A 112813-nucleotide genomic window follows, 5' to 3' on the forward strand; every position below is an offset into this window, starting at 1 on the left:
CGGACTGGAGCATTTCAGCCATCAGTTTGGCGTTCGGGTTGTACGGACGCTGCACCGGCATCGCCCACAGAACGATTTCGGTACCTTCCTTGACGCCCGCTTCCTTGAGCAGCTGTTTGGCTTTCTCAGGATCGTACTTGGCATCCTTGATGGTGGTGTCGTAAGACCACTGGGTCGGCGGCATGGCGTTGACGGCCAGTTGGCCTGCGCCCTGATAAACCGAGTCGATGATCTGCGGCTTGTTCACCGCCATGTCCAGCGCCTGACGGACGCGCAGGTCAGCCAGCGGGTTGGCTTCGTTGCTGCCCTTGACCTTGTCCATCACGTTGTAGGCGATGTAGCCGAGGTTGAAGCCCGCCTGATCAGGCATCTTCAGCGACTTGTCTTCTTTCAGCGCTTTCAGGTCGGCCGGACGCGGGAACAGGGTGACCTGGCACTCGTTCTTTTTCAGCTTCTGAATACGTACCGACGGGTCGGTGGTGATGGCGAAGATCAGGTTGTCGATCTTCACGTCATCAGGCTTCCAGTAATCCTTGTTGCCGGTGTAACGGATGTTGGAATCTTTCTGGTAGCTCTTGAACACGAAAGGACCAGTGCCGATCGGCTTCTGGTTGATGTCGGCGGCTTTACCTTCTTTCAGCAGCTGCGCTGCGTACTCGGCGGACTGCACCGAGGCGAAGCTCATGGCCATGTTCTGGATGAACGCAGCGTCGACTTCTTTCAGAGTGAACTTGACGGTGTGGTCGTCGACTTTATCGATCTTGGTGATGTTGGTGTCCATCCCCATGTCGGTGAAGTACGGGAATTCGGTCGGGTACGCCTTACGGAACGGGTCATCCTTGTTAATCATGCGATTGAAGGTGAACAGCACGTCGTCGGCGTTGAACTCACGAGTCGGCTTGAAATACGGGGTGGTGTGGAACTTGACGCCTTCACGCAGGTGGAAGGTGTAAGTCAGGCCATCATCGGAAATGTCCCACTTGGTCGCCAGACCAGGAATCACGGCGGTGCCGCCGCGCTCGAACTGGGTCAGACGGTTGAACATGGTTTCGGCTGAGGCGTCGAAGTCGGTTCCGGTGGTGTACTGGCCTGGGTCGAAACCGGCCGGGCTGCCTTCGGAGCAGAACACCAGGTTAGTCGCAGCGGATGCGAAAGGTGCGGAGGCTAACAAGCCTGCGCCGACTAAAAACGGAATGACCGCGTGTTTAAGCATGTTGGCCTCATGATTTGTTGTCATTTTTTAGTTGTGAGGTACGACCTCGTGAGTCGTGCCTGCGGATACTTATGCAGGGGCCATACCCAATGCAAGATCCAGAGTGTGAGTGAGCGTTAAACCGTGGCACGAACGTACCTTAATGTCGCATCTGTATAACTTCTGACGCATTTGACCGTTTGCGGGTGGTTTTTACGGTGCAAATGAAGCCCCAAAACGGTGCGCTGGTCACGTTGTGCGCGCCGCCTTGGGGCTCGGTGTTACTTATTTATACCCACGCCATAGAAGGGGGTTAGACCGAACGGGCTGATACGGAAGTCGGTGACTTCCTTGCGCAACGGCTGGAACACCGTGGAGTTGGCAATCGGCGTGATCGGCACTTGCTGTTTAAGGATCAGTTGTGCCTGTTGATACAGTTTTACCCGCTGCTCCTTGTCCGTGGACAACTTGGCCTGTTGCACCAGTTTGTCGTAAGCCGGATCGCACCATTTGGCGTAGTTGCTGCCTTTCACCGCCGCGCAGCTGTAGAGCACGCCAAGCCAGTTGTCCGGGTCACCGTTGTCACCCGTCCAGCCATAGATCATGGCGTCGTGTTCGCCATTTTTCGCACGTTTGATGTACTCGCCCCATTCGTAGCTGACGATGTTGGCCTTGATGCCGATTTTCTCCCAATCCTGCTGGATCATCTGTGCCGACATCCGCGCATTCGGGTTCGAGGCGCGTTGCACTGTCATCGCCCAGAGGTTGATGGTTGTACCTGGCGCAACCCCTGCTTCTTTCAGTAGCACCCGTGCTTTTGCCGGGTCGTAGGGAGCGTCCTTGATGGTCGGGTCATACGACCATTGCGCCGGCGGCAAGGCGTTTTGCGCCAACTGGCCGGCGCTTTGGTAAACGGCTTTGATGATTGCCGGTTTGTCGATGGCCATGTCCAGCGCCTGCCGCACTTTGAGCTGGTCGAGTGGCGCGTGGGTGGTGTTGTAGGCGAGGAAACCGAGGTTGAAACCGGCCTGCTTGAGCACGCGCAGGTTCGGGTCTTTTTCCATCACTTCGATGTCGGCCGGGCGCGGGTAGCCGCTGACCTGGCATTCGCCGGCCTTGAGTTTTTGCAGGCGCACGGCGGCGTCCGGGGTGATCGAAAAAATCAGGTTATCGATTTTGACGTCTTCGGGTTTCCAGTAGGCCGTGTTGGCGGCATAGCGGATTTGTGAATCCTTCTGGTAGCGCTTGAAGACGAATGGGCCGGTGCCGATGGGTTTCTGGTTGAGGTCAGCGGCTTTGCCTTCCTTCAACAGTTGGTTGGCGTATTCGGCGGATTGCACCGAGGCGAAGCTCATGGCGAGGTTTTGCACGAAGGCGGCGTCGACGTTGTTGAGGTTGAAGCGCACGGTTTGCTCGTCGAGTTTTTCTACCGATTTGATTGTGGTGTTGAGGCCCATGTCGGTGAAGTAGGGGGACTCGGCGGGGTAGGCCTTGCGGAAGGCGTTGTCTGGGTCGAGCAGGCGCTGGAAGGTGAAGAGCACGTCGTCGGCGTTGAAGTCGCGGGTGGGTTTGAAGTAGTCGGTGGTGTGGAATTTTACGTTTTGGCGCAGGTGGAAGGTGTATTGCAGACCGTCCGGGGAGATGTCCCATCTTGTCGCCAGGCCGGGTTCGATGTCGGTGCCGCCGCGTTTGAATTGGGTGAGGCGGTTGAAGACGGTTTCGGCGGAGGCGTCGAAGTCGGTGCCGCTGGTGTATTGGCTGGGGTCGAAGCCTGCCGGGCTGGCTTCGGAGCAATAAACGAGTGTTGTGGCGGCGTTGGCGATCGGGGTTATGGCTGTTAGTGCGAGGGAGATCAAGAGCGGTTTTAGGGTGGATCTTGGCATGGGGTCCCCGGGGAATCGGCGGTGGTAATCGTGGAAGAGTAGCTGGGGCGGGGGTGTTGGCGGAAATATCGTTTTTCCTGTTGAAGCGTCTATCTCGGCATATCTAGCACTTGTGTGTATATCCGTTGCTGCGGTAACGGCGGCTTAGGGTTTCGCCCTTACGGCGACTCACTTTTTTTCAAACGCCAAAAAAAGTAAGCAAAAAACGCTTGCTCCTACGTGCGGCCCGCTCGCTGGGGCTCGGGGTTCCTTCGCTCCGGGATCGATCCGGGCGCAGCGTCTCCGGTTTGCTTCGCTGCACCTACTCCCGCTGTATTTGGCTTCGCCAAACGGTCGCTGCGCTCCCACGCCCGGATCAATCCCTCCACTCAGCCTTCCGACGTCGCCTTACAGATCAAGAGCTGCAGCCGAGCTAACGCTCATCCTGTTGAGTGGTGAAGAGCGGGGCGCGGTCGGCTTTGGATTTGTGGTGGATTCGCCCCTCACCCCAGCCGTCTCCCGAGGGAGAGGGAGCCGATTTTCGGGCGTTTCAAAACCTGAGTTCAACGCGGTATCGCACGTCGGCGTAGCTCTCCCAAACACCTCGGTCAGTTCCCTCTCCCTCCGGGAGAGGGCTAGGGTGAGGGGCTTTTGATCTGTTTCAGAATCTGAGTTCGGCTCGGTATTTCATGTCGGCGTAGTTCTCCCAAACAACTCGGTCAGTTCCCTCTCCCTCCGGGAGAGGGCTAGGGTGAGGGGCTTTTGATCTGTTTCATAATCTGAGTTCGGCTCGGTATTTCACGTCGGCGTAGTTCTGCCAAACACCTCGGTCAGTCCCCTCTCCCTCTGGGAGAGGGCTAGGGTGAGGGTTGGCTTTTTGACTGTTTAAATCTGTGTCAGATAACCAGAACCTTCCCACAAGGTTTTCAGGTTGTCCGTCGGACGTGCGCTCTCTAGGCTCTGGTTGTCGCTGAAGACTCAGCGATCGGGAGGTGAGATTCCCGGTTATTGAATTTGGAAACCTGCACAAGCCACCCCATAATCGCCGCCAGCTCATGCTGTCAGCAGTTTTTATGGCGGCTATGTACGGGCGGACTTTTGTCCGGCCGGGTTGGTTTCCTTACCGGTAATCTCACTCCGTACATAGTTGCCACCTCATTTCTCGAGTGAGATCGGAAATGAATGGCGTCAGTTCATAAGGAAATTTTCCATGGATAAATTGATACCTGACCCACCCCTCGATACCCCACTCGAAGACGCCATCCGCGCCGACGACCAAATCAAAACCCGCGAAGCCATCAAACGCGCCCTGGATTTCTACCTCAGCCCCGAACCCCTAAAACCCCGGCAGCCCAGCACGATGTTCCTGATCCAGCCAAACATCGACACCGAAAGCCTGCTGGCGCATGCCTGTGAGTCACTGGCGTCGGCGAACACGTTAACCAGTAACTTTGCCGATCAACTGGGCCGGCCCGAGCGTAATACGGCGTTGGCGATTCAGCAGATCATCATGCTGGCCGAGCTGGCAGTTAACCGGGCGCTGGATCGGGTTGATCCGCAGGGCTGACGATCGCGTTATCGTTCTTCGCGAGCAGGCTCGCTCCCACAGGTGGAATGCATTTCAAATTGTGGGAGCGAGCCTGCTCGCGAAGACGGTGGTTCATCCACAGCAAATCCCAGGCACAAAAAAACCGCCGATCATTCACCGATCGGCGGTTTTTCATTCAGCCCAGATCAAATCACGGCATCAACACTTCAATCGAGCCATCGGCGGTCATGCTGACCTGGCTGGTGCCTGCTTCAACTTCAGGTGTCACCGGCGCGGAATCCATCGCCGCCGCTTTCATCATCATCGGTGCGCGCAGGTACGGTTGTGGATAACCGTTACTGTTGAGATTCAGGTTGACGATTTTGTAACCCTTGCCGCCCAGTGCATCGGTGGCCAGTTGGGCGCGGGCCTTGAAGGCGGTCACGGCTTCTTTGAGCAACTGGTCTTCACTGGATTTGCGGGTCGGGTCGGCGATGGCGAAGTCCATGCCGCCCATTTTCAAGTCGCCCAGCAGTTCGCCGGTGAGTTTGGACAGGGCGGCGAAGTCAGAGCTTTCCAGGCGCAGTTCGGCGCGTTCACGCCAGCCGGTGATCTTCTGGCCCTTGGTGTCGTAGATCGGGTAACTGTTGCGGCTGCCTTGGCGCAGGGTGATGTCTTTGACTTGCTTGGCCTGGGCCAATGCCTTGTTCATGGTGGTGCTGACGTCGGCGGCGAGTTTCGCCGGGTCGGTGTTTTGCTCTTCGGTGTAGAGGGTGACGATCATCAGGTCGCGGGCGACTTCCGTGCTGACTTCGGCGCGCAGGGAAATCTGGTTGTAGTGCAGCTCATCGGCGGCCAGGGCCGGAAGGCTGGCGACGCTGCCGACGGTCAGGGCGAGAAGGGCGGCGCTGCGGCGAAATGTGTGCATGAAAGCTCCTTGATGAGGGCGCAGGTGATGGTTCGGGGGCCTGCGTGAAACCATCAGACTCTAGCTTTTATGATCCGGTTCGCCCAGTTACAACTTCTATACAGATGACTGGTGGCCGCTGTGCAGCCCTTCGCGAGCAGGGGAATGCATTTCAAAGGTGGGAGCGAGCCTGCTCGCGAAGGCGTCCTTATAGCCGCCGAAGATGTTTTCGCCATGTGGTCGTTTGCCGCACTTTCGCCTCTCAAGCCCGCGGCTTGGTTATACTCCGTGCGATCCGCCTGGAGCGCTCATCAGGAGAGCTCATGCTCGCCCCCGTACAACTGACTTCCGCCACTCGCCAGAACCTCTGGCGGCTGACTTTCATTCGCACCCTGGTGCTCGCCGCGCAGGCTGGCTCCGTAGGCCTGGCCTACTGGCTGCAATTGTTGCCGTTGCCGTGGGTACAACTGGCGATGACCCTCGGCTGCTCGACGCTGCTCTGCGTGTTCACCGCGGTGCGTTTGCGTACCTCGTGGCCAGTGACCGAACTCGAATATGCGCTGCAACTGGCCTGCGATCTGGTTATCCACAGTGCGCTGCTGTATTTCTCCGGCGGTTCGACCAATCCGTTTGTTTCCTACTATCTGGTGCCGTTGACCATCGCTGCGGTGACGTTGCCGTGGCGCTATTCGGTGATTCTCTCTGGCATCGCGCTGGCGCTGTACACCGTGATGCTCACGCGTTTCTATCCGCTGGAAACCCTGCCGGTCGCTCGCGAGAATCTGCAGATCTACGGCATGTGGCTGAGCTTCGCACTGGCAGCGGCGGTGATCACCTTCTTCGCTGCGCGCATGGCTGAAGAGTTGCGTCGTCAGGAAGAATTACGTGCGATCCGTCGTGAAGAAGGCCTGCGCGATCAGCAATTGTTGGCCGTCGCCACCCAAGCCGCTGGTGCCGCCCATGAACTCGGCACGCCGCTGGCGACCATGAGCGTGTTGCTCAAGGAAATGCAGCAGGATCATCCCGACCCGATGCTGCAGGATGATCTGAAGGTGCTGCAGGATCAGGTCAAACTCTGCAAAGAAACCCTGCAGCAACTGGTGCGCGCCGCCGAAGCCAATCGTCGTCTGGCCGTGGAGATGCAGGACGTCACCGACTGGCTCGACGAAGCGCTGAACCGCTGGCACCTGATGCGTCCGGAAGCCAGTTATCGCTTCCACCGCCTCGGCCAGGGCACCGTGCCGCGCATGGCGCCGCCGCCGGATCTGACTCAGGCGCTGTTGAATCTGCTCAACAACGCCGCCGATGCCTGCCCGGAAAATCTCAAGGTGACCCTGGACTGGGACGTCGAGAACCTGACCATCAGCATTCGTGACCACGGCGCCGGTGTGCCGCTGGCCATCGCCGAGCAGATCGGCAAACCGTTTTTTACCACCAAGGGCAAAGGTTTCGGCCTGGGCCTGTTTTTGAGCAAGGCCAGCGTGACACGCGCCGGCGGCTCAGTGAAACTCTATAGTCATGAGGAAGGCGGCACGCTCACCGAGCTGCGCCTGCCCCACGGCGCCCGAGGAGACCAACATGAGTGACGAAATCCAAGTCGAAGGCGAAGAACTGCCGCATTTGCTGCTGGTCGACGACGACGCAACGTTTACCCGAGTGATGGCCCGTGCCATGGCTCGTCGTGGCTTTCGCGTCAGCACCGCAGGTTCGGCCGAAGAAGGCCTGACCATCGCCCAGGCCGATCTGCCTGATTACGCCGCGCTCGACCTGAAAATGGACGGCGATTCGGGTCTGGTGCTGCTGCCCAAACTGCTGGAGCTGGACCCGGAAATGCGCGTGGTGATTCTCACCGGTTATTCGAGCATTGCCACCGCCGTCGAGGCGATCAAGCGTGGTGCTTGCAACTACCTGTGCAAACCGGCTGACGCCGACGACGTGCTGGCCGCGTTGTTGTCCGAGCACGCCGACCTCGACAGTCTGGTGCCGGAAAACCCGATGTCGGTTGATCGCCTGCAGTGGGAACACATCCAGCGTGTGCTCACCGAGCACGAAGGCAACATCTCCGCCACTGCCCGCGCCTTGGGCATGCACCGCCGTACCCTGCAGCGCAAACTGCAGAAGCGCCCGGTTCGTCGCTGAACCTGCGCTGAACGACTATCGCCAGCGCTCGCGATAAAACGCACCGATCTACTATGATCGGTGCGTGTCTGTTCTTTTCTATATCGAGCCTTATCCATGAATCAGAACGCTGAATATTCCGCGGTCAACGATGCTGTGCGCGGGCAGTTTTTTCGCAAGGTGTGGGCAATCATCACGCCGTACTGGCGCAGTGAAGAGAAGGGCAAGGCCTGGACGCTGCTGATCGCAGTGATAGCACTCTCGCTGCTCAGCGTGGGCATCTCGGTGTGGTTCAACACCTGGTACAAGGACTTTTACAACGCCCTGCAAAAGAAAGACGAAGTGGCGTTCTGGCGCTTGATTCTGTATTTCTGCGGCATTGCGGCGGTGGCCATTGTCGGTGCGGTGTACAGGCTCTATCTGACTCAGATGCTGACGATTCGCTGGCGGGCGTGGCTTACCGAAAAGCATTTCTCGCGTTGGCTTGCCGACAAGAATTACTACCAGCTGGAGCAGGGCGGTTACACCGATAACCCGGACCAGCGGATTTCCGAAGACCTCAACAACTTCACTTCCAACACCCTCGAACTGGGTATCGGGCTGCTGCGCAATATCGTCAGTCTGGTGTCATTCTCGATCATTCTCTGGGGCGTGTCGGGCAGCATCGAACTTTATGGCATCACCATTCCCGGCTACATGTTCTGGTGTGTGCTGGTTTATGCGGTGGTGGGCAGTTGGCTGACGCATTTGATCGGTCGTCGCTTGATCGGTCTGAACAACCAACAACAACGCTTCGAAGCTGACCTGCGTTTTTCCATGGTGCGGATTCGCGAGAATGCCGAAAGCATTGCGTTGTACAACGGTGAGCCGAACGAAAATCGTCGTCTGAGCGCCCGCTTCGGCAATGTCTGGCACAATTTCTGGGACATCATGAAAGTGTCCAAGCGCCTGACGTTCTTCACCGCCGGTTACAGCCAGGCAGCGATCATCTTCCCGTTCATCGTGGCTTCACCGCGTTACCTTGCCGGCAAGATCGAGCTGGGTGAGCTGATGCAGATCAGCTCGGCATTCGGCAACGTCCAGGAAAGCTTCAGCTGGTTCATCAGTGCGTACCAGAGCCTCGCTTCCTGGCGCGCCACCTGTGATCGTCTGCTGAGTTTCCGTCAGGCTATGACCGACAACGAAGAGCGCATTCCGGCGATCGATGTGCAGAATCAGGGCCGCGAATTGAAGGTGCACAACCTCGGTCTGGATCTGGCCGACGGTCGTCATCTGCTGACCAGCGCCGACATGACCGTCGAACCGGGTGAGCGCGTGATGCTCAGTGGCCGTTCCGGCAGCGGCAAGTCGACGCTTTTGCGGGCGATGGGGCATTTGTGGCCGGCGGGCCACGGCAACATCCGTTTGCCGGCGGCGCGTTATCTGTTCTTGCCGCAAAAACCCTATCTGCCGATCGGCACCCTGCGTGAGGCGTTGAGTTATCCACAACCGGGCGACACTTACGCGCCGGAACGTTATGCACAAGTGCTGGAAACCTGCCGCTTGCCGCATCTGGTCGCGCGGCTGGACGAGGCCAATCACTGGCAGCGCATGCTCTCGCCGGGCGAACAGCAACGCTTGGCTTTCGCCCGCGCAATGCTTTACGAACCGCAATGGCTGTACATGGACGAAGCCACTTCGGCGATGGACGAGGAAGACGAAGCGACGCTGTATCAGGCACTGATCGATCAGTTGCCGGGTCTGAGCATTGTCAGTGTCGGCCATCGCAGCAGCTTGAAACGCTTCCACCCACGGCATGTGCGGATCGACAGCGGCCACTTGGTTGAACAGACCGTAACTGCCTGATCACCGCTAACCCCCTGTAGGAGTGAGCCTGCTCGCGATAGCGTTGGGTCAGTCACATTGATGCTGAATGTGCGGACGTCATCGCGAGCAGGCTCACTCCTACATAAAGCGATGTAAACCGGAAAGTGATCGTACAACCCGCTTGAGCTATCATGCCCACAAGCCGAATTTTCGAGACAAGATGCACACCATGGAAAACCTGATCGACACCCCGCGCCTCCCCCGCAAGCGCCGCAGCCTGGCCCAGGAACTGGTGACGGTGCTGAGCGAGCAGATCCGCGATGGCCTGCTCAAACGCGGTGACAAACTGCCTACCGAGTCGGCGATCATGGAGGCCCATGGCGTCAGCCGCACCGTGGTGCGCGAGGCGATTTCCCGTTTGCAGGCTGCAGGGCAAGTGGAAACCCGCCACGGCATCGGCACTTTCGTACTCGACACGCCAAGCCCGAGTGGTTTCCGCATCGACCCGGCCACCGTCGTCACCCTGCGTGATGTGCTGGCCATTCTCGAACTACGCATTAGCCTGGAAGTGGAATCTGCCGGCCTTGCCGCGCAACGTCGCAGCGCCGAGCAACTGGCGACCATGCGTGCCGCCCTCGATGCTCTTAACGAAAGCGCTGCCCACGCCAGTGATGCGGTCGCTTCGGACTTTGCCTTCCACCTGGAAATAGCGCTGTCCACCGGCAATCGCTACTTCACCGACATCATGACCCACCTGGGCACCAGCATCATTCCGCGTACGCGGCTGAATTCGGCGCGACTGGCCCATGATGATCAGCAGCACTACATGAGCCGTCTGAGTCGCGAACACGAAGAAATCTACGATGCGATTGCCCGGCAGGATTCCGATGCTGCGCGTGCGGCGATGCGTCTGCATTTGACCAACAGCCGTGAAAGACTGCGCCAGGCCCATGAAGAGGCGCAGGCGCAGGGGTGACGGGTAATTAAAGCTCGAGTTGAACTGTCAGCACTGGCGAATCCGAAATATTACTGGCGCGGGTAACGCTGTAGCGAAGGCTGGCGGTTGCACCTGGAACGAGTTTTTTCTCAAAAACATCTTTGGGAATGGCGAAGGGCAGTAGCGTTCCTACCGTCGCTGCAGTCAATGTGATTTGGTCTTTGAAGCTGTTGCCGGTAGTAGTTTTTACGTCCAGCGCAACGACGTCTCCGACAGCTGAGTTTTCGTAAGTCACTTCGCCGTGAGCTTTTCCCTCCAACTTCCCGACATAAAGAACTCCTTTAACTGCTTCTCGAAGTACTGGTGCTGCGAGTGCTTTTACTTGTGCATTCATGAGTAAATTCCTTTTCGTTATCTCTTCTAACCGTTTCAGGGGCGCAAGTGACGGCATGCGCTGTCGGAGCCGGTTCGTTAGCTCCTGCGTCATTAACGTCAAATCTGCAATTGCCTGGCACCTGTAAGAAATACCAGTTCCGACGAACGGTCACCGCTCCCGCACGACCAGTTCAGCCCTCGATCCGCAACCTCAACACCTGCGAAAACGGCTCCATACTCGACTCATCACAAAACTTGTAGCGCAATTCAACCTCCCTGTTCAGGTACGGACGCAGCACCTCTTTAGGCAACTGCAACTCGATCCCCGTCAGTTTCTCCATCTCGTCTTCGGCATCGTCCCAGGTGCCAGTGTCCACTTCTTCACCGGCCCATTCGGGCTCCTCAGGGTCGTCACCGAGAATTGGATAGACGCTCCAGTTCGCTGGAAAATCGCTCGAATCCGGGACCTGTACGATCAATACATCGGGTAGCACGGACAACTGAAGGGTGAGGGTGTCAGAGGCAGAAGAGGCGATTTGCGTGAGGGTCGGTGCAGCATAATTCACGAACATTTCAGTTTCCTTCGAAGGTCCGCCACGATCCTTCGTGGCAGTCGTCGCACCTTACCCGGCGTCTCTGCATCGCTCAGTAAACGAATCTTGACCAGACATTTCCGCGCTAGAACCCTTTAAACACGGGCTTTCGCGACGAGTTTTGCCAAGCCTTGAGCAGCTTTGTCCGACAAAAAAACACCCACAACGATGAAATGCAGTTGACGGTTATTATTTAAGTTGTACGATGACCTACAACTTCAGCGAAGGCTGAACGGACCAATCACAAAAAACGTTGCTACCAGGGTGTTCGAATAATGAATCCACAAGAACTGAAGTCCATCCTCTCTGCCGGCCTGCTGTCTTTCCCGGTGACCGATTTCAACGCGCAGGGCGATTTCAACCGCGCGGGCTACATCAAACGCCTGGAATGGCTGGCTCCATATGGTGCTTCAGCCTTGTTCGCCGCCGGCGGCACCGGTGAGTTCTTCTCCCTGGCTGCCAGCGAATACTCGGAAATCATCAAGACTGCCGTCGACACCTGTGAAACCAGCGTGCCGATCCTCGCCGGTGTCGGTGGTTCGACCCGTCAGGCCATCGAATACGCTCAGGAAGCCGAGCGTCTGGGCGCCAAAGGTCTGTTGCTGCTGCCGCACTACCTGACCGAAGCGAGCCAGGACGGTGTTGCCGCTCACGTTGAAGCCGTGTGTAAATCGGTCAACATCGGCGTGGTCGTTTACAACCGCAACGTTTGCCGCTTGACCGCGCCGCTGCTGGAACGTCTGGCCGAGCGCTGCCCGAACCTGATCGGTTACAAGGACGGTCTGGGCGATATCGAGTTGATGGTGTCGATCCGTCGCCGCCTCGGTGATCGCTTCAGCTACCTCGGTGGCTTGCCGACCGCCGAAGTCTACGCCGCTGCCTACAAGGCGCTGGGCGTACCGGTTTACTCCTCGGCGGTGTTCAACTTCATCCCGAAAACCGCGATGGACTTCTACCACGCGATCGCCCGCGAAGATCACGCCACCGTCGGTAAGATCATCGACGACTTCTTCCTGCCGTACCTGGATATCCGCAACCGCAAGGCCGGTTATGCCGTGAGCATCGTCAAGGCAGGCGCAAAAATCGCCGGCTATGACGCAGGCCCGGTGCGGGCGCCGCTGACCGATCTGACTGGCGAAGAGTACGAAATGCTCGCTGCGCTGATCGACAAGCAAGGTGCGCAGTAACACCCGACAAAAACGCGGCCGCTGAGTAATCAGCGGCTTTTTGCGTAAAGGCTTTTAGTTTTGAGGGCTGCCCCTGTGACAAATGCAAAACGCTACGACAACTACATCAACGGCGAATGGGTTGCCGGTGCCGACTACTCGGCCAACATTAACCCGTCGGAACTGAGCGACACCATCGGCGATTACGCCAAGGCTGACCTGACTCAGGTTCACGCTGCCATCGACGCTGCCCGCGCGGCATTCCCGGCGTATTCGACTTCGGGCATTCAGGCCCGTCACGATTCGCTGGATAAAGTCGGTACGGAAATCCTCGCCCGCCGCGAAGAACTCGGCACCCTGCTGGCCCGGGAAGAGGGCAAGACCCTGCCCGAGGCCATCGGCGAAGTGACCCGCGCCGGTAACATTTTCAAGTTCTTCGCCGGTGAATGCCTGCGCCTGTCCGGCGACTACGTGCCGTCAGTGCGTCCGGGCGTCAATGTTGAAGTGACCCGCGAAGCGCTGGGCGTGGTCGGTCTGATCACCCCGTGGAATTTCCCGATCGCCATTCCGGCATGGAAAATCGCGCCAGCGCTGGCCTACGGCAACTGCGTGGTGTTGAAACCGGCCGATCTGGTGCCGGGTTGCGCCTGGGCACTGGCGGAAATCATCTCCCGCGCAGGCTTCCCGGCCGGCGTGTTCAACCTGGTGATGGGCAGCGGTCGCGTGGTTGGCGATGCGCTGGTGCAGAGCCCGAAAGTCGACGGCATCAGCTTCACCGGTTCGGTAGGCGTGGGTCGTCAGATCGCGGTCAACTGCGTCTCGCGCCAGGCCAAGGTTCAGCTGGAAATGGGCGGCAAGAACCCGCAGATCATTCTCGACGACGCCGACCTCAAGCAAGCGGTCGAGCTGTCGGTGCAGAGCGCGTTCTACTCCACCGGTCAGCGTTGCACCGCGTCGAGTCGTTTGATCGTCACCGCCGGGATTCATGACAAGTTCGTTGAAGCCATGGCCGAGCGCATGAAGTCGATCAAGGTCGGCCACGCACTGAAATCCGGCACCGATATTGGTCCAGTGGTTTCCCAGGCTCAGCTTGAGCAGGACATGAAGTACATCGACATCGGCCAGTCCGAAGGTGCACGTCTGGTCAGTGGCGGTGGCTTGGTGACGTGTGACACCGAAGGCTACTTCCTCGCGCCAACGCTGTTTGCCGACAGTGAAGCGTCGATGCGCATCAGCCGTGAAGAGATCTTCGGCCCGGTGGCCAACATCGTTCGCGTGGCTGACTACGACGCGGCGCTGGCGATGGCCAACGACACCGAATTCGGTCTGTCGGCGGGTATTGCAACCACCTCGCTGAAGTACGCCAACCACTTCAAGCGCCATTCGCAAGCCGGGATGGTCATGGTCAACCTGCCGACCGCTGGCGTGGACTACCACGTTCCGTTTGGTGGCCGTAAAGGTTCATCCTATGGATCACGTGAGCAAGGCCGCTATGCGCAAGAGTTCTACACGGTCGTGAAGACCAGTTACATCGGTTCCTGATACACGCAATACCCCTGTAGGAGCTGCCGAAGGCTGCGATCTTTTGATCTCGATCTTAAAGATCGCAGCCTTCGGCAGCTCCTACAGGGAATACCAAAGAAGATTCACCCGCGCATAAAAATAATCAGTGGGAGTACATCTACATGCAATCGTCCAAGCCGACTCACGTCCGCTATTTGATCCTTCTCATGCTGTTTCTGGTGACCACGATCAACTACGCCGACCGTGCCACGATCGCCATTGCCGGCTCCAGCCTGCAAAAAGATCTGGGCATCGACGCAGTCACCCTCGGCTATATCTTCTCCGCATTCGGTTGGGCCTACGTGGCCGGGCAAATTCCCGGTGGCTGGCTGCTCGATCGCTTCGGCTCGAAAAAAGTCTATGCCCTGAGCATTTTCACCTGGTCGCTGTTCACCGTGCTGCAAGGCTTTGTCGGTGAATTCGGCATGTCCACGGCCATCGTTGCGCTGTTCATGCTGCGCTTCCTCGTGGGCCTGGCTGAAGCGCCATCGTTCCCCGGCAATGCGCGCATCGTCGCGGCCTGGTTTCCGACCGCTGAACGCGGCACCGCCTCGGCGATCTTCAACTCGGCGCAATACTTTGCCACCGTGTTGTTCGCCCCGCTGATGGGCTGGATCGTTTACTCCTTTGGCTGGGAGCACGTGTTTATCGTTATGGGCATCCTTGGGATCATCTTCTCGCTGGTCTGGCTGAAAGTGATCTACAGCCCGCGTGAGCACCCGCGTATCAACGAAGCCGAGTTCAAACACATCGCTGAAAACGGCGGCATGGTCGACATGGATCAGAAGGGCAAAAAGTCCGACGGTCCGAAGTGGGATTACATCCGTCAGTTGCTGACCAACCGCATGATGCTCGGTGTGTATCTGGGCCAGTACTGCATCAACGGCATCACCTATTTCTTCCTGACCTGGTTCCCGGTGTATCTGGTGCAAGAGCGGGGCATGACCATTCTCAAGGCGGGTTTCATCGCCTCGTTGCCGGCAATCTGCGGCTTTATCGGCGGCGTACTTGGCGGGGTGATTTCCGACTACCTGCTGCGCAAAGGCCACTCGCTGACCTTCGCCCGCAAAGCGCCGATCATTGCCGGCCTGCTGGTTTCCAGCAGCATCGTTGCCTGCAACTATGTTGAAGTGGAATGGATGGTGGTTGGCTTCATGGCCCTGGCCTTCTTCGGCAAAGGCGTTGGCGCACTCGGTTGGGCGGTGGTTTCCGACACCTCACCAAAACAGATCGCCGGTCTGAGCGGTGGCCTGTTCAACACTTTCGGCAACATCGCTTCGATCACCACGCCGATCGTGATTGGCTACATCATCAGCTCCACCGGTTCGTTCAAATGGGCGCTGGTGTTCGTCGGTGCCAACGCACTGGTCGCGGTGTTCAGCTATCTGGTCATCGTTGGCCCGATCAAACGTGTGGTACTCAAAGAGCCGCCAACCAATGGCGGTGTTGAAGCCAGCGGTAAATTGTCCCAAGCGCATTCCTGAGGAGCGGCGTCATGCAGTTGATTGAACATTCCGACTCGCCGCGCCACATCCGCCTGCACGAGCGGGACAATGTGGTGGTCGTGGTCAACGACCAGGGCGCCCCGGCCGGCACTGAATTTGCCGATGGCCTGGTGACGCTGGAATTTGTGCCGCAGAGCCACAAGGTCACCCTCGAAGACATTCCTGAGGGCGGCCAGGTGATTCGCTACGGTCAGGTGATCGGCTACGCGTTGCAGCCGATTCGCCGTGGCAGTTGGGTCAAGGAAGATCAACTGCGCATGCCGACCGCGCCGCCGCTGGACAGCTTGCCGCTGTCCACCGACGTGCCGGACGCGCAGGCACCGCTGGAAGGCTTCACGTTCGAAGGTTATCGCAACGCTGACGGTACCGTCGGCACGCGCAATATTCTCGGCATCACTACGACCGTGCAGTGCGTCACCGGCGTGCTTGATCACGCGGTAAAACGCATCAAGGAAGAACTGCTGCCGAAGTACCCGCACGTCGATGATGTGGTGGCGCTGACTCATAGCTATGGCTGCGGCGTGGCGATTACCGCCACCGACGCCTACATCCCGATTCGCACTGTGCGCAATCTGGCGCGCAACCCGAACCTCGGTGGCGAGGCGTTGGTGATCAGTCTGGGCTGCGAGAAATTGCAGGCCGGGCAGGTCATGCACGAGGACGATGCGTCGGTAGATCTCAGCGATCCATGGCTGTATCGCTTGCAGGATTCCAGTCACGGTTTCACCGAGATGATCGAGCAGATCATGGAACTGGCCGAGGTGCGCCTGAAGAAACTCGACCAGCGCCGCCGCGAAACCGTGCCGGCGTCCGAGTTGATCCTCGGCATGCAGTGCGGCGGCAGTGATGCCTTCTCCGGGATTACCGCCAACCCGGCGCTGGGTTATGCCTCGGACTTGTTGTTGCGCGCGGGGGCGACGGTGATGTTTTCCGAAGTCACCGAAGTGCGCGATGCGATTTACCTGCTGACTTCACGCGCCGAAAGCAAAACCGTCGCCGAGGAACTGGTGCGTGAGATGGACTGGTACGACCGTTACCTGGCCAAAGGTGAAGCGGATCGCAGCGCCAACACCACGCCGGGCAACAAGAAGGGCGGGTTGTCGAACATTGTCGAGAAGTCGCTGGGTTCGATCGTCAAATCCGGCAGCAGCGCGATCAATGGCGTGCTCGGCCCGGGCGAGCGGTTCAAACAGAAGGGTTTGATTTTCTGTGCGACGCCGGCGAGCGATTTTGTCTGCGGGACGTTGCAGTTGGCGGCGGGGATGAACCTGCATGTGTTCACCACCGGGCGTGGCACGCCGTATGGTTTGGCGATGGCGCCGGTGGTGAAGGTTTCGACGCGTACGGAGCTGGCGCAGCGCTGGCCTGATCTGATCGACATCGATGCCGGGCGGATCGCAACCGGGCGCGCGACGATTGAGGAATTGGGTTGGGAGTTGTTTCACTATTACCTGGATGTTGCCAGCGGCAAGCAGCAGACGTGGGCGGAGAAGCACAAACTGCATAACGACATTACGTTGTTCAATCCGGCGCCGATTACCTGATGGTTTTTTGGGGGGGGGAGCAAAAGCTACCCTCACCCCAGCCCTCTCCCGGAGGGAGAGGGGGCCGATCCGGGGATATTTGAGAAGTACATCGACCTGGAAATGCTGAGCCGAATCCATAATCGACTCGGTCTTGCAGGTCGATGTATGACACAAGACACCTCGGTCAGTCCCCTCTCCCTCTGGGAGAGGGCTAGGGTGAGGGGCTTTTGCTTTATCATTGGCCACTAACGACGCTCACCCAAGGCTCCCCGGCATGCTGGCAATTTTCCTCGAAACCCTGAACATCACCGCGCCGGTGTTTGCCATGCTGTTTCTCGGTGTGCTCCTCAAGCGCATCGACTGGATCAACGACAACTTCATCCACACGGCCTCGTCGCTGGTGTTCAACGTCACCATGCCGGCGCTGCTGTTCCTCGGCATTCTGCATGCCGACTTGCACGCTGCGTTGCAACCGTCCCTGCTGATCTACTTTTCCCTCGCCACGCTGGTGAGTTTTGCCGTGGCCTGGGGCTGGGCGATTTTCCGTTGTCCGCGTGAAGATCGTGGCATCTATACCCAGGGCGCGTTTCGCGGCAATAACGGTGTGATCGGTCTGGCGCTGGCAGCGAGCATGTACGGCGATTACGGGATTTCCCTCGGGGCAATTCTCGCGGCGCTGGTGATCCTGTTCTACAACACGCTGTCGACCATCGTGCTGGCGGTGTACAGCCCGGTGATCAAGTCTGATCCGTGGAGCATCTGCAAAAGCGTGTTCAGCAATCCGCTGATCATCAGCGTGATTGCGGCGGCGCCGTTTGCCTATTTCAAGATCGGTTTGCCGGGATGGCTGGAAACCTCCGGGCAGTATCTGGCGCAGACCACCTTGCCATTGGCGCTGATCTGCATTGGCGGAACGTTGTCGCTGGCGGCGTTGCGCAAGAGCGGTAGCATGGCGCTGAGTTCCAGCCTGGTGAAGATGATCGGTCTGCCGGTGCTGGCGACGTTGGGGGCTTGGTTGTGGGGCTTTCGTGGCGCGGAGTTGGGGATACTGTTTCTGTACTTCGGCAGCCCGACGGCGGCGGCGAGTTTTGTCATGGCGCGAGCAGCGCAGGGCAATCATGAATTGGCGGCGGCGATTATCGTGATGACCACGTTGATGGCGGCGATTACCACCAATGTCGGGATCTTTGTTTTGCAGTGGGGTGGGTGGATCTGATTTTGAGTGTTGTGGTGTTGTTCAGGGCCTCTTCGCGAGCAGGCTCGCTCCCACATGTGAAATGCATTCCAAAATGTGGGAGCGAGCCTGCTCGCGAAAGCTATTTCAGCAGCACTGAATCACTCAGGTTTCTGATAGGTATCGATCACTTCCTGCGCCGCGCGAAACGCATCAATCGCCGCCGGCACGCCGGCATACACCGCGCAATGCAGCAGCGCCTCACGAATCTCATCCACGGTGCAGCCATTGTTCAGCGCACCGCGCACGTGGCCTTTCAATTCCTGCGGGCACTTCAGTGCCGTCAGCGCGGCGAGGGTGATCAGGCTGCGGGTTTTCAGCGGCAGACCTTCGCGGTTCCACACGCCACCCCAGGCATGTTCATTGACGAAATCCTGCAAGGGTTGAGTGAACTCGGTGGCGTTGCCCAAGGCGCGATCAACAAACGCATCGCCCATTACCTGGCGGCGGACTTCAACCCCGGACTTCTTCGATTCGGTCATGGTTTTTCACTCTTGTGGTGTTGGCGGCGCCAGGCGCGGATCGACGTGAACAGCAGAAACGTCAACAGCGTCGGCAGGACATAAAACAGCATCAGCCGTTCGAGCTTGCCCGCCAGCGGCATGCCGGTGGTGAACGACACCACGTGCAGCCCATAGGCCAGATACAAACCGAGCAGCAACAAACCTTCTGCACGCGTCACGCGGTAGCCGGAATAGAACACCGGCAGGCACAGCGCGGCGACACCGAGCATCACCGGCAAGTCGAAATCCAGCGCATTCGGCGATACCGACAGCGGTGTCGGTGCAATCAGTGCGGTGAGGCCGAGCACCCCGAGCAGATTGAACAGGTTGGCGCCGATCACGTTGCCCACGGCGATGTCGCGTTGCCCGCGCAATGCGGCGATCAGCGAGGTTGCCAGTTCTGGCAGCGAGGTGCCGACGGCGACCACGGTCAGGCCGATCACCCGCTCGGAGAAGCCCAGATCCGTCGACACCACCACGGCGGCTCTGAGCAGCAAGTGCCCGGCGAACACCAGCAGGACGAGGCCGACGATGATCATGAAGACGCTGGCAAGCCATGAGGTCTGTACCACTTCGGCTTGTGCAGAATGCGGTCGCGTCGAGTGCCGTGACTGGCGCAACAGTAAACCGAGATACAACGCCAGTGCGCCCAGCAGCAAGATGCCGTCCAAGCGGCCGAGCTCTTCATTCCATGCCAGGACGAACACCAGCAGGCTGGCGCCGATCATCAGCGGAATATCGAGCCGCACCAGTTGCCGCGAAACGCGCAGAGGAATGATCAGCGCGGAAAGGCCGAGGGTGACGAGGATATTGAAGATGCTGCTGCCGACCACGCTGCCAACGGCGATGTCCGGGTTGTGCGCCAGCGCCGCTTGCAGGCTGACGGCCATTTGCGGCGCGCTGCTGCCGAGGGCGACGATGGTCAGGCCGATGATCAGCGGCCGTACATGCAGACGCGCCGCCAGACGCACTGCCGCGCGCACCATCAATTCGGCGCCGAAGATCAGCAGGCACAGACCGGCGAGCAGTTCGATCACGCTGATCAGGGGTAAATCGGCTAATCCGAAAATGGTCAGCACTCCATCAGTCGTCGAGGGCCTGCACGCGAACCCGCGCGGTGCCGCTGCGCAGCATGCCGAGCTGTTCGGCGGCCTCGCGGGACACGTCGATCAGGCGTCCACGGGTATGCGGGCCGCGGTCGTTGATGCGGACCACGACGGATTCATCGTTTTTCAGGTTGGTGACCTTCACCCGTGTGCCGAAGGGTAGCTGGCGGTGGGCGGCGGTCAGGGAATTCTGGTTGAACGGCTCGCCACTGGCGGTGCGTTTACCGTGGTGCTTGGCGCCGTAATAAGAGGCGACGCCGGTCTGGTCGTAACCGTGCGGGTCGATGGTGTCGGTGCTGGCGCAACCGGCCAGTAAAGAGAGCAGGGCGCAGGCGCCGAGCAGACGTTTCATTCGAATACTCCAAAGTGATCGTTCCCACGCTCCAGCGTGGGAATGCATCCCGTGACGCTCTGCGTCACACCGCAATGGACGCGGAGCGTCCGGGGCGGCATTCCCACGCAGAGCGTGGGAACGATCCCCGGGCGCGGGGCTAGAATCAGCCTTCGAGCTTGCTTTTCAGCAGTTCGTTCACTTGCTGCGGGTTGGCTTTGCCTTTCGACGCTTTCATCGCCTGGCCGACGAAGAAGCCGAACATCTTGCCGCGTTTGGCTTCATCCGCCGCACGATACTGTTCAACCTGCTCGGCGTTAGCCGCGAGCATTTCGTCCAGCACCGCCGAGATCGCACCGCTGTCGGTAACCTGCTTCAGGCCGCGTTTTTCGATGATCTCGTCCGCGCTGCCTTCGCCGTTGGCCATCGCTTCGAACACCACTTTGGCGATCTTGCCGGAGATGGTGTTGTCCTTGATGCGCTGCAGCATACCGCCCAACAGCTCAGCGGAAACCGGCGACTCGTCGATGTCCAGGCCTTGCTTGTTGAGCAGGCTGCCCAACTCGACCATCACCCAGTTCGCCGCCAGTTTGGCGTCGCCGCCGATGGCCGCAACCTTCTCGAAGTAATCGGCTTGCTCACGGCTGGTGGCCAGCACGTTGGCGTCGTACGCCGACAGACCGAACTGGCTCTGGAAGCGCTCGCGTTTCTGCGGTGGCAGTTCCGGCAGGGTGGCACGCACCTCGCCGAGGAACGACTCCTCGATGACCACCGGCAGCAGGTCCGGATCGGGGAAGTAACGGTAGTCGTTGGCTTCTTCTTTCGAACGCATCGGACGGGTTTCGTCCTTGTTCGGATCGTACAGACGAGTCTGCTGAATCACTTTGCCGCCGTCTTCGATCAGCTCGATCTGACGCTGGATCTCGGAGTTGATCGCCTTTTCGATAAAGCGGAACGAGTTGACGTTCTTGATCTCGCAACGCGTGCCGAACTCAACCTGGCCTTTCGGACGGATCGACACGTTGCAGTCGCAACGCAACGAACCTTCGGCCATGTTGCCGTCGCAGATGCCCAGATAACGCACCAGCGCGTGGATCGCCTTGACGTAAGCCACGGCTTCCTTGGCGCTGCGCATGTCCGGCTCGGAAACGATTTCCAGCAGCGGCGTACCGGCACGGTTCAGGTCGATGCCGGTGGCACCGTTGAATTCTTCGTGCAGGCTCTTGCCGGCGTCTTCTTCCAGGTGCGCGCGGGTGATGCCGACACGTTTGACGGTGCCGTCTTCCAGGGCGATGTCCAGGTGGCCCTTGCCGACGATCGGCAATTCCATCTGGCTGATCTGGTAACCCTTCGGCAGATCCGGGTAGAAATAGTTTTTGCGGGCGAACACGTTGTGCTGACCGATCTCGGCGTCAATCGCCAGACCGAACATCACCGCCATACGCACCGCTTCCTGGTTCAGCACCGGCAGAACGCCGGGCATGCCCAGGTCGATCAGGCTGGCCTGAGTGTTCGGCTCGGAACCGAACGTGGTGGAACTACCGGAAAAGATTTTCGACCGGGTAGTGAGCTGAGTGTGAATCTCCAGCCCGATCACGACTTCCCATTGCATGTGTGTCTCCTCAGAAGCCGGTTGGGGTGCGGGTGTGCCAGTCAGTGTTCAACTGATACTGGTGCGCAACATTGAGCAAACGGCCTTCCTGGAAATACGGCGCGAGCAGTTGCACGCCAACCGGCAGACCGTCGACAAAACCGGCCGGCATCGACAGGCCCGGCAGGCCTGCGAGGTTGGCGGTGATGGTGTAGACGTCTTCCAGATAGGCAGCGACCGGGTCGCTGTTCTTCGCGCCGAGCTTCCAGGCCGGGTTCGGCGTGGTTGGGCCGAGGATGATGTCGACTTCATTAAAGGCAGCCATGAAGTCGTTCTTCACCAGACGACGGATCTTCTGCGCTTTCAGGTAGTAGGCGTCGTAGTAACCGGCGGACAGCGCGTAGGCGCCGACCATGATCCGGCGCTGGACTTCCGGGCCGAAGCCTTCGCCACGGGAGCGCTTGTACAGGTCGATCAGGTCTTTCGGTTGCTCGCAACGGTGGCCGAAACGCACGCCGTCGAAACGCGACAGGTTGGAAGAAGCCTCTGCTGGCGCGATCACGTAGTACGCAGGGATCGCGTGCTGCATGTTCGGCAGGCTGATTTCCTTGATCACGGCACCAAGCTTCTGCAGCTCTTTGATGCTGTTCTGGATCAGCTCGGCGATGCGCGGGTCGAGACCGGCGCTGAAGTATTCCTTCGGCACGCCGATGCGCAGGCCTTGCAGCGAATCGCCCAGGCTTGCGGAGTAATCCGGAACCGGCTCGTCGATGCTGGTCGAGTCGTTCTGATCGAAGCCAGCCATACCTTGCAACAAAATTGCGCAGTCTTCGGCAGTACGCGCCAGAGGGCCGCCCTGATCGAGACTGGAGGCGTAAGCGATCATGCCCCAGCGCGAAACGCGACCGTAGGTCGGTTTCAGGCCGGTGAGGTTGGTGAACGCTGCCGGCTGACGGATCGAACCGCCGGTGTCAGTGGCCGTGGCTGCTGGCAACAGACGCGCGGCAACTGCCGCCGCCGAACCACCGGACGAACCGCCCGGTACGTGTTCCAGGTTCCACGGGTTTTTCACCGCGCCGTACCAGCTCGACTCGTTGGCCGAGCCCATGGCGAATTCGTCCATGTTGGTCTTGCCCAGGGTCACGGCACCGGCAGCGGCCAGTTTCGCGACCACGGTGGCGTCGTACGGGGCTTTGAAGTTGTCGAGCATCTTCGAGCCGCAGCTGGTGCGAATGCCCTGGGTGCAGAACAGGTCTTTGTGGGCGATCGGCGCGCCGAGCAGGGCGCCGCTCTCACCGTTGGCGCGGCGGGCATCGGCGGCTTTCGCCTGCTCGAGGGCCAGCTCTTCGGTGAGGCTGATGAAACTGTTGAGCTGCGGATCGAGCTGGGTGATGCGCGCCAGCAGGACTTTGGTCAGCTCTTCGGAGGAAAACTTTTTATCGGCGAGACCGCGGGCGATCTCGGCCAGAGTCATTTGATGCATTGCAGGCTCTTTCCCTTTAGTCGATGACTTTCGGAACCAGATACAGGCCGTTTTCGACCGCTGGTGCGATGGACTGGTAGGCCTCGCGGTGATTGGTCTCGGTCACAACGTCGGCGCGCAGGCGCTGACTGGCTTCCAGCGGGTGGGCCAGAGGCTCGATTCCGTCGGTATTAACAGCCTGCATTTCGTCGACCAGACCGAGAATGCTGTTGAGGGCGGAAGTAATGTGTGGAAGATCGGCATCATTGAGGCCAAGGCAGGCCAGATGAGCGATTTTTTCCACGTCGGAGCGTTCTAGCGCCATCGGGATTCTCCAGTGGAAAACAGAACGGACGGCGTCCGTGTGTTAGATTGTCGGAACACTACCGCACTTCTACGGTCATAAGGCCGCGATTGTGGGGCTTGGTGCACAGAAAAGCGGCCAATTTAACATATTGGCGCCTTGCCCAAAATCCCTGTCGTTGTTAGAGTTTGCCGCACTTTTTTACCCACGCGTTGCCTAGGGTCCCTTTCCCATGTTCAAGAAACTGCGTGGCATGTTTTCCAGCGATCTTTCCATTGACCTGGGCACTGCCAACACCCTTATTTACGTGCGCGAGCGCGGTATCGTCCTGAATGAGCCATCGGTTGTGGCCATTCGGACACACGGTAACCAGAAAAGTGTCGTTGCTGTCGGCACCGAGGCCAAGCGCATGCTCGGCCGTACGCCGGGCAACATTGCTGCCATTCGTCCGATGAAGGACGGCGTGATCGCCGACTTCAGCGTCTGCGAAAAGATGCTGCAATACTTTATTAACAAGGTTCACGAAAACAGCTTTCTGCAGCCTAGCCCTCGTGTGCTGATCTGCGTTCCATGCAAATCCACCCAGGTTGAGCGTCGTGCCATCCGTGAATCGGCCCTTGGCGCCGGTGCTCGTGAAGTGTTCCTGATCGAAGAGCCAATGGCTGCTGCGATCGGTGCCGGCCTGCCGGTCGAAGAAGCGCGCGGTTCGATGGTCGTGGATATCGGTGGTGGTACTACCGAAATCGCGCTGATCTCCCTGAACGGTGTGGTCTATGCCGAATCCGTCCGCGTTGGCGGCGACCGCTTCGACGAAGCGATCATCACCTACGTGCGCCGTAACTACGGCAGCCTGATCGGTGAATCCACCGCTGAACGCATCAAGCAGGAAATCGGCACGGCCTACCCGGGCGGCGAAGTTCGCGAAGTCGACGTTCGCGGTCGCAACCTGGCCGAAGGCGTTCCACGCGCATTCACCCTGAACTCCAACGAAGTGCTGGAAGCTCTGCAAGAGTCTCTGGCGACCATCGTTCAGGCCGTGAAAAGCGCCTTGGAGCAATCGCCGCCGGAACTGGCTTCCGACATCGCCGAGCGTGGCCTGGTGCTGACCGGTGGTGGCGCGCTGCTGCGTGACCTCGACAAGTTGCTGGCCCAGGAAACCGGTCTGCCAGTGATCGTTGCCGAAGATCCGCTGACCTGTGTTGCTCGCGGCGGTGGCCGTGCATTGGAAATGATGGATAAGCACACCATGGACCTGCTCTCGAGCGAATAAGTCGCCGAGTGCAATACGTGGGTGAACGCGCAGGCAGCACTTTGCAGTGCTGCCTGTTGGCGTTTATCTTCTGTCAGTCTTCATCCAGGCCGGTTTGATGCCGTATGAATAAACAGAACATTTGCCTGGGAGGAGCGGCTTATTAAACCGCTTTTCGCCAAAGGCCCTTCGTTGGGTGTGCGCCTGTTGGTGCTGGCCGTGCTGTCGGTCGCACTGATGGTGGTCGATGCCCGCTTCGACCTGCTCAAGCCTGCGCGCAAACAAGCGTCGCTGGTGTTGATGGACGCCTACTGGATTACCGATCTGCCGGGACGCCTGTGGGAAGGGATTGCCAGCCAGTTCGGCAGTCGCACCGAACTGGTCGCCGAAAACGAAAAACTCAAGACCGAAAATCTGCTGTATCAGGGTCGCATGCAAAAGCTTGCCGCCCTTACCGAGCAGAACGTTCGGCTGCGCGAGTTGCTCAATTCCTCTGCGCTGGTCAACGAAAAGGTCGAAGTGGCCGAGCTGATCGGCATGGACCCCAATCCCTTCACCCATCGCATCATCATCAATAAAGGTGAGCGCGATGGCGTGGTGCTGGGTCAACCGGTGCTCGATGCACGCGGCTTGATGGGCCAGGTGGTCGAGTTGATGCCTTACACTTCCCGTGTATTGCTGTTGACCGATACCACCCACAGCATTCCAGTACAGGTTAACCGTAACGGTCTGCGCGCGATTGCCAGCGGCACCGGCAACCCCGAGCGCCTGGAATTGCGTCACGTCGCCGACACGGCCGATATCAAGGAAGGCGATCTGCTGGTCAGTTCCGGTCTCGGCCAGCGCTTCCCGGCCGGTTATCCGGTTGCCACGGTGAAGGAAGTCATCCACGATTCCGGCCAGCCGTTCGCGATCGTCCGCGCCGTGCCGACTGCCGCACTCAATCGCAGTCGCTACCTGCTGCTGGTGTTCAGCGACAATCGTACCGCCGAAGAGCGCGCCAACGATGCCGCGCAAGCCCAGGAGAATCTTGACGCCTTTGGCGGTGGCCCGATTATTCCGGCCACTGTGCCGAAGACCGTGACCTCTCCTGCTGCGGCGCCGGCCAATGCCACGCCTGCAGCACCTGCGGCCAATGCGGCTCCCACCCAACCCGCTGCAAGCAAACCGCCAGCGGCTGCCAAACCACCGGCAGCGACTCCGGCGGCAAGCAAACCTCCAGCTGCCCAGCCCGCTGCACGACCTGCGGCCAAACCGCCTGTCAGCGCACCGGCGACAACCGGGAGACAAGAATAATGGTCGGGGCTACCGCATCGCGAAACGGCTGGATTGTCTGGCTGACGTTTCTCGTTGGCCTGCTGCTCAGCGTGTCACCGTTGCCGATTTTCATGGAGATCCTGCGCCCGTTATGGCTGGCCTTGCTCCTGACATTCTGGGCGTTGTATATGCCGCACACGGTCGGCATGGTCACGGCGTTCTGTCTGGGGCTGGCCGAAGACGTCCTGCAAGGCGACTTGTTCGGGCAGAACGCGCTGATCCTGACCTTGATCACCTTCCTGGTGCTGTCGTTGCAACAACGCCTGCGAATGTTCCCGATGTGGCAGCAATGCCTGGTCATCCTGGTGATCTTCGGTCTCGCGCAACTGGTGCAATTGTGGCTCAGCGCCTTGACCGGCAACCGTCAGCCAACGCTGGCACTGGTGTTACCGGCGCTGGTCAGTGCCTTGCTCTGGCCTTGGGTCAGCTTTGCCCTTCGCGGACTACGCCGACGCTACAAAATCAATTGAGCCGGTGAAGCTGGGCACTGAACAGGGAGATGTTTTGATGAAGCCGCTTTACCTCGCCTCCGGATCGCCGCGTCGCCGTGAATTGCTCGCGCAGATCGGCGTTCCGTTTTCCGCCATCAGTGCGGATATCGACGAAACCCCAATACCCGAAGAATCGCCGTCGGCCTATGTCGAGCGTCTGGCACGCGGCAAGGCCGAGGCCGGGCGCCGTACCGTCGTGTCTGCTCAGTCATTCTGCGTGCTGGGTGCCGATACCGCCGTGGTGCTGGACGGCAAAATTCTTGGCAAACCGGTGGACGAAGCCGATGCATGCGCCATGCTGATGATGTTGTCCGGCAAGGAGCATGAAGTGCTGACCGCCATCGCCGTGCTCGAAGGCGATCATTGCGAGTCACGGGTGGTGCGCAGTCTGGTGCGGTTCCGGCCGATCAGCGAGGATGAAGCCGCCGCCTATTGGGCCAGCGGCGAACCGCAGGACAAGGCCGGCGGTTATGGCATTCAGGGCCTCGGCGCGGTGTTTGTCGCGGGGCTCAGTGGTAGTTATTCGGCGGTGGTCGGGCTGCCAGTTTGCGAAACCGCAGAACTGTTGGGCCATTTCGGCATACCCTGTTGGCAAAACCTGAACGCGCAATAAGCGTCGTACGAATCCAGATGCGGCCATTATCGTGAACATGCCTGAACGAGATCCTGCCATGAGTGAAGAGATTCTGATCAACATCACGCCGATGGAGTCGCGCGTGGCGGTGGTCGAAAACGGTGTGCTGCAAGAAGTCCATGTTGAGCGCACGCAAAAGCGCGGGATCGTCGGCAACATCTATAAAGGCAAGATCGTCCGCGTGCTGCCGGGTATGCAGGCGGCCTTCGTCGACATCGGCCTGGATCGCGCGGCATTCATTCACGCCGCCGAAATCTCCCTGCGCGAAGGCCCGGCGGTGGAAAGCATCAGTGCGCTGGTGCACGAAGGCCAAAGCCTTGTCGTGCAAGTCACCAAGGATCCGATCGGTTCCAAAGGCGCGCGTCTGACCACGCAACTGTCGATCCCGTCGCGCTATCTGGTGTACATGCCGCGTACTGCCCACGTCGGCATTTCCCTGAAAATCGAAGACGAAGCCGAGCGCGAACGCCTCAAGCAAGTGGTCAGCGATTGCGTGGCCAAGGAAGGGATCAAGGAGGCGGGCGGTTTCATTCTGCGCACTGCCGCCGAAGGCGCTGGCGCCGATGAAATTCTCATGGACATCCGTTATCTGCGTCGCTTGTGGGACCAGATCAACGAACAGATCAAGACCATTTCCGCGCCGAGCGTGATCTACGAAGACCTTGGTCTGGCGCTGCGTACCCTGCGTGATCTGGTCAACCCGAAGATCGAGAAGATTCGCATCGATTCCCGGGAAACGTTCCAGAAAACCACGCAGTTCGTCGCCGAACTGATGCCGGAGATCGCTGATCGTCTGGAACACTACCCGGGTGAGCGGCCGATTTTCGACCTGTACGGTGTCGAAGACGAAATCCAGAAAGCCCTCGAACGCAAGGTGCCGCTGAAATCCGGTGGCTATCTGGTGGTGGATCCGGCGGAAGCCATGACCACCATCGATGTGAATACCGGGGCTTTCGTCGGCCATCGCAACCTCGAAGAAACCATCTTCAAGACCAATCTCGAAGCGGCTACCGCAATTGCCCGGCAAATGCGCCTGCGCAACCTGGGCGGGATCATCATCATCGACTTCATCGACATGGAAGATGAAGAGCACCAGCGCCAGGTGCTGCGCACTCTGGAAAAACAGCTGGAGCGCGATCACGCCAAGACCAACATCATCGGCATCACCGAGTTGGGCCTGGTGCAGATGACCCGCAAGCGCACCCGCGAAAGTCTCGAACAAGTGCTGTGCGAACCGTGCAGCAGTTGCCAGGGGCGCGGCAAACTGAAAACTGCGGAAACCATCTGTTACGAGATCTTCCGCGAAATTCTCCGTGAAGCCCGCGCCTATCAGGCCGAGGGCTACCGAGTGTTGGCGAACCAGAAAGTGGTCGACCGTTTGCTCGACGAAGAATCCGGTAACGTTGCCGAACTTGAAGGCTTCATCGGCCGCACCATACGCTTCCAGGTGGAAACCATGTATTCCCAGGAACAATATGACGTGGTGCTGCTCTGAACCCCTGCGTCACACCTTTTTCACCGCGGCTGGCCTCAGCTTTTCGCAGTATTTTTGCCATGGGAGCCAACTGACATGGAGCGTCTGACACGCATTTTGGCCGCAATCACCCGCTGGGGGCTGGGCCTGTGCGCGTTGGTTTTGGTATTGATGGCGTTGTACGTCAGTCTCGGCCGCGAACTGACGCCGTTGGTGGCCGAATATCGCGCCGACATCGAAGACAAGGCCAGTGCCGCCCTCGGCATGCCGTTGCAGATCGGCGAGCTGGAGGGCAACTGGAGCGGTTTTGCGCCGATCCTGCTGGCTCACGATGTGATGGTCGGCTCAGGCGCCAATGCGCTGCGTCTGGATCGGGTGCGGGCGGTGCCGGATCTGTGGGCCAGCCTGTTGGCGCGCGAAGTGCGCATTGCCCACCTGGAACTCAACGGCCTGAAAATCAGCTTCAAGGAAGCCGAGGACGGCAGTTGGGCGCTGGAAGGTCTGCCGATACAGAACGATCAGCCGCTCGATCCGCAACAGTTGTTCAATCGCTCGCAAATGATTCAGCAACTGTCGGTGCTCGACAGTCAGGTGACCTTGCAACCGCTGGATCACGCGCCGCTGACCCTCACCTATGTCGGCCTCAATCTGAAAACCGGCGCCAGCCGTCAACGGCTCGATGCTCGTTTGACCTTGCCGGATGGTCAGCCCGTCGCGCTGAGCCTGCGCACGCGAATTCGCCCCGACCAATTGAAGGACAGTGTGGTAGACGGTTACGCCAGCCTGCCGCAAAGCGACTGGTCGAAGTGGCTGCCAGAACGCCTTACCCAACAATGGAATTTTTCCGAGATCAAGGCCGGTGGTGAACTCTGGGTCAACTGGGCCAAGGGCACGCTGCAGAGTGCCGCGTTACGCTTGAATGCTCCGCAACTGACCGGCGCCTATGCCGATCGCAAGCCGATCCAGATCAATAATCTGGCGCTTAACGCCTACTACGAAAACAGTGATGAGGGTGCGACCGTTACCCTCGATTCACTGGCGATGAGTTTCGGCGAGAACCGTTGGGAGTCGCATGTACAGCTGAAGCAGACGCGTGCGACCGACAAGGTGGACGAGCTCTGGCACTTGCAGGCGGATCTTCTCGATCTGACCCCGATCACTCCACTGCTGAATGCGTTGGGGCCGTTGCCGCAAGGTTTCGCCACGGCCGTTGATCATTTGAAAGTCACCGGTGGTCTGCGCAACGTGCTGCTGGATTTTCGCCCCAATGCCACCGATGGCAACAAATTCAGTTTCGCCACCAATCTGGACAATGTTGGTTTCGACGCCTATCACGGCGCTCCGGCAGCACGAAACGTCAGTGGCAGCCTCAGTGGCAACCTTGACGGTGGCGAGTTGCGCCTAGACAGCAAGGATTTTGTCCTGCACCTCGATCCGATTTTCGCCAAGCCATGGCAGTACATTCAGGCCAACGCCCGGCTGACCTGGAAGCTCGATAAAGACGGCTTCACCCTGATCGCGCCATACCTGAAGGTGCTCGGCGAGGAGGGCAAGATTGCCGGTGATTTCCTGATTCGTCTGCATTTCGACCATAGCCAGGAAGACTACATGGACCTGCGGGTCGGTCTGGTCGAGGGCGACGGTCGCTACACCGCCAAATACCTGCCCGAAGTCCTGAGCCCGGCGCTTGACGAGTGGCTGCGCACGGCCATCCTCAAAGGTGCTGTCGATCAGGGCTTCTTCCAGTATCAGGGCTCGCTGAACAAGAACGCCGGGGAGGCCGACCGCAGCATCAGCCTGTTCTTCAAGGTGCACGATGCCGAACTGGCGTTCCAGCCGGGCTGGCCGCACGTGAGCAAGGTCAGTGGTGACGTGTTCATCGAAGACAGTGGCGTACGGATCTGGGCCAATAAGGGGCAGTTGCTCGACACCCAGGTCAGCGATGTATTCGTCAACATTCCCCAGGTACCGGCCGGGCAACACACGCACATGTATCTCGATGGCGCGTTTGCCGGTGGCCTCGGTGATGGCCTGAAAATCCTTCAGGACGCACCGATCGGTACCGGTGAGACCTTTGCCGGTTGGGAAGGCGCGGGCGATCTGCAAGGCAAGCTCAAGCTCGATATCCCGTTGGACAAGGGCGGTGACCAGCCGAAAATCCTCGTCGACTTCAAAACCGCCAATGCGCGGCTGAAACTGGCTGAGCCGAAACTGGAGCTGACTCAGCTCAAAGGCGATTTCCGCTTTGACAGCGGCAAAGGCCTCAGCGGGCAGAACATCGCCGCGCGTGCCTTCGACAAACCGGTGACTGCGCAGATCTTCGCCGATGGCAGCCCTGGCAAACTCAGGACTCGGGTGGCGGCATCCGGGCAGGTCGAAGTGAAGAAACTCACCGACTGGCTGGGTGTGAGCCAACCGTTGCCGGTATCCGGGACCATTCCCTATCAGTTGCAGCTCAATCTCGACGGTGCCGACAGCCAGTTGATGGTCAGTTCCAGCATGAAAGGTGTGGCGGTGGACTTGCCCGCGCCGTTCGGTATGGCGGCGGATGTCGGTCGCGACACGGTGTTCCGCATGACCTTGCAGGGGCAGGAGCGGCGTTACTGGGTCAATTACGACCAACTGGCCAATTTCACCTTTGCGGCACCGCCGAGCAATTTTGCCGAGGGCCGTGGCGAGTTGTTCCTCGGGGCCGGCGAAGCGGTGCTGCCGGGCGCCAAAGGCTTGCGGATTCGCGGGGTGCTTTCGCAGCTGGATGTCGCGCCGTGGCAGGACCTGGTCAACAAATACGCCGGGCAGGATCCGGGCGGCAGTGCCAAGCAATTGCTCAGCAGTGCTGATTTCAAGGTCGGCAAACTCACGGCATTCGGGACGACACTGGATCAGGCGTCGGTGCAGGTCAATCGCAAGCCAGGCACCTGGAATCTGTCCCTCGACAGCCAGCAGGCCAAAGGCTCGGCGAGCCTGCCGGACGCCAAGGGCGTGCCGATTGCGGTCAATTTGCAGTACGTGAAACTGCCAGCACCGGACCCGACGGTTCAAGCTGACGAGAACTCGCCGGATCCGTTGGTATCGGTCGATCCGACGAAAATTCCGGCGCTGGATATCACCATCAATCAACTGTTCCTCGGCCCGGATCTGGTCGGCGGCTGGTCGCTGAAGGTGCGCCCGACCGCCAAAGGCATCGCTCTGAACAACCTCGACATGGGCCTAAAAGGCATCCTGTTGCAGGGTAATGGCGGCTGGGAAGGCACGCCGGGTGCAACCAATAGCTGGTTCAAAGGCCGGATTGGCGGCAAGAACCTTGCTGATGTCCTCAAGGGCTGGGGCTTTGCTCCAAGCGTGACCAGTGAAGAATTCCACATGGACGTCGATGGCCGCTGGCCGGGCTCGCCGGCATGGCTGGCGACCAAGCGCTTCTCTGGCACCCTCGATGCATCGTTGAACAAAGGCCAGTTTGTTGAAGTGGAAGGCGGCGCGCAGGCATTGCGGGTGTTCGGTCTGCTTAACTTCAACTCCATCGGCCGGCGTTTGCGTCTGGATTTCTCTGATCTGTTCGGCAAAGGCTTGAGCTACGACCGGGTCAAAGGCCTGCTGGTGGCAAACAATGGCGTGTATGTCACCCGTGAGCCGATTCGCCTGACCGGTCCTTCAAGCAATCTGGAACTGGACGGCACTCTGGATCTGGTCGGCGACAAGGTCGACGCCAAATTGTTAGTGACCTTGCCGGTGACCAACAACCTGCCGATCGCTGCGCTGATCGTCGGCGCACCAGCGGTCGGCGGCGCGTTGTTCCTGATCGACAAGCTGATCGGTGATCGGGTGGCGCGCTTTGCCAGTGTGAAGTACACCGTCAAAGGCCCATGGAAAGAGCCGAAAATCACCTTCGACAAGCCTTTTTGAGTAGCATGACCCTATTCCCGATGTAGGAGCTGCCGCAGGCTGCGATCTTTTGATTTTGTTTTTGACGAGCCAGATCAAAAGATCGCAGCCTGCGGCAGCTCCTACACGGTTATGTGCAGATTCCGAGGAGCGGCCATGTCTTTAGCGGTGATTCAAATGGTCAGCCAGAGCGACGTGCTGGCCAATCTGGCTCAGGCCCGGCGCCTGCTCGAACAGGCTGCGGCCGGTGGCGCGAAGCTGGCGGTGCTGCCGGAAAACTTCGCTGCCATGGGCCGTCGTGACGTTGCTGACATCGGCCGCGCCGAGGCGCTCGGCGAAGGACCGATCCTGTCGTGGTTGAAACAGACCGCCCGCGACCTCAAGTTATGGATAGTGGCTGGCACCTTGCCGTTGCCGCCGGTGGATCAGCCGACGGGCAAGGCTAATGCCTGCTCGCTGCTGGTCAATGAGTATGGCGAAATCGTTGCCCGCTATGACAAGTTGCATCTGTTCGATGTCGATGTGGCGGACAATCGCGGCCGTTACCGCGAATCCGATGACTATGCTTATGGCAGTGGCGTCGTGGTTGCCGACACGCCGGTGGGCAAGCTCGGTCTGACTGTGTGTTATGACTTGCGCTTTCCCGAGTTGTACAGCGAATTGCGAGCCGCCGGTGCCGAGCTGATTACCGCTCCGTCGGCCTTTACTGCGGTGACCGGCGCAGCGCATTGGGATGTGCTGATTCGCGCGCGGGCCATCGAGACCCAGTGTTATGTGCTGGCCGCAGCGCAGGGCGGAACCCATCCGGGACCGCGGGAAACCTTCGGCCATGCAGCGATCATCGACCCGTGGGGCCGCGTGCTGGCGAGTCAGGATCAAGGCGAAGCGGTGTTGTTGGCCGAACGCGATAGCGATGAACAAGCGTCCATCAGGGCGCGAATGCCGGTGACGAGTCATCGACGGTTTTTCTCGCAGGGCGCCCAGCGGCCTGCTTCAGAACACGAATTTAAGGCGTAAACCTATGAGCGAGTTGTTGTCCTCAGTCAGTGATCACCTGTTGGCGCCCGGCGGCGTGACGATCGAGAGCCTGCAAGGCGTGCTCGGCGATCTGGCCGGCCCCGGCATCGATGCTGCCGACCTGTATTTCCAGGGCCAGATCTCAGAGTCCTGGGCGCTGGAAGACGGCATCGTCAAGGAAGGCAGCTTCAACCTCGATCAGGGTGTCGGCGTCCGCGCGCAGTCCGGTGAAAAAACCGGTTTTGCCTACAGCAACGCGATCACCCTCGAAGCCCTTGGCGCAGCGGCCCGTGCCGCGCGCTCGATCTCCCGCGCCGGGCAGAACGGTACGGTGCAGGCGTTCACCACGCAGGATGTCGCGCAACTGTACGCGCCGGACAACCCGCTGGAAGTGCTGAGCCGCGCCGAGAAGGTTGAACTGCTCAAGCGTATCGATGTGGCTACCCGCGCGCTCGACCCGCGTATACAGCAGGTCAGCGTCAGCATGGCTGGCGTCTGGGAGCGGATTCTGGTGGCGTCCACCGACGGCGGGCTGGCGGCGGATGTGCGCCCGCTGGTGCGTTTCAACGTCAGCGTCATCGTTGAGCAGAATGGTCGTCGCGAGCGCGGCGGGCACGGCGGCGGCGGGCGTACCGACTACCGTTATTTCCTCGCCGAAGACCGCGCCATGGGTTATGCCCGTGAGGCGCTGCGTCAGGCGCTGGTGAATCTGGAAGCAATTCCGGCACCGGCCGGTACGTTGCCGGTGGTGTTGGGTTCGGGCTGGTCTGGCGTGCTGTTGCACGAAGCCGTCGGCCACGGTCTGGAAGGCGACTTCAACCGCAAGGGCAGCTCGGCGTACAGCGGGCGCATGGGCGAAATGGTTGCTTCCAAGCTGTGCACCATCGTCGATGACGGCACCTTGAGCGGCCGTCGCGGTTCGTTGAGTGTCGATGACGAAGGCACGCCGACCGAGTGCACCACGCTGATCGAAAACGGCGTACTCAAGGGCTATATGCAGGACAAGCTCAACGCGCGCCTGATGGGTGTGGCTCGTACCGGTAACGGTCGTCGTGAGTCCTATGCGCACCTGCCGATGCCACGGATGACCAACACCTACATGCTGGGTGGCGAAAGCGATCCGGCGGAAATCATTGCTTCGGTGAAGAAAGGCATCTACTGCGCCAACCTCGGCGGCGGTCAGGTCGATATCACCAGCGGCAAGTTCGTGTTCTCCACCAGCGAGGCGTACCTGATCGAAGACGGCAAGATCACTGCGCCGGTCAAAGGCGCGACGTTGATCGGCAACGGCCCCGAGGCGATGAGCCGGGTGTCGATGGTCGGTAATGATCTGGCGCTGGACAGCGGTGTGGGCACGTGCGGCAAGGATGGGCAATCGGTGCCGGTAGGCGTCGGTCAGCCGACGTTGAAAATCGATGCGATCACCGTGGGTGGCACGGGCGCATAAGAAACGTGTGTAGGAGCTGCCGCAGGCTGCGATCTTTGCTCTTAAGATCAAAAGATCGCAGCCTTCGGCAGCTCCTACAGGGGCGAGATATCAACGCAGGCCGCGTTGAGTCTCGTCCAGCTCACGGATGTACTTGAAGATCTTGCGGCTGGAAGCAGGAGGTTTGTTTTGCGCAACCTCGTGCTGAGCCTGACGGATCAGGGAACGCAGTTGCTGGCGATCGGCGTCCGGGTACTCGACGACGAATTTCTCCAGCACGGCATCGTCGCCCGCGATCAGGCGATCACGCCAGCGTTCGAGATTGTGGAAACGCTCGTTGTACTGACGAGTCGAGGCATCGAGTTGATCGAGCAGCGTGAGAATCGCGTCAGTGTCCTGATCGCGCATCAGTTTGCCGATGAACTGCAAGTGCCGTTTACGCGCGATGTTCGCGGTGTGCTTGGGCGCATCGGCCAGAGCCCGGCGCATGGCGTCGGTCAGCGGCAGTTTTGCGATCAAGTCTGGCTTGAGTGTGGTCAGGCGCTCGCCGAGGTCAACCAGAGCATGCAGCTCGCGTTTGACCTGAGATTTGCTTTTTTCTCCCGTATCGAGGGAGTCGTCGTAAGAATCAACCATGGTGGCAGTCCGCAAAGAAACGCCGCCATGATAACCAGTCGGGGGCCGCTTGTCCGGCCCGGTCGCTCGATGACCCCAGCCGAAAGCAGAATTTGAGTGGAGATGAGCATGAGTGCAGTTCAAAGCGTCGGCCCGCAGGCATTGCCGGCACTGCAGGAACAAGTCGAGCAGATCATCGCCGAAGCCAAGCGTCAGGGCGCCAGTGCCTGCGAAGTCGCGGTGTCGCTCGAGCAGGGGCTGTCGACTTCGGTGCGCCAGCGCGAGGTCGAAACGGTCGAGTTCAATCGTGATCAGGGCTTTGGCATCACGCTGTATGTAGGTCAGCGCAAAGGCTCGGCCAGTACCTCGGCGACCGGTCCGGATGCGATTCGCGAAACCGTCGCTGCGGCGCTGGCCATCGCCAAGCATACGTCGGAAGACGAGGCTTCTGGTCTGGCTGATGCAGCGTTGATGGCCAAGGAACAGCACGATTTTGACCTTTTCCACGAGTGGGACATCACCCCGGAGCAGGCTATCGAGAAGGCTTTGCTCTGTGAAGCGGCGGCGTTCGACGCCGATGCGCGGATCAAGAACGCAGACGGCACTACCCTGAGCACCCATCAGGGCTGCCGGGTTTACGGCAACAGCCACGGTTTCATTGGCGGCTACGCATCGACCCGACACAGCCTGAGTTGCGTGATGATTGCCGAGGCCGACGGCCAGATGCAGCGCGATTACTGGTACGACGTGAGCCGCCAGGGCAATCTGCTGGCGGATCCGGTGAGCATTGGTCAGCGTGCGGCGCAACGCGCAGCGAGCCGTCTGGGCGCGCGTCCGGTGCCGACTTGCGAGGTGCCAGTGCTGTTTTCCGCAGAGCTGGCGGGCGGTTTGTTCGGCAGCTTCCTCTCAGCGGTGTCCGGCGGCAGCCTGTATCGCAAATCGTCGTTCCTTGAAGGCACTTTGGGGCAGAAGCTGTTCCCGGAATGGCTGACCATTGATGAGCGTCCGCACTTGATGCGGGCGATGGGCAGTGCTTCGTATGACGGTGATGGTCTGGCAACGTATGCCAAACCGTTCGTCGAAAAAGGCGAGTTGGTGTCGTACATCCTCGGTACTTACTCCGGGCGCAAACTCGGCATGCCGAGCACCGCCAATGCTGGCGGCGTGCATAACCTGTTCGTGACCCATGGCGATGAAGACCAGGCTGCGCTGTTGAAGCGTATGGGGCGTGGCTTGCTGGTCACTGAGTTGATGGGCCATGGCTTGAACATGGTCACCGGCGATTATTCGCGCGGGGCGGCAGGCTTCTGGGTCGAAAACGGCGAAATCCAGTTTGCGGTGCAGGAAGTGACCATCGCCGGCAACATGCGTGACATGTTCAAGCAGATCGTTGCCGTGGGTAATGATCTGGAGTTGCGCAGCAACATTCGCACCGGTTCGGTGTTGATCGAGCGGATGACGGTGGCGGGCAGCTAACCCCCAGTCGTCACACCAAAAAGGCGCGCCACCTCATTGGGTGGCGCGCCTTTTTTATTGGCGCCACACAAAACCAATGTGGGAGCGAGCCTGCTCGCGAAAGCGATTTTACTGTCGACCGCCAGGGTGACTGACAGGACGCCTTCGCGAGCAGGCTCGCTCCCACCCTGAAATCTGCATCGCTCGGTACTCTTGTTTTGGTTCTCATTATCATCTAATAATAAATCTCATTAACGGATGAGCCCCGGATCATGAGTTCTGCCTTGCACGAGCAGCCGTACCTCGAAAGCTGGCGCTGGATGAGTCGCCAGATCCGTTGCGCGATGGATCCTGACGAGCCGCGCCTGATCGAACATTACCTGGCCGAAGGCCGGTATCTGTCTTGTTGCACCGCGACCTCGCCCTGGATGGTCGCCGAAACCTCTTTCCGTTTGCTGCTCGACACCGCCACCGACATCGCTTTGCCGTGGCACTGGCGCAGCCTCTGTCTCGATCAAGCCTGGCGTCCGTTGCGTGAAATGGAGCGCCTTTCTCTGTGCAAATGCCGGCTTAAACGCTGGCAGCGCTACACCTGGCAGCTCGCCACTTGCGAGTTGCTTCCCTCGATTCCTCTCATTGAATTAGTCCAAGGATTTACCGATGACCAAGACACGTATTGAGCGCGACAGCATGGGCGAACTGCAGGTGCCGGTGGACGCTCTCTACGGCGCGCAAACCCAGCGCGCAGTGGATAACTTCCCGATCAGCGGCAAGCCGATGCCGACGCAATTCATCCGCGCACTGATCCTCGCCAAAGCGGCCGCCGCTCGCGCCAACGTTGAACTCAACCAAATCAGCGCCGCACAGGGCAAAGCCATCAGCGACGCCGCGCAAGGCTTGCTCGAAGGCGATTTCATGCAGCATTTTCCGGTGGATATTTTCCAGACCGGTTCCGGTACCAGTTCCAACATGAACGCCAATGAAGTGATTGCCACCCTCGCCAGTCGTCTGCTCGGCGAGCCGGTGAACGCCAATGATCACGTCAATTGCGGGCAGAGCAGCAACGACATCATTCCGACCACCATCCACGTCAGCGCCGCGCTGGCCCTCCATGAACAACTGCTGCCGGCGCTGCTGCACCTGGTGCAAGTGATCGAACAAAAGGCCGGGCAAGTGCATCACCACGTCAAAACCGGCCGCACGCATTTGATGGACGCGATGCCGGTGCGCATGAGCCAGGTACTCAATGGCTGGGCGCAGCAGCTCAAGGCCAACATCGCTCATCTGCAGGATCTGCTGCCAAGCCTGCAATCGCTGGCGCAGGGCGGCACAGCGGTCGGCACCGGGATCAACGCGCACCCTGAGTTCGCCGCGCGTTTCAGCCGCCAGTTGAGCCAATTGACCGACGTGCAATTCACCCCGGGCAAAGACTTGTTTGCGCTGATCGGTTCGCAAGACACCGCCGTCGCCGTCTCCGGCCAGCTCAAAGCCATCGCCGTCACTTTGATGAAAATCGCCAACGACCTGCGCTGGATGAACTCCGGCCCGCTCGCCGGCCTTGGTGAGATCGAGCTGGAAGCCCTGCAACCGGGCTCGTCGATCATGCCAGGCAAGGTCAATCCGGTGATTCCGGAAGCCACCGCCATGGTCGCCGCACAAGTCATCGGCAACGATTCGGTGATCACCATCGCCGGCCAGTCGGGCAACTTCGAACTCAACGTGATGCTGCCGATCATCGCGCAGAACCTGCTGAGCAGCATCGAACTGCTGGCCAACTCCAGCCGCCTGCTCGGCGACAAAGCCATTGCCACTTTCAAGGTCAACGAATCGCGCCTGAAGGAAGCGTTGTCGCGCAATCCGATTCTGGTCACTGCGCTCAACCCGATCATCGGTTACCAGAAAGCCGCCGAAATCGCCAAGCAGGCCTACAAGGAAGGCCGCGCGGTGATCGACGTCGCGCTGGAGCACACCGACCTGTCGCGCAGCCAACTGGAAGAGTTGCTCAATCCCGAGAAACTCACCGCCGGCGGCGTATAAACCCCGCAACCGCTTTGGAGGCTCACCATGGAGCACTGGAAACGCACGATCGAACGGGCCAATCGCTGCTTCATGCTGGGCGAACTGATCGACGCCCGTGAGGCGTACCTGCAAGCCCTGGCCCTGGCGCAAGTGTTGTTCGAACGTTGGGCAGATGCCGACGAAGCGGTGGCGGCCTGCGTCATCTCGCACCACAACCTCGCGGATTTGCACTTGCGTCTGAATCAGCCGGAGGAGAGCGCCGAATACCTCTGCGCTATTCACCAACGGCTGCTGCAAACCATGCAGGACGAACGTCAGCGCCTGGCCTTGCGTGAAGCGGCGCTGCGCCAGAGCAGCAAGACCTACGTCGAGCTGCTGAATTTCATCAGCGAACACGGCGAATACCCGCGTACCCAGCGTCTGCTGCACCCGGATACCGGCAATGCGCGCCGCGCGCCTGCCCCACATCACCATGGAGTCCATTGAAATGGCTTTTACCTTGCCTGCCTTGCCTTACGCCTACGACGCTCTTGAGCCGCATATCGATGCACAGACCATGGAGATTCACTACACCAAGCATCACCAGACTTACATCAACAACCTCAACGCCGCTGTAGAAGGCACTGAGTACGCTGAATGGCCGGTAGAAAAACTCGTCGCCAGTGTTCAGCAACTGCCGGAAAAACTCCGTGCGGCGGTGATCAATCAGGGCGGCGGTCACGCCAATCACTCGCTGTTCTGGGAAGTGATGGTGCCGAGCGGTGGCGGCAAGCCGGATGGTGCGTTGGCCAAGGCCATCGATGAGCAACTGGGTGGCCTCGACAGCTTCAAGGAAGCCTTCACCAAAGCCGCACTGACCCGATTCGGCAGCGGCTGGGCCTGGCTCAGCGTGACCCCGGAGAAAAAACTGATCGTGGAGAGCAGCGGCAACCAGGACAGCCCGTTGATGAATGGCAACACGCCGATCCTCGGTCTCGACGTCTGGGAGCACGCCTACTACTTGCGCTATCAGAACCGCCGCCCCGAATACATCAATGCGTTCTACAACGTAATCAATTGGCCTGAAGTGGCTGCGCGCTATCAGGCCGCACTGGTTTAAGTCTTCTATAAAAAAAATCCAAGGCTGACTATGGGCACTGAAACACTGGCGATCGGAAGTGGGCGTATGTTTCGTTACGCAGTGGGATCGCTGTTGCTGTTGGCGGGCATGACCTTGCTGGTCGCCCACGGGCTGGAATGGCTGAACCTCGAACCGAGGCTGTTGCGGGCGTTGCAGGGTGGTGCGATCTGCGCCCTGGGCACGGCACTTGGCGCTGTGCCGGTGCTGGTGATTCGGCGTATGCCGCAGGCGCTCAGCGATACGTTGCTGGGGTTTGGCGCCGGCGTGATGCTAGCGGCGACGGCGTTTTCGCTGATCGTACCGGGAATTGCCGCCGCCGAAAGCCTGGGTCTGACTCCGTGGGGTGCCAGCGGCCTGATCTGCTTCGGCATCATGCTCGGCGCTTTCGGGCTGTATCTGGTCGATCGCAAAGTTTCCGGCGCCTCACCGGAAATGCTCGTCGGCACGGTCGAACATCCGGTCATTCCGCCGCGGATCTGGTTGTTCGTGTTTGCCATCATTGCCCATAACATCCCTGAAGGTATGGCCGTCGGCGTGTCTGCCGGTGGCGGCATGCCGGATGCGGACAGTCTGGCCATGGGCATCGCTTTACAGGATGTGCCGGAAGGTCTGGTGATTGCATTGGTCTTGGCCGGGGCAGGGATGTCGCGGGTCAAAGCATTTTTAATCGGAGCGGCGTCAGGTCTGGTCGAGCCGGTGTTTGCGCTGCTGTGTGCCTGGCTGGTCGGTCTGGCGCAGGTATTGTTGCCGATAGGTCTGGCACTGGCGGCGGGGGCGATGTTGCTGGTGGTGACCCACGAGGTCATCCCGGAATCACGACGCCATGGTCATGAAAAACTGGCCAGTCTTGGCTTGTTGATCGGGTTTTGTCTGATGATGGTGATGGATACGGCGTTGGGTTGAAGTAGATCAACAGATCGCAGCCTTCGGCAGCTCTTACGGGGAAGATTTGTGCGTCGCGGGCTGCGATTTTTTGCCTCAGGTTTTCAACCACCTTCGCCGAAGTAGTCGTTGATCAGATCAACCAATGCCTGCAAGGCTTCATCAGCCTGTTCACCCTCGGTACTCAGTTGGATGACCGTACCCTTGCCGGCAGCTAGCATCATCATGGCCATGATGCTTTTTCCGTCGACCATGGATTCGGGAGTGCGCCCGACTCTGATAGTACAATTCTTGAACTCGCCAGCAACCCCGACAAACTTGGCCGATGCGCGGGCATGCAGGCCCAGCTTGTTGATGATTTCGATTTCCAGAGCAGGCATCGCGGTGTGAATCCTTTAAGTGAGGTCGCGGTGGCGAACCTGGACGTTCTTCAGGGTTTTCTGCAGGGCCTGACCCAGACGTTCGGTCAGGTAGACGGAGCGGTGATGCCCGCCGGTGCAGCCAATGGCAATGGTGACGTAGGCACGGTTGCTGGCGGCGAAGCGCGGCAGCCACTTGTGCAGGTAGGTGAAGATGTCCTGAAACATTTCTTCGACCTCCGGCTGTGCCGCCAGGTATTCAGCCACCGGCGCATCGAGACCCGATTGCGCACGCAGTTCCGGCTTCCAGTACGGATTGGGCAGGCAGCGCACATCGAACACCAGATCCGCATCCACCGGCATGCCGCGCTTGAAGCCGAAGGACTCGACCAGAAATGCGGTGCCCGGCTCTGGCTGATTCAGCAGACGCAGCTTGATGGAGTCGCGCAACTGGTACAGGTTGAGGTTGGTGGTGTTGATTTTCAGGTCGGCGAGGTCGGCGATCGGGCCGAGCAGGGCGGTTTCATCCTGGATCGCTTCGGCCAGCGAGCGATTGGCGTTGCTCAGTGGATGGCGTCGGCGGGTCTCGGAGAAACGCTTGAGCAGGGTTTCTTCGTCGGCGTCCAGATACAGGACATCGCACTGGATGTGCTTGGCCCGGACATCTTCAAGCAACTCGGGAAAGCGCGTCAGATGGCTCGGCAAGTTACGCGCATCGATCGACACGGCCACCAGCGGTTGCGCCAGCTCAGTGTGAATCAGCGCGCGTTCGGCCAGTTCCGGCAGCAAGCCTGCGGGCAGGTTGTCGATGCAGTAATAGCCGTTGTCCTCAAGGACATCCAGAGCCGTGCTTTTACCCGAGCCGGAACGGCCGCTGACGATGATCAAACGCATGATTAATGCCCGTTCTGCTCGCTCAGGACGACCTGATACAAGGCTTCGCTACTCGGTGCGCTACGCAGCTTTTCGCGCACTTCCTTACGATCCAGCATGCTGGCGATCTGACGTAGCAACTCCAGATGCGCATCGGTGGCGGCTTCCGGGACCAGCAAAACAAACAGCAGGTCAACCGGAGCGCCGTCAATGGCGTCGAAATCGATCGGAGCGTCAAGGTGCATCAGCGCGCTGATCGGCGCTTGGCAACCCTTGAGGCGGCAATGGGGGATGGCGATGCCGTTACCAAAACCGGTGGAACCGAGTTTTTCACGGGCAATCAACGCCTCGAAGACATCCTGCATGGCCAGATCCGGCACTTCGCGGGCGATCAGGTTGGCAATTTGTTCGAGGGCTTTCTTTTTACTGCCACCCGGCACGTTCACGAGGGAACGGCCGGGGGTCAGGATACTTTCAAGTCGGATCATGGAATGGGGGGTTATCGACCGGTCGCGCCCTGGAGCAGGCTCTGGGTCTTTTCCTTATGCTTTTTGAGTTGTTTATCCAGCTTGTCGGTCAAGGCGTCGATCGCGGCATACATATCGGTATGTTCTGCGTTGGCGACCACTTCACTGCCGGGGATATGCAAGGTGGCTTCGATTTTCTGCTTAAGCTTTTCGACGCACATCGTGACTTGCACGTTGGTGATCTTGTCGAAATGGCGCTCTAATCGTTGAAGTTTCTCATTGATGTAGCCGCGCAGAGGTTCGGTCACTTCCAGTTGGTGTCCACTGATGTTGACTTGCATACAGCTTCTCCTTCGTTGCCAGTGCATAAAGCGGCAGGCTGGATAGCCTGCCACTGGAACGCTGTAACGTGGCTTACATCAACCGCTTGCGTTCGCTCGAAGGCGCGATCCCTAAGGATTCGCGGTACTTGGCGACGGTGCGGCGAGCCACCTGAATGCCTTGTGCCTCCAGTAAACCAGCGATCTTGCTGTCACTCAACGGCTTTTTCTGATTTTCCGCGGCAACCAGTTTTTTGATGATCGCGCGGATCGCCGTGGACGAGCATTCGCCGCCTTCGGAAGTGCTGACGTGGCTTGAGAAAAAGTATTTCAGCTCATAAATACCGCGCGGGGTATGCATGAATTTCTGGGTGGTCACCCGCGAAATCGTCGATTCGTGCATGCCGACCGCTTCGGCGATGTCATGCAGGACCAACGGCTTCATGGCTTCGTCGCCGTACTCCAGAAAACCGCGCTGATGCTCGACGATCTGGGTGGCAACTTTCATCAGGGTTTCGTTGCGGCTCTGCAGGCTCTTGATGAACCAGCGGGCTTCCTGCAACTGGTTGCGCATGAAGGTGTTGTCGGCGCTGGTGTCGGCTCGACGGACGAAACCGGCGTACTGGGCGTTGACGCGCAGGCGCGGCACCGATTCCTGGTTCAACTCGACCAGCCAGCGCTCATTGTCCTTGCGCACAATGACGTCAGGCACAACGTATTCGGCTTCGGTGGATTCGATCTGCGAACCTGGGCGCGGATTAAGGCTCTGCACCAGTTCGATGACCTGACGCAGTTCGTCTTCCTTGAGCTTCATGCGGCGCATCAACTGGCTGTAGTCGCGGCTGCCCAGCAGGTCGATGTAATCGCTGACCAAGCGTTTCGCTTCAGCCAGCCAAGGTGTCTTGGCCGACAACTGGCGCAATTGCAGCAGCAGGCATTCGCCGAGGTTGCGCGCGCCGATGCCGGCCGGCTCGAACTGTTGAATGCGGTGCAGGACGGCTTCGATTTCGTCCAGTTCGATGTCCAGCTCCGGGTCGAACGCCTCAAGAATTTCTTCGAGGGTTTCGTCCAGGTAGCCCTGATTGTTGATGCAATCGATCAGGGTCACGGCGATCAGGCGATCGGTATCGGACATAGGTGCGAGATTCAGTTGCCACAGCAAATGGCTTTGCAGGCTCTCGCCGGCAGAGGTGCGGGTGGTGAAGTCCCACTCGTCATCATCGTTGCTGGGCAGGCTGCTGGCGCTGGTCTGGTAGACGTCTTCCCAGGCGGTATCGACCGGAAGCTCGTTGGGGATGCGCTCGTTCCATTCGCCGTCCTCGAGGTTGTCGACCGTCGGGGCGGTTTCCTGATAGGACGGTTCCTGGATCTCGGTGTTGGGCTTCTGTTCGGCGTTGTCAGCCATGGGGTCGGAATTATCGAAGTCTTCGCCTTCTTCCTGGCGTTCGAGCATCGGATTGGATTCCAGCGCCTCCTGGATTTCCTGTTGCAGATCCAGGGTCGACAATTGGAGCAGGCGGATGGCCTGTTGCAGCTGCGGTGTCATCGTCAGCTGCTGGCCCATTCTCAAGACTAGCGATGGTTTCATGGCAGGGGCTTAACACCTTATTCGCCGGCGCTATGCGCCATCCACTACAGGGCGCCGAGGCGCCAAACTTAAGCAAATTATATGCCTGAAACTGAAGTGTTTGCCTAGAGCGCTGTAACAATTAAAGCGGATTAAATCCTGCTTGAATCGATACAGCGCCCCGGCGGCGCACCGGGCACTGTTGCGCTTACAGGCGGAACTCGTGGCCCAGATACACTTCCTTGACCAGATCGTTGGCCAGGATGGTTTCTGCATCGCCTTCAGCGATCAGTTGACCATCGTTGACGATGTAAGCGGTTTCGCAGATGTCCAGCGTTTCACGGACGTTGTGGTCGGTGATCAGCACACCGATACCCTTGGCCTTGAGGTGGTGGATGATCTGCTTGATGTCGCCGACCGAAATCGGGTCGACACCGGCGAACGGTTCGTCGAGCAGGATGAATTTCGGTGCAGTCGCCAGTGCGCGAGCAATTTCCACCCGGCGGCGTTCACCACCGGAAAGGCTCATGCCGAGGTTGTCGCGGATGTGGCTGATGTGGAATTCCTGCAGCAGGCTTTCCAGCTCCTTGCGACGGCCGGCCTTGTCGAGTTCCTGGCGGGTCTCGAGGATGGCCATGATGTTATCGGCCACCGACAGTTTGCGGAAGATCGACGCTTCTTGCGGCAGATAGCCGATACCGGCCTTGGCGCGACCGTGCATTGGCTGATGGCTGACGTCCAGATCGTCGATCAGTACGCGGCCCTGATCGGCCTGTACCAGGCCGACGATCATGTAGAAGCACGTGGTCTTGCCGGCACCGTTCGGGCCGAGCAGGCCGACGATCTGGCCGCTGTCGATCGACAGGCTGACGTCACGCACGACCTGGCGGCTTTTATAGGCCTTGGCCAGGTGCTGAGCTTTCAGAGTTGCCATTACTGGGTTTTCTCGTCGGTTTTCTTCTTCGGCTGGATCACCATGTCGATGCGCGGACGCGCCTCGGTGACCTTGCTGCCGGTAGCGCGACCGGCGCTGGCCAGTTTCTTCACGGTGTCATAGACGATTTTCTCGCCCTGAGTGACGTTGCCGTCTTTGTCGACGACCTTGGCCTTGTCGATCAGCACGACGCGGTTTTGCTGGGCGTGGTATTGAATCGTCACGCCGTAGCCTTGAACCGGTTTGGTGTCGCCCTGGGTTTGCAGCTGCTCGAAGTAAGCCAGGTTGCCCACGGAGGTCACTACGTCGATATCGCCATTCGGCGCGCGAGTCATGGTGACCGTGTTGCCTTTAACGATCATCGAGCCCTGGGTGATGATCACATCACCTTTATAGGTAGCGATGCCGTTCTTGTCATCCAGTTGGGCGTCGTCGGCCTGAATGCGGATAGGTTGCTGCTGATCGTTCGGCAGAGCCCAGGCGCTCACGCTTCCCAGTGCTGCGCCCAGACTGAGCAAAATAGGGAGGGTTTTAACGAGCCTCATACTGTCCTCTTACGTTCGATAGCAGGTGTATCCTGCTTTCCTTCAGGTACGCTTTCATTCCAACGCCAGTCGATACACCGCCAGCGCCGTCGATTCTAACGGGTTGCTCGGTCTGCGCATATTCCTGCTGCGGGAACACGGTCATGCGCGTGGAAGTGATCAGGATGTCACGCTTCTTTTCGTCGGTGCGCGCAACGCGTACCGAATCGATCAGCTCGACTTCGGTGCCGCCTGAGTTCACTTCACCGCGCTCACTGGTCACGTGCCACGGGAAGTCCGTTCCGCGGTACATGTTCAGATCGGGTTTGGTCACCAGCGTGACGTCGGTTGCCTTTACGTGCTCGGCCTTTTCCGACGTCATTTCATACTGCACCTTGCCATCCGGCAGATATTGCAGGGTGTGCGTGTTGGTCGCATACCAGTCGATAGGCGTTTCCACCGAGGTGACCGGTGGTTTGTCGAGAAAGCGTTCCGGGCTGATATTCCAATAGCCGACCGCGGCGAAAATCGCAGCGATGCAGCCGAACAGCAGGAAGTTACGAAATTTTTTGCTGAACATGGTTTGGCTCACAGGTACGCGGCGTTGGCCGCATCGAGGCGGCCCTGGGCGCGCAGGATCAATTCGCAGAATTCGCGGGCGGCGCCTTCACCACCGCGAGCGCGGGTCACGCCATGGGCGTGTTCGCGGACGAAGTCGGCGGCGTTGGCCACGGCCATGCCTAAACCTACGCGACGAATCACCGGCAGATCGGGCAGGTCGTCACCGAGATAGGCAACCTCTTCATAGCTTAGGCCCAGTTGCTCGAGAAGACCGTCGAGAACGACCAATTTGTCTTCGCGCCCCTGAAACAGGTGGGGGATGCCGAGGTTTTTCGCGCGACGCTCGACCACCGGGGTCTTGCGACCGCTGATGATAGCGGTCTGCACGCCGGCGTTCATCAGCATCTTGATGCCCTGGCCATCGAGGGTATTGAAGGTCTTGAACTCACTGCCGTCTTCGAGGAAGTACAGGCGCCCGTCGGTGAGAACGCCGTCGACGTCGAAAACCGCCAGTTTGATCGCTTTGCCGCGTTGCAGCAGATCGTTACTCATTACATGACTCCTGCGCGCAGCAGATCGGAGAGGTTGAAGGCGCCGACCGGGCGATCTTCCTCGTCTACGACTACCAATGCGTTGATTCGGTGGTCTTCCATGATTTTCAGGGCCTCGGCGGCCAGCATTTCCGGCCGGGCAGTCTTGCCGTGAGCGGTCATTACCTGATCGATGGTGGCGCTGCGAATGTCGATGCTGCGATCCAGCGTGCGGCGCAGATCGCCGTCCGTGAAGATCCCGGCGAGTTTGCCGTCAGTTTCAAGAATGACGGTCATGCCCAGACCTTTACGGGTCATTTCCATCAGTGCGTCCTTGAGCAGCGTGCCGCGCTGTACTTGCGGCAACTCCTGACCGGCATGCATGACGTTTTCCACTTTCAGCAACAGGCGACGGCCAAGGGCGCCACCCGGATGAGAAAAGGCGAAGTCTTCGGCAGTGAAACCGCGCGCCTCCAGCAACGCTACGGCCAGCGCATCACCCATGACCAGCGCTGCGGTGGTCGAGGAGGTCGGCGCCAGATTCAGCGGGCAGGCCTCATGTTCGACGTGAACGTTGAGATTGACCTCGGCCGCCTTGGCCAGCGGCGATAGCGGGTTGCCGGTGACGCTGATCAGCTGGATACCCAGACGTTTGATCAGCGGCAGCAGGGTGACGATTTCGTTGGTCGAGCCGGAGTTCGACAGGGCCAGAATCACGTCATCACGAGTGATCATGCCCATGTCGCCATGGCTGGCCTCGGCCGGGTGCACGAAAAAAGCCGGGGTGCCGGTGCTGGCCAGGGTCGCGGCAATCTTGTTGCCGATGTGCCCGGATTTGCCCATGCCGACCACAACTACACGGCCCTTGCTGGCCAGAATCATCTCGCAAGCGCGTACGAAATCGGCGTCGATATGGGGCAACAAGCCTTGTACGGCTTCCACTTCGAGTTGGATGGTGCGTTGTGCCGATTGAATCAGGTCGCTGGATTGGCTCATGTCAGAAATCGTATAGCCCGATGAAAAGGCGGCGATTATAGCGGTTATGTGGCAAAGCCTCACGCAAGTTCGTCGCGCTTTGTCATTACTCGTTACCAAAACCCGGTAAAAGAGCCTGCGGACCTGTCATATCGCCGAACTCAGGCTGGTACAAGCCTTGGGCGCGTAGCCTTTGCAGTGATATAGTTCGCCGCCAGTTCGGCCTGCCCGGGATGTACGTACTTTTTAAGTAAAGACAGGCGTCCGAGTGAGAGGCTGCATCGCAAGGAGTTTAGATGAGTGCCGATAACGCCTACGCGGTCGAGCTGAAGGGAGTCTCCTTCAAGCGCGGTGCGCGCAGCATTTTCAATAACGTCGATATTCGCATACCGCGCGGCAAGGTCACCGGCATCATGGGGCCTTCCGGGTGTGGCAAGACCACGCTGCTGCGATTGATGGGCGCACAATTGCGTCCTGCCAGCGGCGAAGTCTGGGTCAACGGCCAGAATCTGCCTGCGCTTTCGCGCAGCGATCTGTTCGATGCGCGAAAGCACATGGGTGTGCTGTTTCAAAGCGGCGCGCTGTTCACCGATCTCGATGTGTTCGAGAACGTGGCTTTCCCCCTGCGTGTTCATACCGATTTGCCGGAAGAAATGATCCGCGACATCGTCCTGCTCAAGTTGCAGGCGGTCGGTCTGCGCGGAGCCATCGAGTTGATGCCGGATGAGCTGTCCGGTGGCATGAAGCGCCGCGTCGCACTGGCGCGGGCGATTGCGCTCGATCCGCAGATCCTCATGTACGACGAACCGTTCGTCGGGCAGGACCCGATCGCCATGGGCGTGCTGGTCCGTCTGATTCGCCTGCTCAACGACGCGCTGGGGATCACCAGTATCGTGGTGTCCCACGATCTGGCGGAAACCGCGAGCATCGCCGATTACATCTATGTTGTCGGTGATGGTCAGGTACTGGGGCAGGGTACGCCGGACGAGTTGATGAACTCGGACGAGCCGCGTATCCGTCAGTTCATGACCGGCGATCCCGATGGCCCGGTGCCGTACCATTTTCCAGCGACGGATTACCGCGCAGATCTTCTGGGGAAGCGCTGATGCGCAGAATTTCATTAATAGAACGCGTGCGCCGGTTCGGCGAGGCGGCGATCGACGCCGTCGCGGTGTTCGGTCGTGCGACGCTGTTCCTGTTTCATGCTCTGCTGGGGCGCGGCGGGATCAGCGGTGGCTTCAGCCTGCTGGTCAAGCAACTGCATTCAGTCGGCGTGATGTCGCTGGTGATCATCGTCGTTTCGGGGATTTTCATCGGCATGGTGCTGGCGCTGCAGGGCTTCAGCATTCTGTCGAGCTACGGTTCGGAGCAGGCGGTGGGGCAGATGGTTGCGCTGACCTTGCTGCGTGAACTGGGTCCGGTGGTGACTGCGCTGTTGTTCGCCGGTCGTGCCGGTTCGGCACTGACTGCCGAGATCGGCAACATGAAATCCACCGAACAGCTTTCCAGTCTGGAAATGATCGGCGTCGATCCGCTCAAGTACATCATTGCCCCGCGCCTGTGGGCCGGCTTCATTTCCCTGCCGGTGCTGGCGATGATTTTCAGCGTGGTCGGGATTTGGGGCGGTTCGTGGGTGGCCGTCGACTGGCTGGGTGTGTATGAAGGCTCTTATTGGGCGAACATGCAGAACAGCGTGAACTTCACCAGTGACGTGCTTAACGGCGTCATCAAAAGTATCGTTTTCGCCTTTGTCGTGACCTGGATCGCCGTATTCCAAGGCTATGACTGTGAGCCCACTTCCGAGGGCATCAGTCGCGCCACCACCAAGACTGTAGTGTTTGCCTCGCTGGCAGTGCTCGGCCTGGACTTTATTCTGACTGCTTTGATGTTTGGAGATTTCTGATGCAAAACCGCACCCTGGAAATCGGTGTCGGCCTGTTCCTGCTGGCAGGGATCCTGGCTTTGTTGCTGCTTGCTTTGCGGGTCAGTGGTCTGTCTCCGACGTCGACCACCGATACCTATAAACTTTATGCGTATTTTGACAATATCGCCGGTTTGACGGTCAGAGCCAAAGTGACCATGGCCGGTGTGACCATCGGCAAGGTCACGGCAATCGATCTGGATCGCGACAGCTTCACCGGTCGGGTAACCCTGCAAGTGGATAAAAAGGTCGACAACCTGCCGACCGACTCCACAGCGTCTATCCTGACCGCTGGTCTGCTGGGCGAGAAGTACATTGGTATCAGCGTAGGCGGGGAAGACAAGCCGCTGAAGGATGGTGGAACCATTCACGACACGCAGTCGTCACTGGTACTGGAAGACCTTATCGGTAAATTCCTGCTCAATACCGTTAGCAAAGACGCCAAATGAGGAGCTTTTGAATGATCTCTATCTTGCGACGTAGCCTGTTGGTGTTACTGGCGGCTCTGCCGTTGATGGGTAACGCCGTGGCTGCTGCAACTTCGGCACATGATCTGGTGCAGGACACAACCACCCGGTTGCTGGCCGATCTGGCTGCCAACAAAGAGAAATACAAGCAGGATCCGACTGATTTCTACGCGGCGCTCAACAGCATTGTCGGTCCGGTGGTGGATGCTGAAGGCATTTCCAAGAGCATCATGACGGTCAAGTATTCGCGCAAGGCCACGCCGGCGCAGATGCAGACCTTCCAGGAAAACTTCAAGAAAGGCCTGTTCCAGTTCTACGGCAATGCCTTGCTCGAGTACAACAACCAGGGCATTACCGTTGACCCTGCCAAAGACGAATCGGGCGACCGCACCAGCGTCAACATGACCGTCAAGGGCAGCAGCGGCGCAATCTATCCTGTGCAGTACACGCTGGAGAAGATCAACGGCGAGTGGAAACTGCGCAACGTGATCATCAATGGCATCAACATCGGCAAACTGTTCCGTGATCAGTTCGCCGACGCGATGCAGCGCAATGGCAACGATCTGGACAAAACCATCAATGGTTGGGCCGGTGAAGTGGCCAAGGCCAAAGAAGCCACCGAAAAGAACCCCGCGCAATGAACGAGGCCGCAGTTCGTATGAGTGATGTCGACGAGCTTCTGCTCAGCGGAGTGCTGGACTATCGCACCGGTGCCGACCTGCGCAAGCAAGGCCAGACGCTGATCAAGTCCAGCAAGGCTGCTTCGCTGGTGATCGATTGCTCGGCGGTGAAGAAGTCCAGCAGCGTCGGTTTGTCGTTGCTGCTGTGCTTCATGCGCGATGCGAATGCGGCCGGAAAGGCTGTCAGCATCCGCGCGATGCCCGAAGACATGCGCGAAATCGCTCAGGTCAGTGAACTGACCGAACTGTTGGCGCACCCCTGAAACAGCATCTATAAAGAAGCCCCCCGTCAGAGTCCTGCCATGCGGGGTTCGCAGGCGCGGGGCTTTTTTGTATGATGTCCGACCCGTGCGCACAGGGCGCCGATTGAGGTTGAGCATGCAGGCCGTAGAAGTGAAGAGCTTCCTTGAAGGAAAGCTGCCCGGAACGTTGGTAGAAGTTGAGGGCGAAGGCTGCAATTTCCAGCTGAACGTGATTAGCGATGAACTGGCGGCGTTGAGCCCGGTGAAGCGTCAGCAGCAGGTCTATGCCCATTTGAACCCATGGATCACCGATGGCAGCATCCATGCGGTCACTATGAAATTTTTCAGCAGCGCGGCCTGGGCCGAGCGCACCTGAGCCTTAGGGCGTCGAGATTCTTATGGATAAATTGATTATTACCGGTGGCGCTCGTCTTGATGGCGAGATCCGCATTTCCGGCGCAAAAAACTCCGCCCTGCCGATCCTGGCCGCCACCCTGCTGTGCGATGGCCCGGTGACCGTTGGCAACCTGCCGCACCTGCACGACATCACCACCATGATCGAGCTGTTCGGTCGCATGGGCATTGAGCCGGTGATCGACGAGAAACTCAGCGTCGAAATCGACCCGCGCACCATCAAGACCCTGATCGCCCCGTACGAACTGGTGAAAACCATGCGTGCGTCGATCCTGGTACTGGGCCCGATGGTTGCCCGTTTCGGTGAAGCCGAAGTCGCACTGCCTGGCGGTTGCGCCATCGGTTCGCGTCCGGTCGACCTGCACATCCGTGGCCTCGAAGCCATGGGCGCGGTCATCGACGTCGAAGGCGGCTACATCAAGGCCAAGGCGCCGGAAGGCGGCCTGCGCGGTGCGCACTTCTTCTTCGATACCGTCAGTGTGACCGGTACCGAGAACATCATGATGGCCGCGGCTCTGGCCAAGGGCCGCAGCGTGTTGCAGAACGCTGCTCGCGAGCCTGAAGTGGTCGACCTGGCGAACTTCCTCAACGCCATGGGCGCCAAGGTTTCCGGTGCTGGCACCGACACCATCACCATCGATGGCGTCGAGCGTCTGGGTTCGGCTTTCTATAAGGTCATGCCTGACCGTATCGAAACCGGCACCTACCTGGTTGCCGCTGCCGTTACCGGTGGTCGCGTCAAGGTCAAGGACACTGATCCGACCATCCTTGAAGCAGTTCTGGAAAAACTCCGTGAAGCCGGTGCAGAAATCACCTGCGGTGAAGACTGGATCGAGCTGAACATGCACGGCAAGCGTCCGAAAGCAGTCAACGTGCGCACTGCGCCGTACCCTGCATTCCCGACCGACATGCAAGCGCAGTTCATCTCGCTCAACGCCATTGCCGAAGGCACCGGTGCGGTGATCGAGACGATCTTCGAAAACCGTTTCATGCACGTGTACGAACTGCACCGCATGGGCGCCAAGATCCAGGTCGAAGGCAACACTGCCATCGTCACCGGTACCGAAGTCCTCAAAGGCGCGCCAGTCATGGCCACCGACCTGCGGGCTTCGGCCAGCCTGGTGATCTCGGCACTGGTTGCCGAGGGCGATACGCTGATCGACCGCATCTACCACATCGACCGTGGTTATGAGTGCATCGAAGAAAAACTGCAGATGCTGGGCGCCAAGATCCGTCGCGTTCCGGGCTGATTGCTGCATTGGGACACAGGGACGTGTCCACTGATTTTAAGAGTCGAGCCGGTTTCCGGCTCGATGTGTGTCCGGCGCCGATTGCGACCGGACATGAGTACCTTGATAAGGACTGACGTTTCCCATGTTGACCATCGCACTGTCCAAGGGCCGCATCCTTGACGACACCCTGCCGCTTCTCGCCGAAGCGGGCATCGTGCCGACCGAGAATCCGGACAAGAGCCGCAAGCTGATCATCCCCACGACGCAGGACGACGTTCGTCTGCTGATCGTGCGAGCCACCGATGTGCCGACCTATGTCGAGCATGGCGCGGCCGACCTTGGCGTTGCCGGTAAAGACGTGTTGATGGAATACACCGGCCAGGGTCTTTACGAACCACTGGATCTGCAGATTGCTCAGTGCAAGCTGATGACCGCCGGCAAGATCGGCGCGCCGGAGCCCAAGGGCCGTCTGCGCGTAGCGACCAAGTTCGTCAACGTTGCCAAGCGTTACTACGCCGAGCAAGGCCGTCAGGTCGACATCATCAAGCTGTATGGCTCGATGGAGCTGGCGCCACTGATCGGTCTGGCCGACAAGATCATCGACGTGGTCGACACCGGTAACACCCTGCGCGCCAATGGCCTGGAACCTCAGGAACTGATCGCCACGATCAGCTCGCGCCTGGTGGTCAACAAGGCTTCGATGAAAATGCAACACGCCCGAATCCAGGCGTTGATCGATACCCTGCGCAACGCAGTGGAATCGCGACACCGCGGCTGATTTACCTGCGCGGCCCCAGGTCGCGCCGTCTATCCGCCTCATAGCCAGAATTCTCAGGTGCCTAAGCGGATCGGATGATAGTTTCGGGCGCCTGAGTTTTTTGCCATTCCTATGAGGCTCTCGCTATGACCGCAACGACTGCAATTCGCCGACTCAACGCTGCTGACCCGGATTTCGCGCATCATCTGGATCATCTGCTGAGCTGGGAAAGTGTGTCTGACGACTCGGTCAATCAGCGCGTGCTGGACATCATCAAGGCTGTGCGCGAACGTGGTGACGCGGCGCTGGTCGAGTTCACCCAGAAATTCGACGGCCTCGAAGTCGCTTCGATGGCCGACCTGATCCTGCCGCGCGAGCGTCTGGAACTGGCGCTGACGCGCATCACCGTGCCACAGCGCGAGGCATTGGAAACAGCCGCCGCCCGCGTGCGCAGCTACCACGAAAAACAGAAGCAGGATTCCTGGAGCTACACCGAAGCTGACGGCACGGTATTGGGCCAAAAGGTCACACCGCTGGATCGTGCCGGCCTGTACGTGCCGGGTGGCAAGGCGTCGTATCCGTCGTCGGTGTTGATGAACGCGATCCCGGCCAAGGTCGCCGGCGTGACCGAGGTGGTCATGGTCGTGCCGACCCCGCGCGGTGAGATCAATGAGCTGGTGCTGGCGGCTGCGTGCATCGCCGGCGTCGACCGAGTGTTCACCATTGGTGGCGCGCAAGCTGTCGCTGCCTTGGCCTACGGTACCGAAAGTGTGCCGAAAGTCGATAAGGTGGTTGGCCCGGGCAACATCTATGTCGCCACGGCCAAGCGTCACGTGTTCGGTCAGGTCGGCATCGACATGATCGCCGGTCCTTCGGAAATCCTCGTGGTCTGCGACGGCCAGACCGATCCGGACTGGATCGCCATGGACCTGTTCTCGCAAGCCGAGCACGACGAAGACGCGCAGGCGATTCTGGTCAGCCCGGACGCCGAGTTCCTCGACAAGGTTGCGGCGAGCATCGACAAACTGCTGCCGACCATGGACCGCGCGACGATCATCGAAACCTCGATCAATGGCCGTGGTGCGCTGATTCACGTGAAGGACATGGCGCAAGCCATCGAAGTCGCCAACCGCATCGCCCCGGAACACCTGGAGCTGTCGGTCGCTGATCCACAGGCCTGGCTGCCGCAGATCCGCCACGCCGGCGCGATCTTCATGGGCCGTCATACTTCCGAAGCGCTGGGCGATTACTGCGCAGGTCCGAACCACGTATTGCCAACTTCGGGCACCGCGCGCTTCTCTTCGCCGCTGGGTGTGTATGACTTCCAGAAGCGCTCGTCGATCATCTTCTGCTCCGAGGCCGGTGCTTCGGAACTGGGTAAGACTGCATCGGTACTGGCCCGTGGCGAATCCCTGAGCGCGCACGCGCGCAGCGCCGAATACCGCATCAAAGACGAATCGAAGGGGAACTGAACATGAGTAAATTCTGGAGCCCGTTCGTTAAAGATCTGGTGCCGTACGTGCCGGGCGAACAGCCGAAGCTGACCAAACTGGTCAAGCTCAACACCAACGAAAACCCGTACGGCCCATCGCCAAAAGCCTTGGCCGCGATGCAGATCGAACTGAATGACAACCTGCGTCTGTACCCGGACCCGAACAGTGATCTGCTGAAAACTGCGGTCGCCAAATACTACGGCGTGCAGAGCAATCAGGTGTTCCTCGGCAACGGCTCGGACGAAGTGCTCGCGCACATTTTCCACGGCTTGCTGCAACACGATCAGCCGCTGCTGTTTCCGGACATCAGCTACAGCTTCTATCCGGTTTACTGCGGGTTGTACGGCATCCAGTTCGATGCGGTGCCGCTGGATACGCAGTTTCAGATCGATCCAGCCGACTACGCCAAGCCGAACGGCGGGATCATTTTCCCGAATCCGAATGCGCCAACCGGTTGCCTGCTGGCGCTGGAAGCGGTCGAGCAGATCCTCAAGGCCAGCCCGGATTCGGTGGTGGTCGTAGACGAGGCGTACATCGACTTCGGCGGCGAAACGGCAATCAGTCTGGTGGATCGTTATCCCAACCTGTTGGTGACGCAAACCCTGTCCAAGTCACGTTCGCTGGCTGGTTTGCGCGTTGGTCTGGCGGTCGGGCATCCGGACCTGATCGAGGCGCTGGAGCGGATCAAGAACAGCTTCAACTCCTATCCGCTGGATCGTCTGGCGATTGTCGGTGCGGCGGCGGCGTTCGAGGATCGCGAGTATTTCGACAAGACCTGCCGTCTGGTGATCGAGAGCCGTGAGTGGTTGATTGCGCAATTGCAGGCCAAGGGGTTTGAAGTGTTGCCGTCGGCGGCGAACTTCATTTTCACTCGCCACCCGCAGCATGATGCGGCGGGACTGGCGGCCAAGCTGAGGGAGCAGGGCGTGATCGTGCGGCACTTCAAGCAGGAGCGGATTGCGCAGTTTTTGCGGATTTCGATTGGTACGCCGGAGCAGAATCAGGCGCTTATCGATGGACTTGGCGATCTCTAAAAGCAAGAGCCCCTCACCCTAACCCTCCCGAAACGTCGGACCGCCCAGAGGGAGAGGGGACTGATTGGGGGATATTGCAGAGCTTCGTCGACGTGAAAGTGCTGTACCGAATCCATAATCGACTCGGTCTTTCAGGTCGACGTACTTCGCAAGACAACTCGGTCGGCCCCCTCTCCCTCCGGGAGAGGGCTGGGCGGGCGGCGTTTCCGATGAGGGTCTGCTCTTATTCGTGATGCGGTTCGCCAAGGAAAGTCAGTGAGGTAAACAGCCCACGACTATCCACATCCGCGCTGCCCTTCACTGGCACCTCAACCTGCGCCGCAATCACATTCAACCCTTCATTCCGCACCAACACCTGCGCCCGACCATCCTTGTCAGTCTCGGTGCTCAACGTGTTCGGCGCGCTGCGATAGTCGCCAATCAACTTCACCCCGGCCGCCGGTTTGCCATCGAGCAATACCCGCACCGGCAATGACTTGCCCGGCCCAACCGTCAGCGGATCAACCTCCGGCAGAATCAGCAACTTGATCTGATCAAGCTTGGGCAACTTCGCCCCCGGCTGATAAATTGCCAGACTGTATTTAAACGTCTCGGTTGCCTCGACAGCGCCCGGCACTTTGCTGCGGCCTTCGTTGATCCACTTCTTGTCGGTGGTTTGCGACCACATGCCGTTATTCAATGCGACGGCCATGACCGCCGGCGACTTCAAGGGCTTCAAGCGTGCGTGATCCGCCAGACGCTCGACGCTGACCGGAATCATCTTGCCGCTCGCGTCATAAGCCCACGCGCCGCTGATTTTCTGTGCCTTGAACGCGTTGTCTTCAGCGCCATGGCCGTAGACCACTTCGATATTGCCGCGCCGTTGTTCGGTCCACAGGCCATGAGCCGAGACTTCGCCTGCGAACAGCGCTGCGATGAGTACAAAGGTTTTGCCGTATTGCATGGTGACGTCCTTTTACAGGTTGAGAGTCAGGCTGACAGTGAAATTGCGCGGCTCGCCGGGATTGACCCAGTAGTTGCTGTAGGAGCGCTCGTAATACTTCTCGTCGAAGAGGTTGTTCAGGTTCAGGCCGACGGTGACGTTGTCGCTGGCCTTGTAATGCGCGAGCAGGTCGACGGTCTGGTAGGCCGGTAATTCGAAGTCGCTGCCGGATTCTCCGGAGCGGTCGCCGACATAAGTGAACGCTGCGCCGACGTCCGAGCCGCGCCAATGACCATCCTGAAACTCATAAACCCCGAGCAGGCTGCCGCTGCGTTTGGCCACGCCGAGGATGCGACTGCCGGTGGGAATGACTGCGTCGCCCTTGGTCACTTCTGCGTCAATGTAGGCAAAGGCACCAATGACTCGTACAGCGTCGGTGACCTGTCCGGTGACTTGCAGGTCGAAACCACGACTGCGCGCCTTGCCCATCGCGCGGCTGGTGTCGGTGGCCGGATCGAGGGCGAGGACGTTTTCCTTGTCGATGTGGAAGAAGGCGAGGGTGCTGCTCAGGCGTTCGTCGAACAACTCGTTCTTGATGCCGACTTCGTAACCGACGCCTTCTTCCGGGTCGAAGGATTTGCCGGAGGCGTCGAGGCCGTTATTCGGTTTGAACGAGGTTGAGGCGTTGGCGAACAGGCCGGTATCCGGTGTCAGTCGATAGAGCAGGCCGGCGCGTTGGGTGAGGGCGTCGTGGCGTTGGTTGCTTGTGGCGCTGCGACTGTGATCATCGACGTGCTGATCGAAATGCTCGAAACGCGCACCGAGCATCCCGCGCAGTTTGTCGGTGAAGACGATTTGATCCTGCAGGTTCAGTGCATGACTTTCGACCTGTTCGAAGAAGTCAGTGCCCGACCGCGCACCGTTGGGTTTCGGCTGGCCGTAGATCGGCTTATAAATGTCGATGGCATAAGGGCCGCCGGCAATCGTGGTGACGCGCTCGTTCTTGCGGAAGTTTTCGTATTCGGTTCCGATCAGCAGTTCGTGCTGCCACGGGCCGAGGTCGAACAGGCCGCGCAGCTCAAGCTGGGTAATGCTGTCGTGCCAGGTTGTGTCGCGCTCGCGATAGCGGCGGTTGACGGTGTGGCCATCGGCGTTCAACGGGCGGGATTCGGAGGCGTCACCCCAGAGTTTGCCTTCCTTGTAGTGGCTGGCCAGACGCAGCTTCCAGTTATCGTTGAGGTGATGTTCGAGCGTCGCCTGAAGCAGATTGTTGTGGTTATCGATGTTGCCGTCGTTGGGTTCACCGAGAAACGTCGAGCGCGAAACGCCGCTCCACTTGTTGTTCGGCGCGACGATACCGCGATCAAACGTGGAGCTGTGACGGACGATCTCGCTTTCCACCAACAGCGACGTGTCCGGGTTCAATTGCCAACTGATCGACGGCGCGACGAACACACGCTTGCTGTCGACGTGATCGCGAAAACTGTTGTTGTCTTCGACAGCGAGGTTGATCCGCGAGAGCACATCACCTTGTTCATCGAGTGGCGTGTTGACGTCCAGCACGGTGCGATAACGGTCCCAACTGCCGGCGCTGGTTTGCAACGTCGTGAACGCTTCGGGCTGCGGTTTCTTGGTGACGATGTTTACCGTGCCGCCGGGATCGCCTCGGCCATACAGACTGGCGGCGGGGCCTTTGAGCACTTCGATGCGCTCGATATTGGCTGCATCCGGTGTGCTCGGATAACCACGATTGGCGCTAAAGCCGTCCTTGTAGAACTCCGATGTGGTGAAACCGCGCACGCTGTATTCGTACAGCGTCAGGCCGCCGAAGTTGTTTTGCTTGGATACGCCGCCGGCGAAATCCAGTGCGCGCTCGACGCTGGTGCTGCCCAGATCCTTGAGCACGCTGGCCGGTACGACGCTGATGGCTTGAGGAATATCGCGGATCGCGGTGTCGGTTTTTGTTGCGCTGGACGAGCGGGTGGCGCGATAGCCCTTGACCGGACCGGTCGGCGATTCGTAGTCGGAGATGACGCTGATGGCGTCGAGTTCAAGCGGCTTGGGCTCTTCGGCGAAGGCTGGATCGACCAGCAGACCAAGACTCAGGCCGAGCAGGGAGGCCTTTGTTCGAGACGACATGTTATGTTGTTCCAATTATTAGAATTGAAACAATATAACATGCCTGTTGAGAATGTCTTTTATTCGCGCGGTAAGCGCGAAAAAAGTTTTATTCTTCTTTTTCTTTCACCGGCGCCGGTGGTGGGCGCAGGCCGATTTCAGCGGTGAGCTTGATCTCTTTGCCGTTGCGCATCACCTGAATCGTCACCTTGTCCGTCGGTTTGATCCGTGCAACCTGGTTCATCGAACGACGGCCATCGCCCGCAGGCTCGCCATCGATGCTCAGAATCACGTCGCCCAATTGCAGGCCGGCCTTCTGCGCCGGGCCATCGCGGAAGATCCCCGCCACGACAATCCCCGGACGCCCGGACAGACCAAACGACTCAGCCAATTCCTGGGTCAGCGGTTGCACTTCAATGCCCAGCCAGCCACGAATCACCTGACCGTGTTCGATGATCGACTTCATCACTTCCATCGCCAGTTTCACCGGAATGGCAAAACCGATGCCCTGCGAGCCGCCGGACTTGGAGAAGATCGCCGTGTTGATGCCGGTGAGGTTGCCGTTGGCATCGACCAGCGCGCCACCGGAGTTACCCGGGTTGATTGCCGCGTCGGTCTGGATGAAGTCTTCGTAGTTGTTCAGGCCCAACTGATTACGCCCAGTGGCGCTGATGATGCCCATGGTCACAGTCTGGCCAACGCCGAACGGGTTGCCGATGGCCAGTGCGACGTCACCGATACGAATGTTGTCCGAGCGGCCGACGGTGATCGCCGGCAGGGTTTTCAGATCGATCTTCAACACCGCGAGGTCGGTTTCCGGGTCGCTGCCGATGACGCGGGCGAGGGTTTCGCGACCGTCCTTCAGGGCCACGACGATTTGGTCGGCACCGCTGGTCACGTGGTTGTTGGTCAGGATGTAGCCTTCCGGGCTCATGATCACGCCGGAACCGAGGCTCGACTCCATGCGTTTCTGCTTCGGCGAGTTATCACCAAAGAAGCGGCGGAACTGCGGATCTTCAAACAGCGGATGCGCGGGTTTGTTGATGACTTTGGTGGTGTACAGGTTGACCACCGAAGGTGCGGCGATGGTCACCGCATCGGCATAGGACACCGGTCCCTGCTGCACGCTGGTGGTTTGCGGGGCCTGTTGCAGGTTGACGTCGAGGCTCGGCAGCCCGACCCACTGCGGGTAACGCTGAATAATCAACAGAGCGATAAGCACGCCGGCCAACAACGGCCAGCCCATAAAACGCAGCGCCTTGAACATTAAGCACGTCCTGGAAGAGTTGCAGGCGGGGTCAGACCGCCCATAATGTCGCGCATTATACGAGGCCGCGCGTGCCTCTGAACGGGATATTTAGGAGTCTTTCATGGCCGTTGCCCTCAGCACCCTCGTCGAAGAAGCCGACCGTTACCTCGGCAGTGCGAAAATTGCCGATTATTGCCCGAATGGATTGCAGGTCGAGGGCCGTCCGCAAGTGATGCGCATCGTCAGCGGCGTCACGGCCAGTCAGGCGTTGCTGGACGCTGCCGTTGAGGCCGGGGCCGATCTGGTGCTGGTGCATCACGGTTACTTCTGGAAGGGCGAGAACCCGTGCGTTACCGGCATGAAGCAGCGCCGATTGAAGACCTTGCTCAAGCACGACATCAGTCTGCTCGCTTACCACTTGCCGCTGGATTTGCATCCTGATGTCGGCAATAACGTGCAACTGGCGCGTCAACTGGATATCACTGTTGAGGGCCCGCTGGATCCGGACAATCTTAAAATCGTTGGTCTGGTCGGGTCTTTGAAAGAGCCGATGACCGCGCGCGATTTCGCCCGCAAGGTGCAAGAAGTCATGGGCCGCGAACCGTTGCTGATTGAAGGCAATCCGATGATTCGCCGGGTCGGCTGGTGCACCGGCGGCGGTCAGGGCTATATCGATCAAGCCGTCGCCGCAGGCGTCGATCTCTATCTGAGCGGTGAGGCTTCCGAACAGACCTTCCACAGCGCCCGCGAGAACGACATCAGCTTCATTGCCGCCGGCCACCACGCGACCGAGCGCTATGGCGTACAGGCGCTGGGCGACTACCTGGCGAAACGTTTCGCCGTCGAGCACATCTTCATCGATTGCCCGAATCCGATCTGAATCCACCGCAAATCCCCTGTAGGAGTGAGCCTGCTCGCGATAGCGGAGTGTCAGTCACCGTTATGTCGAATGTGACAAAGCTATCGCGAGCAGGCTCACTCCTACAGGGGGGGCATCGGCCGAACTGGTAGGCATATTCATATACCCTTTCGATCTAGTTGGCGTCCTGATTAGAAGAGGCCGCTGTGCTAGGATTTCTCGCTCGAACACGGCCCGCTGGCCGTTCATAAGAAAGTTTTCGTGAGTAGCCATGGTCGACAAACTGACGCATCTGAAACAGCTGGAGGCGGAAAGCATCCACATCATCCGCGAGGTGGCCGCCGAGTTCGATAACCCGGTGATGCTGTACTCCATCGGTAAAGACTCCGCCGTGATGCTGCACCTGGCACGCAAGGCGTTCTTCCCGGGCAAACTGCCGTTTCCGGTGATGCACGTCGACACCCGCTGGAAATTCCAGGAGATGTACAAGTTCCGCGACAAGATGGTCGAAGAACTGGGCCTGGACCTGATCACCCACATCAACCCCGATGGCGTGGCGCAGAACATCAACCCGTTCACCCACGGCAGCGCCAAGCACACCGACATCATGAAAACCGAAGGCCTGAAACAGGCGCTCGACAAGCATGGTTTCGACGCAGCGTTCGGCGGCGCACGTCGCGATGAAGAGAAATCCCGCGCCAAAGAGCGCGTGTACTCGTTCCGCGACAGCAAGCACCGCTGGGACCCGAAAAACCAGCGTCCAGAGCTGTGGAACGTCTACAACGGCAAGGTCAACAAGGGCGAATCCATCCGCGTATTCCCTCTGTCGAACTGGACCGAGCTGGACATCTGGCAGTACATCTACCTCGAAGGCATCCCGATTGTGCCGTTGTACTTCGCCGCCGAACGCGAAGTGATCGAGAAGAACGGCACGCTGATCATGATCGACGACGAGCGCATCCTCGAGCACCTGTCCGATGAAGACAAAGCGCGCATCGTCAAAAAGAAAGTGCGTTTCCGCACCCTTGGCTGCTACCCGTTGACGGGTGCCGTGGAGTCCGAGGCTGAAAGCCTGACGGACATCATCCAGGAAATGCTCCTGACGCGAACTTCCGAGCGCCAGGGCCGTGTCATCGACCACGATGGCGCAGGCTCGATGGAAGATAAAAAACGTCAAGGCTATTTCTAAGGGGCTGTCATGTCGCATGTTTCTGATTTGATCAGCGAGGACATCCTCGCCTACCTGGGCCAGCACGAACGTAAAGAGCTGCTGCGCTTTTTGACTTGCGGTAACGTCGATGACGGCAAGAGCACCCTGATCGGGCGCCTGCTGCACGACTCGAAAATGATCTACGAAGATCACCTCGAAGCGATCACTCGTGATTCGAAGAAAGTCGGCACCACCGGTGACGATATCGACCTGGCATTGCTGGTCGACGGTCTGCAGGCCGAGCGGGAGCAGGGCATCACCATCGATGTCGCCTACCGCTATTTCTCCACCGCGAAACGCAAATTCATCATCGCCGACACCCCCGGCCATGAGCAGTACACCCGCAACATGGCCACCGGTGCGTCCACCTGTGACCTTGCGATCATTCTGGTCGACGCGCGTTACGGCGTGCAGACCCAGACCCGTCGCCACAGCTTTATCGCCTCCCTGCTGGGGATCAAGCACATCGTTGTCGCCATCAACAAGATGGACCTGAAAGACTTCGATGAAGGCGTGTTCGAGTCGATCAAGGCCGACTACCTGAAGTTCGCCGAAGGCTTGAAGATGAAGCCGACCAGCATGCACTTCGTGCCGATGTCTGCCCTGAAGGGCGACAACGTGGTGAACAAGTCCGAGCGCTCGCCTTGGTACAAAGGCCAGTCGCTGATGGAAATTCTCGAGACCGTGGAAGTCGCGGGCGATCGCAACTTCACCGATCTGCGTTTCCCGGTGCAGTACGTCAACCGTCCGAACCTGAACTTCCGTGGTTTCGCCGGCACGCTGGCCAGCGGCATCGTGCACAAAGGCGACGAAGTCGTGGTGCTGCCGTCGGGCAAGAGCAGCCGGGTGAAATCCATCGTCACCTTCGAAGGTGAGCTGGAACACGCCGGTCCAGGTCAGGCTGTCACGCTGACCATGGAAGATGAAATCGACATTTCTCGTGGCGACTTGCTGGTGCATGCCGACAACGTGCCGCCGGTCACCGACAGCTTCGAGGCGATGCTGGTGTGGATGGCTGAAGAGCCGATGCTGCCGGGCAAGAAATACGATATCAAACGCGCCACCAGTTATGTGCCGGGCTCGATTGCCAGCATCGTCAACAAGGTCGACGTGAACACCCTTGAGGAAGGTCCGGCGAGCGCGTTGCAGCTCAACGAAATCGGCAAGGTGAAGATCGCGCTCGACGCGCCGATCGCCCTCGACGGTTACGAAAGCAACCGCACCACCGGCGCGTTTATCATCATCGACCGTTTGACCAACGGCACTGTTGGCGCCGGCATGATCGTCGCGCAACCGGTGACGCATGGTACTGCCACGCACCACGGCAAACTGGCGCACGTGGCCACGGAAGAACGTGCCCAGCGTTTCGGCCAGCAACCGGCGACCGTGCTGTTCAGCGGTCTGTCGGGCGCGGGCAAGAGCACGCTGGCTTATGCGGTTGAACGCAAGCTGTTCGACATGGGCCGTGCGGTGTTTGTGCTGGATGGTCAGAACCTGCGTCACGACCTCAACAAAGGTCTGCCACAGGATCGCGCTGGTCGTACCGAGAACTGGCGTCGTGCTGCGCACGTTGCGCGTCAGTTCAACGAAGCCGGTCTGGTGACGTTGGCTGCGTTCGTTGCACCGAGTGCCGAAGGGCGTGAGCAAGCCAAGGATCTGATCGGCAAGGATCGTCTGCTGACGGTCTACGTGCAGGCCTCGCCGGCTGTCTGCGCCGAGCGTGATCCGCAGGGTCTGTATGCCGCCGCTGGCGACAACATCCCGGGCGAATCCTTCCCGTACGACGTGCCGCTGGATGCCGATCTGGTGATCGACACGCAGACGCTGAGTCTGGAAGACAGCGTCAAGCAAGTGCTGGATCTGCTGCGCAAGCGCGGCGCGATCTAAGCACTGAAGCAGCGGCAAGCTTCGAGTTTCAAGCTGCAAGAAAAAGCCCGCCGATGAGTAATCATCGGCGGGCTTTTTTATTCGGGCATACGGCGATTCGTGATCGTTCCCACGCTCTGCGTGGGAACGCAGCCCGGGACGCTCCGCGTCCCATCTAAAGCGGACGCAGAGCATCCAGTGAGGCATTCCCACGCGGAGCATGGGAACGATCATACGGAAGGGTATTCGCGGTGCATCTGTTCGAGCAGCGCATCCTTGTCCAGCCACAGCTGATTGATCCAGCCCTGAAACTGCAGGCGATACTCGCCGTCCTGATCGTAATTCTTGCCAATGAACTGCTGCGGAATCTTCAGCTCTTCAAAGTGCACCACCACATCGCGCACATTGCCGCAGAGCAAATCCCAGAACCCCGGACGTCCTGCCGGATAGTGGATGGTCACGTTGACGATCGACTCCAGCTGTTCACCCATCGCATCCAGCACAAAGGCAATGCCGCCCGCTTTGGGCTTGAGCAGATATTTGAACGGTGACTGCTGCTGCGCATGCTTGCCTTCGGTGAAGCGCGTGCCCTCGACGAAGTTGAAAATCCCCACCGGATTATTGCGAAACTTCGCGCAGGTTTTGCGCGTGGTTTCCAGGTCTTTGCCTTTCTTCTCCGGGTGCTTGGCCAGGTAGGCCTTGGAGTAGCGCTTCATGAACGGAAAACCGAGCGCCCACCACGCCAGACCGATCACCGGCACCCAGATCAGCTCCTGTTTGAGGAAGAATTTCAGCGGCTGAATCCGACGGTTGAGCACGTATTGCAGCACCAGAATATCGACCCAGCTCTGGTGGTTGCTGGTGATCAGGTACGAGTGCTGATAGTCGAGCCCTTGCAGGCCGCTGAGGTGCCAGCGGGTACGGCGCACCAGATTCATCCAGCCCTTGTTATTGCTGATCCATGCTTCATGGGTGTGGCTCATCAGCCAGCCAGCGATGCGCTGGGTGAGCGCGAACGGCAACGCCTTGACCAGCGCCACGCAGAACAGAAACGAGCAGAGCAGAATCGTGTTGAGCGCCAACAGCAGCGAAGCGATCACGCCGCGCACGGGTGCAGGTAGAAAATCCAGCATTTACACATCCATAGGTCGGTTGGCGGCTTGAATCGCGGTGAGGGCGATGGTGTAGACGATGTCATCGACCTGCGCGCCGCGCGGCAAGTCATTCACCGGTTTGCGCAGGCCTTGCAGCATCGGCCCGAGGCTGACGCAGTCGGCGCTGCGTTGCACGGCTTTGTGCGTGGTGTTGCCGGTGTTCAGATCGGGGAACACAAACACCGTGGCGCGTCCGGCGACCTGGCTGTTCGGCGCCAGTTGCCGGGCCACGTCGGCGTTGGCAGCAGCGTCGTATTGCAGCGGACCGTCGATCAGCAGCGAGTGCTGTTGCTCGTGGGCGAGGAGGGTGGCCTCGCGGACTTTTTCGACTTCTTCGCCGGTGGCCGATTCGCCGCTGGAATAACTGATCATCGCCACGCGCGGGGTGATGCCGAATGCAGCGGCCGAGTCGGCGCTTTGCAACGCGATCTCGGCCAGTTCCGTAGCGCTCGGGTGCGGATTCATCACGCAATCGCCATACACCAGCACTTCTTCCGGGAACAACATGAAGAACACCGACGACACCAGCGTGCAGCCCGGTGCAGTCTTGATCAGCTGCAGGGCCGGGCGGATGGTGTTGGCCGTGGTGTTGATCACGCCGGAAACGAGGCCGTCGACTTCATCCAGTGCGAGCATCATGGTGCCGATCACCACGGTATCTTCCAGTTGCTGCTCGGCCATCGGTGCATTGAGGCTTTTGGTTTTGCGCAGGGCGACCATCGGCTCGACGTAGCGCTCGCGGATCAGGTCGGGATCAAGAATCTCCAGCCCCGGCGGCAGGACGATGCCTTGAGCGCGGGCGACGGCTTCGACGTCTTCCGGTTTCGCCAGCAACACGCAACGGGCGATCCCGCGCTCCTGACAGATCGCCGCCGCTTGCACAGTGAACGGCTCGCTGCCTTCGGGCAGAACGATGCGCTTGTTCGCCGCTTGCGCGCGTTGAATCAATTGATAGCGGAACACCGCTGGCGACAGGCGCATTTCCCGTGGCGTGCCGCAACGCTGGTGCAGCCATTTGGCGTCGAGATGGCTGGCGACGAAATCGGTGATGATCTCCGCGCGCTCGCGGTCGTCGATCGGGATTTCCTTGTTCAGGCCGTTGAGCAGGTTGGCGGTGTCGTAGGAACCGGTGCTCACCGACAACACCGGCAAACCAGCCTGCAAGGCGCCACGGCACAAATCCATGATGCGCGGATCGGGCAGGGTGTCGCTGGTCAGCAGCAGGCCGGCCAGTGGCACGCCGTTAATCGCCGCCAGACTGACGGCGAGGATGATGTCGTCGCGATCGCCCGGGGTCACCACCAGTACACCGGGCTTGAGCAGCTCGACGGTGTTACGCATGGTCCGCGCACAGATGATGATTTTGGTCATCCGCCGGGTTTCGTAATCACCGGCGTTGAGCACTTGCGCGCCCATCAGATCGGCGACGTCGCGGGTGCGTGGCGCGTTAAGTTCAGGCTGATACGGAATGCAGCCGAGCAAGCGGAAATCACCGCTGCGCAGCAACGGCGAATGTTCCTTCAGACGCGTGGCGAAGGCGTCCATGCTCTCGTCGGTCTTGACCTTGTTGAGGATCACCCCGAGGACTTTCGGGTCTTTCGGCCCGCCAAACAATTGCGCCTGCAACTCGACGCGGCCGGAGAGTTCGGCGAGTACTTCGTTTTCCGGCGCCGAGACCAGAATCACCTCGGCATCGAGGCTCTTGGCCAGGTGCAGGTTGACCCGTGCGGCATAACTGGCGCTGCGGGTCGGCACCATGCCTTCGACGACCAGCACGTCTTTGCCAATGGCCGCTTGCTGATACAGCGTGATGATTTCTTCGAGCAGCTCATCGAGCTGACCATCGCCGAGCATCCGCTCGACGTGGGCCAGGCCGAGCGGTTGCGGCGGTTTCAGACCGTGGGTGCGCGCCACCAGTTCGGTAGAACGCTCAGGGCCGGTGTCACCCGGATGCGGCTGCGCAATCGGTTTGAAGAAACCGACTTTCAGCCCGGCGCGTTCAAGCGTGCGCACCAGCCCGAGGCTGATGGAGGTCAGACCCACGCCAAAATCGGTGGGTGCGATAAAAAAAGTTTGCATGCGAATTCTCTAAAGTTGCATGGCAATGGCGTCAGTCTATGTCTGGCTGACTACCGAAATTCAGTCGCCAAGGTTATCGCTAACCGAGCCTTGTGCGCACCAACCGCAGGCAAAGGGTTGGCCTATTTTTTCAATACGTTGCGCCGGGTCCAGCACCCAGGCGCGTGATTGCCATGGTGGTTGATGGCGCAGGTGCTGGGTGTGGCCACAGGAAAGCTCGACGACCCAGTGGCCGTCCTCGTCCTGATGGAAGCCTGCGATCGTCGAAACCCGTTTGTCCGGGTTGTGTTCGCTTTCGCGCGATTGCTTCGCTAAACTTGGCCTTTCTATATTCTTATGCAAAAGGTCTCGCCCCATGCTGATCGCCGCCAATAAGGCTGTCTCCATCGACTATACCCTGACCAACGACGCTGGTGAGGTCATCGACAGCTCCGCCGGCGGCGCTCCGCTGGTCTACCTGCAAGGCGCAGGCAACATCATCCCGGGCCTGGAAAAAGCTCTGGAAGGCAAAGCTGTTGGTGACGAGCTGGAAGTGTCCGTTGAACCGGAAGACGCTTACGGCGAATACGCCGCTGAGCTGGTCAGCACCCTGAGCCGCAGCATGTTCGAAGGCGTTGACGAGCTGGAAGTCGGCATGCAGTTCCACGCTTCGGCGCCGGACGGCCAGATGCAAATCGTCACCATCCGTGACCTCGACGGCGACGACGTGACGGTTGACGGCAACCACCCACTGGCCGGTCAGCGCCTGAACTTCAAAGTGAAGATCGTTGACATCCGTGACGCCAGCCAGGAAGAAATCGCTCATGGCCACGTCCATGGCGAAGGTGGCCATCACCACTGATTTTCTGCGCTAAGCTTCGAGTACTGGAGAGGCGCCTGCGGGCGCCTTTTTAGTCCGCGGCTGTCCTTGGTGACCTCGCCAAGTGGCTGTTTCGAGTAGAACACGGGAATCTTGGAGTTCGTCATGAGTGCTTTTCACGACCTTAAGTTGACAGCCCTGGATGGTCAGGAGCTACCGCTGGCGCCGTTCAAGGGCCAAGTCGTGCTGGTGGTCAACGTCGCCTCCAAATGCGGCTTGACCCCACAGTACGCGGCGCTGGAAAACCTCTATCAGCAGTTCAAAGGCAAAGGCTTCAGTGTGCTGGGCCTGCCGTGCAACCAGTTTGCCGGCCAGGAACCAGGTACCGAACAGGAAATTAAGGATTTCTGCAGCCTCAACTATGGCGTGACGTTTCCGTTGTCGAGCAAGCTTGAAGTCAACGGTCATGATCGTCACCAGCTCTACCGTCTGCTGGCGGGCGAGGGCGCGGAGTTTCCCGGTGATATCACCTGGAATTTCGAGAAGTTTCTGCTTGGCAAGGATGGTCGGGTGCTGGCCCGGTTCTCGCCGCGCACGGCGCCGGATGATCCGACCATTGTTCATGCGATTGAAAAAGCGCTGAGCTGAAACAGCAAGATCAAAAGATCGCAGCCTTCGGCAGCTCCTACAGGTGACCTCAAAACCCATGTAGGAGCTGCCGAAGGCTGCGATCTTTTGCTTTGCGTCTTTTAATCCTTAATCACCCAAATCAATAGTGCTGTTCAAAGGGTGCGCGCCTCCATATTATCGCCGTCATAAAGCCTTCTCTGTGGAGCCCTTCGATGCCCGTTCAAGCCTTGTTCAAACCGTTCCACCTCGGTGCCCTCGAACTGCCGACCCGCGTGGTCATGGCGCCGATGACTCGCTCGTTCTCCCCGGGCGGCGTGCCTAATTCGAAAGTCATCGAGTACTACCGTCGTCGCGCGGCGGCCGGTGTCGGCCTGATCATCACCGAAGGCACCACCGTCGGCCACATCGCCTCCAACGGTTATCCGAACGTGCCGCAGTTCTTTGGTGACGCGCCATTGGCCGGCTGGAAAAAAGTTGTCGACGCTGTTCACGCTGAAGGCGGCAAGATCGTTCCGCAACTCTGGCATGTCGGCAGCGTACGCCGTATCGGCACCGAGCCGGACGCCAGCGTGCCTGCTTACGGCCCGTCGGAAAAACTCAAGGACGGTCAGGTCGTGGTGCACGGCATGACCAAACAAGACATTCAGGACGTGATCGCCGCGTTCGCTCAAGCCGCCAAAGATGCACAAGGCATCGGCATGGACGGCGTGGAAATCCACGGCGCCCACGGTTACCTGATCGACCAGTTCTTCTGGGAGGGCAGCAACCAGCGTACCGACGAATACGGCGGCAGCCTGGCCAACCGTTCGCGTTTCGCCATCGAACTGATTCAAGCCGTACGTGCGGCGGTCGGCGAAGGTTTCCCGATCATCTTCCGTTTCTCGCAATGGAAGCAGCAGGATTACACCGCGCGTCTGGTGCAGACTCCGGAAGCGTTGGGTGAGTTTCTCAAGCCGCTGTCCGACGCTGGCGTGGATATTTTCCACTGCTCGACGCGGCGTTTCTGGGAGCCGGAGTTCGATGGTTCCGAGCTGAACCTGGCAGGCTGGACCCGCAAGCTCACCGGCAAGCCGACCATCACCGTCGGTAGCGTCGGTCTTGATGGCGAGTTTCTGCAGTTCATGGTCAACACTGACAAGGTCGCGCAACCGGCCAGTCTGGAAAACCTGCTGGAGCGCTTGAACAAGGAGGAATTCGATCTGGTGGCGGTGGGCCGTGCGCTGCTGGTCGATCCGGACTGGGCGCAGAAAGTCCGCGAAGGGCGTGAGCAGGATATTCTGCCGTTCAGCCGCGAGGCGTTGATGACGCTGGTTTAACCAGCGGCTGTACTGACGCCATCGCGAGCAGGCTCGCTCCCACAGGTTTCTCTGCTGTTCACAAAATGTGTGTTCACTGAAGATCCCCTGTGGGAGCGAGCCTGCTCGCGAAAGCGGTTCTAAGGTCAGCAAAGATTCAAGGCAATGTTTGCGCATTCGGGACAACCAACTCCCCTAAACAAGCCCCGCGCAAATGCTTTTCAAACTGCTCGATAACCGCCGGCCAGCCTTGGCGACTCGCATGCTGCCGCGCATTCAAACGCACGCAACGCAACGTCTCATCCTCCTCCAGCAACCACGCCGCCGCCTCGCAAAACGCCTGCTCATCACCCGGCATCGCCAACACGCCGTTGTAACCGTGGCGAATGTGCTGCGCCGCCGCAGCCTGATCGTAAGCCACTACACCCAGTCCCGAGGCCAGTGCTTCCAGTACCACATTGCCGAAGGTTTCGGTCAGACTCGGAAATAGAAACAAATCTCCAGACGCATAGTGCGCCGCCAACGCCTCACCGCGTTGTGCACCGCAGAAGATCGCTTCGGGCAATTGCTTTTCCAGTGCCAGCCGTTGCGGCCCGTCGCCGACGACGACCAGTTTCAGGTTGCGCTGTGGATAAGTGTCGCGCAGTTTTTCGAAGCAGCGTTTGAGCAGACCAAGGTTCTTCTCCGGAGCGAGTCGTCCTACGTGAATCACCGCAATGTCCTGCTCGGACAGGCCCCATTGCTCACGCAAGGCATTCAACCGTTTGCTTGGATGAAACAACTGGCTGTCGACACCGCGCGACAACAGCGCCAAACGCTCGAAGTGGCGCCGCTCCAGTTCCAGGCGTTGGCTGACACTCGGCACCAGGGTCATGGCCGAGCGATTGTGAAACCAACGCAGATAATGCGTAAGCATCCGGGTCAGCAGACCGAGCCCGTACTGGCTGGTGTATTGCTGAAAGTTGGTGTGAAACCCGCTGACCACCGAAATTCCCAGGCGCCGCGCCGCACGCAGCGCCGACAACCCGAGCGGGCCTTCCGTGGCGATGTACAGCACATCCGGGCGCTGACGTTTCCAGCGCCGCAGCAGTTTGTGCATCGACGACTGACCCCATTGCAACCCCGGATAGCCCGGCAGCGGCCAGCCCCGGCACAGCAGCAACGCATCGTCTTCACTGTGTTGCGGATCGCCAGCCTGACGCGGGCGCACCAGTTCCACTTGGTGGCCACGCGCGCGCAGCCCATCGCACAAGCGGCCAAGAGTATTGGCCACCCCGTTGATTTCCGGTGGGAAGGTTTCGCTGATCAGGGTGATGTGTAGAGCTGTCGTCATGACCTCAGTGTCGACTGAGGCTATGTCGTGCTTGTGACGTTCGGATGATGGATTTGTGACGTGCTCAGCGTTGAGTGACGAGATTCTCAGCACCGCGCTCACGCACCCAGAACAACGTCGCACCGGCCACGGCCGCCGGCATCATCAGGATGTTAACCACCGGAATCAGCAACACCAGATAGACGATTCCGCCAAAACTCATGCTCTGCCAGCGCTTCTGCCGCAGCCAGGCGAGCATTTCGTTCCAGCCCAGTTTGTGGTTGTCCGCCGGGTAGTCGATGTACTGGATCGCCATCATCCACACGCCGAACAACAACCACAGCGGTGCGGCAATGATGTTCACCACAGGGATGAACGAGAGAATGAACAGGCCGATGGCGCGCGGCAGGAAGTAGCCCAGTTTGCGCATTTCCCGTGCAAGGGTGCGCGGGACCATGGCGATCAACTCGCCCCAGCTGAACGCCGGGAAATCATCAGTGCCGCGCACCACCACTTCGACTTTCTCCGCGAGAAAACCGTTGAACGGTGCGGCGATCACGTTGGCGAGCATGGTGAAGGTGAAAAACACCATCAATGCCACCAGCACCACAAACAGCGGCCAGAGTACGTAGCTGAGGAAACTCAGCCATTCGGGCAACGACGGCATCAGCGTATCGACCCACAGGCTGAACTGGTGGCCGGCCAGATAGATCAATCCGACGAACAGCACCAGATTGATCGCCAGCGGCAATAACACGAACAGGCGCAAGCCTGGGCTCAAGACCAGTTTGAGGCCTTCGCGCAGGTATTGCGGGCCGGACAGAACAGGGGCGGGCATAAGGTGCTCCGAGCAAGGGAAAACGCGCCGACCTTACCGACTTTGCACCGGGGGCGAAAGCGCGGCAGAGCGATCGACATTCACTGTAACAAAGACGTCCATCTCGTCAGTGTGTCGGCATAGAGACCACCTATGAGCTGGATTGTTAAACCGTATTTCCTTAATCTTGCCCCCCTCGATACGCTGCACCCAACTTTTTACAGGACTGTCGAGCTCAAGCCTTCCCCAAGGTTTTCCACAGTCCTTTTTTATTCCCGCCGGCAGTCCGGCGATCCGGGCCTGTTTTTCCGCCCGGTCAACAGGAGCAGGTCATGTCTGAAGTCCGTCATTCGCGAGTGATTATTCTCGGTTCCGGCCCTGCCGGTTACAGCGCTGCGGTATACGCGGCCCGCGCCAACCTCAAGCCACTGCTGATCACCGGCATGCAGGCTGGCGGTCAACTGACCACCACCACTGAAGTCGACAACTGGCCGGGCGATGTCCACGGTCTGACCGGTCCGGCACTGATGGAACGCATGCGCGAGCACGCCGAGCGTTTTGAAACCGAGATCGTTTTCGATCACATCAACGCCGTCGACTTCGCTGCCAAGCCTTACACCCTGACCGGCGACAGCGCGACTTACACCTGCGACGCCCTGATCATCGCCACCGGCGCCAGCGCGCGTTACCTGGGTCTGCCGTCGGAAGAGGCGTTCATGGGCAAAGGCGTTTCGGCCTGCGCGACCTGCGACGGTTTCTTCTACCGCAACAAACCTGTTGCCGTGGTCGGCGGCGGCAACACGGCTGTTGAAGAAGCACTGTATCTGGCCAACATCGCCAGCACCGTGACCCTGATCCACCGTCGCGAAACCTTCCGCGCCGAGAAGATCCTGATCGACAAGCTCAACGCTCGCGTGGCCGAAGGCAAGATCATCCTCAAGTTGAACGCCAACCTGGACGAAGTCCTGGGCGACAACATGGGCGTGACCGGTGCGCGTCTGAAGAACAACGACGGCAGCTTCGACGAAATCACTGTCGACGGCGTGTTCATCGCCATCGGCCACACCCCGAACACTTCGCTGTTCGAAGGCCAGTTGACCCTGAAAGACGGTTATCTGGTGGTGCAGGGCGGCCGTGACGGCAACGCGACTGCAACCAGCGTCGAAGGCATCTTCGCCGCCGGTGACGTGGCTGACCACGTTTACCGCCAGGCCATCACCTCGGCCGGCGCCGGCTGCATGGCGGCACTGGACACCGAGCGTTACCTGGACGGTCTGCAGAACGCTTCGTTCTAAGATCGCAGGCACAAAAAAACCGGCCAGATTGGCCGGTTTTTTTGTGCCCGAGAATCACAGTCACCACGGATCAAATGTGGGAGCGAGCCAGCTCGTGAATGCGGTGTATCCGTCGACATCAATGTTGAATATCAGTCCGCATTCGCGAGCAGGCTCGCTCCCACAGGGATTTTGTGTGGATAGAAGGATCAGCGGCGGGTCAGGGGTTGCGCGGTGAATTTGACGCCGGCCAGACCGTGCTGGATCAACGCACGAATATTGCCGTGATCACTGCCCTCAGGGGTCGCGACCACCGAACGATAATGCTCGCCGAACGCCAACAGCGCTTCCTCATCGCTCAGACCTTCCAGCAGCGCCAGACCCAAGGTCTTGCACGAACCTTCGTTCTGCCCGGCGGCACTTTCCACGCCACCGTTGTTGAACGCCTGCGGCTGATAATCGTAGCCGGCGGCGATGAAGGCCAGGGTGCCGGCGAAAGCGTGTTCGCCGCTGTTGAGGCTGGCGCGCAGGGTGTTGAGGTCACTCATGGGTTTTTCCTTTGGCGAACGCTGCTTGCTGTTCAGCGTTGGCTTCTTGCTGAAATTGGGCTTTCCACTCGGCGTACGGCATGCCGTAAACCACTTCGCGGGCGTCATCGAGGCTGACCTCGATCTGGCGCTCGTCAGCTTCGGCCTTGTACCACTTCGACAGACAGTTGCGGCAGAACCCGGCAAGGTTCATCAGGTCGATGTTCTGTACATCCTTGCGGCTGTCCAGGTGTGCGACCAGCCGGCGGAAGGCGGCGGCTTCGAGTTCGAGGCGTTGTTGCTCGTTCATGGGAGTCTCTGCGAGACAGCTTCAAGCGACGAGCTTCAAGCTGCAAGATGGTTGGCGGTGATACCAAGTTTACAGCTTGGTGCTTGAAGCTTGAAGCTAGCGGCTCGCTGCAAGCGTGATTGACACCGATTCGGCAAAACGCAGCGCATGCGGCTTGTCGACTTCGACTTCGGCGTACAGCACCGAGCCATTGCTCATTACCAGATCGAGCAGCTCCTGAGTCAGGCGTTCGAGCAGTGCAAAGCGGTTGCCTTCGACGTGGGCGATGATCGCTTTGGTGATCGTGCGGTAGTTCAGCGCGTGGTCGATGTCGTTGTCACGCACCGCTTCCTGCGCGGCATACAGGATGGTCAGGTTGATCAGCACATCCTGCTTGTTGAGGATTTCGTCCTCGTTGATCCCGATAAAGGTGCGCAAGCGCAGATCCTTGACCCGGATGCGCGCCATTCCCGGTTGAAGTTGTGGCATTTACTTGCTCCGTCCAATCAATTGCAGGAACTCCTGACGGGTGTTGCTCGACTCGCGGAACGCGCCGAGCATGACCGAGGTGTTCATGGTCGAATTCTGTTTCTCGACACCGCGCATCATCATGCACATGTGCCTGGCCTCGATCACCACGGCGACGCCGGCGGCTTCGGTGACCTGTTGCACCGCATCGGCGATTTGCCGGGTGAGGTTTTCCTGAATCTGCAGGCGCCGGGCGAACATGTCCACCAGTCGCGCGATCTTCGACAGACCCAGTACTTTGCCCGTCGGAATATAAGCCACATGGGCCTTGCCGATGAAGGGCAACAGGTGATGTTCGCACAACGAGTACAACTCGATGTCGGCGACGATGATCATTTCGTCGCTGTCGGAGGCAAACAGCGCGCCATTGACGATCTCGTCGACGCTCTGTTCGTAACCGTGACACAGGTATTGCATGGCCTTGGCCGCGCGCAGCGGGGTGTCGAGCAATCCTTCACGATCGGGATCTTCACCGAGGCCGATGAGGATTTCGCGGTAATTCTCGGGCAGTGAGCGGGCCATGGAAATCCTCGCAGGCAGGCGTTATTTGAGGTGCCGTCCGCCGTTGACGGTCAGGGTCGTACCGGTGACATAGGGGTTGTCGAGCAGATAGCGCAGGCTCTGGTAGACCACTTCGCTGCCGGGTTCGATGCCCAGCGCGGATTTGGCCAGGGCCTTGGCGCGGTACGCCGCGTCGTCGTCGGGATTGAACAATAGCAGGGCTGGTGCGATGCCGTTGACCTTGATCGCCGGCGCATAGCGAGCGGCGAAGGACAGCGTCAGGCTGTCGAGCCCGGCTTTGCTGGCGCAATAGCCGATGTGCTTGCTGCTGCCTTTGCGAGTGACATCGTCGCTGATATGGATGATGTCGGCGGGCGTCGAGCGCTGCAGCAATTCGCCACAGTGCAGATTGATCAGATACGGCGCGAGCATGTGCAGGTTGAACATGCGCGTGAACGCTTCGGCTTCGCTGTCCGGAATTTCGGCCAGCCACTCGGAGGCGTTGTGCACGATGGCGCGCAGGCGGTCGGTGTGGGTTTTCAGTTCGTTGATGAAGGCGAGAATCCCGGCTTCGCTGGAGAAGTCCGCGAACAGGCCGACGGCGCCCAGATCTCGTAGCGTCTGTACGCCGGGGCGTTCGCTGCGGTAGGTGAAGATGACGCGATAGCCGTCCTCGAGTAACCGCTGCGCGCAATGCAGGCCGACACGCTGGCCAGCACCGGTGATGAGGATCGGGGCGGAGGAATCAGGCATGAACGGCTCGCATCGAGGTGGGAGCAAAAACTATAACAGCGACATGGCTTGCCCACCTATCGTCGGCTGTCCCCATTGCTGTGGGAGCGAGCCTGCTCGCGAAAGCGGTGTCTCAGTCGACATCAATGTTGAAGGTCAGTCCGTATTCGCGAGCAGGCTCGCTCCCACACAGAGATCATCGATTCTGTGCGGAAGACGTCACTGGCAACGGGCGCACCGGCGTGCTGTTCAGCCAGTTCGCCAGCAACCGTGTCGACAGCGGAATAAAGAGGTAAACCATCAGCGGCGTCAGGCACGCCGTGCTGATCAACACACGCGGCAACAAACTCATGTCAGCGAGCAACGGCCCGAGGACAAAGTTGAACAGCAATGACACCGGAAAGAACGCCAGCCAGATCGCGACAGCCTGCTTCCAGCGCGGTGGCCGCTGACCGGCTGCGCCAAACCAGCCTTCGATGCCGCTGACCCGATGTTCCTTGGGGTGGGCAAACAGGTCGCTGCCACGATCCAGCCACGCCGTGCGCGAAGCCGAATGCTCCCACGCATGCAGCGTCTGTTCATCGACGAAACGGAAAATGATTTGAAACTCGTTATCACCGGGCGGCGGAGCGAGCACGCCAGAGCCGAGATAACCGGGAAAGTCAGTGGCCAGTTGTTCGCCTTCGCGCAGCCAGGCGATCAAATCCTGATAACGGCCGTCGGCGACGCGACGGGCAACCATCAGCGTGACGGGGGAAGTAGACATTTTGTATCTCCGTATTTCGAGTGCGTCACTCCGGGTAGGAGTTTCGCCTGACGCAGAGCCGGGGTAGAGGCCTGCGTTTTTCAACAAGCAAGGATTATTCCGGTTTTTCACGATTAAACCAGCGACTTTCGTCGCATTTCATCACTTGAACCCCATTGGGGCATAAGCGTTAGAATGGGATCCAATTGAACCGACATGGAAGTTGAACGCCATATGCCTGTCATCACGGATGCAAGCCCCGCTTCGCAGGCATCTGTCGCGCTCGAGCGTGCCGATCTGTTCCCGATCCGTGAGGTCGCACGCCTGACCGGTGTCAACCCGGTGACCTTGCGTGCCTGGGAGCGGCGCTATGGTTTGATTCAGCCAACGCGCACCGAAAGTGGGCATCGGCTCTATTCGATGACCGATATCGAGCGCGTGCGCAGCATCGTCGACTGGATTGATCGCGGTGTCGCCGTGAGCAAGGTCGGCAAGATCCTCGCCAAGACCGAGCCGATGAAAGTGCTGGCGCACATCATCCCCGATGATCTGGTGCAGGCCGATTACCTGCAGTGGCAGGAGCAGATTCAACAGGCGGTCAGTGCATTTGATGATCAGCAACTGGACCGCGTCTATGGGCAGATTTTCTCTTCCTACGCACTGCCCGTGGTATTTCAGGACATCCTCATGCCGTTGTGGCTGCAATTGTTGCAGCGCCAGGAGGCTTTCGGGCAAACCAGCGAGTGGCTGTTCTTCGATGGATTCCTGCGGGCGCGGGTGTTGCAGCGGATTGTCATGCTGCGCGGCACGCAACCGCGTCGAGTGATCGTCAGCGCGCTGGCCGGGCAATGTCGGGAACTGGAATTGCTGGTGGCGGCGCTGTTTCTCAGCGATAGCAATGCCGGTGTCAGGGTGTTGACCACGGGGCAGCCGTTCGATGAATTGACGCTGGTGTGCGAAAAGATCAAACCTGATGCACTCGTGCTGTTTTCCAATCACGCGCCCAGCGCCGAATTGCCTCGACGTCTGAACCGGTTGGCGTTAAGCCTTGATTGTCAGTTGATGCTGGCGGGCGATGCTTCAGATCTGGCGCAGGACAGTCTGGCCGGCTCCTCTGTTGCATGTCTTGGAAACGAAGGGGCGAGCATGCGTCAGCGCATGTTGCAGTTTCTTGCAGGGAATCTTGATACCTGAAACTCAGGTGTGAAGGGCAGGATGCGTCAGGCGATGTTGCTGCAGGATGAACTGACGCAGCCGCTCGGTTTCGTCGGTATCGGTCTGGCTCAACTCGTAGGCGTAGAACCCGCTTTCGGTTTCACGTTCGAAATTGCCACGCAATGAAATCCGCTCATAACCCGAAGGGCTGAACCACAGCGCGAAATGCTTGGGTGGTTTGGTCTTGTTGCGCACTTCCAGCAGCACACCTTTGTGCGAAACCTCGTGCACAAACAACATGCCCGGCTGGCCTTTGGCGTTTTCCAGAGCTACTGGCTCTTCGAGAGTCAACCGCCATGGCCGCACCATCGGGCCGTCTTCATAAATGCTCGGCACGCCAAGACGCAGATGCAACGCGTGAAACTCGTCTTCCACCAGATGCAGCGGGAAGGTCATCTGCTGGTTTTCGAAGTTGGCCTGAATGGTCACTTGCTCGTGAGCGGCCAGGCGGGTGAGCAAATCGCGGATCTGCGAACCGCCGTTAACCAGCAGACTCGACGTCGCATCCCGCACGTTCAGTTGCGGGTTGTGCTGCATGGTCTGGATGAAATCCAGCTCGTCCTGAGTGAGGAGGGCGTCGCGCTGCATGGCTAACTCAAAAGATATAGTTACAAAGTTATTGGTGATTGTAGTTAATGACAATTAGTTCGCGATTTTGTTTTGACCGTTTGTCGTTTTCACCGCAGCCAGTTCAGCTTCGAGGGCCGCGACCTGAGCTTCCAACTGCGCCACACGCTGCTGAGCCTTGACCTGAACAGTCACGTCTTTTTGTACGCCGACGAAATAAGTCTGACCGTCGTCGGCGTTTTTCACCGTTGAAAGCGACAGTTCATTCCAGAACGGCGTGCCGTCCTTGCGATAGTTGCGCAGGATTTCCCGGCACGATCCGCCGCCGCGCAACGTGTCGCGAATCAGCTCCAGGTTCTCCTGGTCGCGGTCCCCGGACTGCAGGAAACGGCAGTCCTGATAGAGGATTTCTTCGCTGGTGTAGCCGGTCAGACGTTCAAAGGCCGGATTTACATAAATCAGGATGTTGTCCTGCTCACCTTCTTTTTCAGCGACCACGATGCCGTCGTTCGACGCGTTGATCACCATTTGCAACAAGCTTGCGTTGATCATCTTTGAATCCTTTCAGAGTTGTCAGTGGCTCGCATTCTAGAAGAACCGTAGGCGCTGTCTACTGGCCATTATCGCCAGTTGAGATTCAATCGCAGCTTTGCGTTGGAGGCTGTTACTATCGCCGCTCTTTTTTTCAGTTTCAGGATCAGATTGATGAAAGTCGCCATCCTCTCCGGTTCGGTCTACGGCACCGCCGAAGAAGTCGCCCGTCACGCCCAGAACCTGTTGAAAGCCGCCGGCTTCGAAACCTTCTACAACTCGCGTGCGAGCCTCGCCGACATTCAGGCGTTCGGCCCCGAAGCATTGCTCGCAGTCACCTCGACCACCGGCATGGGCGAATTGCCCGACAACCTGCAACCGCTGTATTCGGCGATTCGCGACCAGTTGCCAGCGGCATTGCTCGGTTTGCCGGGCGCAGTGATTGCCTTGGGCGACGCCAGTTATGGCGACACCTTCTGCGGTGGCGGCGAGCAAATGCGTGAGCTTTTCGGCGAACTGGGTGTGCGCGAAGTACTAGACATGCTGCGCATCGACGCCAGCGAAAGCGTCACTCCGGAAACCGACGCCGAGCCTTGGCTGGCGCAGTTGATCGACGCGCTCAAGGGCTGATCGGCCGTTCGCGCAGCAAGTCCAGCCACGCCTGCGCCGCTTTCGACAAGTACGCGCCCCGGCGCCAGATGAACGCGATGTCCCAGCGCAGATAATCCGGCGCGCGCAAGGCCAGGCGTACAACGCCCGGCCGCACCAGACCGCGCGCGACCACGCTGGGTAACAGCACCACGCCTTGCCCGGCGGCCACCAGCGCCGCAAGAAAGTCTGCCTGACCGCTGCGTCCGCCTTCCTTCGGCGTGAAACCCAGTTGCTGACACGCCTGCAGCAAGCGGTCGTTGAGCACGAAACTGCGTTGATAGAGCAGAAAGGGCGTCTCGGCCAATTCCTCCAGACCAATCTCGCCCCGATCGGCCAGCGGATGATCCACCGGCAGCAGGGCGTCGAGTTGCTCATCGCAAAACGGCTGCCAGTCGAATTGTGGATCCTTGGGCAACAGACTGCCGCCCAATTCCAGCTCCCCGCTCAACACTGCCTGCTCGATATTGCGACTGCCACCCTCCAGCAATTGCACGCTGATATTCGGATAGCGCCGACGGTACTCGGCAAACAGTCCGGCGAACAGCGCGTCACTGCCCAGCAGTGGCAGGCCGAGACGTAACTCTCCACGCGCCAGATGACTGAGGTCGTCCAGTTCAACCAACAGCTCGTTGCGTAAACGCAGCATCGCTTCAGCGCGTTGCAGTACCACGCTGCCAGCGGCGGTCAGGCGCAACTGCGAACCGAGCCGTTCGAGCAACGGCGTGCCGAGGCTCTGCTCCAGTTGTGCGATTTGTTTACTGACCGCGGACTGGCTGATGTGCAGGGTTTTTGCGGCTTGAGTGAAACCGCCCTGGTGCATGACTTCGACAAAACTGCGCAGCTGTTTGAATTCCATTGCCTGATTCCATTTTGGAATGGTGTTGAGTCTAACAATTCGCTTCGGGGATGGCAGGCCGCTTCGTAAAATAGGCCTCTGTCAGGAGCACAATCATGAACGCCGCCCGTCTCAAGCACTTTTTCCGTCTCTTTGTCGAACTCGCCGTGTTACTCGGTCTCTACCTGCTCGGCTGCCAACTCGCCGCATGGCTAACCTGGCCGATTCCCGGCGGCGTGATCGGCATGGCGCTGTTGCTGTTGGCATTCGCTTTCGGCTGGGTCAAACCGGCGGCGCTGCAATTGGGCGCGGGTTTGCTGATGGCCGAGATGCTGCTGTTTTTCATTCCGGCACTGATGAGCTTGCTCGACTACGGCGCGTTGCTGCGCAATGACGGCTGGCGGATTTTGCTGGTGATCGCGGCCAGCACTTTGATGGTGATGCTGGTGACTGCGTTCACCGTGGAGCTGGCCGTGCGCGCGAGGCGTTCCCATGAAGCTTGAATGGATGCCGATGTTCTGGCTCGCCTTCACCTTGTTGGCGTATTTGTTCAGCCGCTGGATTTATCGGCGCACCGGCCGCTACGTGTTGTCACCGCTGATTCTGGTCCCGGCGCTGTTGCTGGCGCTCGCCGTGCCGCTGCACACCGCGTATGCCGAGTATTCGAGCAACACCCACTGGCTGATGCTGGTGCTGGGCCCGGTGACCGTCGCCTTCGCCGTACCGATCTGGCAGCAACGCCGATTGTTGATGCGGCACTGGTCGGCGCTGATGCTGGGCATGGTTGCCGGCAGTGCGGCATCGATTGGTACGTCGTTCGGTCTGGCCAAAGCATTGGCGTTGGACAGTTCGGTGACAATGTCACTGGTGCCGCGCTCGATCACCACACCGTTCGCCATGCCGCTGGCGCAAAATCTGGGGGGCGTGCCGGAGTTGACGGCGGTGTTCGTAATGTTCACCGGCGTGTTCGGTGCGATGCTCGGCGGCGTGCTGTTGAAGTGGTTGCCGTTGCGCAGTGCCTTGGCGCGCGGGGCGCTGTTCGGGGTTGGCGCGCACGGTGCCGGCGTCAGTCGCGCCCATGAAGTGGGCGGCGAAGAGGGCTCTGTCGCCGGGCTGGTGATGGTATTGACCGGCTTGCTCAATCTGTTTGCCGCACCTTTGTTGGCGTCGTTGCTTTGACATGGATCCAAGCTGTTTGCATGAGTGACCCGCTCAGTCATCAAGCTGGCTGCCAATGCAACTACGCGATCCTCTGCGCCTGACTAGACTGCTCACACGTGCAGAACAATAAGAACGCAGAGGTGCATACAGTGAGCGTAGCCCCCGTACAATCGTCCCTTAATGTCAAAGACCAGGTCAGCGCCGCAGAGTGGCAGACCCGGGTCGATCTCGCCGCTTGTTATCGTCTGGTCGCCGCCCATGGCTGGGACGATCTGATCTTCACGCATATTTCTGCCAAGGTGCCGGGCACCGAAGATTTCCTGATCAACCCGTTCGGTCTGATGTTCCATGAGATCACCGCGTCGAGCCTGGTGAAAGTCGATCAGGCCGGCAACAAACTCATGGACAGCCCTTACGAAATCAACCCCGCCGGCTACACCATCCACAGCGCCGTGCACGAAGTGCGGCACGATGTGGTTTGCGTGCTGCATACCCACACCGCGTCCGGTGTCGCGGTGTCGGCGCAAAAGCAGGGCGTACTGCCGATCAGCCAGCAATCATTGTTCGTGCTGTCGAGCCTGGCCTATCACGCCTATGAAGGCGTGGCGCTGAACCACGAAGAGAAGGCGCGCTTGCAGGCCGATCTGGGCGAAAACAATTTCCTGATGCTGCACAACCACGGTTTGCTGACCTGTGGCGGCACCATCGCCGACACCTTTCTGATGATGTTCACCTTCCAGCGCGCCTGCGACATTCAGGTCATGGCGCAAACCGGCGGGGCTGAACTCATCGCCATCGAACCGCAAATTCTGGCAGGCGCCAAAGCGATGATCGCTGGCGTCACCAAAAGTGCTCAAGGCATGGGTGGCGCGCTGGCCTGGCCAGCGTTGCTGCGCAAACTCGATAAACAAGACCCCGGATATAAACTCTAATGCCTCTTGCCGAGATTCCTCTGTGTGTCTGGCGTAAACGCAGCCAGGCGTTTGTCTTTCGTGGTCAGCCAATCCGTTACTGGACGGCGGGGCAGGGTGAGCCGCTGCTGCTGATTCACGGCTTCCCGACCGCCAGTTGGGACTGGCATTACCTGTGGCAGCCACTGGCCCAGCGTTATCGGGTGATCGCCTGCGACATGCTCGGCTTTGGTGATTCGGCCAAACCGCTCAATCACACCTACAGCCTGCTGGAGCAGGCTGACCTGCAACAGGCATTGCTCGCGCATTTGCAGGTTGAACAACCGGTGCATGTGCTGGCGCATGATTACGGTGACAGCGTTGCCCAGGAACTGCTCGCCCGGCACTACGAAGACAAGATCGAGGTCGCCAGTTGCGTGTTTCTCAACGGCGGATTGTTCCCGGAAACCCATCGTCCGGTGCTGATGCAGAAACTGCTGCTAAGTCCGCTGGGCTGGATGATCGGCCGCGCGTTCACGCGCGATGCGCTGGTGAAAAGCTTCCGGCAGATCTTCGGCCCGCAGACCCGGCCGACTGAAAGTGAGCTGGACGATTTCTGGAGCCTGGTCGACAGCAATCGCGGGCCACGGATCATGCACAAGTTGATCAGCTACATTCCCGAACGCCGGGTGCAACGTGATCGCTGGGTGATGGCGATGCAGCGGGGCGAGATTCCGTTGCGGGTGATCGATGGTGAAGTCGATCCGATTTCCGGGGCGCACATGGTCGAGCGTTACCGCGAGTTGATCCCGGACGCGGACACGGTGCTGTTGCCGGGCATTGGTCACTATCCACAGACCGAATCGCCGGTGCAGGTGCTCAAGCACTATCTGGCGTTTCGCGATCGTTTTGTGCTGCCACCGCGCAAAGTCGCCTGCTCCTGAAAGATCAAAAGATCGCAGCCTGCGGCAGCTCCTACACAAATCCAATGTAGGAGCTGCCGAAGGCTGCGATCTTTTGATCTTTTGTTTCTTTGACGGCCTCATCATCCCCCAACCTTATCGCACACCATTCAGCCTCCGCCGTATTCATTGTGACCAAAAGCTGTGTGCCTGACACTCAGGCTCAATACTGGCCTGCTGGAGTTGCTGCGATGAATGAGTCTGTGCGTTTCGAAGATAAAGTCGTCATCGTCACCGGAGCCGGTGGCGGCCTCGGACGCGCCCATGCATTGTTGTTTGCCAAGCAAGGCGCCAAAGTGCTGGTCAACGACCTCGGCGGCTCGACCCAGGGTGAAGGCGCCAATGCCTCAGCCGCCGACCGTGTGGTGGCGGAAATTCGTGAGGCCGGCGGTATCGCCGAAGCCAACCACGACTCGGTCACCGACGGCGACAAACTCGTACAAAACGCCCTCGACGTCTTCGGTCGCGTCGACGTCGTGGTCAACAACGCCGGCATCCTGCGCGACAAGACCTTCCACAAAATGGACGACGCCGACTGGGATCTGGTCTACCGCGTCCACGTCGAAGGCGCCTACAAAGTCACCCGCGCCGCGTGGCCACATATGCGCGAGCAAAACTATGGCCGGGTGATCTTCACCGCCTCCACCTCGGGCATCTACGGCAACTTCGGCCAGTCCAACTACGGCATGGCCAAACTGGGCCTCTACGGCCTGACCCGCACCCTGGCCATCGAAGGCCGCAAGAACAACATCCTCGTCAACGCCATCGCGCCAACCGGCGGCACGCGCATGACCGAGGGCCTGATTCCGCCGCAGGTGTTCGAGCAATTGAAACCGGAACTGGTCAGCCCGTTGGTTGTGTATCTGGCGAGCGAACAATGTCAGGAAACCTCCGGGCTGTTCGAGGTCGGTGGCGGCTGGATGGGCAAGGTGCGCTGGGAGCGCAGCCTCGGTGCCGGCTTCGATCCGCGCGTTGGCTTCTCACCGGAAGATGTCGCGGCGCACTGGCAGCAGATTTGTGATTTCGAAGGGGCGGCGCATCCGAAGGACAATATCGAGGCGCTGAAGGAAATGATGGCGAATTTGCAGAAGTATTCGCTTTAAGTACTTAAGCCACCCGACCAATGCAAGTGATGGTCGGGTGGCTTTTTGTGTTTTAGTCGTAGCGTTTTTCTGTCATGAACGCTGGCGGTGTCCAATTGGGACCTTTAATGGTTTTTCCATTTTCGTCGTAGGACAACACCCCCTCTCTGAACAGCGAGTTGTATGTGTCGATGAAGATACTGTGGGGGATTGTATCCTTGCGATAACGTGCATACATTTGATCGAGGCGCATGGGATGAAAACAAAGTGCTAAGAGTGAAATGACGTCCGCAATCGGTTCGTTTTTTATGATTTTCTCGACAGTAGTCATTGGGCGAAACTCCGCATGTCGTTTTGATATTCCCGTTCATCTTGAGCATTCATTGCGTTGACTGCCTCTTCGTTGTAGAGCAGAGTCAATTCGCTACCGAGTTTGTAGTCCTCAAGGGTCGCAGTATGGGCATTGTTCCATATCGTGGATTCCTCAGAGGGCGATGTGTCGTCGCTATAGCCAAAATTTCTGTATCGCTCCAGCTCTCTCAATTCGTGAGTGTAGTAACGCAGGTCAGTGTCAGTAAAATTCAGATCACCTTTTAAAATTCTCTCTAATCGCTGATTCATGATGTCGTTAGCGTCTGATTGGTTGAATCTCGCTACGTGTAATTTCACGTTGGTGACTCCAGCTTGCGTGATTACAGCCGTTCGCCAATCCAGATCAAGTATTGGTCCACCAGACTGCTCTGGGTTGTAGGTCCGACCGCTGTATTTCCCTTTTACATAACCTCCCGCGTACGGACTGCTAAACACCACATAAAGCGGCGCAATCCCCGAGTCATCGGGAAACACGATGATGAATCGTTCCCAGCCTTCGACCAGAATCGGATTCAGGTCCAGCCGTCCTTCAATCGGAACAATCGGAGCGCCCGTATACGCAGGGGAGTCGGTATCTACCATGGGCGACTCAGTCGAGCTGTCACCCGGCGAGATAGCGGGCGTCCACGTCAGAAAGTCCGTCGGCGAATCTGGCAGCGCTACTTCATAAACATCATTCAGCAAGTCATAGGCCGCATTCAGAACCAGCACACTCGAGCGGATATGGAAGTCATCGCTTGTGGCGACGAAGATTTCCGCGCCAGCCCCGAGCCGCCTTACGCCCAAGCCCACAGGCAGCTCCAGCGTGCCTTGCCGATCGGCTATTTCACGCAGTGTCTGTGCAGACTCCGACGACAACTCGGCAAGCGGCACGCTCATGGAAAAGCGCTCGCCATTGCCCAGGCGTGAAGGCATCAGCAGCGCCGCGAACCCTACCAGTACCGGACCGCTTATCAGTGCAGTGGCTGCCGCCTGCACGGTCAGTAATCCCGCCCGCAGAGAGGTAAGAATGGCGGATGATGTTGCAGGAGAAAGGCTCGTAGCTGTCGACGCAAATGATACAACCGGACTGTTGGTCGCCAGTACTCCTGAAGCCGGGTAGACGTGCTGGACTTTTGTTGCTCCGCGTTCTTGCTGTTGCACCTTCTCGATAGGTTGTTCCGGTTTCGTTTGAAGTGGAGCCTGTTCGGTTGCGAGTTTTTGCGTAGTTGCTTCGGCTTTGGAATCTGTGTCACCCACCACAGAATTTGTTGCTGCAATCCGAGTTCTTTCCTGCGATTGGGCCCTAGCTTCAGCAATCAACCTTGTCAAAGTTTCAGAGTATCCTGCCAAAAGGGCAGCCAGTTTCTGTTTATTCGCCAGCTCGACAAGTTGGGCCTGTTCTGGCGTACGTATCATTTCCTCTTCATTTTTGCGTCTTGTCGCTTCGATCAGGGCCTGCTGGTGATGCTGGTCGGAAAGTCTTGCCTTTTCAGCAGCCTCACGCCTTGATTCTGCTTCGATGCGAGCACGTTCTTTAGCCAGTCGCTGAGTTTCCGCCAGAGCCGCAAGTCTTGCTTGCTCCACACGTGCAGCTTCGGCGAGTTCTCTTTGACGTTGCTGTTCTACGGCAATCCGTGCACGTTCTGCTGCCAACCGCTGAGCTTCTGCCGCCGCTGCTTGCGCCCGATCATTACCCTGTACCGTGGCCAGCCAGTTTTGCACGTTGACTTGCTGCTGGTTCAGAATTGCAATGGATTGCGCAAGCAGTTGGGAGTCATAGGCCGCTCTAAACGATGTGGTCCAGGCCTGTATCGCAACACCCCCAGGCATGACTGGATTTTGCAGGGTCACCGCTTTTTGATAGAACTCGATCAGGTTTTTGCTTCGCGGGTCACTTCCATAGAATTGATTGGCCAATGCCGTTTTTTGATGGAATTCAGCGGTTTTCCGCTGCAACAGTGTGGCGCGTACACCCAATTCACGAATGATCGACTCAGCAGGGGGAAGAGGGTGCGTTGTACCCTCCAGCCTCGTTGCAGCCAGTTCGTGTTCGAGGGTCTGGGATAATTGCTGGGTACGACTTTGATATTCCTGTGCAAGTGCTGCCTTAGTGGCGTCAATCGTTTTTGAGTTGATGATGACCAGATTGTGCGGGCCGAAATTGTGCGGGCCAAACATGCCGCTATTGGGAATCGTCGTTGAAGTCCCAGAGGCGACCGGAATATGGATGGGCGCAACGGCTGTCGTATGAACAGCTTCGGTCAACTCCCATGTTGGAGGCTTTTGCATATTCATGTCCTTTTGAATGTGCGTGATAACTCGCTGGCAAATAAGCACGGCCGGTTGGTGACGTCCTTGCCACCAGCGAAGGGTTGAGGTGTTTCAAGTTACAACAGAGTTGCGGTTACAAAGTCTGAGAAGCCCGTCAGTAACAGGGCGTTGTTACGAGAGGGTTTTCGCAGATCAATAACAAAGCGGGGAAAATTCTTCTGCGCCGCAGGAAAGGTCCGACGTTGTTCTCGGAAAGTTTTCGCGGGTTAAGGAAACGGCTTTTCAACGGCCATAAAAAAGGCCGCTGCAAACGCAGCGGCCAAGGTAAGACGTTGGATCAAGGAGCTACAAATCAACGTCAGTGAACACCGGGGCGATAAACCGAACTTTCGATTTATCTGAAATCTGTTGCCAATCGCTTCAGTCATTCAGCGGAGTTGGCTTCGTGCGTTACGGCGTGTCCCGTGAAAGCGCGTTCAGAATAAGGTCTTGAGCGCGTAGGAAAAATACCGATTCCGGACATGCACTGTTGCGGGGCATGCAACAGTCCCACGAACCCATGCGCACCATGCGTGGCACTGATGATCGTTCATCCAGCCGATCCATGAGCGGCGCAAAGCCCCGTCCCGCAAGGACATTCATCCTTTCGAGCGACAATACGAATACCTCCTTGGTGCGCTTATCGACGCGGTTGCCCGGCAGTAGGGTGGGGCCTTCTGTCACTCACCGGGGAAGACGCATGACAAAAACAACAATGCGCGCCATCTTCACACCGCAGGCGCTGGCAGCCGCGGTGGCTTTGGGTTGCTGCGCCCAGGCGCAAGCGGTTGCGTTCAACATTGGCGAAATCGAGGGCACCTTCGACTCGTCGCTGTCGATCGGCGCGAGCTGGGGCATGCGCGATGCCGACAAATCGCTGGTCGGCACAGTCAATGGTGGTACCGGGCAATCCTCGACCGGTGATGACGGGCGTTTGAATTTCAAGAAGGGCGAGACCTTCTCGAAAATCTTCAAAGGTATTCACGACCTTGAACTCAAGTACGGCGACACCGGCGTCTTCGTACGTGGCAAGTACTGGTATGACTTCGAGCTGAAGGACGAAGACCGCGAGTTCAAGCCGATCAGCGACAGCGGCCGCAAGGAAGGCGCGAAATCTTCCGGCGCGCAGATCCTTGATGCATTCGTCTATCACAACTATTCCATCGCCGATCTGCCGGGCACCGTGCGCGCGGGCAAGCAGGTCGTGAGCTGGGGCGAAAGTACCTTCATCGGTAACTCGATCAACAGCATCAACCCGATCGACGTTTCGGCGTTTCGTCGTCCCGGTGCGGAGATCAAGGAAGGCCTGATTCCGGTCAACATGCTGTTTGGCTCGCAAGGCCTGACCGATCAACTGACCGTTGAAGGTTTCTACCAACTGGAGTGGGACCAGACCGTTCTCGACAACTGCGGCACCTTTTTCGGAGTCGACGTCGCGGCGGACGGTTGCAACAACGGCTACACCGTCGGCAACCCGGCAATCGCACCGTTTGTCCCGCTGACCCAGGCTTTTGGCCAAGGCATTCAAGTGACTCGCGAAGGTGTGGTGATCCCCCGTGGCGGCGACCTCGATGCGCGGGATTCCGGGCAGTGGGGCACGGCATTGCGCTGGCTCGGGGACGACACCGAATACGGTCTCTACTTCATGAATTACCACAGCCGCACGCCGACGGTTGGCACTACGACGGCCGGTCTTTCGACATTGGCAGCATTGCCGGGCATGGTCGGCATCGCCAATGGCCTGGCCCCCGGCAGCGGTTCCGGTTTGGCCCAGAGCGTGATGCTCGGACGCGGCCAGTACTACCTCGAATACCCGGAAGACATTCGTCTGTACGGCACGAGTTTCTCCACCACGCTACCCACCGGCACCGCGTGGACCGGTGAGATCAGCTATCGCCCGAATGCTCCGGTTCAGGTCAACACCAATGACCTGACGCTGGCGCTGCTCAACCCGATTGCCGGTGGTACGGCTTCGCCACTTTCGACGTCGCCGGGCTCTGACAACAAAGGCTATCGGCGCAAAGAAGTCACGCAGATCCAGAGCACGCTCACGCATTTCTTCGATCAGGTCTGGGGCGCTCAACGGTTGACCCTGGTCGGTGAAGCCGCGGTGGTGAGGGTTGGTGGCCTGGAGTCGCGCAACAAGCTGCGTTATGGCCGCGACTCGGTTTACGGGCAGTACGGTTTTGGCGGCGACACCGACGGTTTCGTGACCTCGACCTCGTGGGGCTACCGCGCCCGGGCGATCCTCGATTACGCCAACGTGATCGGCGGGATCAACCTCAAACCCAACCTGTCGTGGTCGCATGACGTCGCCGGTTATGGCCCCAACGGCCTGTTCAACGAAGGCGCGAAAGCGATCAGCGTCGGCGTCGATGCCGACTACCGCAACACCTACACCGCGAGCCTCAGTTACACCGACTTTTTCGGTGGCGACTACAACGTCCTCGAAGACCGTGACTTCGTGGCCCTGAGCTTCGGCGTGAACTTCTGATCTGCCCGAGAAGGATGACTGCAATGCGCAAAATGATTCTGCAATGTGGCGTGCTGGCCCTGAGTCTGCTGGCGGCCAACGTGATGGCGGCGGTGTCGCCGGATGAGGCCAACAAGCTCGGCACCAGCCTGACGCCGCTCGGTGCCGAGAAGGCCGGTAACGCCGATGGCTCTATCCCGGCATGGACCGGCGGCATCCCGAAAAATGCTGCAGCGGTGGACAGCAAAGGCTTTCTCGCTGACCCGTTCGCCAATGAAAAACCGTTGTTCACCATCACCGCGGCCAACGTCGACAAGTACAAGGACAAGCTCTCCGATGGCCAGGTAGCGATGTTCAAGCGCTATCCGGAAACCTACAGGATCCCGGTCTATCCGACTCACCGCACCGTCGCCGCACCGTCGGAAATCTACGAATCGGCCAAGCGCAGTGCGCTCAACGTGACCACCATCAACGACGGTAACGGCCTGGCCAATTTCACCGGCAATCGCTATTACGCCTTCCCGATTCCGAAGAACGGCGTCGAGGTGTTGTGGAACCACATCACCCGTTACCACGGCGGCAACGTCAAACGCATCATCACTCAGGTGACCCCGCAGACCAACGGCAGCTATACGCCGATCCGCTTCGAAGAAGAGATCGCCGTGCCGCAACTTATCAAGGATATCGATCCGGAAAAAGCCGCCAACGTGCTGACCTTTTTCAAGCAGTCGGTGACCGCGCCAGCGCGTCTGGCCGGTAACGTATTGCTGGTACACGAGACCCTCGATCAGGTGAAGGAACCGCGCCTGGCGTGGATCTACAACGCCGGTCAGCGCCGCGTGCGTCGTGCGCCGCAAGTAGCCTATGACGGTCCGGGCACCGCTGCCGATGGCCTGCGCACTTCAGACAACTTCGACATGTTCTCCGGCGCACCGGATCGCTACGACTGGAAACTGGTCGGCAAGAAGGAAATGTACATCCCGTACAACAGCTACAAACTCGATTCGCCGAAGCTCAAGTACGACGACATCGTCAAGGCCGGGCACATCAATCAGGATCTGACGCGCTATGAGTTGCACCGGGTCTGGGAAGTGATCGGCACCGTCAAACCGAATGAGCGGCATATCTACGCCAAACGCCACATGTATATCGACGAGGACAGTTGGCAGGTTGCACTGGCTGACCACTACGACGGTCGCGGTCAACTCTGGCGCGTAGCCGAAGGCCACTCTGAATATCACTACGAGCATCAGGCACAGGCATACACACTGGAAGCGCTCTACGACATCATTGCCGGTCGCTACATTGCCTTGGGGATGAAGAACGAAGAGAAGCACAGTTACGAATTCGGCTTCGAAGCCAAGGCTGCCGACTACACGCCAGCGGCCTTGCGTGCAGAGGGTGTGCGGTAACGGTTCTGATACATCAGTTGCACAAAAGGCGACCGCTCGGTCGCCTTTTTTATGGACGCCAATCAGCGCGCTGAATACTCGTCAACAAGCGCGCGGGAGAGGGCTAGGGTGAGCGCACAACGATAAGAAGGCTCACTCGATGACTGCCATGACCCCGTGCCTGGATCGACCCGGATTTTTGCCCAGACTTTCTTCACATCATCAGCTTCGCAGTCGCTTGAGTGCGCCTCTTCTGGCTTCGAACGCGCGGGTCAGGCTGTTGTGCGCACCCGCTGGTAGTGGCAAAACCGCACTGCTCAGCGAATGTTTTCTGCAGGTGCGTGCAGACTGCGAGACGATTTGGCTGCCGCTGGCGGGAGCAGCGCTCAGCCGCGAGGAGTTTTGCCTGCGTCTGACTCGGGCGCTCGGACTGATCGAAGACCTTGACGCTACGCAACTGATGGCGCAGCTGGCACGTTGGTCCAGAACGACTTCGCTGTTTATCGACGATTACAGTCGTCTGCCGGATCCGGCTCTGGATGCTTTACTGGATCGTTTGTTGGCGGTCAGCAGCCCGGCGCTCACCTGGTGGATCAGCACTCGCCGCCGGCCGCAGTGCAACTGGCCGCGCCTGTTGCTCGATGACGAACTCTACGAATCCGAGCGCGCCAGCCTGGCACTGACCCACGATGAGGTTGTACCGGTGTTGCGCCATTTACCGCCAGACCAGGCGGACCGTGTCGCCGCCCGTATCATCCAGCGTACCGGCGGCTGGTGCGCGGGTGCGCGCATGGCGCTCCTGCAAAAATGCGACTGGTCGCAAAACCTGCAGCCACAACAGCGTGTCGACACCCTGCTCGACTATCTGCAGCACGAACTCTTCAGCAACCTGACGCCAGAGCAGGATGAGGCATGGCGTGTTCTGGCTCACCTGCCACGGTTCAACGCGCCATTATGCGAGCATTTGTTCGGCCCCGGCGAAGGCGCACAGCTATTGCATGATCTGCAAGTGCTGGGCTGCTTTATCGAGCCTTGGCAGGAGTCCGCCGATTGGCTGCAGGTCTTTCGCCCGCTGTCGCGAATCATGCAGGAGTCGCATTGGCCGTGTGCGCGTTCGTGGCACCGGCGCGCCTGTCAGTGGTTCACTGCGGTGCAGGATTGGCGAGCAGCGTTCGAACAAGCGTTGTTGGCCGAAGAGTACGAAACGGCCGTAAGCCTGTTGCAGCATTTGAGCTTCGAGGATTTGCTGGAAGACCAGACGGTCGTCCTGCTGTTGCGCTTGCATGAGCAGCAAAGCCGCGAGCTGACCTTGATGACACCGCAATTGATCGGGCTGGTCACCGGGGCATTACTGTTCGCCGGCCGATTCGAACAGGCCGCGCAATGCATGGCCCATCTCGTCCGCTTCATGCCACAGCCGACGGGACATCTGGAGCAGCAACTGCTGGCACGTTGGCAGGCGCAACAAGGTTGGCTCTGCCACTTGCAGGGGCAAATGGAGCCGGCGCGCGCCTGTTTTCAGGAGGCATTGTCAGCCCTGACCGACGATGCCTGGCAGGCCCGTCTGATGTGTCTGTCGGGACTGACGCAGCAGGCGTTACTGTGCGGTGAACTCGATCAGGCCCATGCCCTCAACCGCGAGGCGCTGTGCCTGGCGCGCGCGCATGGCTCCTTGTTGTTCGAAGGGTTGCTCGAGCTTGATCATGCGCAATGGCTCGAGCAGCGAGGAGCGCCCGTGCGTGCCGAAAGTCTGCTGGTGGACATTGAGCATTTGCTGCGCCAGCGCACCCTGGTGCCCACGCCGCTGCTGGGCCGAATTGCCCTGCGACGAGGACGGCTGGCGCTGTGCATGGGGCTTGAAGAGCAGGCTGCGGATCTGTTCAGCCGAGGCCTTGAAGATTGCTTGCGCAGTGCAGACAAGCGGGTCTTGTATGGCTACCTCGGGCAGGCTCAATTGGCCGGTAATCGAGGCGATTATGCCTGCGCTTTCGAGCGCCTGCGCGAGGCCGAAAGGGTCATGCAGCAGCGGCAGATTCCCGATACGGTCTATCGCGGTGTCGTGCTTCAGGTCAGCAGCCAGTTCTGGTTGCAGCAGGGGCGACCGCAATTGGTGCAAGAGGCGTTGGGCCGGCTGTTACGGCATTACCGTGGACCCTCTGCACTCCAGGCGCCGCCCGCGACATTCGAGCTGATTATCCGCATTGAATACCTGCTGGCCTGCGCGCATACGCAGTTGAATCCGGATGAAAACTGTCTGCCAACCATTGAACGATTGCTGAATCAGGCCCAGGCCAGAGGCATGTTGACGGCGGAAACGGAGTTGCTGCTGGCCTTCGCCCAGTTGGCCGAATCGAACGGTGACACGGAGGCGGCGCAGCAAGCTTTCCAGCGTGCCGGAATGCTGGTGGAACGCTGCCAGTTGCAGCACGCCATGCGGGAGTGGGAATTACGCCGAGGCAGTCTCGGAACGGTGTCTGCCAAGCAGTTTCCTGCCAGGCAATGCGATAACCGTGATCTGAAGTCGGGCCTCAGCCGGCGTGAGCGTGAAGTGCTGATGTTGATTGCTCAAGGTGCTTCGAATCAGCAAGTTGCAGAACAACTTTTTATTTCGTTGCATACAGTAAAAACACATGCGAGACGGATTAACGGAAAGTTGGGTGTGGAGCGCAGAACTCAGGCTGTGGCAAAAGCAAAGTTTATGGGGATATTGGTTTAGTGTTGTGATTTTCTTATGGTGTCAATGGTTGTGGTTGTTTGTTGGCATGTTTTGTAAATTGTTCGGGCTTCATGTTGATTGAAAAAGAAACTACCTTGCGACCCTCTGTGTGGCTGCACTCGCAGCTCTGGATAGTCAAGTAAGGAGATGTTGTGGCTAAGTTATTTAAAAGTTTGATGCGTGGTTCGTTGGGTGAACAAGTTACGTGGGTTGAAGAGTGGGAAAAGGCAAGCCAGGCAAAAGCAGGTCTATTCAAGATCATCGACGCCATGCCAAGCGTGCTGGATATTCTTCGCAACATGCTTGAAAGTGAATTAAAGCGTTTGGGTAAAACAGTCGATATCGACAAAGTCTATGTCAATACGGATCCTGCTTTCCCCGCCAATGAAAATCGACCTTCGGGCACTCTTTGGGACGTCACTGTTCATTGTCTGAATAATAACGTCAGCCCCGCTTACATAATGGGCGGCGATGGCGTTTTTTTTCTGCCGGACACGTTCAGTGAGCAATTCAAAGTCAATGTTCTGAATACGCTTATTGTCGAAGACCTGATCGCTGCTGTAGCTGCCGGACTGGAAAAAACGTTGCGAACCGAGATCGCAAAGTTCTGGGCGGCGCCAGCGAAAACCATTCGCCGGGACACTGCACCGCTGTCGAATAAGCAAACTTTCATCGAAGCGTACGCCGTAGTCACGAGTGCAGAGCTGTCCCTGTCAGTCATGGCCCGGATTTTTGATGCCCGGTTGGGTGAGCGATTCGCCCATCTGCTCGACGCAAACGCCGGTCGCGCAGTGTTCGAAGTGAAGTTGCAACCGGCGCAGGATTACCTTCTGTCGCTCCTGCCCTGTTTCGTTCTGGACAACGCCGAGCGTCCGGACGCAGAAATGCGGCTAGTCAACGAGTCGACCTCTTACCTCATGCACACGCCGGAAAACGGCTTCGAGTTCTTTGAAAAAAATACCGAGCTGCACAGCAAACTACAGCAGCGGTTGTCTTTGGGTAGCGACCAGATCCGATACCTGAAAGCCACACAAAGTCCTCACGCCTTCTGCGTAGAGACGCACCTCAAGGGCCAGCTGGAAAGCGTGTCATCCTTGCTCGGTGGCCGGGAACAACTGGAAAGTCCGCTCACCTCCGTGCTGCAGGAGAATCAAGGCTTGCACGTGCTGCGCTACGGTATCGACACTCGCTTCTATCTGCTTTGGGCTGCATTGAAACGCACCGACTGGCCGCTTTGGCTCCATGCCGCCGGTAGCGATATTCAACAGCGATACAAGGAGCTTGAGGAATCCAGGGATGAATACCAGACTGCTTATTCAACCGTCTTCGATGCGTACTTTTCGTTTAAGGATTATGTGGTGCGTACGTTCGCCGAATGGGCGGACAGGACGCTCGGGGAACCGCTTGATCCAGAAACAATAAGTGTCCATAGCTCGTACACCCTGCAAATTGCCGGACGTACTGTCGAACAGGAAGACACCCGAACGCTGACGGAATTTCTCGTTTTTGGACTGCATGACAATGGTTATAAAGCCGCGCTGACTATCATCGGCGTTCCCGACGGAAGTCGGCTGACGACGGTGGCGCTCGAGCAGTGGCTGGAGAATCGCAACCTGCGACTGGAATTTACCAGCAGCCTTGCCTCCTCGCCCTCGATTGATTACCAGGAGGCCTACCGCAACTACCTCTTCAGCCAGATGGAGTTTGCAGTTTTTGTTGCTCGCCACTCCGGAAAGCTGGACTCCACCGATGCGAATATCATCGCGCGAGCCATGGCCAATGACCCTTCGGTGACTATTCAGGGATTGAGAATCAGTGCTCAAGTACCCGCTTTAAAAGATGTCCTGATTATTTCGGCCAGGGAATACGTACCGTCGCTGATGTTGGTCAAAACGCCTCGTGGTGAATTTGAACTGCTGAAATTTTCCGATGTTTACGCGGCGAACCGCTGGCTGGAGACAGCATTGTCCGCAGATCGTGAATACGCTGCATTGCTGATCCATCCAGACTACCTGCAAGAAGCAGGTAAGTTGCTCGGCAGCGATTCCAGACAGCTGAACTACCGCTACACGCTCGATGGCCGGCCGGTCGATCTTGGCCTGAATCTCAAGGCACCGTTGGCAGACTACGTAAATATCGCTTACCGAGCCGAAGTTGCCCTGCGCAAGGCCATTGCACCGGCAAGTTATCGGGCGCTTGGTATCGAAGGCCGCAAGCGCTATTCGCGTCTGACAACCGAACTCAAGGCACTGTCTACGATTGATGCACGAGATAATGGTTTTCCGACATTCGAGCAGTTCACTTATGACTCGGTGAAAGCTCAGATAGAAGACATTTTGCGTATTCGTGGGAGCAATGTTTCGGTCAACCCCGACCAGATCATTGTTCAAACCGAAGCGTTTCGTAAGAGCGTTACCGATGTTTTGCTCGAGGGACTCGCCTTTGAAGCGGTGCATCCGGCTTACGAAACTAAATTCAGCCCGAAATACTATTTGGTGAATGGCCATCCCAGCGTTGAAAAACTGGATATCCGAGACCTGTCCTCGCTGTCGAAAACTTTCCGTCCCGGCGACAGATATGCCGCGATGCTGAAAGCGCAATATCAGAACAAGGCTCATCCTGATTACGCGTTCAGGCGCGCAGTACACGCGCGAAGAATTCGCTGTGAAATGTACTGCGGTGCTTTGGCCGACTTTACCAATGGCAGACTGTCAATAGAGTCTTTCTCTGCTATCCAGCGGACTATCGATAATCTGAAAGAAAGTGGCGGCTATCAGTCAATTGTGGACAGCCTTACCGAAGGTGATGTCGGGCTGTATAAATTCAATATCGGTACGCTGGGTTTGACGACTGCCTGGGACCGTACGGTGGGCGGCGTTTATATTTTCCGGCTGAAGTTGTCTTCAGGGTTTCTCGATTTGCTCTATACGCCTGACGCGCCGGATCTGGTCAGCTTCCGGCCAATCGCTGAGTTCATTCCTTCGATTCGTTTTCGATACGGCCCGTTCCGGGACTACTACAGCCAGCGGGTACTGCTGGTCGACCAAAAGGTGATCAACGACTATTTCGACAATCTGGTCGCAACCGTCGATACCAAACCGGTTATTCGCACGCAGCAGCGTTCGTTATTGCCTGATCTGTTCACTTTCCATGACGAGCGAGTGCGCCGTGTATTGAGTGATATCGACGAACGCACCACCAGTCTCAATGAAATAATCGCCGGTCTTGTTTACGACAACCTGTTGAAGGCCGCGAACATCATAAGCCTGCTGGTGCCTCCCGTGGGCACTGTCGTGGTGGCTGTGCAGATGATGAAAAGCATCTACGACGCTTCGCAGTCGCACCGACGGGGTGATTACTCCGCTGCGCTTGGACATGTACGGGATGTATTGAGCGAACTGCTGACATTGGGTCAGGCTGCGGCGGCGGGCGCACCGGTTAAAGAACTTACTCGTGCGCAACGCTCGTTCCTCAGTTTGTTTGAAGACGCTCGGACAGTCGCGGAACTCGTTACGTATTACACCGGCCACCAGGACCCACAGGATGAGCTGCGCGGTTTCTTCAAGTCACTGATGGAAGATGCTGGTTCCGCATTGAGCAAGACCACGGTTCGTTGAGCCGTTTCGAGCGCTCTTAGCCTGCGGATTTATCGTTCATATCCCATCCGCCAACTCACGGCCCGCGTCGCCGCCAGCAATCGCTGCGCCGCCGGGCCGTTTTCGTCGGCGTGGAACAGCGAGGTCGGGCCCACAATGGTCAGCACGGCGGCGACCTGGCCAACGGCGTTGAACACCGGGGCCGATAACGCATCCACACCCGGCATCAGCAAACCATGCACATGATGCAGACCGCGTTCGCGGATCTGTTCACACAGCGTCGTGTAGGCTTTTTCGTCCTTCAAAGGATGATCGACAGCGGCGATTTCCAGTTCGCGCAAATCGTCGGTTTCCCGAGGCGGCAGGTAGGCGCTGAAGACCAGTCCGGTCGATGAACTGAGCAGCGGCAGCACTGAACCCAATTGCGTCACCACCGTCACCGCGCGCACTGCAGGTTCGATGTGCACCACCGTTGCGCCCTGATTGCCCCACACCGCCAAAAAGCAGGTTTCGTTGAGTTCGTCGCGCAGTTCGGCCAGCGGCAGGGCGGCGACTTTCAGCACGTCCATACTGTTGAGTGCAGCCAGGCCGACACGCAGCGCTTCGCGGCCGAGACCGTAGTGGTTGGTCGCGGTGTTCTGCTCGGCGAAACCCGAGGCGATCAACGCTTGCAGATAGCGATGAACCTTGCTCGCCGGCATCTGCACATGTTCGGCCAGACGCGACAACGAAGTCGATGGCGACAACTCGGCCAAGGCCTTGAGGATGTCGGTGCCGACTTCGGCGGAGCGGACTTTCTGTTTGCCGTTGCTGTCGCTGGTTTTTTCCATGGTGCGGCCGGGTTCCGAAACGAATGGGCGTCTTTATAGCTTGACGCTGGATAGCGAGCAAATTACGTTATGCGTAATCGAATTACGATAATAACAACCCCGGCGTGCCGAAACCTCTGAGCCAGAGCGATGGGCCACTGCCGACTCCCTGTTCAGGAGGCTCCATGAACCTCGATTCAACCGCGCAGGCGCTGGCGTATCAGTCCGGTTTCGGCAACGAATTCAGCACTGAAGCGTTGCCCGGCGCGCTGCCCGTTGGCCAGAACTCCCCGCAAAAAGCCCCGTACGGTCTCTACACCGAATTGTTTTCCGGCACCGCGTTCACCATGACCCGCAGTGAAGCGCGGCGCACCTGGATGTACCGCATTCAGCCGTCGGCCAATCACCCGGCCTTCGTCAAACTGGAGCGGCAACTGGCCGGTGGCCCCATGGGTGAAGTGACGCCCAATCGCCTGCGCTGGAACCCGCTGGAGATCCCGGCCGAACCGACCGATTTCATCGACGGACTGGTGAACATGGCCGCCAACGCCGGCGCGGAAAAACCGTCCGGTATCAGCATCTACAATTACGTCGCCAACCGTTCGATGGAGCGCGTATTCTTCAACGCCGACGGCGAACTGCTGCTGGTGCCGCAACTCGGCCGTCTGCGCATCGCCACCGAATTGGGTGTGCTGGACGTGGCGCCGCTGGAAATCGTCGTACTGCCACGCGGGCTGAAATTTCGCGTTGAATTGCTCGATCCGCAAGCACGTGGCTATGTCGCCGAGAACCATGGCGCGCCGCTGCGCCTGCCGGATCTGGGGCCGATCGGCAGTAACGGTCTGGCCAATCCGCGCGACTTCCTGACCCCGGTCGCCGCCTACGAAAACCTGCAACAGCCGACCACGCTGGTGCAGAAGTTCCTTGGCCAATTGTGGGCTACCGAACTCAATCACTCGCCGCTCAACGTGGTCGCCTGGCACGGTAATAACGTGCCGTATAAATACGATCTGCGCCGCTTCAACACCATCGGCACGGTGAGCTTCGATCACCCGGACCCGTCGATCTTCACCGTGCTGACCTCGCCGACCAGCGTGCACGGTCTGGCCAACCTCGACTTCGTGATCTTCCCGCCGCGCTGGATGGTCGCCGAAAACACCTTCCGTCCGCCGTGGTTTCACCGCAACCTGATGAACGAGTTCATGGGCCTGATCCAGGGCGAATACGACGCCAAGGCTGAAGGTTTTGTGCCCGGCGGCGCGTCGCTGCACAGTTGCATGAGCGCTCACGGCCCGGATGGCGAGACCTGCACCAAAGCGATCAACGCTGAACTGAAACCGACCAAGATCGACAACACCATGGCCTTCATGTTCGAGACCAGCCAAGTGCTGCGGCCAAGCCGCTTCGCCCTCGACTGCCCGCAACTGCAATCCACTTACGACGCTTGCTGGGCCACGTTGCCCGCCACGTTCGACCCGACCCGGAGATAATCCATGACGCAGAATTCCATCACCCGCAGTTGGGTCGCTTCGGCCAACGACCACACCGATTTCCCGCTGCAGAACTTGCCGCTCGGCGTATTCAGCATCGCCGGTGCGCTGCCGCGCGCTGGCGTGGCGATTGGCGACCACATCTTCGATCTGCAAGTGGCGCTGGAGGCAGGGCTGTTTGACGGTGCCGCGCGCAGCGCCGTCGAAGCCATGCACGGCGGCCAGTTGAACGCGTTCTTCGACCTCGGTAGCGAGGCACGTGTGGCCCTGCGCACACGCCTGCTGGAACTGTTCAGTGAAGGCAGCACCCTGCGCGGCAACATCGAAGCCCAAGGTGCAAAATTGCTGCCCCTGGCCGCCGATTGCCAACTGCACCTGCCGGCACGCATCAGCGATTACACCGATTTCTATGTCGGCATTGAACACGCACAAAACGTCGGCAAACTGTTCCGTCCGGATAACCCGCTGCTGCCGAACTACAAGCACGTACCGATCGGTTATCACGGTCGCGCCTCCACCGTGCGTGCATCCGGCACCGACGTGCGCCGTCCGAAAGGCCAGACGCTACCGGCCGGTCAGACCGAGCCTGTGTTCGGCCCGTGCGCGCGCTTGGACTATGAGCTGGAACTGGGCATCTGGATCGGCCAGGGCAACGAGATGGGCGATTCGATCGCCATTGGTGATGCCGCTGATCACATCGCCGGTTTCTGCCTGCTCAACGACTGGTCGGCCCGCGATATCCAGGCCTGGGAATACCAGCCGCTGGGGCCGTTCCTGTCGAAAAGTTTTATCACCAGCGTCTCGCCATGGGTTGTAACTGCTGAAGCCTTGGAACCGTTCCGCACCGCGCAGCCGAAGCGTCCTGATGGTGATCCGCAACCTTTGCCGTATCTGTTCGACAAGCGTGATCAGGACGGCGGAGCCTTCGACATCGAACTGGAAGTGCTGCTGCTCACCGAAGCCATGCGCGAGCAGAACCTGCCGGCCCATCGCCTGACCCTGAGCAACACCCGTTACATGTACTGGACCGTCGCGCAAATGGTCGCGCATCACAGCGTCAACGGATGCCAGTTGCAGGCCGGTGACCTGTTCGGTTCGGGCACTTTGTCCGGCCCGGAAAACGGCCAGTTCGGCAGCCTGCTGGAAATCACCGAGGGCGGTAAAAAACTGATCGAACTGGCCTCTGGCGAGGTGCGTAAATTCCTCGAGGACGGTGACGAAATCATTCTGCGCGCACGTTGTGCCCGTGATGGTTTTGCTTCGATCGGCTTCGGCGAGTGCCGCGGCAAAGTGCTGGCGGCGCGCTGACAGGAGCTGCTTATGGATCTTTATACCTATTACCGTTCGACCTCGTCGTATCGAGTACGAATCGCGCTGGCGCTGAAGGGGCTCGACTATCAGGCGTTGCCGATCAATCTGATCGCACCGCCGGGTGGCGAGCATCGGCAAGCGGCGTATCTGGCGATCAATCCGCAAGGCCGGGTGCCGGCCTTGCGCACTGACGAAGGTGAGTTGTTGATTCAGTCGCCGGCGATCATCGAATACCTGGAGGAACGTTATCCACAGCGGCCACTGTTGCCGGAGGACCTTGTCGCCCGTGCCCATGTGCGCGGCGTGGCGGCGGTGATCGGGTGCGATGTGCATCCGCTGCACAACGTCAGCGTGCTCAATCGCCTGCGCCAGTCGGGGCAGGACGAGCCGCAGGTGGTCGAGTGGATCAGTCACTGGATCAGCCAGGGGCTGGCGACGGTGGAACAGTTGATCGGTGACGAAGGCTTCTGTTTTGGCGAGTGGCCGTGCGTGGCTGATGTGTACCTGATTCCGCAGTTGTATGCGGCTGAGCGGTTCAATGTTTCGCTGGAGGCTTACCCGAAAATCCGCCGGGTCGCCGCACTGGCGGCTGAACATCCAGCGTTCATCAAGGCTCATCCCGCCAATCAACCAGACACCCCATAACCCTGTAGGAGTGAGCCTGCTCGCGATGAGGGAGTGTCAGTCACTCATGTTCTGACTGACCCACCGCTATCGCGAGCAGGCTCACTCCTACAAGGGAATATCGCCATTCGCATAATCATAAAAACAAAACAGGTACCTTGCGATGCACAACCAGATCGCCAGCTTCCGCGCGGCACTCGACGCCCGTACTGTGTCCCGCTATCAGTGGTTACTCTTGATCCTGCTCGCCTTGCTGTTGGTCACCGATGGCTATGACGCCCAAGTGCTCGGTTACGTGGTGCCCGCGCTGGCGCAGGACTGGGGCCTGGAAAAGTCGGCGTTCGGACCCGTTTTCAGCGCCAATCTGCTCGGTCTCACCCTTGGTTCACTGGCGGTCACGCCGCTGGCTGACCGCTTTGGCGTGCGACGGATCCTGCTCGCTTGCGTACTGATCTACGCCACGCTGACCGTGCTGATGGTCTTCGCCGACTCGCTCAATACGCTGATGATCGCGCGCTTCATCTGCGGCATCGGCATGGGCGGCGCGATGCCCAGTGCCATGGCGTTGATGTCGGAATACTCGCCACCGCGTTTACGCACCTTGATGGTGACGCTGGCGGCCTGTGGCTTTTCATTCGGTGGGGCAGCCGGTGGTTTCGTCGCCGCAGGGTTCATCGACCAATTCGGTTGGCAAGCGGTGTTTCTCGCCGGTGGCGTCACGCCGTTGCTGCTGTTTCCGTTTCTCTGGTGGATGCTGCCGGAGTCGTTGCCACGCCTGCTGCGTGATGCGCCGCCCTATGCGCGACTGCGCAAAGTCACCGCGCGCATGTTGCCGGATTGGCAACCGCCGGTGGCGACTGTCGAGCAGAACGAACGTGAGCAGGGCAGCAAACTGACCGTGGTCGAGTTGTTCCGCAACGGTTACGTACGGCCGACCTTGCTGATCTGGGCGACGTTCTTCGTCAGCCTGATTCTGCTGTATTTCATGATCAGCTGGCTGCCGACGCTGCTGTTGGAAAGCGGCCTGAAACTCAACGAAGCCAATCTGGTGACGTCGATGTTCCTCTTCGCCGGTACTTTGGGCGCGATTTGCATGGCCTGGTTCGCTGACCGCTTGAAGCGCAAAGTGCGTCTGTTGTCAGCGGTGCTGGCGGGCGCAGCGCTGTGCACGATTTTGCTCGGGCTCAATCACGACAACCCACGCTATCTGGTGGCCTGCGTTTTCGCCGCCGGCTTCTGCATCATCGGCGGGCAACTGACGTTAAATGCGTTCGCCAGTAATTTCTACCCGGCGCATGTACGTGCCACGGGCACCGGATGGGCATTGGGTGTGGGGCGGTTCGGTTCGATTCTCGGGCCGCTGTTCGGCAGCCTGCTGCTGGCGATGCACATTCCGGTGGCGCAGATTTTTTTCTTCTGCGCGATCCCGGCGGTCATCGCCGCGTTGCTGATTATTCAAGTACGTTCGCCCACCGACACAGCGCAATCCCCTGTGGGAGCTAGCCTGCTAGCGAAGAACGATAACGCGGTTTAACTGAGAGACCGAGCCGCCTGCATCACTAGCAGGCTAGCTCTCACAAGGTATCAGTGGACGACCGAGTTGGGCGGCAGGTGACCGAGGCGTTCGGTGAGTCGCAGGCGTTGAATCGGGTCATCGCTGAGCATCAGCGCATGCTCCAGATCGAAGCGCTCGGCATTCGGGCAGTCGAGCCGCTGATACAGACTGGCACGGGCCAGATAATCGGCGGCGCCAGCGTCACCCAGTTCGAGGACGCGCTCGGCGTCGATCAGCGCAGCAATAAAGTCATCATGGGTCAGGTGCAATTGGCGCAGGTTGCGCGACAGGCGCTGGAGCATCTGCTGCGGTGTGGCGGTCAGCAGATGCTCGGCGTTGAGCTTCATGTTCGGCCCGTACTGGCGCTGTAACAGCTCGCGACAATCATTGGGATACAAACGCCGGCCGCCACACGGATCGAGCAAGTGATCGGCACCGGGTACCCGCAACAGGAAGTGTCCGGGGAAGTTGACCCCGACCAGCGGAATTTCCAGACTGCGCGCCAGTTCCAGAGCAATCAGCGCCAATGCCAGCGGTTGTCCACGACGGGTCTGCAACACTTTGTGCAGCAACGCAGCCTGTGGGCGCAGCGGCAGAAAGTCGTCCTGTGCAAAGCCCAGATCGGTCATGCGGCGTAACAGGGGTTGTGCCAGTTCACTCACTGGCAGCATCGGCAAACCGTAACTGACCCGTTGCTGCAGATCCTTGAATTCCAGTAGCAGGGCTTCGGGATCGACCGCTTTTTCGTGCTCGGCCGCCATCCACAGCGCGGCTTCGAACAGCGCGGGCGGTGAACGGTGCAGGCATTCGAAAAAACGTTGACGCGCACTCATCGAAATCTCCGGGGAATGCCTCGTTTTAGCCCGGTCCGTGCCATTCGTCCAGTACCCCCGCTGCGCGGGTTTACGGTTATGCCGCAAAGCCGTGGTCTGTGCAGGCGCTTATTCCGGTGCGCTCCAGCAATTTTCAGGCGCAGGCCTATACTGGCGTTCTACAAGAAGTGATTCGGGAGCCCAACGATGTTTGCGCTCATGCAAAGCACTCGCCTGGAATCGCTGCACCTTAGCGTTGACCCGGTCTCCGGGTTGAAGGCGGTCATTGCCATCCATAACAGTCGCCTCGGGCCAGCCTTGGGCGGATGTCGTTATCTTGCCTATCCCAATGACGAATCTGCCGTTGAAGATGCCATTCGCCTCGCTCAGGGCATGAGCTACAAAGCCGCGCTGGCGGGTCTGCAGCAGGGCGGCGGGGTTGCGGTGATCGTGCGTCCGGTGCATGTGGAAAACCGTGGGGCACTGTTTGAAGCGTTTGGCCGCTGCATCAATCAGCTCGACGGCCGCTACATCACCGCGATCGACAGCGGTACCTCGGTGGCGGATATGGATTGCATCGCTCAACAGACCCAGCATGTCACTAGCACCACCTCGGCCGGCGACCCGGCGCCACACGCAGCGATGGGTGTGTTCACCGGCATTCGAGCAACGGCGATGGCCCGGCTGGGCAGCGATAATCTCGAAGGCTTGCGCATTGCGATTCAGGGCCTGGGCAATGTCGGTTTTGCCTTGGCCGAGCAACTGCACGCCGCCGGGGCTGAGTTGCTGGTCAGCGATATCGACCACGGCAAGGTGCAACTGGCGATGGAACAACTCAATGCTCACCCGATCGCCAACGATGCATTGCTCAGCACGCCATGCGACATCCTGGCGCCGTGCGGTCTGGGCGGTGTGCTGAACAGCCACACGGTCACCCAACTGCGGTGTTCGGCCGTGGCCGGTTCGGCAAACAATCAACTGACGCACCTGGATGTCGCCGATCAACTGGAGCGCCGCGGAATTCTGTATGCGCCGGATTATGTGATCAATGCCGGTGGTTTGATCTACGTCTCGCTGAAACACCGTGGCGAGGAATTGCCGACGATTACTGCGCACCTGTCGAAGATCAGTTCACGGCTGACCGAGGTGTTCGCCCATGCGCAGGCGGAAAAACGTTCGCCGGCGCGGGTGGCGGATGAGTTGGCGGAGAAAGTTTTGTATCGCTGAGTTTCACAGGCATGAAAAAGGCCCTGAGCCATTCGACTCAGGGCCTATTCAATTCGGTCATCGCTTACTTTGCAGCTTTCGCCGCTTTGACCGGCTTCACCGGCGTTTCAGCAGGTTCTGCAGCTTCGGCATTATCGACCGGTTCGGCCGGTGCATTGAGCAGCTCGGACAATGCATCAGGCTGGCTCTTGAACGCCCGGGCGAACACATCGCGATTCTTCGCCATGTAGATCCCGGCTTCTTCCACTTGCTGTTCAGTCAGGGACGGAACGGCTTTTTGCAGGACATCGGCCAGATATTCGGCCAGTTCGAGCATTTTGTCATGACGGTCAGCTTCGGCTTTATCCATGAACAAGCGCTCCAGATCTCGGCTGCTGCGGTATACCACTTCGACGGCCATTCACCACCTCACATGCCTTCACATTAAGTTGTCTTGACGACTACTGTATCCATATACAGCGAAAAGGATAAGCGAATCCCTGCGCCATGGGTAGTGGCTTTTCAATGTAGACCGGATTTCGGGTTTGTCAGATGGACCTTAGCGTCTGCATTCGCGAGCAGGCTCGCTCCAACCATGGCGAAGGTGGTGCGACCAAACGCCACGGCGCGGGTTTGGCGGCGGCTCGCCATGATGGCGTGGCCTCTTTTCTGCATGGAAACCTTTATGTGCAGAAAACCGTCACGTCCAACACGCATCATCCGCTCGCATTCGAGCTAAGGAACATCATCGTGAAAATAAACTGGGCCGAGAAACTACGGCAAAACGTGCATCAACTGGCCGAGTCCCTGGGCAACCTGTTTGTCGAGACCTTCCACTATCTGGCGCTGTTTGCCATCGGTGCGGTGACGGCATACGCGGCGGTGATGGAGTTTCTCGGGATGCTCGAGGAAGGCCACATCAAGATCGATGACATTCTGCTGCTGTTCATCTATCTCGAACTGGGAGCGATGGTCGGAATTTATTTCAAGACCAACCACATGCCGGTGCGCTTCCTGATCTACGTGGCGATCACTGCGCTGACCCGTCTGCTGATCTCCAATGTCTCGCATCACAACCCGCCGGACATGGGCATCATCTATCTGTGCGGCGGGATTCTGCTGCTGGCGCTGGCGATTCTGGTGGTGCGTTACGCCTCGTCACAATTTCCCTCGGTGAAGATCGAGAAACCGCAGCGCACACTGGGCACCGGTTCCAGCGAACATCCTGAAGTCGAGAAGGGTGAGCTTTAAAGCCCGGCCGCTGGTCGGGGCTGGCTGCTGACGAGGGGCGGTGGCGGGGTCAGCCCGCTGCCGCTGGTCATGGCTTCGAGGATCGCCATGGCGCTGTGGCCCTGTTCGATGGCGATGCCGAACTGGATGCTTTGCACCAATCGTTTGAGACGCGCGGGGTCGTTGCGCTGCTCGGCGCTGATCATGCGTTTGGCCACGATCCGGCCGCTATTGGACAGGGTCAGCATGATGCTGCCGTCCAGGCCCTGAATGCTCAGGTTGATCTGATAGTCCGGCGCGAAGGCATCGGTAATGATCTGAAAAGGATTGTCCATGATGCGTCACCGCCTGATTGAACGTGCAGTTGTTGACCGGCCGTGATCGGGTTGGTTCGCCAAACCGGATCACTGGCCATTCCGTGGTCTGTGTTGTTGCTTCGTATAGGAGTTGCCGCAGGCTGCGATCTTTTGCTCTTCAATGTTTTGATGTCGGTCACGAAGATCAAAAGATCGCAGCCTGCGGCAGCCCCTGCAGGTATGTAGCAAGGGCTGTGCCGGGAAAACTGTCGAACAATGAACACGGGCATAAAAAAGGCGAGCCGCTTGGCTCGCCTTTTTTAATGGCGCGTTTTCAGGGCAGAACCGAGTAGATGATCGCTGACAGTGCAATCAGGCCGATCAGCACCACAAACACGTTGGACACCTGGCCCGAATACTGGCGCAAGGCTGGCACGCGGCGGATGGCGTACATCGGCATCAGGAACAGCAGACAGGCAATCACTGGCCCACCGAAAGCCTCGATCATCCCGAGGATGCTCGGGTTGAAAGTCGCCACGGCCCAGCAACTGAGAATCATGAACACGGCGGTCGCGCGGTTCAGCCAGCTCGCTGACATGACACGGCCACGGCTGCGCAAGCTTTTCACGATCATGCCCTGGAAGCCTTCGCTGGCGCCGATGTAGTGGCCGAGGAAGGACTTGGTGATCGCTACCAGCGCAATCAGCGGCGCGGCATAAGCGATGACCGGGGTCTGGAAGTGGTTGGCCAGGTACGACAGGATCGAAATGTTCTGCGCCTTGGCCGCTGCCAGATCCGCCGGCGACAATGCCAGCACGCAGCTGAAGCAGAAGAACATTACCGTCACGACCATCATGCCGTGGGCCATGGCGAGGATGCCGCTGCTCTTGCGTTCGGCCTGCTCGCCGTAGCGTTGTTTCTGCTCAACCGCGAACGCGGAGATGATCGGCGAATGGTTGAACGAGAACACCATCACCGGGATCGCCAGCCACAGCGTCTTGAGAAAAACCGACATCGGCATGGCTTCTTGAGCACTGGCGAAAAACGCGCCGTTCCAGTTCGGAATCAGGCTGACCGCGAGCAGCAGCAACGCGGCGACGAATGGATACACCAACACGCTCATGGCTTTGACGATCACGCTCTGACCGCAACGGACGATGGCCATCAAACCCAGAATCAACGCCAGCGAAAGGATCGCCCGAGGCGGCGGAGCGATGTGCAATTGGTGTTCGAGGAAGCTGCTCAGGGTGTTGGTCAGCGCCACGCTGTACACCAGCAGGATCGGGAAGATCGCGAAAAAATACAGCAGTGTGATCAGCTTGCCGGCACCGATGCCGAAGTGTTCTTCGACCACTTCGGTGATGTTCCCGGAGCGACCAGACAGTACGAAGCGGGTCAGGCCTCGGTGGGCGAAGAAGGTCATCGGAAACGCCAGCACGGCGAGAATCAGCAACGGCCAGAAACCACCGACACCGGCATTGATCGGCAGGAACAACGTACCGGCACCGATGGCGGTGCCGTACAGCCCAAGCATCCAGGTGGTGTCGAATTTGCTCCAGCCCTTGTGGGCTGTTTCTGTATTGCGTGTGCGGTCTACAGCGGGATTTTCGGCAGCAGGTGTACGTACATCGGTCATCGGTATCGCCTCGTTATTATTTTTGCTCGGGCTCACGGTTGGCAGACCGTCGGGTGCGGTCTGCCGGGGCGGTCAGGGAATGCGCCTCAGCACTCCACCCAGCTCACAGCCAGGCCGCCCCGTGAAGTCTCTTTGTATTTGTCGTGCATGTCGGCACCGGTATCGCGCATGGTGCGGATCACCCGGTCGAGGGAAATGAAGTGCTTGCCGTCGCCGCGCAGGGCCATTTGCGTGGCGTTGATCGCTTTCACGGCGGCGATGGCGTTGCGCTCGATGCACGGCACTTGCACCAGGCCGCCGACCGGGTCGCAGGTCAGGCCGAGGTTGTGTTCCAGGCCGATTTCGGCAGCGTTCTCCAGTTGCTCCGGGGTGGCGCCGAGTACGTCAGCCAGGCCGGCAGCGGCCATCGCGCAGGCCGAACCGACTTCACCTTGGCAGCCAACTTCAGCGCCGGAGATCGAGGCATTCTTCTTACAGAGAATGCCGACGGCGGCCGCGCCCAGGAAGAAAGCGACGACATCATCGTCAGACGCGTCCGGATTGAATTTCATGTAGTAGTGCAGAACCGCCGGAATGATCCCCGCTGCACCGTTGGTCGGCGCGGTGACCATGCGTCCGCCGGCGGCGTTTTCTTCGTTGACGGCGAGGGCGAACAGATTGACCCACTCCATCGCCGACAGCGTCGAACTGATCACGTTCGGCTTGCCGATTTCCAACAGGCTGCGATGCAGTTTCGCTGCACGACGTGGCACATTCAGACCACCGGGCAGAATGCCTTCGTGGCGCAGGCCTTGTTCGACGCATTCACGCATCACCGACCAGATGTGCAGAAGGCCCTGACGGATTTCTGCGTCAGTGCGCCAGGCGCGCTCGTTGGCCATCATCAGTTCGGACACGCGCAGATTGTGCTGTCGGCACAACGCCAGCAGTTCGGCAGCGCTGGAGAAGTCATACGGCAACACCACATCACCGGTCGGCGCCACACCGGACTCGGCTTCCGCCGCTTCGATGATGAAACCGCCGCCGACCGAGTAGTACGTCTGCTCGAACAGCTCGGCCGTTTCGCCAAAGGCTGTCAGCGACATGGCGTTGGGGTGGTAGGGCAGGCTCTCATCCAGCAGCAGGAGATCATGCTGCCAGTCGAAGGCAATTTCTCTTTGCCCGGCGAGAGACAGTTGGCCTGTCTCGCGCAGTTGCTGGATGCGTGGATCGATGGTCGACGGATCAATGCTGTCCGGCCATTCGCCCATCAGGCCCATGACCGTGGCGCGGTCGGTGGCGTGACCGACACCCGTGGCCGACAGCGAACCGTATAAACGGATTTCCACACGGCGCACATCGTTCAACAGATGCTGATCGATCAGCGCCTGAGCGAAGGTTGCCGCCGCACGCATCGGACCGACGGTGTGGGAACTGGACGGGCCGATGCCGACTTTGAATAGATCGAAAACACTGATAGCCATGCTAAACCCTTACAAGCAATGGAGTAGGAATCGCTGCCATTTTTTGTAGGACAAGCGCAATGTCGGCGATACTGCCTACCTCGGTCCTACGTGACTAACGAAACTTCCTAAGTAAGCCTTTAGCAGGACTAAACGATGAGTCGTCAATTGCATGCCCAGACCTATGTCTGGCTGCAGGTGTTTTCCTGTGCCGCGCGGCATCTGTCGTTCACCCGTTGTGCCGAGGAACTGCACATCACCCCGGGGGCGGTTAGCCAGCAGATCCGCCAGTTGGAGGAACGCCTCGGGTTTCGCCTGTTTCATCGTCGCGCGCGCGGTGTGGAATTGAGTGCAGAAGGGCAGCGGCTAGCCATTACCGTTAATGAAGCGTATGGCAGCATCGATGCGGAATTGCGTCGACTCGATGCCGGAATGATCAGCGGGATTTTGCGCGTGCGCTCGATTCCGTCGTTCCTCAGCAAGTGGCTGACGCCGCGCTTGCCGCGCCTGCAACAGCGCTATCCGGATATTCAGCTACGGCTGGTCGCCGAGGACAGCAGCGTGCCGTTGCACGAGGGCGACTTTGATCTGGCGATCGATCTGAACGACGGTAGTTATCCGGGATTGTTATCCACAGCCTTGCTCGATGAGCAGATTTTCCCGGTGTGCGCACCGAACCTGTTGCGCGGGCGACCGCCACTGCACGGGCCGGCGGATCTGGTGCATTTTCCGTTGCTGCACGACATCACTGCCTGGCGTGGCAGTTATGAATACGCGGAGTGGGAATTCTATTTAAACGCGATCGGCTTTGAAGGCGCCGACGTACGGCGTGGACATACCTTCAACCGCAATCACCTGACCATCGAAGCGGCGATTGCCGGCATGGGTGTGGCGATTGCCCGCCGCACCTTGCTTAACGATGAGCTGGAGCGGGGGACGTTGATTGTGCCGTTTGGCCTGTCGGTGCCCAATCACAAGCGCTACGTGTTGCTGTATGCGCCGGGGGCCTTGAGCCATCCGGGCGTGCGTGCGGTGCATGATTGGCTGGTCGAGGAGGCGGGGATATTTCGTAGCTTGCACCCGTTGAACGACGGGCAGTTGTGAGCAAATTTTGCAGGGTTGCGAGGCGACCCAACTCCCGACCTTACCAGTGCCTTGCTCGGTTGTCCGGCTTTTTTTGCGAATGAATATTTATCTTTTTTCAGGGGTTGAAATGTTCGCCGGTCGGGCCGATTGTTGTAACCAGGAGGTCAGGAAATTCAACTCAAGGCCTCTCACGAGCTAGCTGAAATAAGGGATGAACTATGCAAATCCAAGTCAATAGCGATAACCATATTCAAAGTAGTCAACGACTGGAGGAGTGGGTACGTACAACCATTGAGAGCACGCTCGAACGTTATGAAGAAGACCTGACCCGTGTCGAAGTCCACCTGAGCGACGAGAACGGTGACAAACCAGGTCCCCATGACTTGCGCTGCCAACTGGAAGCGCGGCCGAAAGGCCATCAACCGATTTCCGTGACCCATAAGGCCGATTCGCTGGAACTGGCGATCGACGGCGCTGCCGAAAAACTTGAGCATGCACTGGAGCACCTGTTCGGCAAACTGCGAGGCAAGCCACGTGCCGCCATCGTGCCATTTAGCAAGGCGAATGACGCTCTGCTCGAGGAAGAATTTCTTGAGAACGAACAGGCAGCGATCAACAGTTGATGCGCTGACTTTATAAGCCACCCAATGAGAACGGGCCTGCGGAAGCAGGCCCGTTTTTGTTTGTGGCGGATTTTTGCGCAAGGCACAAGAGCGCGGCCCCTCACCCCAGCCCTCTCCCTCCGGGAGAGGGGGCCGACCGAGGTGTGTTGCGGGTTACATCGACCTGAAAGACAGCGTCGACTATGGATTCGGCAAAGCACTTCAGGTTGATGTATTTCTGAAGCATCCCGCAATCAGTCCCCCCTCTCTCCGGGAGAGGGCCGACCGAGGTGTCTGAAGAGGTACGTCGACCTGAAAGACCGAGTCGATTATGGATTCGGCAAAGCAGAATCAGGTCGGCGTAGCTCGCAAGCATCCCCCGGTCAGTCCCCTCTCCCTCTGGGCGGTCCGACGTTTCGGGAGGGTTAGGGTGAGGGCATTTTTCGATTCGCTGCAATTCTTATGATCTGCTCCAGCACATCGTCCATCTGCTGGATCACCTCGAGATTACTGAAACGCACAATTTCAATCCCC

107 protein-coding genes and 1 pseudogene (2 of these 108 only partly in view) are annotated in these 112813 nt (G+C 59.0%); 60 read left to right on the forward strand and 48 right to left on the reverse strand.

The window, feature by feature from the left end; all coding sequences use genetic code 11:
- Together QOM10_RS04415 and QOM10_RS04420 are read right to left on the reverse strand one after the other, a co-directional pair.
- Positions 1 to 1213: the 5' portion of an ABC transporter substrate-binding protein gene (locus tag QOM10_RS04415; RefSeq protein WP_127925815.1), read on the reverse strand. It extends 413 nt beyond the left edge of the window; 1213 of the gene's 1626 nt are visible here — the first part of the coding sequence; its start codon is at positions 1211 to 1213; its stop codon lies off the left edge, out of view.
- A gap of 260 nt (positions 1214 to 1473) precedes the next feature.
- Complete coding sequence (locus QOM10_RS04420) at positions 1474 to 3075, reverse strand: ABC transporter substrate-binding protein (protein WP_316917674.1); 1602 nt, start codon at positions 3073 to 3075, stop codon at positions 1474 to 1476.
- Positions 3076 to 4264: 1189 nt separating this feature from the next.
- On the opposite strand from QOM10_RS04420, the gene QOM10_RS04425 reads away from it, so the two are divergent.
- Positions 4265 to 4621, forward strand: coding sequence for a DUF6124 family protein (locus QOM10_RS04425; RefSeq protein WP_316917675.1), 357 nt, complete (start codon positions 4265 to 4267; stop codon positions 4619 to 4621).
- A 172-nt stretch (positions 4622 to 4793) separates the two neighbouring features.
- Here the strand turns inward: QOM10_RS04425 and QOM10_RS04430 are convergent, their stop codons facing one another.
- Positions 4794 to 5510, reverse strand: coding sequence for an SIMPL domain-containing protein (locus QOM10_RS04430; RefSeq protein ID WP_150774064.1), 717 nt, complete (start codon positions 5508 to 5510; stop codon positions 4794 to 4796).
- A gap of 302 nt (positions 5511 to 5812) precedes the next feature.
- On the opposite strand from QOM10_RS04430, the gene QOM10_RS04435 reads away from it, so the two are divergent.
- The 4 genes from QOM10_RS04435 (at position 5813) to QOM10_RS04450 (ending at position 10389) form a co-directional block, all read left to right on the forward strand.
- Positions 5813 to 7075 (forward strand): ATP-binding protein, encoded by a 1263-nt coding sequence (locus tag QOM10_RS04435; RefSeq protein WP_007915316.1) that lies wholly within the window; start codon positions 5813 to 5815, stop codon positions 7073 to 7075.
- Positions 7068 to 7628 (forward strand): response regulator transcription factor, encoded by a 561-nt coding sequence (locus QOM10_RS04440; protein WP_003221630.1) that lies wholly within the window; start codon positions 7068 to 7070, stop codon positions 7626 to 7628. Before QOM10_RS04435 ends, QOM10_RS04440 begins: the two co-directional genes overlap by 8 nt.
- 96 nt (positions 7629 to 7724) lie before the next feature.
- Positions 7725 to 9452, forward strand: coding sequence for an ABC transporter ATP-binding protein/permease (locus QOM10_RS04445; RefSeq protein ID WP_127925819.1), 1728 nt, complete (start codon positions 7725 to 7727; stop codon positions 9450 to 9452).
- A 190-nt stretch (positions 9453 to 9642) separates the two neighbouring features.
- Positions 9643 to 10389 (forward strand): FadR/GntR family transcriptional regulator, encoded by a 747-nt coding sequence (locus tag QOM10_RS04450; RefSeq protein ID WP_176472316.1) that lies wholly within the window; start codon positions 9643 to 9645, stop codon positions 10387 to 10389.
- 7 nt (positions 10390 to 10396) lie between these two features.
- On the opposite strand, the gene QOM10_RS04455 is transcribed toward QOM10_RS04450, so the two are convergent.
- Positions 10397 to 10744, reverse strand: a complete 348-nt coding sequence (locus tag QOM10_RS04455) for a hypothetical protein (protein WP_127925820.1) — start codon at positions 10742 to 10744, stop codon at positions 10397 to 10399.
- A gap of 172 nt (positions 10745 to 10916) precedes the next feature.
- Positions 10917 to 11297, reverse strand: coding sequence for a hypothetical protein (locus QOM10_RS04460; RefSeq protein WP_150691851.1), 381 nt, complete (start codon positions 11295 to 11297; stop codon positions 10917 to 10919).
- A gap of 296 nt (positions 11298 to 11593) precedes the next feature.
- Here QOM10_RS04460 and kdgD point away from each other — a divergent pair, with 296 nt between their 5' ends.
- The 5 genes from kdgD to QOM10_RS04485 all read left to right on the forward strand — a co-directional run bounded on the left by kdgD (position 11594) and on the right by QOM10_RS04485 (position 18294).
- The gene (kdgD, locus tag QOM10_RS04465; protein ID WP_016984321.1) at positions 11594 to 12505 is read left to right on the forward strand and encodes a 5-dehydro-4-deoxyglucarate dehydratase; all 912 of its coding nucleotides are present in this window, start codon (positions 11594 to 11596) and stop codon (positions 12503 to 12505) included.
- 75 nt (positions 12506 to 12580) lie between these two features.
- Entirely contained in the window at positions 12581 to 14026 is a 1446-nt protein-coding gene (locus QOM10_RS04470; protein WP_034154458.1) for an aldehyde dehydrogenase family protein, read from the forward strand.
- 143 nt (positions 14027 to 14169) lie between these two features.
- A complete protein-coding gene (locus tag QOM10_RS04475; protein WP_007915342.1) occupies positions 14170 to 15531 on the forward strand; it encodes an MFS transporter in 1362 nt (453 codons plus the stop codon).
- A gap of 11 nt (positions 15532 to 15542) precedes the next feature.
- The gene (garD, locus tag QOM10_RS04480; protein WP_095119494.1) at positions 15543 to 17096 is read left to right on the forward strand and encodes a galactarate dehydratase; all 1554 of its coding nucleotides are present in this window, start codon (positions 15543 to 15545) and stop codon (positions 17094 to 17096) included.
- Between the two features lie 256 nt (positions 17097 to 17352).
- Entirely contained in the window at positions 17353 to 18294 is a 942-nt protein-coding gene (locus tag QOM10_RS04485) for an AEC family transporter (RefSeq protein WP_127925823.1), read from the forward strand.
- Positions 18295 to 18413: 119 nt separating this feature from the next.
- On the opposite strand, the gene QOM10_RS04490 is transcribed toward QOM10_RS04485, so the two are convergent.
- The 6 genes from QOM10_RS04490 to gatC all read right to left on the reverse strand — a co-directional run bounded on the left by QOM10_RS04490 (position 18414) and on the right by gatC (position 23630).
- Positions 18414 to 18794, reverse strand: a complete 381-nt coding sequence (locus tag QOM10_RS04490) for a carboxymuconolactone decarboxylase family protein (RefSeq protein ID WP_016984177.1) — start codon at positions 18792 to 18794, stop codon at positions 18414 to 18416.
- Positions 18791 to 19852, reverse strand: coding sequence for a calcium/sodium antiporter (locus QOM10_RS04495; RefSeq protein ID WP_316918362.1), 1062 nt, complete (start codon positions 19850 to 19852; stop codon positions 18791 to 18793). The genes QOM10_RS04490 and QOM10_RS04495 overlap by 4 nt, the downstream gene beginning before the upstream one ends.
- A gap of 46 nt (positions 19853 to 19898) precedes the next feature.
- Positions 19899 to 20273: a septal ring lytic transglycosylase RlpA family protein gene (locus QOM10_RS04500; protein ID WP_007915349.1), complete on the reverse strand. Its 375-nt coding sequence runs from the start codon at positions 20271 to 20273 to the stop codon at positions 19899 to 19901.
- Positions 20274 to 20418: 145 nt separating this feature from the next.
- A complete protein-coding gene (gene gatB / locus QOM10_RS04505; RefSeq protein WP_007915352.1) occupies positions 20419 to 21864 on the reverse strand; it encodes an Asp-tRNA(Asn)/Glu-tRNA(Gln) amidotransferase subunit GatB in 1446 nt (481 codons plus the stop codon).
- Positions 21865 to 21874: 10 nt separating this feature from the next.
- Positions 21875 to 23326 (reverse strand): Asp-tRNA(Asn)/Glu-tRNA(Gln) amidotransferase subunit GatA, encoded by a 1452-nt coding sequence (gene gatA, locus QOM10_RS04510; RefSeq protein ID WP_025109475.1) that lies wholly within the window; start codon positions 23324 to 23326, stop codon positions 21875 to 21877.
- A gap of 16 nt (positions 23327 to 23342) precedes the next feature.
- Positions 23343 to 23630: an Asp-tRNA(Asn)/Glu-tRNA(Gln) amidotransferase subunit GatC gene (gatC, locus tag QOM10_RS04515; protein WP_007901429.1), complete on the reverse strand. Its 288-nt coding sequence runs from the start codon at positions 23628 to 23630 to the stop codon at positions 23343 to 23345.
- A gap of 211 nt (positions 23631 to 23841) precedes the next feature.
- Here gatC and mreB point away from each other — a divergent pair, with 211 nt between their 5' ends.
- The 8 genes from mreB (at position 23842) to tldD (ending at position 35120) form a co-directional block, all read left to right on the forward strand.
- Entirely contained in the window at positions 23842 to 24879 is a 1038-nt protein-coding gene (mreB, locus tag QOM10_RS04520) for a rod shape-determining protein MreB (protein WP_002555108.1), read from the forward strand.
- A gap of 141 nt (positions 24880 to 25020) precedes the next feature.
- Positions 25021 to 26154 carry a rod shape-determining protein MreC gene (mreC, locus tag QOM10_RS04525; RefSeq protein ID WP_316918363.1) on the forward strand — a complete coding sequence of 378 codons (1134 nt, stop codon included), beginning with the start codon at positions 25021 to 25023 and terminating at the stop codon, positions 26152 to 26154.
- Positions 26154 to 26645, forward strand: a complete 492-nt coding sequence (gene mreD, locus QOM10_RS04530) for a rod shape-determining protein MreD (protein WP_064387931.1) — start codon at positions 26154 to 26156, stop codon at positions 26643 to 26645. The genes mreC and mreD overlap by 1 nt, the downstream gene beginning before the upstream one ends.
- Positions 26646 to 26682: 37 nt before the next feature.
- The gene (locus QOM10_RS04535) at positions 26683 to 27279 is read left to right on the forward strand and encodes a Maf family protein (RefSeq protein ID WP_316917676.1); all 597 of its coding nucleotides are present in this window, start codon (positions 26683 to 26685) and stop codon (positions 27277 to 27279) included.
- Positions 27280 to 27337: 58 nt separating this feature from the next.
- The gene (gene rng, locus QOM10_RS04540) at positions 27338 to 28795 is read left to right on the forward strand and encodes a ribonuclease G (protein ID WP_034154470.1); all 1458 of its coding nucleotides are present in this window, start codon (positions 27338 to 27340) and stop codon (positions 28793 to 28795) included.
- Positions 28796 to 28870: 75 nt separating this feature from the next.
- Positions 28871 to 32677 carry a YhdP family protein gene (locus tag QOM10_RS04545; protein ID WP_316917677.1) on the forward strand — a complete coding sequence of 1269 codons (3807 nt, stop codon included), beginning with the start codon at positions 28871 to 28873 and terminating at the stop codon, positions 32675 to 32677.
- A 135-nt stretch (positions 32678 to 32812) separates the two neighbouring features.
- Entirely contained in the window at positions 32813 to 33673 is an 861-nt protein-coding gene (locus tag QOM10_RS04550) for a carbon-nitrogen hydrolase family protein (RefSeq protein WP_316917678.1), read from the forward strand.
- A gap of 4 nt (positions 33674 to 33677) precedes the next feature.
- Positions 33678 to 35120 (forward strand): metalloprotease TldD, encoded by a 1443-nt coding sequence (tldD, locus tag QOM10_RS04555; protein ID WP_034154473.1) that lies wholly within the window; start codon positions 33678 to 33680, stop codon positions 35118 to 35120.
- 90 nt (positions 35121 to 35210) lie between these two features.
- Here tldD and yjgA read toward each other — a convergent pair whose 3' ends face one another.
- A complete protein-coding gene (gene yjgA / locus QOM10_RS04560; protein ID WP_007915377.1) occupies positions 35211 to 35735 on the reverse strand; it encodes a ribosome biogenesis factor YjgA in 525 nt (174 codons plus the stop codon).
- A 108-nt stretch (positions 35736 to 35843) separates the two neighbouring features.
- On the opposite strand from yjgA, the gene pmbA reads away from it, so the two are divergent.
- From pmbA to QOM10_RS04590, 6 genes are all read left to right on the forward strand, one after another.
- The gene (gene pmbA / locus QOM10_RS04565; protein WP_127925832.1) at positions 35844 to 37190 is read left to right on the forward strand and encodes a metalloprotease PmbA; all 1347 of its coding nucleotides are present in this window, start codon (positions 35844 to 35846) and stop codon (positions 37188 to 37190) included.
- Positions 37191 to 37441: 251 nt separating this feature from the next.
- The gene (locus QOM10_RS04570) at positions 37442 to 37849 is read left to right on the forward strand and encodes a hypothetical protein (protein WP_008085087.1); all 408 of its coding nucleotides are present in this window, start codon (positions 37442 to 37444) and stop codon (positions 37847 to 37849) included.
- A complete protein-coding gene (locus QOM10_RS04575) occupies positions 37830 to 39206 on the forward strand; it encodes a class II fumarate hydratase (protein ID WP_127925834.1) in 1377 nt (458 codons plus the stop codon). Before QOM10_RS04570 ends, QOM10_RS04575 begins: the two co-directional genes overlap by 20 nt.
- A 27-nt stretch (positions 39207 to 39233) precedes the next feature.
- Complete coding sequence (locus QOM10_RS04580) at positions 39234 to 39674, forward strand: hypothetical protein (protein WP_016984162.1); 441 nt, start codon at positions 39234 to 39236, stop codon at positions 39672 to 39674.
- Position 39675: 1 nt separating this feature from the next.
- Entirely contained in the window at positions 39676 to 40287 is a 612-nt protein-coding gene (locus QOM10_RS04585) for a superoxide dismutase (protein ID WP_122597935.1), read from the forward strand.
- 30 nt (positions 40288 to 40317) lie between these two features.
- Complete coding sequence (locus QOM10_RS04590) at positions 40318 to 41211, forward strand: ZIP family metal transporter (protein WP_316917679.1); 894 nt, start codon at positions 40318 to 40320, stop codon at positions 41209 to 41211.
- A gap of 83 nt (positions 41212 to 41294) precedes the next feature.
- Here QOM10_RS04590 and QOM10_RS04595 read toward each other — a convergent pair whose 3' ends face one another.
- From QOM10_RS04595 to QOM10_RS04640, 10 genes are all read right to left on the reverse strand, one after another.
- Positions 41295 to 41570: an HPr family phosphocarrier protein gene (locus QOM10_RS04595; RefSeq protein ID WP_038357532.1), complete on the reverse strand. Its 276-nt coding sequence runs from the start codon at positions 41568 to 41570 to the stop codon at positions 41295 to 41297.
- A 15-nt stretch (positions 41571 to 41585) separates the two neighbouring features.
- Entirely contained in the window at positions 41586 to 42443 is an 858-nt protein-coding gene (gene rapZ / locus QOM10_RS04600) for an RNase adapter RapZ (protein WP_038357533.1), read from the reverse strand.
- A 2-nt stretch (positions 42444 to 42445) separates the two neighbouring features.
- The gene (gene ptsN / locus QOM10_RS04605) at positions 42446 to 42910 is read right to left on the reverse strand and encodes a PTS IIA-like nitrogen regulatory protein PtsN (protein ID WP_077571129.1); all 465 of its coding nucleotides are present in this window, start codon (positions 42908 to 42910) and stop codon (positions 42446 to 42448) included.
- Between the two features lie 11 nt (positions 42911 to 42921).
- A complete protein-coding gene (gene hpf, locus QOM10_RS04610; RefSeq protein ID WP_150749559.1) occupies positions 42922 to 43230 on the reverse strand; it encodes a ribosome hibernation-promoting factor, HPF/YfiA family in 309 nt (102 codons plus the stop codon).
- Between the two features lie 73 nt (positions 43231 to 43303).
- The gene (locus tag QOM10_RS04615) at positions 43304 to 44797 is read right to left on the reverse strand and encodes an RNA polymerase factor sigma-54 (RefSeq protein ID WP_127925837.1); all 1494 of its coding nucleotides are present in this window, start codon (positions 44795 to 44797) and stop codon (positions 43304 to 43306) included.
- A gap of 187 nt (positions 44798 to 44984) precedes the next feature.
- The gene (gene lptB, locus QOM10_RS04620; protein ID WP_008085069.1) at positions 44985 to 45710 is read right to left on the reverse strand and encodes an LPS export ABC transporter ATP-binding protein; all 726 of its coding nucleotides are present in this window, start codon (positions 45708 to 45710) and stop codon (positions 44985 to 44987) included.
- Positions 45710 to 46255, reverse strand: coding sequence for a lipopolysaccharide transport periplasmic protein LptA (gene lptA / locus QOM10_RS04625; RefSeq protein WP_038357536.1), 546 nt, complete (start codon positions 46253 to 46255; stop codon positions 45710 to 45712). The genes lptB and lptA overlap by 1 nt, the downstream gene beginning before the upstream one ends.
- Entirely contained in the window at positions 46242 to 46814 is a 573-nt protein-coding gene (lptC, locus tag QOM10_RS04630; protein WP_127925838.1) for an LPS export ABC transporter periplasmic protein LptC, read from the reverse strand. The genes lptA and lptC overlap by 14 nt, the downstream gene beginning before the upstream one ends.
- Positions 46815 to 46822: 8 nt before the next feature.
- Positions 46823 to 47347 carry a KdsC family phosphatase gene (locus QOM10_RS04635; protein WP_007912407.1) on the reverse strand — a complete coding sequence of 175 codons (525 nt, stop codon included), beginning with the start codon at positions 47345 to 47347 and terminating at the stop codon, positions 46823 to 46825.
- The gene (locus QOM10_RS04640; RefSeq protein ID WP_127925839.1) at positions 47347 to 48321 is read right to left on the reverse strand and encodes a KpsF/GutQ family sugar-phosphate isomerase; all 975 of its coding nucleotides are present in this window, start codon (positions 48319 to 48321) and stop codon (positions 47347 to 47349) included. The genes QOM10_RS04635 and QOM10_RS04640 overlap by 1 nt, the downstream gene beginning before the upstream one ends.
- A gap of 275 nt (positions 48322 to 48596) precedes the next feature.
- Here QOM10_RS04640 and QOM10_RS04645 point away from each other — a divergent pair, with 275 nt between their 5' ends.
- The 10 genes from QOM10_RS04645 (at position 48597) to hisC (ending at position 56540) form a co-directional block, all read left to right on the forward strand.
- Positions 48597 to 49406, forward strand: coding sequence for an ATP-binding cassette domain-containing protein (locus QOM10_RS04645; protein ID WP_007912403.1), 810 nt, complete (start codon positions 48597 to 48599; stop codon positions 49404 to 49406).
- Positions 49406 to 50203, forward strand: a complete 798-nt coding sequence (mlaE, locus tag QOM10_RS04650; protein ID WP_007912402.1) for a lipid asymmetry maintenance ABC transporter permease subunit MlaE — start codon at positions 49406 to 49408, stop codon at positions 50201 to 50203. The genes QOM10_RS04645 and mlaE overlap by 1 nt, the downstream gene beginning before the upstream one ends.
- Positions 50203 to 50670, forward strand: a complete 468-nt coding sequence (gene mlaD, locus QOM10_RS04655) for an outer membrane lipid asymmetry maintenance protein MlaD (protein WP_007912400.1) — start codon at positions 50203 to 50205, stop codon at positions 50668 to 50670. Before mlaE ends, mlaD begins: the two co-directional genes overlap by 1 nt.
- Before the next feature lie 11 nt (positions 50671 to 50681).
- Complete coding sequence (locus QOM10_RS04660; RefSeq protein ID WP_034154487.1) at positions 50682 to 51329, forward strand: phospholipid-binding protein MlaC; 648 nt, start codon at positions 50682 to 50684, stop codon at positions 51327 to 51329.
- Entirely contained in the window at positions 51326 to 51631 is a 306-nt protein-coding gene (locus QOM10_RS04665; RefSeq protein ID WP_127925840.1) for a lipid asymmetry maintenance protein MlaB, read from the forward strand. The genes QOM10_RS04660 and QOM10_RS04665 overlap by 4 nt, the downstream gene beginning before the upstream one ends.
- Before the next feature lie 115 nt (positions 51632 to 51746).
- Positions 51747 to 51986, forward strand: a complete 240-nt coding sequence (locus tag QOM10_RS04670) for a BolA family protein (protein ID WP_008085051.1) — start codon at positions 51747 to 51749, stop codon at positions 51984 to 51986.
- Positions 51987 to 52008: 22 nt separating this feature from the next.
- A complete protein-coding gene (gene murA / locus QOM10_RS04675) occupies positions 52009 to 53274 on the forward strand; it encodes a UDP-N-acetylglucosamine 1-carboxyvinyltransferase (protein ID WP_007912385.1) in 1266 nt (421 codons plus the stop codon).
- Between the two features lie 124 nt (positions 53275 to 53398).
- Positions 53399 to 54034, forward strand: a complete 636-nt coding sequence (hisG, locus tag QOM10_RS04680; RefSeq protein WP_007912384.1) for an ATP phosphoribosyltransferase — start codon at positions 53399 to 53401, stop codon at positions 54032 to 54034.
- 125 nt (positions 54035 to 54159) lie between these two features.
- Positions 54160 to 55485 (forward strand): histidinol dehydrogenase, encoded by a 1326-nt coding sequence (gene hisD / locus QOM10_RS04685; RefSeq protein WP_127925842.1) that lies wholly within the window; start codon positions 54160 to 54162, stop codon positions 55483 to 55485.
- 2 nt (positions 55486 to 55487) lie between these two features.
- Entirely contained in the window at positions 55488 to 56540 is a 1053-nt protein-coding gene (gene hisC, locus QOM10_RS04690) for a histidinol-phosphate transaminase (RefSeq protein ID WP_316917680.1), read from the forward strand.
- A gap of 223 nt (positions 56541 to 56763) precedes the next feature.
- On the opposite strand, the gene QOM10_RS04695 is transcribed toward hisC, so the two are convergent.
- The 3 genes from QOM10_RS04695 to algW form a co-directional block, all read right to left on the reverse strand.
- A complete protein-coding gene (locus tag QOM10_RS04695) occupies positions 56764 to 57483 on the reverse strand; it encodes a DUF4198 domain-containing protein (RefSeq protein WP_160038313.1) in 720 nt (239 codons plus the stop codon).
- 12 nt (positions 57484 to 57495) lie between these two features.
- Entirely contained in the window at positions 57496 to 59601 is a 2106-nt protein-coding gene (locus QOM10_RS04700) for a TonB-dependent siderophore receptor (protein WP_316917681.1), read from the reverse strand.
- Positions 59602 to 59689: 88 nt separating this feature from the next.
- Positions 59690 to 60847: a Do family serine endopeptidase AlgW gene (gene algW, locus QOM10_RS04705; protein ID WP_016987037.1), complete on the reverse strand. Its 1158-nt coding sequence runs from the start codon at positions 60845 to 60847 to the stop codon at positions 59690 to 59692.
- Between the two features lie 103 nt (positions 60848 to 60950).
- On the opposite strand from algW, the gene QOM10_RS04710 reads away from it, so the two are divergent.
- The 3 genes from QOM10_RS04710 to cysN all read left to right on the forward strand — a co-directional run bounded on the left by QOM10_RS04710 (position 60951) and on the right by cysN (position 64785).
- Entirely contained in the window at positions 60951 to 61709 is a 759-nt protein-coding gene (locus QOM10_RS04710) for a Nif3-like dinuclear metal center hexameric protein (RefSeq protein WP_127925847.1), read from the forward strand.
- Between the two features lie 250 nt (positions 61710 to 61959).
- Complete coding sequence (gene cysD, locus QOM10_RS04715) at positions 61960 to 62877, forward strand: sulfate adenylyltransferase subunit CysD (protein ID WP_007912374.1); 918 nt, start codon at positions 61960 to 61962, stop codon at positions 62875 to 62877.
- Between the two features lie 9 nt (positions 62878 to 62886).
- On the forward strand, positions 62887 to 64785 hold the full coding sequence (cysN, locus tag QOM10_RS04720; RefSeq protein WP_316917682.1) for a sulfate adenylyltransferase subunit CysN: 1899 nt from the start codon (positions 62887 to 62889) through the stop codon (positions 64783 to 64785).
- A 209-nt stretch (positions 64786 to 64994) separates the two neighbouring features.
- Here cysN and QOM10_RS04725 read toward each other — a convergent pair whose 3' ends face one another.
- Genes QOM10_RS04725 through QOM10_RS04735 form a run of 3 tightly spaced genes read right to left on the reverse strand, consistent with a single transcriptional unit; the run spans position 64995 to position 68384 of the window.
- Positions 64995 to 65897: an acyltransferase gene (locus tag QOM10_RS04725; protein WP_150774084.1), complete on the reverse strand. Its 903-nt coding sequence runs from the start codon at positions 65895 to 65897 to the stop codon at positions 64995 to 64997.
- Positions 65898 to 67997: a phosphate acetyltransferase gene (gene pta, locus QOM10_RS04730; RefSeq protein WP_127925851.1), complete on the reverse strand. Its 2100-nt coding sequence runs from the start codon at positions 67995 to 67997 to the stop codon at positions 65898 to 65900. It abuts the gene before it with no gap.
- Between the two features lie 60 nt (positions 67998 to 68057).
- The gene (locus tag QOM10_RS04735; protein ID WP_093436299.1) at positions 68058 to 68384 is read right to left on the reverse strand and encodes a DUF3565 domain-containing protein; all 327 of its coding nucleotides are present in this window, start codon (positions 68382 to 68384) and stop codon (positions 68058 to 68060) included.
- Here QOM10_RS04735 and QOM10_RS04740 point away from each other — a divergent pair.
- From QOM10_RS04740 to QOM10_RS04750, 3 genes are all read left to right on the forward strand, one after another.
- A complete protein-coding gene (locus QOM10_RS04740) occupies positions 68353 to 68838 on the forward strand; it encodes a peptidylprolyl isomerase (protein ID WP_007912368.1) in 486 nt (161 codons plus the stop codon). The genes QOM10_RS04735 and QOM10_RS04740 overlap by 32 nt on opposite strands.
- A gap of 123 nt (positions 68839 to 68961) precedes the next feature.
- Entirely contained in the window at positions 68962 to 69444 is a 483-nt protein-coding gene (locus QOM10_RS04745; protein WP_127925852.1) for a glutathione peroxidase, read from the forward strand.
- 194 nt (positions 69445 to 69638) lie between these two features.
- Entirely contained in the window at positions 69639 to 70742 is a 1104-nt protein-coding gene (locus QOM10_RS04750) for an NADH:flavin oxidoreductase (protein WP_127925853.1), read from the forward strand.
- A 136-nt stretch (positions 70743 to 70878) separates the two neighbouring features.
- Here the strand turns inward: QOM10_RS04750 and QOM10_RS04755 are convergent, their stop codons facing one another.
- Positions 70879 to 72078: a glycosyltransferase family 1 protein gene (locus QOM10_RS04755; protein ID WP_316918364.1), complete on the reverse strand. Its 1200-nt coding sequence runs from the start codon at positions 72076 to 72078 to the stop codon at positions 70879 to 70881.
- A gap of 40 nt (positions 72079 to 72118) precedes the next feature.
- Positions 72119 to 72871, reverse strand: coding sequence for a sulfate transporter CysZ (gene cysZ, locus QOM10_RS04760; protein WP_038357552.1), 753 nt, complete (start codon positions 72869 to 72871; stop codon positions 72119 to 72121).
- A 311-nt stretch (positions 72872 to 73182) separates the two neighbouring features.
- On the opposite strand from cysZ, the gene trxB reads away from it, so the two are divergent.
- A complete protein-coding gene (trxB, locus tag QOM10_RS04765; protein WP_103305131.1) occupies positions 73183 to 74145 on the forward strand; it encodes a thioredoxin-disulfide reductase in 963 nt (320 codons plus the stop codon).
- A 188-nt stretch (positions 74146 to 74333) separates the two neighbouring features.
- On the opposite strand, the gene QOM10_RS04770 is transcribed toward trxB, so the two are convergent.
- The 6 genes from QOM10_RS04770 to QOM10_RS04795 form a co-directional block, all read right to left on the reverse strand.
- Positions 74334 to 74672 (reverse strand): HopJ type III effector protein, encoded by a 339-nt coding sequence (locus tag QOM10_RS04770; protein ID WP_127925855.1) that lies wholly within the window; start codon positions 74670 to 74672, stop codon positions 74334 to 74336.
- Positions 74665 to 74961 (reverse strand): DUF1244 domain-containing protein, encoded by a 297-nt coding sequence (locus tag QOM10_RS04775; RefSeq protein WP_034154503.1) that lies wholly within the window; start codon positions 74959 to 74961, stop codon positions 74665 to 74667. The genes QOM10_RS04770 and QOM10_RS04775 overlap by 8 nt, the downstream gene beginning before the upstream one ends.
- 96 nt (positions 74962 to 75057) lie before the next feature.
- The gene (gene folX, locus QOM10_RS04780; protein ID WP_007914273.1) at positions 75058 to 75429 is read right to left on the reverse strand and encodes a dihydroneopterin triphosphate 2'-epimerase; all 372 of its coding nucleotides are present in this window, start codon (positions 75427 to 75429) and stop codon (positions 75058 to 75060) included.
- On the reverse strand, positions 75430 to 75990 hold the full coding sequence (gene folE, locus QOM10_RS04785) for a GTP cyclohydrolase I FolE (protein ID WP_127925857.1): 561 nt from the start codon (positions 75988 to 75990) through the stop codon (positions 75430 to 75432).
- Between the two features lie 21 nt (positions 75991 to 76011).
- Positions 76012 to 76722 carry a dihydromonapterin reductase gene (gene folM / locus QOM10_RS04790; RefSeq protein WP_150749544.1) on the reverse strand — a complete coding sequence of 237 codons (711 nt, stop codon included), beginning with the start codon at positions 76720 to 76722 and terminating at the stop codon, positions 76012 to 76014.
- Between the two features lie 175 nt (positions 76723 to 76897).
- Positions 76898 to 77467: an antibiotic biosynthesis monooxygenase gene (locus tag QOM10_RS04795; RefSeq protein WP_127925859.1), complete on the reverse strand. Its 570-nt coding sequence runs from the start codon at positions 77465 to 77467 to the stop codon at positions 76898 to 76900.
- Between the two features lie 213 nt (positions 77468 to 77680).
- On the opposite strand from QOM10_RS04795, the gene QOM10_RS04800 reads away from it, so the two are divergent.
- A complete protein-coding gene (locus QOM10_RS04800) occupies positions 77681 to 78640 on the forward strand; it encodes a MerR family transcriptional regulator (RefSeq protein WP_137219273.1) in 960 nt (319 codons plus the stop codon).
- Positions 78641 to 78643: 3 nt separating this feature from the next.
- Here QOM10_RS04800 and QOM10_RS04805 read toward each other — a convergent pair whose 3' ends face one another.
- On the reverse strand, positions 78644 to 79249 hold the full coding sequence (locus QOM10_RS04805; RefSeq protein WP_127925861.1) for a hypothetical protein: 606 nt from the start codon (positions 79247 to 79249) through the stop codon (positions 78644 to 78646).
- Between the two features lie 54 nt (positions 79250 to 79303).
- A complete protein-coding gene (locus QOM10_RS04810) occupies positions 79304 to 79780 on the reverse strand; it encodes a PAS domain-containing protein (protein ID WP_127925862.1) in 477 nt (158 codons plus the stop codon).
- 153 nt (positions 79781 to 79933) lie between these two features.
- On the opposite strand from QOM10_RS04810, the gene QOM10_RS04815 reads away from it, so the two are divergent.
- Entirely contained in the window at positions 79934 to 80389 is a 456-nt protein-coding gene (locus tag QOM10_RS04815) for a flavodoxin (RefSeq protein ID WP_127925863.1), read from the forward strand.
- Here the strand turns inward: QOM10_RS04815 and QOM10_RS04820 are convergent.
- Positions 80379 to 81266, reverse strand: a complete 888-nt coding sequence (locus QOM10_RS04820) for a LysR family transcriptional regulator (RefSeq protein ID WP_127925864.1) — start codon at positions 81264 to 81266, stop codon at positions 80379 to 80381. The genes QOM10_RS04815 and QOM10_RS04820 overlap by 11 nt on opposite strands.
- A gap of 95 nt (positions 81267 to 81361) precedes the next feature.
- On the opposite strand from QOM10_RS04820, the gene QOM10_RS04825 reads away from it, so the two are divergent.
- The 5 genes from QOM10_RS04825 to QOM10_RS04845 all read left to right on the forward strand — a co-directional run bounded on the left by QOM10_RS04825 (position 81362) and on the right by QOM10_RS04845 (position 85361).
- Positions 81362 to 81748, forward strand: coding sequence for a CidA/LrgA family protein (locus QOM10_RS04825; RefSeq protein WP_127925865.1), 387 nt, complete (start codon positions 81362 to 81364; stop codon positions 81746 to 81748).
- Positions 81738 to 82424: an LrgB family protein gene (locus tag QOM10_RS04830; protein ID WP_053117198.1), complete on the forward strand. Its 687-nt coding sequence runs from the start codon at positions 81738 to 81740 to the stop codon at positions 82422 to 82424. The genes QOM10_RS04825 and QOM10_RS04830 overlap by 11 nt, the downstream gene beginning before the upstream one ends.
- A gap of 131 nt (positions 82425 to 82555) precedes the next feature.
- Complete coding sequence (locus QOM10_RS04835; RefSeq protein WP_007950070.1) at positions 82556 to 83338, forward strand: class II aldolase/adducin family protein; 783 nt, start codon at positions 82556 to 82558, stop codon at positions 83336 to 83338.
- Entirely contained in the window at positions 83338 to 84240 is a 903-nt protein-coding gene (locus QOM10_RS04840; protein ID WP_316917683.1) for an alpha/beta hydrolase, read from the forward strand. The genes QOM10_RS04835 and QOM10_RS04840 overlap by 1 nt, the downstream gene beginning before the upstream one ends.
- 209 nt (positions 84241 to 84449) lie before the next feature.
- Positions 84450 to 85361 carry an SDR family oxidoreductase gene (locus QOM10_RS04845; protein WP_099758023.1) on the forward strand — a complete coding sequence of 304 codons (912 nt, stop codon included), beginning with the start codon at positions 84450 to 84452 and terminating at the stop codon, positions 85359 to 85361.
- Positions 85362 to 85413: 52 nt separating this feature from the next.
- Here the strand turns inward: QOM10_RS04845 and QOM10_RS04850 are convergent, their stop codons facing one another.
- Together QOM10_RS04850 and QOM10_RS04855 are read right to left on the reverse strand one after the other, a co-directional pair.
- Positions 85414 to 85671: an immunity protein gene (locus QOM10_RS04850; RefSeq protein WP_150749541.1), complete on the reverse strand. Its 258-nt coding sequence runs from the start codon at positions 85669 to 85671 to the stop codon at positions 85414 to 85416.
- Positions 85668 to 87983, reverse strand: coding sequence for an S-type pyocin domain-containing protein (locus tag QOM10_RS04855; RefSeq protein ID WP_316917684.1), 2316 nt, complete (start codon positions 87981 to 87983; stop codon positions 85668 to 85670). The genes QOM10_RS04850 and QOM10_RS04855 overlap by 4 nt, the downstream gene beginning before the upstream one ends.
- A 721-nt stretch (positions 87984 to 88704) precedes the next feature.
- Between QOM10_RS04855 and QOM10_RS04860 the strand changes: the two genes are divergently transcribed.
- From QOM10_RS04860 to QOM10_RS04875, 4 genes are all read left to right on the forward strand, one after another.
- Positions 88705 to 90498, forward strand: a complete 1794-nt coding sequence (locus tag QOM10_RS04860) for a DUF1302 domain-containing protein (protein WP_316917685.1) — start codon at positions 88705 to 88707, stop codon at positions 90496 to 90498.
- 23 nt (positions 90499 to 90521) lie between these two features.
- Entirely contained in the window at positions 90522 to 91889 is a 1368-nt protein-coding gene (locus tag QOM10_RS04865; RefSeq protein WP_127925869.1) for a DUF1329 domain-containing protein, read from the forward strand.
- A gap of 139 nt (positions 91890 to 92028) precedes the next feature.
- The gene (locus tag QOM10_RS04870; protein ID WP_316917686.1) at positions 92029 to 94584 is read left to right on the forward strand and encodes a LuxR C-terminal-related transcriptional regulator; all 2556 of its coding nucleotides are present in this window, start codon (positions 92029 to 92031) and stop codon (positions 94582 to 94584) included.
- A gap of 152 nt (positions 94585 to 94736) precedes the next feature.
- Positions 94737 to 98201 carry a dermonecrotic toxin domain-containing protein gene (locus QOM10_RS04875; RefSeq protein WP_316917687.1) on the forward strand — a complete coding sequence of 1155 codons (3465 nt, stop codon included), beginning with the start codon at positions 94737 to 94739 and terminating at the stop codon, positions 98199 to 98201.
- A gap of 29 nt (positions 98202 to 98230) precedes the next feature.
- Here the strand turns inward: QOM10_RS04875 and QOM10_RS04880 are convergent, their stop codons facing one another.
- Positions 98231 to 99010 carry an IclR family transcriptional regulator gene (locus QOM10_RS04880; RefSeq protein ID WP_127925872.1) on the reverse strand — a complete coding sequence of 260 codons (780 nt, stop codon included), beginning with the start codon at positions 99008 to 99010 and terminating at the stop codon, positions 98231 to 98233.
- 164 nt (positions 99011 to 99174) lie between these two features.
- On the opposite strand from QOM10_RS04880, the gene hmgA reads away from it, so the two are divergent.
- The 4 genes from hmgA (at position 99175) to QOM10_RS04900 (ending at position 103948) form a co-directional block, all read left to right on the forward strand.
- Positions 99175 to 100479, forward strand: coding sequence for a homogentisate 1,2-dioxygenase (hmgA, locus tag QOM10_RS04885; RefSeq protein WP_160038340.1), 1305 nt, complete (start codon positions 99175 to 99177; stop codon positions 100477 to 100479).
- A 3-nt stretch (positions 100480 to 100482) separates the two neighbouring features.
- On the forward strand, positions 100483 to 101787 hold the full coding sequence (gene fahA, locus QOM10_RS04890) for a fumarylacetoacetase (RefSeq protein ID WP_316917688.1): 1305 nt from the start codon (positions 100483 to 100485) through the stop codon (positions 101785 to 101787).
- Positions 101788 to 101799: 12 nt separating this feature from the next.
- Entirely contained in the window at positions 101800 to 102435 is a 636-nt protein-coding gene (gene maiA, locus QOM10_RS04895; protein ID WP_150749534.1) for a maleylacetoacetate isomerase, read from the forward strand.
- A 142-nt stretch (positions 102436 to 102577) separates the two neighbouring features.
- The gene (locus tag QOM10_RS04900) at positions 102578 to 103948 is read left to right on the forward strand and encodes an MFS transporter (RefSeq protein ID WP_150749533.1); all 1371 of its coding nucleotides are present in this window, start codon (positions 102578 to 102580) and stop codon (positions 103946 to 103948) included.
- Between the two features lie 50 nt (positions 103949 to 103998).
- Here QOM10_RS04900 and QOM10_RS04905 read toward each other — a convergent pair whose 3' ends face one another.
- Positions 103999 to 104802: a SirB1 family protein gene (locus QOM10_RS04905; protein WP_127925877.1), complete on the reverse strand. Its 804-nt coding sequence runs from the start codon at positions 104800 to 104802 to the stop codon at positions 103999 to 104001.
- Between the two features lie 186 nt (positions 104803 to 104988).
- Here QOM10_RS04905 and QOM10_RS04910 point away from each other — a divergent pair, with 186 nt between their 5' ends.
- The gene (locus tag QOM10_RS04910; RefSeq protein WP_105705534.1) at positions 104989 to 106008 is read left to right on the forward strand and encodes a Glu/Leu/Phe/Val dehydrogenase family protein; all 1020 of its coding nucleotides are present in this window, start codon (positions 104989 to 104991) and stop codon (positions 106006 to 106008) included.
- 145 nt (positions 106009 to 106153) lie between these two features.
- Here the strand turns inward: QOM10_RS04910 and QOM10_RS04915 are convergent.
- Positions 106154 to 106408 (reverse strand): annotated as a pseudogene (locus QOM10_RS04915) (YebG family protein); the annotation flags it as partial.
- Between the two features lie 329 nt (positions 106409 to 106737).
- On the opposite strand from QOM10_RS04915, the gene QOM10_RS04920 reads away from it, so the two are divergent.
- Positions 106738 to 107238, forward strand: a complete 501-nt coding sequence (locus QOM10_RS04920) for a phosphate-starvation-inducible protein PsiE (RefSeq protein WP_053117232.1) — start codon at positions 106738 to 106740, stop codon at positions 107236 to 107238.
- Here QOM10_RS04920 and QOM10_RS04925 read toward each other — a convergent pair.
- The 3 genes from QOM10_RS04925 to QOM10_RS04935 all read right to left on the reverse strand — a co-directional run bounded on the left by QOM10_RS04925 (position 107235) and on the right by QOM10_RS04935 (position 110612).
- Entirely contained in the window at positions 107235 to 107552 is a 318-nt protein-coding gene (locus tag QOM10_RS04925) for a DUF3509 domain-containing protein (RefSeq protein ID WP_127925879.1), read from the reverse strand. The two genes, QOM10_RS04920 and QOM10_RS04925, sit on opposite strands and share 4 nt — an antisense overlap.
- Positions 107553 to 107847: 295 nt before the next feature.
- A complete protein-coding gene (locus tag QOM10_RS04930; RefSeq protein ID WP_150749530.1) occupies positions 107848 to 109149 on the reverse strand; it encodes a serine/threonine transporter in 1302 nt (433 codons plus the stop codon).
- Positions 109150 to 109235: 86 nt separating this feature from the next.
- The gene (locus tag QOM10_RS04935; RefSeq protein ID WP_160038348.1) at positions 109236 to 110612 is read right to left on the reverse strand and encodes an L-serine ammonia-lyase; all 1377 of its coding nucleotides are present in this window, start codon (positions 110610 to 110612) and stop codon (positions 109236 to 109238) included.
- 135 nt (positions 110613 to 110747) lie between these two features.
- On the opposite strand from QOM10_RS04935, the gene QOM10_RS04940 reads away from it, so the two are divergent.
- Together QOM10_RS04940 and QOM10_RS04945 are read left to right on the forward strand one after the other, a co-directional pair.
- Entirely contained in the window at positions 110748 to 111695 is a 948-nt protein-coding gene (locus QOM10_RS04940; RefSeq protein ID WP_096795391.1) for a LysR substrate-binding domain-containing protein, read from the forward strand.
- A gap of 200 nt (positions 111696 to 111895) precedes the next feature.
- Positions 111896 to 112300 carry an HPF/RaiA family ribosome-associated protein gene (locus QOM10_RS04945; RefSeq protein WP_127925883.1) on the forward strand — a complete coding sequence of 135 codons (405 nt, stop codon included), beginning with the start codon at positions 111896 to 111898 and terminating at the stop codon, positions 112298 to 112300.
- Between the two features lie 404 nt (positions 112301 to 112704).
- Here QOM10_RS04945 and QOM10_RS04950 read toward each other — a convergent pair whose 3' ends face one another.
- On the reverse strand, positions 112705 to 112813 hold the end of the coding sequence (locus QOM10_RS04950; RefSeq protein ID WP_150749528.1) for an endonuclease domain-containing protein. The gene runs 260 nt beyond the window's last position; 109 of the gene's 369 nt are visible here — the last part of the coding sequence; its start codon lies beyond the right edge, outside the window; the stop codon is at positions 112705 to 112707.

The sequence above is a fragment of the Pseudomonas sp. P108 genome, assembly GCF_032613195.1.
Taxonomy (GTDB): Bacteria; Pseudomonadota; Gammaproteobacteria; order Pseudomonadales; family Pseudomonadaceae; genus Aquipseudomonas.

What these genes read in the sequence shown, in the direction of transcription:
- QOM10_RS04420 (WP_316917674.1), bottom strand. Translation starts at nt 3,075, where the DNA reads ATGCCAAGATCCACCCTAAAACCGCTCTTGATCTCCCTCGCACTAACA.
- QOM10_RS04425 (WP_316917675.1), top strand. Translation starts at nt 4,265, where the DNA reads ATGGATAAATTGATACCTGACCCACCCCTCGATACCCCACTCGAAGAC.
- QOM10_RS04430 (WP_150774064.1), bottom strand. Translation starts at nt 5,510, where the DNA reads ATGCACACATTTCGCCGCAGCGCCGCCCTTCTCGCCCTGACCGTCGGC.
- QOM10_RS04435 (WP_007915316.1), top strand. Translation starts at nt 5,813, where the DNA reads ATGCTCGCCCCCGTACAACTGACTTCCGCCACTCGCCAGAACCTCTGG.
- QOM10_RS04440 (WP_003221630.1), top strand. Translation starts at nt 7,068, where the DNA reads ATGAGTGACGAAATCCAAGTCGAAGGCGAAGAACTGCCGCATTTGCTG.
- QOM10_RS04445 (WP_127925819.1), top strand. Translation starts at nt 7,725, where the DNA reads ATGAATCAGAACGCTGAATATTCCGCGGTCAACGATGCTGTGCGCGGG.
- QOM10_RS04450 (WP_176472316.1), top strand. Translation starts at nt 9,643, where the DNA reads ATGGAAAACCTGATCGACACCCCGCGCCTCCCCCGCAAGCGCCGCAGC.
- QOM10_RS04455 (WP_127925820.1), bottom strand. Translation starts at nt 10,744, where the DNA reads ATGAATGCACAAGTAAAAGCACTCGCAGCACCAGTACTTCGAGAAGCA.
- QOM10_RS04460 (WP_150691851.1), bottom strand. Translation starts at nt 11,297, where the DNA reads ATGTTCGTGAATTATGCTGCACCGACCCTCACGCAAATCGCCTCTTCT.
- kdgD (WP_016984321.1), top strand. Translation starts at nt 11,594, where the DNA reads ATGAATCCACAAGAACTGAAGTCCATCCTCTCTGCCGGCCTGCTGTCT.
- QOM10_RS04475 (WP_007915342.1), top strand. Translation starts at nt 14,170, where the DNA reads ATGCAATCGTCCAAGCCGACTCACGTCCGCTATTTGATCCTTCTCATG.
- garD (WP_095119494.1), top strand. Translation starts at nt 15,543, where the DNA reads ATGCAGTTGATTGAACATTCCGACTCGCCGCGCCACATCCGCCTGCAC.
- QOM10_RS04485 (WP_127925823.1), top strand. Translation starts at nt 17,353, where the DNA reads ATGCTGGCAATTTTCCTCGAAACCCTGAACATCACCGCGCCGGTGTTT.
- QOM10_RS04490 (WP_016984177.1), bottom strand. Translation starts at nt 18,794, where the DNA reads ATGACCGAATCGAAGAAGTCCGGGGTTGAAGTCCGCCGCCAGGTAATG.
- QOM10_RS04500 (WP_007915349.1), bottom strand. Translation starts at nt 20,273, where the DNA reads ATGAAACGTCTGCTCGGCGCCTGCGCCCTGCTCTCTTTACTGGCCGGT.
- gatB (WP_007915352.1), bottom strand. Translation starts at nt 21,864, where the DNA reads ATGCAATGGGAAGTCGTGATCGGGCTGGAGATTCACACTCAGCTCACT.
- gatA (WP_025109475.1), bottom strand. Translation starts at nt 23,326, where the DNA reads ATGCATCAAATGACTCTGGCCGAGATCGCCCGCGGTCTCGCCGATAAA.
- gatC (WP_007901429.1), bottom strand. Translation starts at nt 23,630, where the DNA reads ATGGCGCTAGAACGCTCCGACGTGGAAAAAATCGCTCATCTGGCCTGC.
- mreB (WP_002555108.1), top strand. Translation starts at nt 23,842, where the DNA reads ATGTTCAAGAAACTGCGTGGCATGTTTTCCAGCGATCTTTCCATTGAC.
- mreD (WP_064387931.1), top strand. Translation starts at nt 26,154, where the DNA reads ATGGTCGGGGCTACCGCATCGCGAAACGGCTGGATTGTCTGGCTGACG.
- QOM10_RS04535 (WP_316917676.1), top strand. Translation starts at nt 26,683, where the DNA reads ATGAAGCCGCTTTACCTCGCCTCCGGATCGCCGCGTCGCCGTGAATTG.
- rng (WP_034154470.1), top strand. Translation starts at nt 27,338, where the DNA reads ATGAGTGAAGAGATTCTGATCAACATCACGCCGATGGAGTCGCGCGTG.
- QOM10_RS04545 (WP_316917677.1), top strand. Translation starts at nt 28,871, where the DNA reads ATGGAGCGTCTGACACGCATTTTGGCCGCAATCACCCGCTGGGGGCTG.
- QOM10_RS04550 (WP_316917678.1), top strand. Translation starts at nt 32,813, where the DNA reads ATGTCTTTAGCGGTGATTCAAATGGTCAGCCAGAGCGACGTGCTGGCC.
- tldD (WP_034154473.1), top strand. Translation starts at nt 33,678, where the DNA reads ATGAGCGAGTTGTTGTCCTCAGTCAGTGATCACCTGTTGGCGCCCGGC.
- yjgA (WP_007915377.1), bottom strand. Translation starts at nt 35,735, where the DNA reads ATGGTTGATTCTTACGACGACTCCCTCGATACGGGAGAAAAAAGCAAA.
- pmbA (WP_127925832.1), top strand. Translation starts at nt 35,844, where the DNA reads ATGAGTGCAGTTCAAAGCGTCGGCCCGCAGGCATTGCCGGCACTGCAG.
- QOM10_RS04570 (WP_008085087.1), top strand. Translation starts at nt 37,442, where the DNA reads ATGAGTTCTGCCTTGCACGAGCAGCCGTACCTCGAAAGCTGGCGCTGG.
- QOM10_RS04575 (WP_127925834.1), top strand. Translation starts at nt 37,830, where the DNA reads ATGACCAAGACACGTATTGAGCGCGACAGCATGGGCGAACTGCAGGTG.
- QOM10_RS04580 (WP_016984162.1), top strand. Translation starts at nt 39,234, where the DNA reads ATGGAGCACTGGAAACGCACGATCGAACGGGCCAATCGCTGCTTCATG.
- QOM10_RS04585 (WP_122597935.1), top strand. Translation starts at nt 39,676, where the DNA reads ATGGCTTTTACCTTGCCTGCCTTGCCTTACGCCTACGACGCTCTTGAG.
- QOM10_RS04590 (WP_316917679.1), top strand. Translation starts at nt 40,318, where the DNA reads ATGGGCACTGAAACACTGGCGATCGGAAGTGGGCGTATGTTTCGTTAC.
- QOM10_RS04595 (WP_038357532.1), bottom strand. Translation starts at nt 41,570, where the DNA reads ATGCCTGCTCTGGAAATCGAAATCATCAACAAGCTGGGCCTGCATGCC.
- rapZ (WP_038357533.1), bottom strand. Translation starts at nt 42,443, where the DNA reads ATGCGTTTGATCATCGTCAGCGGCCGTTCCGGCTCGGGTAAAAGCACG.
- ptsN (WP_077571129.1), bottom strand. Translation starts at nt 42,910, where the DNA reads ATGATCCGACTTGAAAGTATCCTGACCCCCGGCCGTTCCCTCGTGAAC.
- hpf (WP_150749559.1), bottom strand. Translation starts at nt 43,230, where the DNA reads ATGCAAGTCAACATCAGTGGACACCAACTGGAAGTGACCGAACCTCTG.
- QOM10_RS04615 (WP_127925837.1), bottom strand. Translation starts at nt 44,797, where the DNA reads ATGAAACCATCGCTAGTCTTGAGAATGGGCCAGCAGCTGACGATGACA.
- lptB (WP_008085069.1), bottom strand. Translation starts at nt 45,710, where the DNA reads ATGGCAACTCTGAAAGCTCAGCACCTGGCCAAGGCCTATAAAAGCCGC.
- lptA (WP_038357536.1), bottom strand. Translation starts at nt 46,255, where the DNA reads ATGAGGCTCGTTAAAACCCTCCCTATTTTGCTCAGTCTGGGCGCAGCA.
- lptC (WP_127925838.1), bottom strand. Translation starts at nt 46,814, where the DNA reads ATGTTCAGCAAAAAATTTCGTAACTTCCTGCTGTTCGGCTGCATCGCT.
- QOM10_RS04635 (WP_007912407.1), bottom strand. Translation starts at nt 47,347, where the DNA reads ATGAGTAACGATCTGCTGCAACGCGGCAAAGCGATCAAACTGGCGGTT.
- QOM10_RS04640 (WP_127925839.1), bottom strand. Translation starts at nt 48,321, where the DNA reads ATGAGCCAATCCAGCGACCTGATTCAATCGGCACAACGCACCATCCAA.
- QOM10_RS04645 (WP_007912403.1), top strand. Translation starts at nt 48,597, where the DNA reads ATGAGTGCCGATAACGCCTACGCGGTCGAGCTGAAGGGAGTCTCCTTC.
- mlaE (WP_007912402.1), top strand. Translation starts at nt 49,406, where the DNA reads ATGCGCAGAATTTCATTAATAGAACGCGTGCGCCGGTTCGGCGAGGCG.
- mlaD (WP_007912400.1), top strand. Translation starts at nt 50,203, where the DNA reads ATGCAAAACCGCACCCTGGAAATCGGTGTCGGCCTGTTCCTGCTGGCA.
- QOM10_RS04660 (WP_034154487.1), top strand. Translation starts at nt 50,682, where the DNA reads ATGATCTCTATCTTGCGACGTAGCCTGTTGGTGTTACTGGCGGCTCTG.
- QOM10_RS04665 (WP_127925840.1), top strand. Translation starts at nt 51,326, where the DNA reads ATGAACGAGGCCGCAGTTCGTATGAGTGATGTCGACGAGCTTCTGCTC.
- QOM10_RS04670 (WP_008085051.1), top strand. Translation starts at nt 51,747, where the DNA reads ATGCAGGCCGTAGAAGTGAAGAGCTTCCTTGAAGGAAAGCTGCCCGGA.
- murA (WP_007912385.1), top strand. Translation starts at nt 52,009, where the DNA reads ATGGATAAATTGATTATTACCGGTGGCGCTCGTCTTGATGGCGAGATC.
- hisG (WP_007912384.1), top strand. Translation starts at nt 53,399, where the DNA reads ATGTTGACCATCGCACTGTCCAAGGGCCGCATCCTTGACGACACCCTG.
- hisD (WP_127925842.1), top strand. Translation starts at nt 54,160, where the DNA reads ATGACCGCAACGACTGCAATTCGCCGACTCAACGCTGCTGACCCGGAT.
- hisC (WP_316917680.1), top strand. Translation starts at nt 55,488, where the DNA reads ATGAGTAAATTCTGGAGCCCGTTCGTTAAAGATCTGGTGCCGTACGTG.
- QOM10_RS04695 (WP_160038313.1), bottom strand. Translation starts at nt 57,483, where the DNA reads ATGCAATACGGCAAAACCTTTGTACTCATCGCAGCGCTGTTCGCAGGC.
- QOM10_RS04700 (WP_316917681.1), bottom strand. Translation starts at nt 59,601, where the DNA reads ATGTCGTCTCGAACAAAGGCCTCCCTGCTCGGCCTGAGTCTTGGTCTG.
- algW (WP_016987037.1), bottom strand. Translation starts at nt 60,847, where the DNA reads ATGTTCAAGGCGCTGCGTTTTATGGGCTGGCCGTTGTTGGCCGGCGTG.
- QOM10_RS04710 (WP_127925847.1), top strand. Translation starts at nt 60,951, where the DNA reads ATGGCCGTTGCCCTCAGCACCCTCGTCGAAGAAGCCGACCGTTACCTC.
- cysD (WP_007912374.1), top strand. Translation starts at nt 61,960, where the DNA reads ATGGTCGACAAACTGACGCATCTGAAACAGCTGGAGGCGGAAAGCATC.
- cysN (WP_316917682.1), top strand. Translation starts at nt 62,887, where the DNA reads ATGTCGCATGTTTCTGATTTGATCAGCGAGGACATCCTCGCCTACCTG.
- QOM10_RS04725 (WP_150774084.1), bottom strand. Translation starts at nt 65,897, where the DNA reads ATGCTGGATTTTCTACCTGCACCCGTGCGCGGCGTGATCGCTTCGCTG.
- pta (WP_127925851.1), bottom strand. Translation starts at nt 67,997, where the DNA reads ATGCAAACTTTTTTTATCGCACCCACCGATTTTGGCGTGGGTCTGACC.
- QOM10_RS04740 (WP_007912368.1), top strand. Translation starts at nt 68,353, where the DNA reads ATGCTGATCGCCGCCAATAAGGCTGTCTCCATCGACTATACCCTGACC.
- QOM10_RS04735 (WP_093436299.1), bottom strand. Translation starts at nt 68,384, where the DNA reads ATGGAGACAGCCTTATTGGCGGCGATCAGCATGGGGCGAGACCTTTTG.
- QOM10_RS04745 (WP_127925852.1), top strand. Translation starts at nt 68,962, where the DNA reads ATGAGTGCTTTTCACGACCTTAAGTTGACAGCCCTGGATGGTCAGGAG.
- QOM10_RS04750 (WP_127925853.1), top strand. Translation starts at nt 69,639, where the DNA reads ATGCCCGTTCAAGCCTTGTTCAAACCGTTCCACCTCGGTGCCCTCGAA.
- cysZ (WP_038357552.1), bottom strand. Translation starts at nt 72,871, where the DNA reads ATGCCCGCCCCTGTTCTGTCCGGCCCGCAATACCTGCGCGAAGGCCTC.
- trxB (WP_103305131.1), top strand. Translation starts at nt 73,183, where the DNA reads ATGTCTGAAGTCCGTCATTCGCGAGTGATTATTCTCGGTTCCGGCCCT.
- QOM10_RS04770 (WP_127925855.1), bottom strand. Translation starts at nt 74,672, where the DNA reads ATGAGTGACCTCAACACCCTGCGCGCCAGCCTCAACAGCGGCGAACAC.
- QOM10_RS04775 (WP_034154503.1), bottom strand. Translation starts at nt 74,961, where the DNA reads ATGAACGAGCAACAACGCCTCGAACTCGAAGCCGCCGCCTTCCGCCGG.
- folX (WP_007914273.1), bottom strand. Translation starts at nt 75,429, where the DNA reads ATGCCACAACTTCAACCGGGAATGGCGCGCATCCGGGTCAAGGATCTG.
- folE (WP_127925857.1), bottom strand. Translation starts at nt 75,990, where the DNA reads ATGGCCCGCTCACTGCCCGAGAATTACCGCGAAATCCTCATCGGCCTC.
- folM (WP_150749544.1), bottom strand. Translation starts at nt 76,722, where the DNA reads ATGCCTGATTCCTCCGCCCCGATCCTCATCACCGGTGCTGGCCAGCGT.
- QOM10_RS04795 (WP_127925859.1), bottom strand. Translation starts at nt 77,467, where the DNA reads ATGTCTACTTCCCCCGTCACGCTGATGGTTGCCCGTCGCGTCGCCGAC.
- QOM10_RS04800 (WP_137219273.1), top strand. Translation starts at nt 77,681, where the DNA reads ATGCCTGTCATCACGGATGCAAGCCCCGCTTCGCAGGCATCTGTCGCG.
- QOM10_RS04805 (WP_127925861.1), bottom strand. Translation starts at nt 79,249, where the DNA reads ATGCAGCGCGACGCCCTCCTCACTCAGGACGAGCTGGATTTCATCCAG.
- QOM10_RS04810 (WP_127925862.1), bottom strand. Translation starts at nt 79,780, where the DNA reads ATGATCAACGCAAGCTTGTTGCAAATGGTGATCAACGCGTCGAACGAC.
- QOM10_RS04815 (WP_127925863.1), top strand. Translation starts at nt 79,934, where the DNA reads ATGAAAGTCGCCATCCTCTCCGGTTCGGTCTACGGCACCGCCGAAGAA.
- QOM10_RS04820 (WP_127925864.1), bottom strand. Translation starts at nt 81,266, where the DNA reads ATGGAATTCAAACAGCTGCGCAGTTTTGTCGAAGTCATGCACCAGGGC.
- QOM10_RS04825 (WP_127925865.1), top strand. Translation starts at nt 81,362, where the DNA reads ATGAACGCCGCCCGTCTCAAGCACTTTTTCCGTCTCTTTGTCGAACTC.
- QOM10_RS04830 (WP_053117198.1), top strand. Translation starts at nt 81,738, where the DNA reads ATGAAGCTTGAATGGATGCCGATGTTCTGGCTCGCCTTCACCTTGTTG.
- QOM10_RS04840 (WP_316917683.1), top strand. Translation starts at nt 83,338, where the DNA reads ATGCCTCTTGCCGAGATTCCTCTGTGTGTCTGGCGTAAACGCAGCCAG.
- QOM10_RS04845 (WP_099758023.1), top strand. Translation starts at nt 84,450, where the DNA reads ATGAATGAGTCTGTGCGTTTCGAAGATAAAGTCGTCATCGTCACCGGA.
- QOM10_RS04850 (WP_150749541.1), bottom strand. Translation starts at nt 85,671, where the DNA reads ATGACTACTGTCGAGAAAATCATAAAAAACGAACCGATTGCGGACGTC.
- QOM10_RS04855 (WP_316917684.1), bottom strand. Translation starts at nt 87,983, where the DNA reads ATGCAAAAGCCTCCAACATGGGAGTTGACCGAAGCTGTTCATACGACA.
- QOM10_RS04860 (WP_316917685.1), top strand. Translation starts at nt 88,705, where the DNA reads ATGACAAAAACAACAATGCGCGCCATCTTCACACCGCAGGCGCTGGCA.
- QOM10_RS04865 (WP_127925869.1), top strand. Translation starts at nt 90,522, where the DNA reads ATGCGCAAAATGATTCTGCAATGTGGCGTGCTGGCCCTGAGTCTGCTG.
- QOM10_RS04870 (WP_316917686.1), top strand. Translation starts at nt 92,029, where the DNA reads ATGACTGCCATGACCCCGTGCCTGGATCGACCCGGATTTTTGCCCAGA.
- QOM10_RS04880 (WP_127925872.1), bottom strand. Translation starts at nt 99,010, where the DNA reads ATGGAAAAAACCAGCGACAGCAACGGCAAACAGAAAGTCCGCTCCGCC.
- hmgA (WP_160038340.1), top strand. Translation starts at nt 99,175, where the DNA reads ATGAACCTCGATTCAACCGCGCAGGCGCTGGCGTATCAGTCCGGTTTC.
- fahA (WP_316917688.1), top strand. Translation starts at nt 100,483, where the DNA reads ATGACGCAGAATTCCATCACCCGCAGTTGGGTCGCTTCGGCCAACGAC.
- maiA (WP_150749534.1), top strand. Translation starts at nt 101,800, where the DNA reads ATGGATCTTTATACCTATTACCGTTCGACCTCGTCGTATCGAGTACGA.
- QOM10_RS04900 (WP_150749533.1), top strand. Translation starts at nt 102,578, where the DNA reads ATGCACAACCAGATCGCCAGCTTCCGCGCGGCACTCGACGCCCGTACT.
- QOM10_RS04905 (WP_127925877.1), bottom strand. Translation starts at nt 104,802, where the DNA reads ATGAGTGCGCGTCAACGTTTTTTCGAATGCCTGCACCGTTCACCGCCC.
- QOM10_RS04910 (WP_105705534.1), top strand. Translation starts at nt 104,989, where the DNA reads ATGTTTGCGCTCATGCAAAGCACTCGCCTGGAATCGCTGCACCTTAGC.
- QOM10_RS04925 (WP_127925879.1), bottom strand. Translation starts at nt 107,552, where the DNA reads ATGGACAATCCTTTTCAGATCATTACCGATGCCTTCGCGCCGGACTAT.
- QOM10_RS04930 (WP_150749530.1), bottom strand. Translation starts at nt 109,149, where the DNA reads ATGACCGATGTACGTACACCTGCTGCCGAAAATCCCGCTGTAGACCGC.
- QOM10_RS04935 (WP_160038348.1), bottom strand. Translation starts at nt 110,612, where the DNA reads ATGGCTATCAGTGTTTTCGATCTATTCAAAGTCGGCATCGGCCCGTCC.
- QOM10_RS04940 (WP_096795391.1), top strand. Translation starts at nt 110,748, where the DNA reads ATGAGTCGTCAATTGCATGCCCAGACCTATGTCTGGCTGCAGGTGTTT.
- QOM10_RS04945 (WP_127925883.1), top strand. Translation starts at nt 111,896, where the DNA reads ATGCAAATCCAAGTCAATAGCGATAACCATATTCAAAGTAGTCAACGA.